The following is a 115343-nucleotide window of genomic DNA, read 5'->3' on the forward strand; positions in this document are numbered from 1 at the left end:
TTCGAGTCCTACTGCCGGAGTTTTTTAAGACAACCAGTGATGGTTGTCTTTTTTTGAGCATAATAGTAATCTTAATATGCAAAAGCATGCTATGATTTTATTGAGGTGATGATATTTATGTATATAGAGATTGATAAAGAGCTAGTAGAGCGTCTTTCAAATTATAAAGATGACCGACTTGTTTTAGATTTGGATGATGGTGTCGGAAGATATACTAAAGTGGGTAGTTGTTCTTTGGACATTAGTTTCCGCTTGTTAGTTTTAAATAGAAATCAAGACCATTCCGATTATATGTATGATGTGGGCAGCGAGTTAGGTCCAATTGCTGTGAAAGACCATTCTAAATTGTATTTAGAAAACGAGATGTCTCTAGTCTTTGATTCTAGAATGTCATTAATAAAATTAAAAGGTCCAAGTGGTTTGATTGATGGTAATGTTCAAATTATCGATTTACGGAAAACAAAGAATTAAGGATTATTTTTCATTAAAATAATAAAAATGAACCTCTGATTTTTAAATGGTTTTAAAAAAATGGGGGTCTATAGCATCAAAGTTAGTGAGAACTTTGATGCTTTTTTGCTGATTAAGTGTTATCTAAGTAAATAATCAAGTGAAAGAGTTTCAAGTTTTAATAGTTAGATACCACGAAGCCATATTTAGGGGCTTTTCAACGAGGGAGTTTGCTCTTTTTTAATACTAAGAGTGCTTTAATAAAATAAATAATAGACATATAAAAATTCTCTTTCAAATTGAGATTTTTATATGTCTATTTATTTTTTTGTAAAAAAGGACCGATAGTTTGTTTCTACCGATCCTAAAAATTAGATATCTGTTTAATCTGGTCTTTTAATATCTAAAATTTTATCGAGATGGCTATAACTATTTCCGGCTAGGCGAGAGATGGGATCAAATGTTAACGGATCAATATATTCTTTTTCGACATTAAATAATTCTTCACTAAAATAGTAGTTTAGAACTTCTAAAATGAATAAATCACTAATGGTAATTTGCTCGTGATCTCTTATTTCAATATGTTGATGTAGTTTTACTTCATAACGGATAGGTGCTTCTTTGATAGCTGGAACTTCAATTGATTGGCTATCAACAAGTGTAATATTAAGACCATCTAATTCGCTGGTATCACTTGGAAGTGATGCTGCTGTTTGATTCATTAGTTTTAATACAGCGTCATTTACCAGATGAATTACACCTTCATGTTGCAATAATAAATTTTTAGCGGTATCTTTCATTTTGTTATCTTTGCGATTGATCGATAGACTGGTCAATGGTGGTTCTTTTGCTACGATATTGAAATAGCTGAATGGCGCAGCATTGACTAGCTTAGTTTGTTTGTTCATTGTAGTGATCCATGCGATAGGTCTAGGGATAATACTACCAGTCAAAAATTTATAATTTTGTTTTGCTGTTAGTTTATTAGCGGAATAGAAATACATACGAGTTCTCCTTAATTGCGTTTTCTATTTGCATCAGAGGTATCAAATGGTCGAACATATTCTTCAATTTCTTGTCGTTTTGCTTGCAAATGTGGAGGTAGGGATAAAATTTCTCCGGCATGTTCATATGTTTCATCTTCCAAGAATCCAGGACCATCTGTAGCTAATTCAAAAAGAACGTTCGGCGCAGCTAGAAAATATTCTGATTGGAAATAGAAGCGATCCACAAAACCAGAACTTGGAAATTCTAAGGCATTGATTTTTTCAATCCAGTCTCTTAAAGCTTCTTCATCGGAAACACGCAATGCTAAATGATGCACATTTCCATAGCCTTCTTGGGCTGGGATCATTGTTGGTTGGTCATCAACGATAATAGTAGCTCCATTCCCACCTTCAGCTACTTCAAATTGATGGAATGAACCTTCATAAGCTGTTTCTTTAAAACCTAGAAGATTTTCTAAAACTAATTTTAAGTGTTCAAATTTGGCAACTGTCACAATCGTTGGCCCCAAACCGAAGATAGCATGTTCTGCAGGGACATTTGAATTTTTCCAAGGTGTTCCGCCAGCTACTCCTTGATTTTTTTCATCAGAAACTAATTGGAATAATTGATCATCATAATCATGGAATTCTAAATATTTTTTTCCGAATCGTTCTTTGATTTCACTGTGAGCAATATTTAAATCCGTGAATCGTTGTTTCCAGTATTCAAGGGATTTGTCAGTGGGAACTCTAAAACCTGTTCTAGAGATACTGTTAGTTCCTTTTGTTCCTTTGGGAATATTTGGGAAGTCAAAGAAGGTCATATCTGTACCAGGTGCTCCAGTATCATCTGTAAAGTATAAATGATACGTTTCGATATCATCTTGGTTAACGGTTTTTTTTATCATACGTAAGCCTAAAATATCAGTAAAGAAGCGATAATTTTTCTCAGCACTAGAAGTCATAGCGGTAACATGGTGTAAACCACGGATTTGTGTATTCATTATAAATTCCTCCAATAATCAAATAATCTTACTAAAAGTAAGTATATTTGAAAGTGAACTATTTAGCAATAATATTGTCTTATTAAAAAAAGAGTTAAAAGTAAGTAGGATAGAACGAGGAGGGGTACAATGAAAAGACTTGTTTTATTTGATTTAGATGGAACATTGACCGATTCAAGTGAGGGGATTTTAGCAAGTTTAAGTTATATGATGAATAAGTTATCGTTAAAGATTCCAGATGATACTATTTTAGCTAGTTTTATAGGTCCACCATTACGAGACTCATTATCTACTATTTACGGAATGGATAATACAGAAGTAGAAATAGCTGAGAAGGTATATCGTGAGTATTTTGCCGAAAGAGGAATTCATCGATTAGCTGTTTATCCAGGTATTGAAAATCTGCTGAATGATTTGTCTTCTAACTATCTTTTAGCTATAGCAACCTCCAAACCGGAGATTTACGCAAAACAAATAGTAGAACAAATCGGTTTAACCCACTATTTTACAGGGATTTTTGGAGCTGATTTGGCTGGGCGACGCTCTAAAAAAGCAGATGTGATTGCGTATGCCTTAAATAAACTCAATACAAAGGAAGCCGTAATGGTTGGTGATCGGAAATTTGATATTTTAGGTGCTAAAGCAAATGAACTATCGAGTATTGGTGTTCTTTATGGTTTTGGCAGCCAACAAGAATTGGTAAATGCTAAAGCAGATATAGTTGTCGAGTCGGTGGATGAATTGACTGATGCAATTAGAAAATTAATTAAATAAAAAAAGCCCTCAATTGAGGGCTTTTAAACTATATTCGACTTAGTACCAGCCGTTTGCTTGCCAGAAAGCTTGAGCACCTTCCCATGAACCATAACGAGAAGTTACATATTGATCAGCAACACGTTCTTGGTTTGCTTCAGAGTAGTCACCATTTAAATATGAAGCAGATAATTGGTAGCGGCCGATGTATTGGCCGTTTGTAGCTGTATAAGAACCGCTAGATTCTTTTTGCGCAATCCATTCTTTTGCAGCGTTTGTACTAGTAGAAGTAGTAGCAGCTGTAGTTGTTGCTGTAGAAGTAGTAGCAGCTGTAGAAGTAGCTGTTGCTTGTTCAGTTGGCGTAGTTTCTTGCGTAGTAGCTGTAGAAGTAGTAGCCACTGGAGCAGTTTGTTGTGTAGTTGCTTGAGTAGTCTGAACAGGCGTTACAGTAGTATTTCCTTTAGCATCTGTATTGATTGTTAAGTTTTCGCCTTCAAAAATCATGTTAACGTTTGAGATGCTATTGTCTTTAGCGATTGAATTAACTAAGCTGTTATCGCCAGCAAATTTGATTGAGATTTTTGATAAAGTGTCACCAGATTTAACGATGTAGTTTTCAGCTGCGTGTGCATCGTTTGTTCCTAATCCAAAAGCAGCACCGGCTGTAAGTAACGCTGTAAGTACAAGAGTTTTTCCAAATTTCATTATGTAAATTCCTCCAAAAGTTTTAAAATTTAAATCAGTCATTTCGACTACGAGATATACTTTACCATCGATTGACATGTCATGGGTTATAAACGAGTAACAAGACGTTACAGTGTAATGTAAGAATGTAACAAAACTACGTCAAAATGGGCCTTTTGAAATACTTAAAGTCTATTATGACTTCCTTAAAAGCAAGGTATAACAGGCTTGGTAAGAGGAATTTGGCCAATGAATTTATTGAAAACGTTTAGCGTAACTGCAATGTTGCAATCTGAATGTAATAATTTTGCTAATTTTATCTTGGAGATAATAAGTTAATCGGACATTACTTCTTAAGAAAAGGTAAACAACGATTATTTTTAGCTAATCAAGCATATTGAAACGTACTAGAAATAAAGGGTAAGCCCTAAAAAAAAATTCCTATCTAATGACAGATAGGAATTTTTTTATAGCTTATCGATTAACGTACCATTATTTTTCTCTTCTAAGACAATTGACGTCGCGACTTTTCCATACTGCATCAAAGTTGCTAGCAGATCTTCGGTATCCTTGATGGATTGAACTTGTGCTTTGAGAATATAGTTTACTTCACCAGTCACAGAGGCTATGGAGGTAATTTCAGGTAGTTGCTCTACTATTTTTAAAAAGTGGGTATTTGTAATCGTTAGGTCGCTGATTTGAATAAATAAAGGAATGGTATATCCTAATTTACTATAGTCTATCTCAATTGAAAAAGAAGTGATGATGCCATTGTCGATCATTTTCTCAATTCGATTTTTTACACTAGGTTCTGAAAGAGCGACTTCTTTAGAAAGAGCTTTGATTTTGATACGGCTATCCTTGCTTAATGCTTTGAGAATCGCTAAGTCTGTTTGATCAATCATAAAAGGCTCCTTTAATTTTGTTAAAAAAATTAGGTGATAAAACTAGTTTAATCGAAAAATCAGGGGAAAGAAACTCATTTTCGCTATATTTTAAATAGACGTGTTTCTTCTATAATATAAGCAATCAAAGAAGTGGAGGAAATTAGAATGGAACGGAGCTTTAAAAATGATTTAGCGTTTGCGAAAAAATTGGATCAACAAGATGAATTACATAAATATCGTGAAGCTTTTTATCTTCAACCGGGAGAAATCTATATGGATGGTAATTCACTAGGGTTAGCTTCGAAAGCTGCTGTGATAGAATTAGAAGCAATGATTGAACGTTGGAAAAAAGAAGGCGTACGTGCTTGGAATGATCTGTATCTCTATGGGGAAAAGCTTGGTAAAATGATGTCTCCGCTAATCAATGCACTGCCTGATGAAGTTGTGGTTACCGGAAGCACGACGTCCAATATCCATTCAGCGTTAGCGACCTTTTATCAACCCACTAATGAACGGTATAAAATTTTAGTCGATGATTTAAATTTTCCAACCGATCGATATGCAGTAGACAGTATCGTAACTTTAAAGGGATACCAAGTATCTGATGCAGTAAAAGTTGCGAAAAGTCCAGATGGTGAATTCATTGATGAACAAGCAATGATTGAAGCTATGACAGAAGATGTGGCGTTGGTCTTATTACCTGCGGTCTTGTACCGAAGTGCACAACTTATCGATATGAAACGTTTGGCTAAAGCGGCTCATGAGCGAGGGATCATTATTGGTTTTGATTTGTGTCATGCTATCGGCGCAGTGGAAATAGATTTTCAAGCGATTCAACCAGATTTTGCGGTCTGGTGTACGTATAAATATTTAAACGGTGGCTTAGGATCAACAGCAGGCTTATATATAAATAAGCAACATTTTGGTCATACTCCTGGTTTAGCTGGCTGGTTTGGCAATCGAAATACAACGCAATTTCAATTAAAGCAAACATTTGAACATCAAGAAGATGCGAGCGGATGGCAAAGTGGTTCACCAGCTATTTTTTCAATGGCAACTTTAGAAGGTTCGCTTAAAATATTTGAAGAGGTTGGAATGAAAAAAATTCGAGCTGTTTCATTAGAAAAAACGGCGTATTTGATGTACTTGATCGATGAAAAATTGACACATTATGGTTATAGCTATGGAAATAAACGAGAAGACAGTGTTCGTGGGGGACATGTTTGTCTCCAACACCAAGAAGCTTATCGTATTGCGGCCGCGCTACGAGACTTAGGCGTCATCCCGGATTTTAGGGAACCGAATGTTATTCGCTTAGCACCGATAGCACTCTATACATCATATGAAGAAATCTATCAAGTTGTGGAAGTCTTAGCAAAGATCATTCAGGAAAAAAACTATGAGAAATACAGCGCTATTCGGTCAGCAGTTGTGTGATCGCGCTATATAGTAAGCAAAAAAACTCAGCCTATATATAAGGCTGAGTTTTTTTACTTTTTATAATGTTATGAGGGGTTTGATTATAAAAAGAGCCCTTCGATTTTCCAACTAAAAAAGGGGCGCTTCTGCCAAACACAAACTCTTACAATAAAAGCTTGATCAGACAAGTTTTTCGTTATAAAAAATAAGCCACCTGTCGGATTTGAACCGACGACCCCCACCTTACCATGGTGGTGCTCTACCAGCTGAGCTAAGGCGGCATAGTTATTTAATACAAGATATAGGATATCGAAGTGTTCCGTATTTGTCAACTGCTTACAAAAAAATAAGTACTCATAAATATAAATAACTCTAAAAAAAGTCGTCACTCATTGAGCAACAACTTTCTTATAGAGCTGATCGGAAAGACTACTGTAATTATTTTTTTGACTCCGAACATTTGAAAGTAAGATAATCCCGTCTTTTCCATCTTTAGAAAAATTAACAAATGTCTCGAAGCGCGCCTTCACACCATGACTATAGTACTTATTTTTTTGATTATAGATACCACTTGCATATGTTTCTCCAGTATAAGGAGCCCAGAGTTGTGTTCGTTCACTAGTGGTTAAATGTATTTCATCAAACAACGATTGGTAGTAATGATATAAATCTTCCGCTGACATAAAGATATTTCCAGTTCCTAGTTCATCTGCATAAGAAGAAGCGCTAGTTGAAGCGTAAACTAAACCAGCTGTGGACGAATTATAAGAAAGGGCTTGTTGACTATTTTTAACAGAATAGAAACTAGTTTCTTTTAAACCGAATGCTTCAATGATATTCTTTTGATAAAGTTTTTGATAATTTGTTTGATAGAGTTGTTCTAGTACACCAGCCAATAAAACATAGTTGACGGGTTGGTAAGAGTAATTAGTGGTCGGGGCAACTGTCGCTGAACGGACGGTTTCAGCTAATATTTTTTTAGTATCGGTCGTATTTAACGCTTCGACTTTCTTTTCATTGATTCTTAGGCCTGAGCTCATGTTTAACATATCTTTGATTGAAATATTTTCACTGTTTGGGATTTCGGGATAAAAATCACTTAGTTTTTGAGTAAAAGACAATTTTCCGGCTTTGATTGCTTGCATGATCAAGTAAGCTGTTTGGCCTTTTTGAACAGAACCAATGCAATATTGAGTAGAAAGACTATTTTTAATTTTTTTTCCTTGATCTTGCCAACCATAGGCTTTATTTAAAATAATTTTCCCATCCTTAAATACTAATGCTGTTCCACTAAAATTTTTCTCAACGAGTGTTTGTTCAATGGAAGCTGATACTTTATCTTTTGGTTCAATCGTGTTGGATAAGCTAGCGTCAGTTATTGGTTTTGTCATATTTTGGGGGTGATGAAGATAAACGACTAAGAAAATTCCCAGTAATAAGCTAAAAAATCCTCCCCAATAGTACTTTTTAAGTTTATTATTTTTGTGATGGCGGTACCGATTTTTAGACATAAAAAATTCTCCTGATTTTTTAAATTTAGGATTGCAACTTAAATAAAAAATTGCTATTATTAAAAAGTATTCTTCCGGCATAGCTCAGTTGGTAGTAGCGCATGACTGTTAATCATGATGTCGTAGGTTCGAGTCCTACTGCCGGAGTTTAAAAGATGTGATCAGTTGATCACATCTTTTTTTACACTTTAAATATGAATTTTTCATGAAAAAATTGTATGGATACAAGAAATTATACAATAGAATCAGTTCGCTTACCTTGATGCCTGGATAAAGCTTAGCACTGGCGATAAATAAATCAACTAACCATCGAAAGCTAAAGTTGTAAATCAATTGTCTCTTTGCCCGTTTAAGCGTAGAATGTGGAACAAGGAGGCGTTTTTTTTATGTCAAAAATCAAAAATGAACGAACCAAAGCTTTTCGTGAAGCTTTCGAAAAAAATTCAAAACAAGTCGCAGTGCAACGAGGCGTTGTGAAAAATGGTATCCGTACCTCTGCAGAAAATGTTCAAGCCCAAATTGAAAATGCACCGGTCTTTTCGATCGATCTAGCAACTGGAAAAGTAGCGAACCAAAAACAATCGGGGCGTTGCTGGATGTTTGCAGCATTGAATACCTTCCGTCATAAATTATTGACGTCGTTTCAATTAAAAGATTTCGAACTTTCTCAAAATTACACCTTCTTTTGGGATAAATACGAAAAAGCAAATTATTTCTATGAAAATATTTTAAATACAGCTGAACAACCAACGACTAGTCGTGAAGTTACATTCTTATTGCAAACACCCCAACAAGATGGCGGCCAATGGGATATGATCGTTTCATTATTTCAAAAATATGGTGTCGTACCAAAAAGTGTGATGCCTGAAAGCAGCAATAGTTCTAATTCACGTGATTTGAATAATTACTTAAATAAATTGTTGCGTAAACACGCAACACTATTGCGTCAAATGGTGGCAGAAAAAGCTTCTAATGAAGAAATCCAAGCAAATCGAGAAGCGATGTTGCAAGAAGTCTATAATTTGTTGGCGATCTCATTAGGTACACCGCCTGAAGTGTTTGATTTTGAATACCGTGACGATGAAAAGAATTATCATCTGGATCAAGGCTTAACACCGCAATCATTTTATGATCAATATATAGGTGTCAATTTGGATGATTATGTAAGTATTATCAATGCACCAACGGAAGATAAACCTTTTATGAAGTCTTACACTGTTGACATGTTAGGCAATGTTGTTGATGGCAAACAAGTAAAGTATCTGAACCTTGAAATGGAAGATTTCAAAGCTTTAGCAGTCAAACAACTAGAAGAAGGAGAATCTGTTTGGTTTGGTTGTGATGTTGGTCAATCATCTACACGTGACAGTGGTATCATGGCATTGAATGCATATGATATTGAAGATTTATTCGATGTCGACTTAACGATGACAAAAGCAGAACGTCTTGATTATGGTGAAAGTTTGATGACGCATGCAATGGTTTTAACCGGTGTTGATATGATCGATGATCAAGCGAAAAAATGGAAAGTCGAAAATAGTTGGGGAGAAAAAGTTGGTGAAAAAGGTTTCTTCGTAATGAGCGATGAATGGATGGACGAATACACGTACCAAATTGTTGTTCGTAAAGAATTCCTTTCACCAGACCAATTAGCTGCCTTTGAAGCGACACCAACTGTCTTAGCACCTTGGGATCCAATGGGTGCACTTGCATAACAATAAAGAGGAAAGACCTAAAACACTCATTGTTTTAGGCCTTTTTTATTTCGATCATTAACTATAGTGAGAAAAGCGTTTTCTGAGCGGCTATGCTATACTTTTAAAAAAAGGAGGCTGATTTGAGTGTCGAAACGATTAGCAGTTCAACATGCAGAAAATATGCGTGAATTAGGTGGGTATGAAACATTGGATGGCCGTAAAGTCGCATCGCGAAAATTGATTCGATCTGCTAGTATCAATCATATTGATGAAAAAGACCAATTGTATTTGCAAGATTACGGGATCAAGCAAGTGGTCGATTTTCGTTCTTTAGAAGAGCGTGAAAGTCAGCCGGATAAAACGATTCCGACGGCTGAGAATATCTTCTTGCCTATTTTTCCGATTGAAGAAACAGACACCGCTTCAGCTTCACCCAAAAAAATGTTGGAGCGGATGCAAGCTGGCATCCAAGCAACACAACAGATGATTGAAGTGTATACGCATTTTGTGACTGATGCTCATGTCCGTGGACAATACCGTAAATTTTTTGATTTAGTTCTAGCTAATCCCGCGCCTGAGCAAAGTTTATTGTTTCATTGTACAGCTGGGAAAGATCGAACAGGATTTGGTGCAATGTTGTTACTAAGTACACTGAAGGTACCGCAAGAAACAATCATGCAAGACTATTTAGCGACCAACCGTTATTTGAAGAAAGTAGTTCAAGAAATGTATCAAAAGGCGGAACAAGTAGGTGTTCCAGCAAACGCGTTACATGGGATCGAAGATATGATGTTGGCGAAAGCAGAATATATGCAAACAAGTTTTGATGAAATCAAAAAAAATTATGGAACGATTGATCAATTTATCAATGATGGAATCGGTGTCTCTTCGCAAGAAATCAAAGATTTGCAAAAAATTTATTTAATGTAGGGAGCTGACGAAATGAATGATTTGTTAGAGTTTTTACAATTACAAGCCAAAATCATCCCAGTCACCGGTGGCGATATCAATCAAACTTATCGTGTAACCGATGGTCAGCAAAATTATTTTTTAAAATATCACCCACAAATGTCTGGGGACTTTTTTACCGCAGAAGTAGATGGTTTGAGTGAGTTGAGCAATGCTGTGCGAGTGCCCAAAGTATATCAGCATGGGAGTTTTAAAGAAAATGCTTTTTTATTACTGGAATGGATTGAACCTGGTGAAGGAGACCAAAAGGATCTAGCCCAGGAATTAAGTAAGATTCATCAAATCAATGCGATCAAGTTTGGTTATAAGAAAAATAATTTTATGGGGTTATTGCCACAGATCAATACACGAGAAAAAAATTGGTGGGATTTCTATTTTAGCCATCGTTTAGAGGTGCAGATTCGAATCGCCAATGAGCGTAATCATTGGACAGAAGAACGCGAAAAAAATTATCAGTTATTTAAAGAGTGGGTTTATCAAAAATGGGGTACAATGTCAGTAGTGCCAACTTTACTGCACGGTGATTTTTGGAGTGGTAATACTTTTTTTGATACGCAAGGGCAACCAGTATTTGTCGATCCGGCAGTATCCTTTGGCCATCGGGAGATGGATCTAGCGATGTCTCAACTATTCGGCGGATTTCGTCAAGAATTTATCGTAAGTTATCAAGAAATCATGCCGATGCGTGAAGGCTGGCAAGACCGAATCGCGATTTATCAATTATATTATCTGCTCGTTCACCTGAACATTTTTGGTGAAAGTTATGGTGAATCAGTAGATCGAGTGTTAGCTTTAGGAGGAAAGTAATTGGGAAAGAGATACACAATTGAACATGAAGTAACTTATTATCAATGCGACATCAATCAAAATATGACATTTCCAGCATTGTTGAGTGTGGCAATCAAAGCATCTTCGGATCAAAGTGATGAGTTGAACCGTGGAACGGACTATATCAATACATTAGGGGTTACTTGGGTGATCACTCAAACCGAAGTTGCGATCAATCGTTTACCACAAGTTGGGGAAATGATAAAAATCACGACTGATCCAACTGAATTCAATCGGTTTTTCTGTTATCGGGATTATATCGTTTACTCTGAAACCGGTGATGAATTAGTAAAAATCACCATGTCCTTTGTCTTGATGGATATTGAAAATCGTAAAATGAGTAGCGTCGATGCAGATCTGATGGCTCCTTTTGAATCTTCACAAGTGAAGAAAATCAAACGTTGGCCAAAAATCGAAAAAGTTTCCGGCGAAGAACATCAATTGTACCATGTGCGTTACTATGATCTGGACAGTAATCATCATGTCAACAATGCCATGTATTTCAATTGGATCATCGACGTCTTAGGTTATGATTTTATGGCGCAACATGAGCCGACTTACGTCAATGTTAAGTTTGATAAAGAAGTATTATACGGCAATGATATCCAAAGTTTTTATGAAATTACAGCAGCTGATCAAACTGTTAGTTGCCATGAAATTCGCTTAGGAGATCAACTAGCGTGTGAAGCGAATATTTCATGGAAGAAAAGAAGCTAAATCCATTTTAGGATTTAGCTTCTTTTTCTGTCGGAACTTATTCTTCTAAAAAGCGTTTTAATTCTGTTTTTGATAGACGGGCATTTAACGCAATCAATAATTTGATGCGTGCTTTTTGGCTGTTGATTCCGTTACAAAAAATCACTCCATGTTGAGCCAGTTCAACACCACCGCCATGATAATCATAAACAGGTTCAGCAATACCATTGAAACAACGAGAAACTAAAACGATCGGCAAGCCTTTATCTAATAGATGATAAAAAGCAGGCAGAGTTTGAGGAGGGAGATTTCCAGCGCCCAAAGCTTCGACCACCATCCCGTCTACAGTGATCCCTTGATCTAGTAAGCGGAAAAAATCACCTTGCATACCGGCGAAAACTTTAACGATCGGAATCAAAGCAGCAAAACTATCAATATCATAGCGTGTGATTTTTGGCAATTCTTGTTTAAAGAGAATTTTTGATTTTGTGACCAGACCAATCGGACCTAATGTTGGAGTTCTAAATGTAGCGACATTCGTGGTATGCGTCTTGGTAACATAGCGGGCACTATGCACTTCATCATTCATTACGACCACTACTCCTTTGCCGATGGCGCTTTCAGAAGCAGCTACACGAATCGCACATTCAAAATTATATAATCCATCACTACCTAATTCATTGATTGAACGCATGGCACCCGTTAAAATGATAGGTAGGAGATCACCGATCGTGATATCAAGAAAATAAGCAGTTTCTTCCAATGTATCCGTGCCGTGAGTGATTACGACACTATCGATATTTTCTTTTTTTGCTTGTTTGATCCGTTCTTTTATTTGGAACATGATTTCCACCGTAATGTGAGGAGAGGGTAAATTTGAAAAATCCTCGACGATTAATTCAATATCAGCTGGTAAGCGTAATTCTTGTCCAGCAGCTAATAAGGGATTTTTTTTATCAGGGCGAACGGCTCCGTCAGAGTCTTGGCTCATGGAGATGGTACCGCCAGTATGTAAAATCAAGATTCGTTTCATTCGTATTACTCCATTCATTATTAGCACATCGTCGCTAATTTTATTCTGTCTTTATTGTATACTATGAAACGAAAGGGGGCTAGCAAACTATGATTCGAATTGGATTAACTTCTTTTAATGAACATGTCAGTTTGACCGGAAAGAAAAACTCGTCTCTTTATGACTATGCAGGATATTTGCCGTTAGTAGAATTGGATACAAATTATTATGCGATTACCAACAAGCATTCAGTCGAGAATTGGTTGAGCCAAGTGCCCTCAAATTTTAAATTTGTCGTCAAACTCTACGCGGGGTTCACGGGTCAAACCAAATGGGAAGAAAACTATCCTTCTATCACCGCGATGAGAGATCATTTTTTAGAAGTAATGGAGCCGATGATTAAAAGTAAAAAATTATTTTGCTTTTTAGCACAATTTCCCGCACAATTTAAATGTACCAAAGCAAGCGTGGCCTATTTAGAAACACTTGCTGAACTATTTAAAGAGTTACCACTAGCAATCGAATTACGTGATCATAGTTGGTATGCAAAAGAATTCCAGGAAAAAACCCATCAGTTGATGAAAAAATTGAGCTTTGGCCTTGTGATGGTAGATGAACCACAATTACCAGACACCGTACCATTAGATACAACCATTACCAATCAACAGTTTAGCTTATTTCGTTTTCATGGGCGTAATCAGGCGTATTGGCACGATCGAACAGGAGATTGGCGAAAAAAAAGAACCCTTTATCGCTACAATCAAGCTGAATTAAAAATTTTAGCTGAGAAAATTGAAAAAGTCGCAGAGAATTCAACAGAAGTTGGTATCATATTTAATAATAATTCGGGCGGAGATGCAGCCGATAATGCGCTCCAATTAAAAGAAATCCTTCAATTAAATTATGAAGGATTGAATCCGAGCCAAATTGATTTATTTTAAACGAGGGAGTTTTATGATAAAAGCTATTTTTTTTGATATTGATGGGACATTGACTACGAATGATTCAGAAGTCTTAGACAGCACGCGTGATGCTATCAAGTCAGCTCAAGCACAAGGAATTTTATGTGGAGTTGCTACAGGGCGCGGTCCCGTAAAAATAAAAGAACGTATCGATCATTTAGACTTGGATCTTTTTGTAATGTATAATGGACAGTTGGTTTATACACGGAATCAAGACATTTATTGTCGCCCCTTTACGAAGGCTATTTTAGATCAGATCGTTGATTTTGCTGATGAAGAACATCGGCAAATTATTTTTGGTGGACGTAATCGAATGGACGGTAGTCAATTGATGAAATGGTCACAAAAAGCTTTATTAAAACAGGTTGCAGGCTGGATGCCAAAGTGGTTTCCAGTAAGATCCACAAAACGTTTGTTACAATCGTTTAGTCCTAGACGTAAAAAAGGGCGCTATCGAAAATTATCAATCTTACAAGAACCGATTTATCAATGTGTCTTATTTAGCGCAGAAGAAGAAACACCGCGTTTACAAGAATTGTTACCGAACTGTTCTTTTCAACGGTCCAACCCTTATTCGGTAGATATCGTTCCTAAAGATGGATCAAAATATCACGGCATTATCGAATGCATCAAAGCCGTGGATATTAAGCCAGAAGAAGTGATGGTCTTTGGAGATCATTACAACGATATCGAAATGATCAAAAATTTTGGTATCGGAGTGGCGATGGGCAATGGCTTAGCTGAAGTCAAAGCACAAGCTGATTATGTCACGAGTACCAATGAAAAAGATGGTATTTTTCAAGCATTGAAACATTTTGAAATTATCTGATGCATCTAAAAAGTAGATTATATTGAAAAGAGGGAACAGATTGATACAAGAACCGTATCAAATGGCTCGTGAATTTCATGAGACGTTTGCGCCAGCACCTCCCAATGTTCCAACCGCGTTTACCCAAGAACGAGGGAATTTTCGAGCGGGATTTAAAGCAGAAGAAATCGTTGAGTTTTTATACGCCGTAGCTAAAGGCGATGAAAAACTTTTTGAGGAATATGTCGAAGAGCTGCATCAAAGTGTGGACCAAGCAAAAATAAAAGTCTTGACTAAAGCAGAAACAGTAGCAGATCCTTTGACTGCTGAAGTGGATGCGTTGACCGATCTTTTGTATTTTACCTATGGTTCTTTTGCATTAATGGGTGTTGATCCGCAGCCGATTTTTGAAATTGTTCATCGTGCCAATATGGGAAAGTTATTTCCCGGTGGAAAGCCACGTTACGATCCAGTAACCAATAAGGTATTAAAACCTGAAGACTGGGCAAAAAAATTTGCACCAGAACCTTTGATTCAAAAAGAATTAAACAGACAAAAAGGAAACGCCGAATAGGGCGTTTCCTTTTTTGATTAATCAAAGAACGTATAATAAAGGGAGCGCACAGCTAGCCGCTCTTGTTCGCTACGAATTGCAAAGATGATACAGCGCTCATCCGCTCCTTGAGAGATCATCCGTAAGTTAACATCTTTACGAGCAAATGCCGCCGTACTATCTGCCGTTATTCCTGGACGTTCCCGCATACCTTCACCAACTAAAGCTACGACCGAAAGACCATGCTCGATCGAGAGATCATCTGGTTTAATCTTTTCTTCGATTTGCTGCAATAAATTTGCTTCTATTTCACGCGTTAATTGATATTCACGTAGAATAATCGAGATATCATCGATACCAGAAGGCATATGCTCGAAGCGAAGATTGAAATCTTCTAAAATTTGAAGAATCCGACGAACGATTCCGACTTCACGATTCAGTAAATATTTGGCGATCGTGATAACACAAAAACCTGCAGCACTCGCAACCCCGACGACATCACTGCGTACTTCAGTGGTAAAGTTTTTCTTGATCAACGTTCCTTGGCAATCTGGATTGTTGGTATTCTTAATGATCACGGGAATCTGGGCCTTAAAGGCCGGCATCAATGCTTCATCATGAAAGACGGTAAAACCCGCATAGGTTAATTCACGAATTTCACGATAAGTTGCATACTCGATCAATTTCGGCTCATGGACTAATTTAGGGCTGGCAGAATAAATACCATCCACATCAGTAAAGTTTTCATATAAGTCGACATTTAGGCCAGCTGCTACGATCGAACCTGTGATATCAGAACCACCACGTGAAAAGGTACATAATTGACCGTCCTTCGTGTAACCAAAAAAACCTGGAATAATCAAAATTTCTTTTGAGTCTTGCCATTGAATAATTTTTTCATAGGACTCTTCTAAAATTAAAGCATTCTGTGGTTCGTTCGTCACGACGATACCTAATTCTTTTGGATTGATGTAACGCGCTTGGACGCCGCTTTTTTTAAAGCAAGCCGCAATCAGTTGAGCATTTAAATTTTCCCCACTGGCTAAAAAGCGATCTAGTGTATAAGGATCTAAGTCATTATAACTTGCTTGGAGTGCCTTTAGTTCTGAGGTGAAGGTATTTTCGATATCTTCATCTATGTGAAAAGCTGCAGCGATTTCAGTATATCTCGCGACAATCTCACGAATAATTTTTTCTGTCTGTTTATTATAGGCAACGGCATGATAAAAACTAATCAATAAGTCGGTGACCTTCTTGTCTTTATTGTTTCGCTTTCCTGGAGCAGAAACGACAACGAATCGACGACTGGCGTCGCTAGTGACGATGTCTAAGACTTTTTTTACTTGTTCGGCCGAAGCAACGGAGCTTCCACCAAATTTGATCACTTTCACTTTAATCACCTCTTATTTTAATGTGGATCTAATACTATCTGAAAAACCTACTGATTTCAAGAGGATTTTCGCCTTATTTTAAAAGAAAGTTTCATAAAAATTACATTTTTCTTAAACCAACATAGAATTGAAGGTCGATTTAAAAAATGCTAACATGAAGAGTGGCTGTGCAAGGACTTTTCGAAGGAATTCGAAACTAGCTAGTGAAGCACAAAGTCTTTTGTGTTATAATCTAGGTTAGATGTTTTTGCCAAAAAACTGATATAAACGAACCATTAAATAAAACTGAATCTTGACAAGCGAAAGGAAAATCATACATGGGAAGTAATGCAATCATAGGGATCGTAATCGGTCTAGTTATTTTAGCGGCCGTACTATACTTGGTCGGTTATCTGATGAAGAAAAAGAATCAAGAACGCTTAAAAGAGCTAGATAGAAGGAAAGAAGCATTGTTCGATCTTCCAGTCGTAGAAGAAGTCGACGAAGTCAAAAAAATGCATCTTGTAGGCCAAAGTCAAAATACTTTCCGTGAATGGAACCAAAAATGGACGGATGTTTCAACGAAATCTTTCGCAGAGCTAGAAAGTCAGATTTTTGAAGTTGAAAGTCAAAACGAAACCTTCCGTTTCATGCAAGGAAAATCAGCGATTGAAAGTGCTGAACGTACGATGACAGAAATGGAAGAAGAAGTTGAAGGCATCCGCACCGGTCTAAAAGAATTACGTGAAACAGAAGAACGCAATTCATTGGCTGTCCAACAAGCATTAGATGTTTTTGAAGAGTTGAAAAAAGACTTGAAAGAAAAGAAAGACAGTTTTGGCCCAGCTTTACCGGAAATCCAAAAACAAGTTAAAAATGTCGAAATCGAATTTACGCAATTCGTTACACTGAATACTTCAGGTGATCCAATCGAAGCCCGTGAAGTATTGGATGATGCAGAAAAGCATACCTATGAAGTTCAAGCAACGATGCAGAATGTACCAGTTATTTATGAAGATCTTGAAAAAACATTTCCAAGTCAAATCGATGAATTAGAGAAGACATACAATAAAATGATGTCCGACCACTTTGTCTTACCGGAAGATGATTTTGAAGAACGTTTGGATAAAGTCAAACGACATGTGGAACGTTCGCTAGAGGATCTAGAAAAAATTGAATTAAGTACAGTTGAAGCTGAGAATAAAGAAACGGCTGAATTGATTGATGAGTTATATGCGACATTAGAAAAAGAATTTGAAGCAAAAAAATATGTCACGACGAATCGCAAGACAATCGAAGAGTACATCTCACATGCCTCTCGTAACAATCACCAATTAATGGTAGAACTTGATCATACGTCTCAAAGTTATGCATTGAATAATAATGAGTTAGGTCGAGCGCGTGGCTTCCAAACAGAGATCGAAGAATTAGAACGTCGCAATCGCAACATGAATCCTCAAATCGACAAACATGAACTGCCTTACTCAGAAGTTCAAGTCTTTTACCGAGATGCATTTAAAGTGTTAGATGATATTGAAACGAAACAAGTTGAGATCGATGACGATCTTCATGAGTTACGTAAAGGTGAAAAAGAAGCGGCTGAAAAAATTGAAAAATATGAGTTCCGCTTACGAGCTCTGAAACGTTACGTAGAACAACAACGTTTGCCAGGGTTGCCAGGAGATTATTTGGAATTTTTCTTTGTTGCAACAGATCGAGTAGAAGAGTTAAGCAACTCATTGAATAAGATTCGGATCAATATGCAAGACATCAATAAATTGGTAAGTCTATGTGATGAGGACATCGAATTATTAGATCAAAAAACGTATGACTTAGTCGATGCAGCTGCATTGACAGAACAAATGATGCAATATGCTAACCGTTATCGTCATACTCATCCAGAAATTAAAATAGCAATCGAAAATAGTTTAGAATTATTCAATAAAGAATATCGTTATCAAGACGCCCTTGATGAAATCGGAACGGCGTTAGAACGAGTAGAACCAGGCGCATTCAAACGTATCGAAGATTTCTATTTCAATAATCGTGATTTAGTTTAAGCTGAGCAGTTGCTCAGCTTTTTTTATTTGTAAAGAAAAGGATACATTCCAATGGCAATAAGTATTATTTGTTAGGAATACTTGAAGAGTTCAAGCTTTCTCGCTATAATAGGAAAGAATTTTTGAAGGAAGGTTTAAACATGATTTATTTTGATAATAGTGCAACGACAGCGATCTATCCGTTAGCACTTGATACATATGTAAAAACGAGTCAGCGGGTGATGGGCAATCCCTCAAGCCTCCATGGCTTAGGAACACAGGCCAATCGTTTACTTCAGCAGGCGCGTAAACAAATTGCTGAATTAGTAGCTGTAAAAGAAAATGAGATTTATTTTACGAGCGGTGGAACTGAAGGCGATAACTGGGTTTTAAAGGGAACAGCAATTGAAAAGCGTGAATATGGGAATCATTTGATCATATCGAGTATTGAACATCCAGCAGTCAGCCGAACAGCCGAGCAATTAAAAGAGTTAGGCTTTGAAGTCAGTCTAGCACCAGTCGACAAAGCTGGAATTGTCCAAGTCGATAAACTAGCAGAATTGATTCGCCCAGAAACAATCTTGGTTTCGATTATGGGTGTTAACAATGAGATCGGGTCTATCCAACCAATCGAAGCAATCAGTGAGTTATTAGAAGCCTATCCAACGATCCATTTTCATGTCGATGCTGTTCAAGCAATCGGTAAAGTTGAACAAGCAAAATGGTTAACACCACGAGTAGATTTTGCCACATTTTCAGCACATAAGTTCCACGGTCCTCGGGGGGTTGGTTTTATTTACTGGAAAGCTGGCCGTAAGTTAGCGCCATTGTTAAATGGTGGTGGACAAGAAAGCGGACAACGAGCAACCACGGAAAATACTCCGGCAATTGTAGCGATGAGTCGTGCACTGCGGATCCATTTGGAAAAGAAAGACGAACGTCCGAATCACACTGGACTGATCCGTCAATATTTGAAAGAAGCTTTAGCTAGTTACGAAAAAGTAACGATTTTTTCTGGTGATGAGGACTTCGCACCACATATTTTAACGTTTGGGATCAAAGGGATCCGAGGCGAAGTATTGGTTCATGCCCTAGAAGAAAAACAAATTTATGTCTCGACGACAAGCGCTTGTTCAAGTCGTAAAAAAGTCGATAGCTCAACATTACATGCGATGAAGGTCCCACATGAAGTAGCAACGACGGCTATTCGCGTTAGTTTAGATGAAGCCAATACAATGGCTGAAGCTGAACAATTCATGGTCGTGTTCAATCATTTATATGAAAAGTTTTCCAAAATCAATTAATTTAAAAATACGGTCCATAATTAAGGAGAATGAATGTGCAATACACTGAGATAATGGTACGTTATGGTGAGTTATCGACAAAAGGTAAAAATCGTCGAAGCTTTATCATGCGACTAGCAAAAAATGTCCGTGGCGCTTTAGCAGAATTTCCCAATTTGAAAATTCATGCTGAACGTGATCGGATGCATATTTTATTAAATGGTGAAGATAGTCGATTGGTTTTACCAAAATTAGAAAAAGTTTTTGGAATCCAAACCTTTTCACCTAGTATCCAAGTAGAAAAAGACCTTGAAGCCTTAAAAGCCATGACACAAAAAATCATGCAAGAAATCTATACAGGAAAAGAAACATTCAAGATTACTGCTAAACGTAGTGATCACGCATTTGAATTGGATAGTCATGGAATCCAACAGTTTCTTGGCGATGCGGTGATTGATGTATTGCCGGAAATCAAAGCGCAAATGAAACACCCCGATATCAATTTACGTGTAGAAATCCGACGTGAACATGCATATCTTTCTTATGAAACCATCAAAGGTGCGGGTGGATTACCAGTCGGTACTAGTGGTCGTGGAATGTTGATGCTTTCTGGTGGGATCGATTCACCGGTCGCTGGTTACTTGGCGATGAAGCGTGGAGTCGAAATCGAAGCAGTTCATTTTGCTAGTCCACCTTATACAAGCGAGCAAGCGTTACAAAAAGCCAAAGATCTAACTGAAAAATTAACCCCTTATGTTGGTGGAATCCAGTTTATTGAAGTTCCTTTTACTGAGATCCAAGAAGAAATCAAAAAACGTAGTCCCCAAGGCTACTGGATGACCTTGACTCGTCGGATGATGTTACGTTTAACGGATGCTATCCGTGAAATGCGTCAAGGATTAGTTATCGTCAATGGTGAATCATTAGGTCAAGTAGCCTCTCAAACCTTGCATAGTATGGTTGCAATCAATGAAGTAACGACGACACCAATCATTCGCCCGGTAGTAACGATGGATAAAATAGAAATCATCGAATTAGCTGAAAAGATTGATACGTTTGAATTGGCGATCCAGCCATTTGAAGATTGCTGTACTATTTTTGCACCACCACAACCGAAAACACGGCCTAAATTGGAAAAAGTTTTAGAATTAGAAGAACGTTTGGATATTGAAGGATTGATGGCGCGTTGTCTAGCTGGTTTAAAGCAAGAAGCAATCAAACCTGCTCAATCAGAAAAAGCAGAAGAGTTTGCTGATTTATTATAAAAACGTGAGGGTAAGATAAAAGTAGAAATACTTTTATCTTATTCTTTTTTTTAATTTAGAAGGATTGCGAATTAAAAAAAGACGTGTTAAAATTAATTATGTGAATTATTTAACAAGAGCTGTTTTTTATTGTAAATGCAGTTAGTTAGCTAAAAATTTACTCACATTTAATGAATGGAAGGAGAGTAGTTATGGAAAAAATCATTGAAAAACCAAAATTATCAAAAGCGACGACCAAACGCTTATCTTTATATTTACGCTGTTTAAAAGGTTTAGAAAAAAATGGCGTTACCCGGATCAAATCGTCAGAGTTAAGTAAAATGACTCAAGTTGGTTCGGCAACAATCCGAAGAGATTTCTCTAACTTTGGTGAATTGGGACGGAGTGGTTACGGCTATAATGTAAGCGATTTAATCAAAGTCTTTAGTGAAATACTGGATACAAAGGAAGAGAAACGGATTGCTTTAATTGGCTGTGGGAATTTAGGGCAAGCGCTTTTGCATAATAATTTTCGTCGTAATGAAAATCTAAATATTGTCTGTGCTTTTGATAATGATCCGCTAAAGATTGGGAACGAACTCTGTGGCTATCAAGTCCATTCAATTGATGAGATGGATAAAGTTTTGAAACAAGAAAAAATCACGGTTGCTATCTCAACTGTTCCGAGTCAAAACGCTCAACAAGCCATCGATCAGGTAGTAGAAAATGGTATCACAGCGATCTTGAATTTTGCGCCAGATCCATTAGTTGTACCGGAAAATGTTCACGTACATTACATTGATTTGACTTCGGAATTACAAACATTGATTTATTTTGATGGACAGTAGGTCTTTACAAGTTTTCCTGTTCATTGTAGAATGATTCATACGATGATCAAGAGGAGTACATGAGAAAAAAAGTTTTAGAGAGAAAATGCAGGGCTGGAACATTTTCACTTTGACTCATGGAAGGTAGCTTGGGAGTTTTGTATTCTGAACGTTAGTAAGAATACACGGCGCATGACCGTTAACCCATGATTGAGCGGCAGAAAAATGTTTCTGCAATTTAGGTGGTACCGCGTATTTTACGTCCTAGAACACAACTGTGTTCTAGGATTTTTTTTATGAGTATCATTTGAATAATTTATTAAATAATCAATTTTTTTAGGAGGAATCGCTATGACTGAAAATTTACCAACAAAGTTTAATCCGCAAGAAGTCGAAGCTGGTCGGTATCAAAAATGGTTAGATCAAGATTTATTCAAACCATCTGAAGACAAAAAAGCTAAACCTTATTCAATTGTTATCCCACCACCAAATGTTACTGGGAAATTGCATTTAGGACATGCTTGGGATACGACCTTACAAGATATGATCATCCGTCAAAAACGGATGCAAGGATTCGATACATTATGGTTACCTGGGATGGACCATGCGGGAATCGCAACGCAAGCAAAAGTTGAAGAAAAATTACGTGAACAAGGCATCTCTCGTTATGATCTTGGACGTGAAAAATTTGTTGACCAAGTTTGGGAATGGAAAGATGAATATGCTGGACATATTCGTGAACAATGGGCAAAACTAGGTTTGTCATTAGACTATAGTCGTGAACGTTTTACATTAGATGATGGGTTATCGGATGCTGTCCGTAAAGTGTTTGTTTCACTTTATGAAAAAGAGTTGATTTACCGCGGCGAATATATTATCAACTGGGATCCACAAGCTAAGACTGCTTTATCTGATATCGAAGTTATCCATAAAGATCTGGAAGGCGCATTTTATCATGTTTCATACCCATTAGCAGATGGTAGTGGTGTTTTAGAAATCGCGACAACACGTCCAGAAACAATGTTAGGCGATACGGCGATTGCTGTTCATCCAGAGGACGATCGTTATAAAGATTTAGTTGGTAAAATGGCGATCTTACCGTTAGTAGATAAAGAAATTCCAATTATTGCTGATAGCTATGTTGACCGTGAATTTGGTACAGGGGCTGTTAAAATTACGCCCGCTCATGATCCAAATGACTTTGAGGTTGGTAATCGTCATGACTTGCCACGTGTAAATGTGATGAATCCTGATGGCAGCATGAATGAACGAGCTGGTAAATATGCTGGAATGGATCGTTTTGAAGCGCGTAAAGCAATCGTTGCTGATTTGAAAGAGATCGGCCGTTTGATTAAAGTTGAAAAAATGATTCATAGTGTTGGTCACTCTGAACGGACGGGTGTTGTTGTTGAACCACGTTTATCAACACAATGGTTTGTTAAAATGGCGCCATTAGCGGAACAAGCTATTGAAAATCAAGGAACAGACAACGCAGTGGAATTTTTCCCACCACGTTTTAACAATACGTTTATGACTTGGATGGAAAATGTCCATGACTGGGTAATTTCACGTCAATTATGGTGGGGGCATCGCATCCCAGCATGGTACCATAAAGAAACGGGCGAAATGTATGTTGGAATGGAAGCGCCGAACGATAGCGAAAATTGGGAACAAGATCCTGATGTTTTAGATACATGGTTTAGTTCAGCTTTATGGCCATTTTCAACTATGGGTTGGCCAGATGAAAACAGTGAAGATTACAAGCGCTATTTCCCAACGAGCACATTAGTAACAGGATATGACATTATTTTCTTCTGGGTAAGTCGAATGATTTTCCAAAGTTTGGAATTCACCGATGAACGTCCATTTAAAAATGTATTGATCCACGGTTTGATTCGGGATGAACAAGGCCGTAAGATGAGTAAATCATTAGGTAACGGGATTGATCCGATGGATGTAATCGAAAAATATGGTGCCGACGCTTTACGTTGGTTCTTATCAACTGGTTCTGCACCAGGACAAGATGTTCGTTTCAGTTATGAAAAAATGGATGCTGCTTGGAATTTTATCAATAAAATTTGGAATGCTTCTCGTTTTGTAATTATGAATGTCGAAGATTTCACTGCTGAAGACATTGATTTTTCAGGTGAAAAAACCGTGGCTGATCGCTGGATCTTGACGCGCTTGAATGAAACGATTGAAAAAGTAACCAACCTATTTGATCAATTTGAATTTGGTGAAGCAGGTCGTCAATTGTATAACTTCATGTGGGATGACTTCTGTGACTGGTATATCGAAATGAGTAAAGAGATTCTTTATGGGGAAGATGAAACAGCCAAACAAACAACGAAGAGCATTTTAGTTTATGTTTTGGATCAAACATTACGTTTATTACATCCGATTATGCCATTTGTTACCGAAGAAATCTGGGCTAAAATTCCACATACTGGCGAATCATTAGTTGTCGCTGCTTATCCAGTTGTTCAACCAGAAAACAATAATGAAACAGCAGCTAAAGGGATGGAAGTCTTGAAAGAATTGATTCGTTCTGTTCGTAATATTCGAGCAGAAGTGAATACACCACTTTCTAAACCAATTACTTTGTTAATCAAAACAAGTGATCCTAAAGTTGATGAATTCTTGATTGAGAATACTAGCTACATCGAACGTTTCTGTAACCCAGAAGAATTGGTGATTGCAAGTGATATCACAGCGCCTGATTTAGCGATGTCAGCGGTATTAACTGGTGCCGAAATCTACTTACCGCTAGCTGGTTTGATCAATATCGAAGAAGAAATTAAACGTTTAGAAAAAGAATTGGCGAAATGGACAGGCGAAGTGAAACGTGTCCAAGGCAAACTGGCAAATGAACGCTTTGTTGCCAATGCGCCAGAAAATGTTGTAACAGAAGAACGTGCAAAAGAAAAAGATTATCTAGAAAAACAAGCAGCGGTTCAAGAACGAATTGAAAGCTTACGTACTATTTCATAAAAATCACAGAAGCCAAAATAAAAGGAATATTCCTTTTGTTTTGGCTTCTTTTTTATCCTAATGATTTCTTCAAGCGAACTTTCTTTTCTAAACTTTGCTATACTAGAGATAGGTAAAAATGATAGAGAACCAAAGAGGTGAATCGCTTTGACGATAGAAGAGGCAATTAATTGGATTCATAGTCGAAAAAAATTTGGCTCACGGCCAGGACTTGATCGGATCCAAGCATTATTAGATAAAGTGGGAAATCCAGAGAATGATGTTCCTACGATCCATATTGCTGGAACAAATGGAAAAGGTTCGACAGTAGCCTATTTACGCAGCATTTTATTGGAGGCTGGAGTAACTGTTGGTAGTTTTACATCACCGTATATTGAAGAATTTAATGAACGGATCGCTATCGATACTAAACCAATCACCAATCACGCATTGATCCATTATGTTAAAAAGTATCAACCAATCGTGGCACAATTAGATTTAGATCCAAAAGTTGGTGGAATCACCGAGTTTGAAATTTTGACTGCAATTATGTTGGATTATTTTGCAGCAGAAAAAGTCGATGTCGCAGTGGTAGAAGTAGGCTTAGGCGGATTATTGGATTCGACGAATGTAGTCAAACCTTTATTAACAGCTATTACGACGATTGGTTACGATCATATGGAAATCTTAGGCGATACACTGAATGAGATCGCTCAGCAAAAAGCTGGAATCATCAAAAAAAATATCCCAGTTGTGACGGGGAAGATTACTACCGGTCCTTTGATCGAAATCATTGAAAAAGCTGCATTAGAAACGGCTAAGATGTATCGTTATGGTGAAGAGTATCAAGTTGATTATCTCCATCCTGATCCAACTTGGGGTGAATTATTTAGCTTTAGCGATGAGAGCGGAAAATTATCCCCATTGAAAGTGTCGTTATTAGGACGGCATCAAGTAGAAAATGCTGGAGTAGCAATCGAGTTGTTTCATTTATATTGTGATTTAGTAGGGTTGCCGTTTGAAGAAAAAACGGTCCAAAAAGGTTTAAATAAGGCAGTCTGGCCTGCTCGGATGGAAAAAATCAGTGAAGAACCATTGATCGTCATGGATGGAGCTCATAACGGGCATGCCATCAAACGTTTAGTTGAGAATGTTAAACGCGAGTTTAGAAATTATCGAGTCAAAATTTTATTTTCAGCGTTGGAAACAAAAGATATCGATCAAATGTTGAACTTATTGTCAGATATTCCAAATTCAAAAATTTATCTGACGACATTTGAATATCCGAATGCATTAGATTTGAGTCGGTTTGATACGATTGACAGTCGGTTTGATGTCGTTTCTTTATGGCAGTTTGGTTTAGGAGAATTATTGGAAGATATGGATCAAGATGATTTATTATTAATTACGGGCTCACTGTACTTTGTATCGGAAGTCCGCCAATTATTATTAAACTTAGGAGGCGCAAATGAAAAAAATTAAAGGGATTATTTTTGATATGGATGGTTTATTGTTTGATACCGAGTCAATTTATTATGAAGCTAATCAAGTGGTTGCAGATGAATACGGTTTGCCTTTTGATAAAGAAATCTATAGTCGCTTTATTGGCGTGTCGGATGAAGAGGTTTGGGAAGAACTGCATAAAATGTATGCAGATCATGGTCAAGAAACGGTCCAAGCCTTTATCGATAAAAGCTGGGGAATGGCACATGAACGATTTAAGTCTGGGAAAGTTGCATTAAAACCAGGAGTTCATGAGCTGTTGGATTATTTAGAAGCACAAAAAATTCCACGCGTGGTTGCTTCAAGTAATGTTCGTCCAGTGATAGAAGTACTACTGGAAAACGCAGGGATCAGCGATAAATTTTCTGCGATCATTTCTGCTGAAGATGTACAATTTGCAAAACCTGATCCAGAAATTTTTAAAATTGCAGCAGAACGCTTAGCGATCCAGCCAGATGAAGGCTTGATCTTAGAGGATTCCAAAAATGGGATTCTTGCGGCAGAAGGTGCAGGGATCTCAGTCATTATGGTTCCTGATATTCTACCACCAACGGAAGAATTAAAAGCAAAAACAGTCAAAGTTTTACCGTCACTTCATGAAGTGATTGATTTTCTAGAAGTATAAATTACCACTCCTTTGCGTACCTTAATAAAAAGTAGGCAAAGGAGTTTTTTATGGAAAAAAATTCATTACTCCAAGAATTACCTGAAAGTTCATGGCCGCGCGAGCGCTTGGTACGTGATGGTGAGCGACATTTATCAGATCAAGAATTATTGGCCATTGTTTTACGAAATGGTTCTCGCCAACAAAATGTGATGGATCTGGCTGCGACTATTTTAAGAACTTACCCAACTTTATATGATTTGAAACACACCACATTGCAAGAACTTCAGCAATTTAAAGGAATCGGAAGTACAAAAGCGATCGAACTAAAAGCAATGATGGAATTCGGTTGTCGGATTAACCGGTCGCTGCAACAAAAACTTGGAAAGATTCAATCAAGTTTTACGTTAGGCCAATTACTGATTGATGAATTAAAAGACCAACCACAGGAGCACTTGATCACATTTTTTTTGAATACAAAGAATGAAATTATTTTGCAAAAAACAATTTTTATTGGCTCATTGAATCAATCCATCGCTCATCCACGCGAAATTTTTCGTGAAGCAGTCAAAATCAGTGCGGCAAAAGTAGCATTAGGGCATAATCATCCCTCGGGAAATCCCACACCTTCACAAAATGATTTAGATTTTACTGAACGGGTGCGTTTATGTGGTGAAATGATGGGGATCGAATTATTAGATCATATTATAGTTGGAGAAATCAAATACTTCAGTTTACGTGAAGAAAAGTACTTAAAGTAACAGGTGAAAACCCTTGCGCGAATAATCTGTTCGGTGGTAAACTAGATATGTAATTTTGTTTGAGTTACGAGTTGGTATACAGATGTTTCCTTTTTCGTAGGCTAGCAATGTTACACTAATTAAAAAGTGCTTACGCACGAGGAGGATTTTATTCATGGAAAACGGAACAGTAAAATGGTTTAACGCAGAAAAAGGTTTTGGTTTTATCACTCGCGAAGACGGTAGCGATGTATTCGTACATTTCTCTGCTATCCAAGGCGACGGATTTAAAACTATTGAAGAAGGACAAGCAGTAACTTTTGACGTAGAAGAAAGCGATCGCGGACCTCAAGCAACAAATGTTGTTAAACAATAAAAATGTCAAAGCCTTAGAGAATTTCTCTAAGGCTTTTTTGTATGCTTTTAAGTTCATTTATATCTCAGTAACAACTTTAAAGAAAAGCTCTTCTTCTGAATGGTCGTCACTATGGTTGGCATGATTAATCGCTAAAGTTGCTTTACCAATACAATATTGCCAAAATAAATCATAAGCAAATGTTTGGCTCTTTTCTGGACAAATCTCCGTAAACATTTCGCGAGTCACCTGTTTTACAGCTTGAATCGTTTCAGAATCTTGTAGGAAGAAACGGTAAAATTCATCAGGATAGTCCAAGGCGTAATTCATGATCGTTTTTGACAAAGCTCTTAAGGACTGTGGCTCTTGATCTTCTAAAAAGTCAGTATACTTGATTAAGATACGGTTGATCAAAACAGACTTTAGTTCGGCTAAGTTGGCAAATTCACGATAAATCGGTTGAGTAGAGCAAGCAATCTGTTGAGCAATGTTACGAGCATGGAATTTTTTGAATCCTTCATCAAGAATCAGCTGATAGGCACCATCAATGATGTGGCTTCGTTGCACGCGTTGTGTTCTTACCATAATTAATCTTTCCTTATCTAAATTTAAATTTTTAAAATAACTAATAATAAATATTAGCCCTCTTCACTATGTTTTATTGTGCAAATAAATCGAGGGTTTGTCAATTACAATTTAATTAAATCAACGAAAATTTCTGTTTTATCTTGCGTAAAAGATAAAAAGTAAATGAAAAAGATAAAATAAATGATGTTATAAAAATACAAATAAAAAAACAGCTATCTAAACTATAGATAGCTGTTTTTTTTAATCATCGAGTGTCATGATCATCGGCAAGATCATTGGATGACGCTCAGTTTGATCGAACAAGTAAGGTTGCAAGGCCGCAACCATGGCATTTTTTAATTTAGCTTCAGTACAGCCAGATTCATTGAGAGCTTCACGCAAGGCGTGGAATAAAATACGTTGGCCTTCATTGATCATATCGCCAGATTCGCGCATGTAGACAAAGCCACGAGATAAAATATCTGGACCGGCTAAAATTTCTTTCTTTTCGATGTCGACTGTTGCTACCGTTAAGACTAAGCCTTCTTCAGAAAGAATGCGACGGTCTCGTAAGACAACGTTACCGATATCACCGATGCCACTACCATCGACATAAACATCAGTGGCATTGAAATGCCCAGCCCGACGAGCAGTGTCAGCCGTTAATGCTAACATGTCGCCATTTTCCATGATAAAACAATTATCCTCAGGGACGCCTGTATCTTGAGCTAATCCTGTATGGATCTTCAACATCCGGAATTCACCGTGAATTGGTACGAAATATTTAGGTTTCATTAATCGCAGCATCAATTTTTGTTCTTGCTGGCTACCATGACCGGAAGTATGGATGTTATTCACTTTGCCGTGAATTACTTCGGCGCCGGCTTCTGATAGCAAGTTGATCAAATGATTAACACTTGTTGTATTACCAGGGATCGGAGAACTTGAAAAGATCACCGTGTCGTCTGGTTGGATTTGGATTTGGCGATGAGTCCCATTTGCGATCCGTGAAAGAGCCGCCATTGGTTCACCTTGAGAACCGGTACATAAAATCATCAATTCATTGGCTGGTAGGTTATTGATTTCATGTGCATCAACAAAAGTACCGTCAGGCACCGTGATATAGCCTAATTTTTGCCCATTGACGATCGCATTTTCCATGCTGCGACCGAAAACAGCGATTTTTCGTCCGGTAGCAACCGCAGCTGTAGCAGCTTGTTGTAGCCGCGAAATATTGGAAGCGAAAGTTGCAAAAATGATCCGACCTTCAATTTTTTCCATAATCCGTAAAATCGATTGGCCAATGGTTTGTTCTGATTTGGTAAACGTCGGAACTTCGGCATTGGTACTATCGGAAAGCAAACATAAGACGCCTTCTTCACCAAGTTTCGCCATCCGATGTAAATTAGCAGGCTGGCCAACAGGAGTGAAATCAAACTTAAAGTCACCAGTTTCCACGATATTTCCAGAAGGTGTTTTGACAACTACTCCTAAAGGATCAGGGATACTGTGCGTAGTACGGAAGAAACTGACCGATGTTTTGCGGAAGCGAATCACTGAATCTTCATCGATTTCATGCAATTCGGCATCGCGTAATAGTCCGTGTTCATCCAATTTATTTTTAATCAAAGCTAAAGCTAAGGCTCCTGCATAAATCGGAATATTGGCTTGCTTCAATAAATAAGGCACACCGCCGATATGATCTTCGTGACCGTGAGTGATCACAAGGGCTTTGACTTTATTGATATTTTGAATAACATAGCTAAAATCGGGAATGACATAATCAATTCCTAGTAGATCATCTTCGGGAAATTTTATTCCGGCATCGATGATGATGATCTCATCTTGGAATTGAACCCCATACATATTTTTTCCGATTTCGCCCAATCCACCAATGGCAAAGACACCAGTTTCATTGTTTTTTAGCGAAAGTTTCATATTAGAACTCCGTTAACTTGAAGTCGGCATTTTCTTTTTCGTATTCTAAATGATTGCCTTCTAAAAGTTGAATATATTCCACGTTATATGGGGTATTATCGCGCAATAAATTGTGTACCATTTCTTCGTTTTCAGCTTCCACATATAAAGATTGTGTTTGCTCGCGTTTTGGGTTACGTTCTTTGGTTTCTTGGTAATAAACTTTGTAAATCATAAATCTATCTCCTTTATTTGCATAATAGCAATTTTTTCCACGACAAAATGAGGGGCGGCTGCCACCTTTTTTTTATGCTCAACGTGTTAGCAATAGCTAATCTATTGAGAAGAAGCCTCGTCTTTGCTTCTTGCTTGAAAAAACAATTTCACCGTTCTTTGGGTTGTTCTTACAACAATTACTTGTAGTTTATCACAGAATAAATAAGAAGTATAGAAACTAGGAAGTGAAATGAGGAATCCTTAGAAATTTTCAGAAAGGGCAAAAAATGAAATTAAAAAAACAATCAATGAACAGGCACAAGCTTTTCATCTATGCTATATTGAAATCATTACGTTATAGAAAGAGGCGAGAAAGAATGAAGTTGATGTTGCGCTATACATGGCGCTATAAAAAGTTGCTGCTATTTGATTTCATCAGTGTTTTTGGATTTATTTTGATTGAGTTGGGGCTACCCACGATACTAGCCATGATGATCGATAAAGGAATCGGTAACAATGATTTTTCATATATCCAAAAAATGGGTCTCGTAATGATTGCGATTACGGTGATTGGAGTAGTGATGAGTATTTCATTGCGCTATTTCAGTTCTCAAATCACGTCTCGAATGGTAGCCGCTATTCGCGATGATTTATTTGAGAAGATCCAAAGTTTTTCTCATTCAGAGTACGAAAAAATTGGAGTATCTTCTTTGATTACACGAACAACCAATGATGCCTATCAAATCATGTTGTTCATGCAAAATATTTTAACAACAGGTTTTATGACCCCAATGATGTTTGGGATGAGTTTATACTTGATCATGCGAACAAGTCCGGGCTTAGGAATTTATGTTTTGTTGGCGCTACCGATATTGTTATTAGCTGTTTTACTATTGGCAAAATATTCAGAACCGCTATCAACAAAGCAACAAAAAAACTTGGACAATATCAATGGTATTTTACGTGAGAACCTTTCAGGCTTACGAGTGATACGGGCGTTCGTCAATGAAAAGTTTGAAGAGCTACGGTTTCGTTTAGTCAACGATGCCTATACGAATAGTTCGAAGAGTTTGTTTCATTTAATGGCGATTGCCCAACCAGGCTTCTTCTTTCTATTTAATATCGTGATGGTCTTGATTATTTGGAATGGAACACTTCAAATTAGTGACGGAAACTTAGCTGTCGGAACATTGATTGCTTTTATTGAATACATTTTCCATGCATTATATTCCTTTATGCTTTTTGCCACTGTCTTTATGATGTATCCACGCGCAAATGTTTCTGCAGAACGGATTCAAGAAGTTTTTGATATGGAATCTTTAATAAAAGATGCACCAGGTCATGCAATTGCTCCACAAGAAACTAGCTCATTAGAGTTTCGTGATGTGACCTTTGCATATCCAGGGCATGCCGAAAGTCCGGTGATTCGTAATGTTAGTTTTACAGCTGGACCTGGTGAAACAGTTGCTTTTATTGGAAGTACTGGATCAGGAAAATCAACATTGATTCAACTGATTCCACGTTTTTATGATGTGACAGAAGGACAGGTATTGGTCGACGGGAAAGATGTTCGCGACTATCAATTAAAAGATTTACGCGAAAAAATCGGCTATATCCCGCAAAAGGCACAATTATTTACTGGGACGATTGCAGATAATTTGCGTTATGGAAAAAAAGATGCAACGCTAGCAGAGATGGAACGAGCAGTCGAGATTGCTCAAGCTACTGATTTTATTGCTCAAAAGCCAGATGGTTACCAAGAAAAATTAGCTGAAGGTGGAAGTAATTTTTCTGGTGGTCAAAAACAACGGTTGGCGATCGCTCGAGCTGTGATCCGACAACCAGAAATCTATATTTTTGATGATAGTTTTTCGGCATTGGATTACCAAACAGATGCTAGATTACGTGCGCGTTTGAAAAAAGAAACGACGGAAGCTGCGGTTTTGATCGTTGCTCAACGTGTGGGAACGATCATGCATGCGGATAAAATCATCGTCTTAAATGAAGGTGATGTTGTCGGAATCGGAACACACCGAGAATTATTGGAAAATTGTCCAATCTATTATGACATTGCTGCTTCACAATTATCGAAGGAGGAATTAGCATGAGAAAATACACTTCTTCTTTAAAACGGTTGATGCATTATATCAATCCTTACAAAAAAACATTTATCCTTGTTTTGATTTTAGCAATCGGTACGTTACTTTTGGGGACCTGGTTGCCGTATTTGACGGGGCTGCCAACTACTGAAGTCAGTAAAAATATAGCTCAAGGTGAAGCTGTCAATTTTGATTATGTCTTTCGATGGTTGATCGTAATCGTAATCGTGGGGATTTTATACTGTATTACTCAATTGGGAACAGGTTGGTTGATGGCTAATGTTGTTCAATCAGCGATGCGTGATTTACGTGAAGATATCGAAGCTAAAATCAATCGCTTGCCCGTTTCTTATTTTGATCGAAATCAACAAGGTAATATCTTATCAAGAGTGACCAATGATGTGGATGCTGTCAGCAACGCGATGCAACAAGCGATCATCAAATCGATTAATGCTGTTTTAGGAATTTTGTTAGCAGTTGGGATGATGTTTTATATCAATCCAACAATGGCACTCTTTTCAATCATCATGATTCCGTTATCAATCATAATTTCACGAAAAATTGTCCAAGTCTCCCAAAAAGATTTTCAGGGCATGCAGAACTCTTTAGGGGAACTGAATGGGTTTGTTCAAGAAAATATGACTGGTTTTAGTGTATTGAAACTCTATGGCCGAGAACAAGAAACACTTGCAGGATTTAGTGAAGTCAATCATCAATTACGTCATTATGGTTTTCGTGCAGCATTTGTTTCTAGTATGATGCAACCATTGGTCCAGTTAACGGCTTATGCTACTTATATCGCTATGGCTATTTTAGGCAGTTGGAACGTGATTCATGGTGTGATTTTGGTTGGACAATTGCAAGCTTTTATCCAATACATTTGGCAAGTCAGCCAACCAATGGGGGAAATCACACAGCTTTCTTCGATGATCCAAAGTGCTTCTGCTTCGGCAAAACGAGTATTTGAGATTTTGGATGAGCCAGAAGAGATGTTAAACGAACAAGATCTACCGCTACCAGAACCAGTTCAAGGAAATGTCGTCTTTGATCATGTCCGCTTCGGCTATGATTCGAAAAAAACCTTGATTAATGATCTAAATTTTGAAGTTAAAGCTGGCGAGACGGTAGCAATCGTTGGTCCCACAGGTGCTGGAAAAACAACCTTGATTAATTTGTTGATGCGTTTTTATGATATCGACAGTGGAAGAATTCTAATCGATGGTGTTAATACGCAAGAGATGGATCGTTCAGATGTTCGTTCACAATTTGGGATGGTATTGCAAGATGCTTGGTTATATGAAGGAACGATTGCTGATAACATTCGTTTTGGACGCTTAGATGCCACTGATTATGAAGTGGTAGATGCTGCCAAAATCGCGAATGTGGATCATTTTATTCGTACGATGCCAGGCGGGTATGAAATGGAAATCAATTCAGAAGGTGACAATGTCTCTCTAGGTCAAAAACAATTATTAACGATTGCTCGGGCGATCATTTCAGATCCTAAAATTTTGATTTTAGATGAAGCAACGAGTTCTGTTGATACACGTTTAGAAGGCTTGATCCAAAAAGCAATGGATCGAGTAATGGAAGGACGGACAAGTTTTGTGATTGCGCATCGTTTGTCAACGATCCGTGACGCGGATCTTATTTTGGTGATGAGAGACGGCGACATTATCGAACACGGAACACATGATGAATTGTTAGCGCAAGATGGTTTTTATGAACAATTGTATAATAGTCAATTTATGGAAGAAACAGAATGAGTTAAAGAGGTGTGAGCTTGCTCATACCTCTTTTTGATTTTAAAGGACAGAATGTATCTTTTGATTTATAAATTAATAGAAAGATAAAAAGAGATGCTATACTAATTTCGAGGTGAGTAGAATGACAAATTTTATTGCAGAGAGTGCAGATGTATATGGTGATTTAACAATCGGAAAGGGTTCAACTATCTGGTTTCAAAGTGTCCTGAGAGCGGATAGCAATACCATCTCAATAGGAGAAAAAAGCAATGTTCAGGACGGAACGATTATCCATGTTGATCAGGATGCACCAACTGTGATCGGTGACTATGTAACAATTGGGCATGCTGCAATCATTCATGGTTGTGAGATTCAATCAGGGGCTTTGATTGGAATGGGCGCAACGATTTTAAATCATGCGGTAATCGGAGAAAATAGTTTGATCAGTGCCGGTTCTTTGGTGACAGAAGGAAGCGTGATTCCGGCAAATTCATTGGCTTTTGGTTCTCCTGCGCGCGTCGTTCGTTCACTGACCCCAGCGGAAATTGAAAAGAATCACGCCAATGCAGAGCATTATTATCAATTAGGAAATGCTTATTTAAACGAAGAAATTTCAGTTTATCAGCCAAAAAAATAAAGAACCCTTACGCAACGGATCAAGTTTTAAAATTTGATCCGTTTATTTGGATTATCAGAGTGATTTTATTGTGAATTAAAGGGAAATACCTATATAATCTTACTTAAAGGAAGTGGATAGCATGGACGGAAGTAAATTGAATCAAGAACCAGTCAACGAAGAAGAATTAATTGAGAAAGGGTATCGCAAATATCACGGAGAGGGTATCGACATTTATTATAATAAAGATATCTGTGCCCACATCGGAAATTGTGTACGTGGCAATCCAGAGATTTTTGAAGTCGGCCGTCGCCCGTGGATCATTCCAGATAATGGTAGTGTTGAAAATGCTAGCTATGTTGTAGATACGTGCCCTAGCGGAGCCCTAAAATACGTGATTAAAAATAATTGATCTTATTCAAAAGTAGAGGAGTGTCATTATGGAAATCAAAGAAGAAAAAGAACGTTTTGTACTATTAAATGATGAAGGTGCCGAAGCAGGAGAAATGACTTGGTCTAATGCCGGTGCTGAAATCATGATCATTGACCATACATTTGTTGACCCAACGTATCGTGGACAAGGTCTAGCTGAAAAGTTGGTTGCTGCGGGAGTTGAAAAGGCGCGAAATGAAGATAAAAAAATTATTCCATTATGTCCTTTCGCCAAAAAAGAATTTGAACAAAAATCAGAATATGCAGATGTTTTAAGAAAATAAGTTATAGATCTTCTCTAGCCAAATCGCTTCAATTGTGCTAGAGTGAAATTGAGGCAGTTTGGAAATAAGGAGGGTCATTCTTTGTACAATTTTATTTTAGGTGTTATCTTGGTTTTATCTGTGATCATCGTTATCACAATTATGATGCAACCTAGTAAACAAAATAGTGCTGCGAGTGCTTTTACTGGTGGTGCAGATCAATTGTTCGGAAAGCAAAAAGCACGTGGCTTTGAAGCTGTGATGCAACGATCAACCGCAGTTTTAGGAGCGGTTTGGATGATTTTGCTCTTCGTATTAATGTTTTTATCTAGCAAATAAATCGACCTCTCAACTGAGAGGTCTTTTTTATTTTGTATTTCTAATAAATCAAGTACACTTTAAGATAAAGCATGAAAATCACGAAGAAAGCCGTTCAAATGAGAAAAATAATGCGATGTTCTAGCCGGAAATAAAAATGGAGGAGTGAAGTAAATGGCCCAAGTACCAGAGTCCTTATTTTTGCCTAAAGGAAAACGTGCGGTATTATTGCTACATGCCTACTCAGGAAGTCCCAATGATGTAAGGATGTTGGCACGTTTTTTAGAAAATTTGAATTATACAGTTTATGCACCACTATACACAGGCCATGGGACCGCAGATCCGTTAGATATTTTAAATGTGACTGCAGAAAAATGGTGGCAAGATAGCCAACAAGCAGTACGCTTTTTACAAGAAAAAGGGTATGATGAGATTGCTGTCTTAGGGTTATCGATGGGTGGCATCTATGCAACTCGATTATTAGGAGAAAAATCAGAAAAATTCATCGGTGGTGGTTTTTTCTGTTCGCCAATTGCACCAGTTAAAACAAGAGTGACGGAGAATTTTTTACTTTACACAAAAAAAGTTTTAGAACGTAATGGTGAACAAGTGGATGAGGAGAAATTAGCTAGCTATCGCCCTTTAGTCGATCAACAATTGCGTGCGATTGAAGAGCAAGCCGAGTTTGCTTATGAAAAAGTTGGGAAAATTTCTGTACCTTTCTTTATGGCACAAGCTGGACGAGATCAAATGATTGAAGCGACAGGTGTTTTTGAGACTGCTGCTCGCCTGGAACAAACTGCTTTTACATTGAAATGGTATCCTACGAGTGGACATGTGATCACTGTGGGATCCGAAAGAAGACAATTTGAACAAGATGTAGCCGATTTTTTAGCTACACTTGGCTGGAGAGAAGATAATGGAGAGAAAAACAATTAAAGAAGAAATAGTAGCAAGTTTAAAAGCCGCAAATAAAAAAAGTCTTTCAATGGAAGAATTAGCGGAACTTTTAGAAATGCGTAAAAGCGATGACTATAAATTATTAGTCAAAACTGTTGCGCAAATGGAACGAGAAAAGACCCTGGAGTTTAATAAGAAAGGCAAAATCAAATTGCCATTTAAATCAGTAGAAGTAGAAGGGATTTTCCGTCGGAACGAACGAGGATTTGGCTTTGTAACGATTGATCCTGAGGAGCCAGATGTATTTATTCCAAAAGATGCCACGAACTATGCAATGGACGGCGATATCGTAATGATCGATATTCAAAAAACAGCCGACTTATTTTCTGATCGTGGAGCAGAGGGAAGGGTTGTTTCTATTAAAGAGCGGAAAATCCAACAACTCGTCGGTGAATTCACTGCTTTTGATGTAGCCGAAATTGCAGAGTCAGATCTGTATGGCTATGTGACTCCAAAAGATAAAAAAAGTGCGCAATTTAAAGTGTTCATTACAGCTGAAGGGGTCCAACCTGTAGATGGTAGTGTCGTCATCGTTGAAATTACTCACTATCCTGAAAAAGGGTATGCAGAAAGTTTGGAGGGACTAGTATCCAAGGTGATTGGACATAAGAACGATCCTGGTATGGATATTCTTTCGATTGTAATTGCGCAAGGGATTCCGACTCAATTTCCTGAAGAAGTTCAAACCGCTTCCGAAGAAGTACCCGATACTATTTCTGAAGCCGATTTAATTGGTCGTCGTGATTTACGCGACCAACAGATTGTGACAATCGATGGAGCTGACGCGAAAGACTTGGACGATGCTGTGACAGTCAGAAAATTAGCGAATGGAAACTATTTCTTAGGCGTGCATATTGCCGACGTTTCTAACTATGTGACGGAAGGCAGTATTTTAGACAAAGAAGCATTCGAGCGCGGGACGAGTGTATATTTAACGGATCGGGTAATACCGATGATTCCACAACGGTTATCTAATGGTATCTGCTCGCTTAATCCGAAAGTTCCTCGTCTGACGATGAGTTGTGAGATGGAAATCGATTCGAATGGAACAATCGTTCATCACGAAATTTTTCAAAGTGTCATCCAAACAACTGAACGAATGACGTATTCTGCTGTTAATGAAATTTTAGAAACTGAAACGGCGGCAACCATGGAGCGCTATCAAGCATTAGTGCCAATGTTTCATTTAATGAAGGAACTACATGAAATTCTTGAAGTTCGTCGTAATAATCGTGGCGCAATCAATTTTGAGGATCGTGAAGCGAAAATTTTAGTTGATCCTGAAGGTCGTCCGATAGACATTGAATTACGAGAACGCGGAGTAGGCGAGCGCTTGATTGAATCCTTCATGTTAGCGGCTAATGAAACAGTAGCAGAACATTTTAACAAATTGAAATTACCGTTTATTTATCGAATCCATGAACAACCAAAAGAAGAAAAAATGCAACGCTTCTTTGATTTCGCTGCTGCTCTAGGGATCTTAGTCAAAGGAACCAAAGATTCGATCACGCCAAAAGACCTGCAACAAGTGATTCATCAAGTGGAAGAAAAACCGGAAGCAGCAGTAATCAATACAATGCTGTTACGCAGTATGCAGCAAGCACGTTACTCAGAGGACAATTATGGGCACTATGGATTAGCTGCGGAATACTACACGCACTTTACTTCGCCGATTCGTCGTTATCCTGATTTGATCGTCCACCGTTTGATCCGTACCTATAGTAAGGATCAAAGTGAAGCGACCAAAGAAAAATGGGCAGAAGCATTACCTGAGATCGCAGACCACAGTTCTAAAATGGAACGCCGTTCAGTAGATGCAGAACGTGAAGTAGATAGTATGAAGAAAGCGGAATACATGTCGGATAAGGTGGGCGAAGAATTTGATGGAATCATTAGCTCAGTAACTAAATTTGGAATCTTTATCGAGTTGCCAAATACAGTAGAAGGATTGATCCATTTAAATGAAATGAAACAAGATTATTATCATTTTATTGAAAATCAATTGGCTTTAGTGGGCGAACGTACGCGTCAAACATTTAAAATTGGTCAAAAAGTTCGTATCAAAGTGACGAAAGCTGATCCTGTGACTCGAGAAATCGATTTTGAGTTATTGGAAGCAGAAGAAATTCCAGCCATAGATGTTCCAAGGAACACACATCAAAACAAACGACGTAAACCAGTTACTGGACGTCAGAATAATTACGACAAATCGAAGAAAATGTCTAATAAGAAATCAAAGACTCCTGGGAAATATTCATCAGAGCGCCCAAATGAAGGAAAAAATGACCAAAAAAAGAAAAAAGGGAAGAAACCTTTTTATAAATCAGTCGCTAAAAAGAACAAGCCGGGTAGAAAGAAGGGGTAATATGCCAAAAGGTGAAGGAAAGTTAGTCGCACAAAATAAAAAAGCACGTCATGACTATACGATCACTGATACGATGGAGGCTGGAATCGTTTTGCAAGGAACCGAAATCAAATCGATTCGTAATAGTCGGATCAATTTAAAAGATGGATTTGCTCGAATTCGAAATGGCGAAGCCTTCTTGTATAATGTTCATATCAGTCCTTATGAACAAGGAAATATCTTCAACCATGATCCAGTAAGAACACGGAAACTGTTGCTGCACAAAAAACAAATTGCCCGGTTATCAGAAGAATTAAAAAATACGGGAACGACTTTAGTCCCACTAAAAGTTTACTTAAAGGACGGGTATGCTAAAGTCTTAATTGGGATCGCTAAGGGGAAACATCAATACGATAAACGAGAAAGTTTAAAACGTAAAGATGTGGATCGTCAGATCAGTCGTACACTAAAAAATTATTCGCGCTAGCAAAATATTCTTTTTCGCATATTTAGTTAGACTTTCTTTACTTACCCTTGTATTTTGATACGATTAACTACAATCTATACTAGCTTTTTTTCGGGCTAAGATAGCTATTGGAGCGGTTTCATAGAATATAAAATAACGAATTGGGAAATCTTGTTAACTTATTCGAAAAATTTTAGGAAAATTCTTTGAAATTTTCTTGCTCTGGTGGTAACATACGAGAGTATTTTGAGGAGCAGCGCGAAGCAGCACGAGTTGACGCGAGTCGCTGGGAAGAGAGGTGAACTGGATTGGATGAAAAATCTTGGTTTTTCCATGTTGGGCCCATATGGTTTGATGGGACTGTGACGACAATGATCATCGTAACGTGTTTGATCGTCTTTTTCCTTGTGTATGGATTTACACGCAACCTAACATTGAAACCCAAAGGAAAGCAAAACGCAATTGAGTGGGTCATAGATTTCACTACGAACATTGTTGGCGACAACATGCCCCGTAATGAAGTCAGAAATTTTAGTTTGTTCTCATTTACGTTGTTCATGTTTATTTTTGTAGCGAACCAAATTGGACTTGTCACAAAAATTGTCTCAGGTGACAATGTGACCTATTGGAAGAGTCCTACAGCTAACCCGTTTGTAACGATGGGATTAGCACTACTCGTTTTGACTTTAGCGAATTACCTAGGTACCGAAAAACTGGGTCTAGGTAAATACATTAAAAATTCTTTCTTTACACCTTCAGCATTATTTCCTATTAAATTGATGGAAGAATTTACAAATGTTATCACGCTAGGTTTACGTCTTTACGGGAATATCTTCGCTGGTGAAGTATTGCTTTCATTGATTGCAAGTGTTGTAACAAAAACAGGGTGGATCACCTTGCCATTAGTTATTCCACTAGAAATGATATGGATCGCATTCTCACTATTTATCGGTAGTATCCAAGCATATGTTTTCACAACTCTATCTATGGTTTATATCAGTCATAAAATCGAGGTAGAATAAAAAAATTAGTACACTTTTAGGAGGAAAATTATTATGAATTTTATCGGTGCAGGAATCGCAATTATGGGGGCCGCAATCGGGGCTGGTTATGGTAACGGACAAGTAATCTCAAAAGCAATTGAGTCTATGGCTCGCCAACCAGAAATGTCAGGACAAATTCGTTCAACAATGTTTATCGGTGTTGGTTTGATTGAAGCTGTGCCAATCTTGGGTGTAGTTTTAGGTATGTTAATGGTTTTCCAATAAAATTCAACGCTTTTTTGTTCAATCTCATTTTAAAAAATGAGCGAAAGAACTGTACAATAGTTCTTCAATGAGGAAGACGCACAGAAAGGAAGACCGAGTATGCTGAATCTAGTTATTGCTGAGACCGTCAATACAACGCTCGGTAATTTAATCGCCGTTACTGCATCATTCGTGATCTTAATGGCGTTACTAAAAAAATTCGCGTGGGGTGCCGTTCAAGACATTCTGAAAAAACGTGAAGACAAGATCGCCAACGATCTAGATTCTGCCGAGCAATCACGTAAAAAAGCAGCTGAATTGGAAAAAGAACGTGAAACACAATTAGCGAGCTCTCGTAGTGATGCGGCAGATATCATTAAAAACGCGAAGGAAAGCGGCGAATTAATCCGTCAAAATATCATCAAAGATACAAAAGAAGAAGTTTCTCGTCTAAAAGATCGTGCACAAACTGAGATCAAAGACGAACGCGATAATGCATTAACTTCTGTTAAAGATGATGTTGCGACTCTTTCCCTACAAATCGCGGAAAAAATCTTGAGCAAAGAGCTTTCACAAGATGCTCATCAAGATTTGATCAACGAATACATGACTAAGCTAGGTAACACAAAACATGAAGCTTGATAAATACACTGTTGGTAAGCGTTATGGAAAAGCTTTGTTTGAATTGGCGATCGAAAATAAAGTTGCCGATAGCGTTTATCAAGAGTTGTTGACTATCCGCGAAATCTGTAAAGAAATCCCGGATTTAGGAAACATCTTGACTGATGTTCGTCTACAAGGTGCTGAGAAAAAAGCGATTATGGATGCTTTTATCGGCGGATTTGACGGAATCGTCAAAAACTTTTTATTAGTTGTTTTTGAATACAATCGTAGCGACGATCTACCATTTATGATCGAAGAATTCGAGCATCGTTATGATGCAATGAATAAAGTCGCACATGGGACAGTTACTACTGCTGTGCCGCTCTCTGAAGAAAAGAAACACGAACTTGAAGCAAAAGTCGCTGATGTTTTTGGCTACCAGAAGGCCACTTTAACCCCGATGATCGATGAATCGATTCTCGGCGGTGTCATTGTTGAAGCCGATCATCAAGTGATCGACGGCAGCCTCGCCAGCCAATTAAATGGTCTACGAGCAGCACTTAGTAAAAAGTAGAGAAGAAGAGGTGAAATGAATGGCCATCAAAGCAGAAGAAATCAGTGCTTTAATTAAAGAACAAATTCAAAATTATGATAACAAGTTGTCTGTTGAAGAAATCGGAACAGTCACTTACGTTGGGGACGGAATTGCTCGTGCTCACGGTTTAGAAAATGCAATGAGTGGAGAACTTTTAGAGTTTTCTAATGGCTCTTACGGTATGGCACAAAACTTAGAAAGTAATGATGTTGGTATCATCGTTCTAGGTGAATTTGAGTCCATTCGTGAAGGAGACAAAGTAAAACGGACTGGTAAAATCATGGAAGTACCCGTTGGCGAAAACATGATCGGACGCGTTGTAAACCCATTAGGCCAACCAATCGATGGCATGGGCCCAATCGAAACATCAAAAACACGTCCAGTTGAAGCTATGGCGCCAGGCGTTATGCAACGTAAATCAGTATCTGAACCAATGCAAACTGGCTTAAAAGCCATCGATGCACTTGTTCCAATCGGCCGTGGCCAACGTGAATTAGTTATCGGTGACCGTAAAACTGGTAAAACATCTATCGCAATCGATACGATCATCAACCAAAAAGGGTTAGATATGATCTGTATTTATGTTGCGATTGGACAAAAAGAATCAACTGTTCGTTCACAAGTTGAAACGTTACGTAAATACGGTGCAATGGATTATACCATCGTTGTTACAGCCGGAGCTTCTCAACCAGCGCCATTATTATATATTGCTCCTTACGCTGGTACAGCTATGGGTGAAGAATTCATGTATAACGGAAAACACGTATTAGTTGTTTTTGATGATTTATCTAAACAAGCGGTCGCTTACCGTGAACTGTCATTACTATTACGTCGTCCGCCAGGTCGTGAAGCTTATCCAGGGGATGTTTTCTACTTGCATTCACGTCTATTAGAACGTGCTGCGAAACTTTCAGATGAATTAGGTGGCGGTTCATTGACTGCCTTGCCATTCGTTGAAACACAAGCAGGCGATATTTCTGCATATATCCCAACCAACGTTATCTCAATTACTGATGGACAAATTTTCTTAGAAAGTGATTTGTTCTATGCAGGTATCCGTCCATCTGTTGATGCTGGTTTATCTGTATCACGTGTTGGTGGTTCTGCACAAATAAAAGCAATGAAAAAAGTTGCCGGGACTTTACGTTTAGACCTTGCCAGCTATCGTGAATTAGAAGCCTTCACACAATTTGGTTCTGATTTAGATGCTGCAACACAAGCAAAATTAAATCGTGGACGTCGAACAGTAGAAGTATTGAAACAAAAACTTCATGAACCACTGCCTGTTGAAAAACAAGTTGTGATTCTTTATGCCTTGACTCATGGCGTACTTGATAGTATTCCAGTCAATAGTATTTTAGATTTTGAAGCTCAATTATTTGAATACTTGGAAACGAATCATTCAGATCTATTCGCAACTATCCGCGATACAAAAGACCTGCCTGATACTGACAAACTAGACAGTGCGATCCAAGAAGTCAAAGACATCTTTGATGCTTCAAACGCTAACCAAGAAAAAGCATAATCGAGGTGAGAGAAAATCATGGCATCCTTAAATGAAATCAAAACACGGATTGCATCGACGAAGAAAACTAGCCAAATCACCAAAGCTATGCAAATGGTATCAGCCTCTAAATTAACGAAATCAGAAATGTATTCAGCTAGATTCCAAATTTATGCTTCAAAAGTGCGTGAAGTCTTAACGCATTTGACAGCAAGTCAATTAACGGAATTAGCTAATTCTGGTGGTTCGTTAGGCGGAATCAACTATCACAGTATGTTGTTGAATCGTCCAGTCAAAAAAACAGGTTATATTGTTATTACTTCAGATGGTGGCTTGGTCGGCGGCTATAATAGTTCGATCTTAAAACAGACCATGACGATGCTTGAAGATGATCATGATTCTGCCGATGAGTATGTTTTATTGGCCATTGGTGGAACCGGAGCGGACTTTTTCAAAGCTCGCGGCGTTAAATTAGCGTATGAATTACGTAATTTATCGGATCAACCAAGCTTTGATGAAGTACGAAAAATCGTTTCGATGACGACAAGTATGTATGAGAATGAAGTCTTTGACGAGTTATACGTTTGTTATAACCACCATGTCAATTCATTGTCTAGTCAATTCCGGGTAGAAAAAATGTTGCCAATTTCAGATTTGGATCCAAGCGAAGCACAAACCTATCGCGAGGAATACCTTTTCGAGCCATCAAAAGAAGCAATCTTAGATCAATTACTTCCTCAATATGCAGAGAGTTTGATTTATGGTGCGATCGTTGATGCGAAAACAGCAGAACATGCAGCCGGAATGACTGCGATGAAGACCGCAACAGATAATGCTGGTGCGATCATCGATGACTTAACTATCTCATTTAACCGCGCGCGTCAAGCAGCGATTACCCAAGAGATTACTGAAATTGTCGGCGGGGCTTCCGCATTAGAATAATTTCGAGATTGGAGGAAAAAACATGAGTTCAGGCAAGATTGTTCAAGTTATTGGTCCCGTTGTCGACGTGGAATTTTCTTTAGATCAATCCTTACCAGACATCAACAATGCGTTGATTGTTTATAAAAATGATAAAACAAAAGTTGTTCTTGAAGCTGCTTTGGAACTAGGTGATGGTGTTATCCGCACGATCGCTATGGAGTCAACAGACGGATTGCAACGTGGAATGGAAGTTGTCGATACAGGCAAATCTATTTCTGTTCCTGTGGGTAAAGAAACTTTAGGTCGTGTATTTAACGTATTAGGTGAAACAATCGATAAAGAAGCACCTTTTCCTGAGGATACTGAAAGAAGTGGGATCCATAAAAAAGCGCCCGCTTTTGAAGATCTAAGTACAAGTAACGAAATTTTAGAAACAGGGATCAAAGTTATCGACTTATTAGCCCCTTACTTAAAAGGTGGTAAAGTTGGACTATTTGGTGGTGCCGGTGTTGGTAAAACCGTATTGATTCAAGAATTGATTCATAATATTGCACAAGAACACGGTGGTATTTCTGTATTTACTGGTGTGGGTGAACGTACTCGTGAAGGGAACGACCTTTATTATGAAATGAAAGATTCTGGCGTTATTGAAAAAACAGCCATGGTGTTTGGCCAAATGAATGAGCCACCAGGTGCGCGTATGCGTGTTGCCTTGACTGGTTTAACATTAGCTGAATACTTCCGTGATGAAGAAGGTCAAGATGTGTTACTGTTTATCGATAACATCTTCCGCTTTACTCAAGCCGGATCAGAAGTTTCTGCGTTACTTGGACGTATGCCATCAGCAGTTGGTTATCAACCAACGTTAGCGACTGAAATGGGTCAATTACAAGAACGAATCACTTCAACGAAAAAAGGATCAATTACCTCTATCCAAGCAATCTATGTGCCAGCCGATGATTATACTGACCCAGCGCCAGCGACAGCTTTCGCCCATTTAGATGCAACAACTAACTTGGAACGTAAATTAACGGAACAAGGTATTTACCCTGCCGTGGATCCATTAGCTTCATCTTCAAGTGCGTTAGCACCTGAAATCGTTGGTGAAGAACATTACCGTGTTGCGACTGAGGTTCAACGTGTATTACAACGTTACCGTGAATTGCAAGATATTATTGCTATCTTAGGTATGGATGAATTATCAGATCAAGAAAAAGTGATCGTTTCTCGTGCTCGTCGAATTCAATTCTTCTTATCACAAAACTTTAACGTAGCAGAACAATTTACTGGTTTACCAGGTTCTTATGTACCCGTAGAAAAAACTGTTGCAGGATTTAAAGAAATCCTAGAAGGTAAATATGATGATCTTCCAGAAGATGCATTCCGTAGTGTAGGTACAATCGAAGACGTAATAGAAAAAGCGAAAACTTTAGGCTACTAGAAAGAGGTGCCCGATGGAACAAGAAAAAAGCAAGGTTCTGCAAGTGAACGTTGTTACTCCAGATGGTAACGTCTATGAACACAATGCAGCCATCGTTATTGCAAGAACGGTTGCTGGTGAAATTGGGATTTTACCAAATCACGCACCAATTATTGCGCCTCTTGTAATCGATGAAGTTCGTGTTCGTCGTACGGATTCGGATACACACGTAGACTGGATTGCGGTCAACGGTGGGATCATGGAAGTTCGGGACAATGTTTTGACGATTATTGCTGATACAGCAGAACGTGAACGTGATATCGATGTTTCACGTGCCGAAAGAGCAAAACAACGTGCAGAAGCACGAATCCAAGAAGCACGTGAAAAACAAGACACAGACCAATTAAGTCGTGCCGAAGTTGCACTTCATCGTGCTATGAATCGAATCAAGGTTTCAAAACATAGTTAGTTTGGAATTTTAAACTTACTTATAAAAGAGAGCTAAATCTTAAGATTTAGCTCTCTTTTTTTGTTCAAATTTTAATAAAGGGTATTTATTCAAAAAAAGCTATAAATATTAAGCTTGTTTAACAGAAAAATCATAATAATACATTAGTTATCAAAAGTTTTTTGATTTTCTTCTTTTTTTTCTAGACAAAATATTCGAACTATTCAATTAAATTAAGCCTATAGCAAAATAAATATTAGTCATTGGAGATGAGAAGATGGAAAGTATCCAATCTACAAAAATTACCGAAATAAAAGATTGTCATAAAAATACAGCGCAACATTTACTTAAACCGTACATAAAAAAAACAATTCCATGGCTTATTCCTGCCATTCTGATTTTAACTTGGCAAGTGAGTAGCCAGTTAGGCTGGTTGGCTAGTGACACGCTGCCGTCTCCGATAGCGATCATAGAGAATAATATCCAGCTGTTTCAAAGTGGAGAATTATTCAAGCATATTAGTATCAGTTTGTATCGAGCTACCGTTGGCTTGATCATCGGAGGAAGTATTGGATTTATCTTAGGGATCATCAATGGAGTCTCAAAATTAAGCTGTCAACTTTTTGACACAACGATTCAGATGTTTAGAAATATTCCTCATGTTGCCTTAACTCCATTAGTGATTTTAGTACTAGGCATTGGTGAGCCTGCTAAGATTTTTCTGGTAGCGGTTGGAGTCATGTTTCCGATCTATATCAATACTTATCACGGTATTCGTTCAGTGGATTCAGAGCTTTTAGAAATGGGAAGATCTTACGGTTTGCATAATTGGGAATTATTCAAAAAGATCATTTTTCCAGCAGCATTACCGACGATTTTGATGGGCGTTCGGTATGCACTAGGGGTAATGTGGACAACACTGATCGTTGCAGAAACAATTGCTTCTGATTCTGGAATTGGTTACCTCGCAGTAACAGCACAAGACTTTTTAGATATGAAGACTATTATCTTATGTATTTTGATCTATGCTTTGCTAGGCAAAGTCTCGGATAGCCTCGCTAAAAATTTGGAAAAAGTTTTTCTAGCTTGGCAAGATCAAGAAAGGACGGATGGACATGTCTAATGAATTAGTAGCATTAAAACATATTGGGAAAAAATATGCAGAAAAAGCAGTATTGACAGACGTAAACTTAAAAATCCAACGAGGTGAATTTGTTAGTTTGGTTGGAAAAAGCGGTGGCGGAAAAAGTACATTGTTACGCTTGATCGCTGGTTTAGAAAAAAATGATGGTGGATGGATCGAATACCCCGCAGATCCAGTTATCCGGGTAATGTTTCAAAATGATCGCCTACTTCCTTGGATGACAGTCATCGACAATGTTTGTTTTAAAGCAAAAAATCAGTATGCGTTGGCAAGAAAACTATTGCAGCAAGTTGGGCTAAGTGATTTTTCAACAAAATATCCCGACCAGCTTTCTGGTGGACAACGTCAAAGAGTTGCTTTGGCTCGTGCACTGATGGCTAAGCCCGATTTATTATTATTAGATGAACCGTTAGGAGCTTTGGACGCATTGACCCGAAGTCAGATGCAAGAATTAATTTTAGATATTTGTAATGATCAACAAGTAACGTTGGTGATCGTAACCCACGATGTGAATGAAGCGGTGAAAATGGGTCAGCGGATCATTGTTATGAAAAATGGCCAGAATCATTATGAAGCGGCGGATTTTAGTGGTGATGTAAAAACAGAGGTCAAAGTCACTCAGCAAATCTACAACGAGCTAATGGAGGCTCTCTAGCATGAATACAGAGAAACGTACGGATAAAAAACGACCTTACTTGTATGAAGTTGATTTGATGAGAATCATTTTTATTTCAGGAGTGCTCTTGAATCATGTGACAACAGCTTTTTCCAATGCCATGCCGACTTCAATTAGTAAAACAATTTTACAGGCAACCCATTTGTCACTCCACTTTACTCGGATGGGTTTCATGTTCATGACCGGCCTAGTATTATTTTTAAATTATTACAACAAAGAAAATAGCTGGTTAAGCTTCTGGAAAAAACGCTATTCTAGTGTCGGTTTTTCCTACATAGCATGGAATATCTTATTATTACTGTTTACTGAAGGGTTAGCAGGAACCTTATTCTCAAAAGGGAATTTTTTTAATGAATTAACGGATGCACTGCTTCATGGCAATCATTTTTATCTCTATTATGTCTATGTAACGTTTCAGCTATATCTACTTTTCCCACTATTAGTAAAACTATTTAAACGATTCCCTAAAGAGCATAATGTTATTTTGTTGATCAGTTTCATGCTTCAGTTAAGTCTACTTTTTTTGATCAAATATGAATTACCTGTAGTTGATACTAGTAGTTGGTGGTTTATCTTTCGTTCTTATGGAATGAATTTCTTTGTTTACCAAATTTATTTTATTGCGGGAGCTTACACAGCAATTCATTATCAGCAAGTAACCAAACGAAAAAAAAATATCAAAAGTTGATTGTATTTGTAGCTGCATGCCTAGCTGTTGGAACCATCGGACTCTATTATTTCAATCGTGAGATTTTAAAACTAAGCGATGCTAAAACAATGAGTATCCATCAACCATATATGCTTTTTTATGCTATTTCAATGGTAGCAACAGTCTTTTTGGTTGGCTTACATTATGCCAAAGTAAGAGAAAAAATGACCCAACAACTAACCACCAAAATCAATTTAATCGCTAAAGTTTCTTTCGGCCTATATTTGGCCCAAACAATCCCATTAACAATTTTAAGACTGATTCTTAGCCGATTAGCTTTCTTGCCTGCTTGGGGCTTTGTAATTTTAGTCCCGCTTGGTTATTTATTTGTTTGGCTAAGCTCTTTTGGAATCGCCTATTTCTGTTATAAAGTACCACCGTTTGGACGTTTAATCGGCCGTCCCCAAAAACGTCGATATCTAGTTAAGGAAGTGTTCGTACATGACAAAATTAACCAATAAACTCAATGAACAATTAAACAATCAGCCAATGAATGATTTTATTAAAGAAGTAACAGACAAGACATGGATCAGTAAACAAGAATTTGCTGAAGACGTAGAAAAAATCACCCAACAATTAAAAGCATTAAAAATTGGGTATCAAGATATGGTCTTAGTTAGCTTAGAAAATAGCAGTGTTTATCCAGCAATCTTACAGGCATTATGGCAACAAGGTGTGATCGTTCATCCAGTTTCAGAATCGACACCAATCGATCAATTATTGAACGAATATCAAATCCATCACTGTGTCGGAGTAATCATTAGTGAACAAATCAATTTGACGGAAGCTCTGTTTGTATCAACAACTAGTCAACTTTCAAGAAAGCAATTAACTATTTATGGGGATCAAGCAAAACTAGCGCTAAGAACCAGTTCCCCAGTAGGTAAGCTAAGCGAAAATAATTTAGCTTTGGTCATGAACACTTCTGGGACAACAGGGAAACCCAAACGAGTCGGACTAACACATGAACATCTGTTTAATGGTGCTAGACATATTGCTAAAGGGCATCAATTGACTGAGCGAGATACGACATTAGTAACAATGCCGATGTTTCATATCAATGCCCAAGTAATTTCAATATTAGCTACTCGACTAACCGATGGTCGATTAGTCGTAGCGACAAAATTCAGTGCACATAAATTTTGGCAACAAATCGCTGACAATCAAGTGACCTGGGCCTCAGTTGTTCCTACTATTATTAGTATTCTTTTAATGAATCTTCCCGCACAAAAAGAATATCAAAAATATCAAAAAAAATTGCAGCTACGCTTTATACGAAGTGCTTCGTTTTCTTTACCAAAAAATAAATTAGAAGAGTTTCAAGCGACCTTTGATGTTCCGGTGATTGAAGGCTATGGTTTGACAGAAGGCGCTAGTCAAGTAGCCATCAATCCTTCTGATGCACCAAAAGCAGGATCAGTTGGAAAACCTTACGGAACAGAGATCAAAATTTTTGATGGCACAGAATTAGTCGAAGGCAGTCAAAAACTCGGTGAGATAGCTGTAAAAGGTGACCATGTGATCACTGATTATTTAGATCCTAATCCCACTTCTTTCTTTGGTGAATGGTTTTTGACTGGTGATCTTGGTTATTTTGATGAAGAGGGCTATTTATACATTAAGGGGCGTAAAAAAGAGATGATCAACCGTGGGGGAGAAAAGATCGCTCCAGCACAAGTCGAAGGCGTATTAAATAAACTGTCTTTTATTGCACAGATAGCAGTAGTGGGGCTAGAGGATCCTTTGTATGGTGAAGAAGTAACAGCGGTCGTCATCAGTCGAGCAATGGGTATCAGTGAAGCCAAACAGCGGCAAGCAATTTTTGATTTTTCTGAACGTAAGTTGGCACGTTATGAACGTCCTACGCGGGTAGAGTTTTTAGAAGAATTTCCTACCAATCCTACGGGAAAAGTCATCCGAGCAAAATTGAAAGAAATCATTCAAGCCAAAACACATGAGGAGGAGGAAAATGAAACAGCGAGTGCGTAAATGGGGACTAGGTATTTTAGTTATTTTTTGGATTGCGATAGCTTATATGGGATTTCGACAAGTCTCAGGCGATGCCACTTCATTGACTAAAGTAACTTTGGGTTATCAAAAAGCCGATATGATGGATATTTCAAAAGAGCGTGGTGTCTTTGAGAAAAAAATGAAAGCTAAAGGATATAAAATTATTTGGAAAGAATTCCAAGATGGTGCATCTTTGATGCAAGCTGTTAAAGCCGGCAAAGTAGATTATGCTCGCTTAGGAGATACCCCACCAGTCGTTGCACAAGCAAATGGAACGAAGTTGAGTTATATCGCAGCTGGTTCAACACGTTCAAATGGTTCGGGTATTTTAGTAGCTAAAAATTCTGGGATTACTTCTTTAAACGATTTAAAAGGTGAAAAAATTGCCTATACCAAAGGGACCAGTTCAGAATATTTTATTCGGAGAGCATTGAAAAAAGCAGGTATCTCAAGTGACGAAGTCGATTTGGTAAATTTAGATTCTTCAGACGCAAGTGCGGCTTTTTCAAAAGGAAAAGTTGCTGCTTGGGTCACTTGGGATCCAATGACAGCCACTGCTGAAGTCAAACAGGATGCTACATTACTGGTAGATGGAAATAACGGAATCAGTAATAATCGTGAATATATCGTTGCTACTAGTGAGTATGCTGAAAACCATACCGATATTTCAAAATATTTAGTCGAATATATGAGTGACGACATGGAATGGGCCAATCAAAATCATCCAAAACTCATTTCAATGTTGAGCAAGGCATTAAATTTATCGGATGAGATCGTAAAAAAAATGGTAGAACGTCGTACTTATGGATTAACTACCGTCAATCAAACGATTTTAGATGAACAACAAACGATTGCGAATCTATTCTATGAAGAAGGTGTCATCAAGCGTAAGGTCACGATTGAAAATACAACCAATTAAATGGAGAAGTAAAGAGTGTTTCAATAATTGAAACACTCTTTTTCATGCATAGTTGAAAGTTCTGCTATTTCATCATAAAAATTGTCTTTTTTCATTGTTTAAGTTTTTTAAAAGTTTTTATGTAGTCTGATAGCGAGACAAACTATTCTTCTTTATGTAAAACTGTGATATAATCCAACTGTTGATTTTCTTGAAAGGAAAAGAATGATGCAAGTTTATGGAATTGATGCTATTGTTAGAATTGTTTCACATTTTTCGTTTATTTATCTAGCCTTTTGGGGTTTGAGGTCCTTACGAGTAGATACATTGTTTCGACCGCTTAAAGAGACGCAAATCCGTATTGCAATCACTATGTTGGCAATTGCAATTGGCTTTACCTGCAGTACATTCTTTTTAGAAATCATCTTGTTGTGTAAAAATATTTTTATGACATTGAACTAAAATACATATATGTGAAGTCAATCAGCTTTTTTGGAGGGAATACAATGGAAGAAATCATCGTTCATGGTGGTAAGCAATTAAAAGGAACCGTACATATTGAAGGCGCAAAAAATGCCGTCTTACCTATTTTAGCAGCTACATTATTAGCAGAAGAAGGAACAACGACATTAAGCAATGTTCCTGTTTTATCAGACGTGTTTACTATGAATCAAGTCATTCGTTTTTTAAATACGGATGTTGATTTTGATGAAGAAAAAAAAGAAATCACGGTAAATGCTACTCGTCAATTAAACGTGGAAGCACCGTATGAATATGTAAGTCAAATGCGCGCATCAATTGTTGTGATGGGCCCATTATTAGCGCGTAACGGCCATGCAAAAGTTGCGATGCCTGGTGGTTGTGCAATCGGTAAACGTCCAATCGATCTACATTTAAAAGGATTCCAAGCGTTAGGTGCAAAGATCATTCAAAAAAATGGTTATATTGAAGCTATTGCAGATGAATTGATTGGTGATACGATTTACTTAGACTTCCCAAGTGTTGGCGCAACTCAAAATATCATGATGGCAGCTGTGAAAGCTAAAGGAACAACAATTATTGAAAACGTTGCTCGCGAACCTGAAATCGTTGATCTAGCGAATTTCTTAAATAAAATGGGAGCAAATATCTATGGTGCCGGTACAGAAACAATGCGAATTGAAGGTGTAGAACGTTTACATGCTGTATCTCATCCAATCGTTCAAGATCGTATCGAGGCCGGAACATTTATGGTGGCTGCAGCAATGACTGAAGGCAATGTATTGATTGATGGAGCTATTCCTGAGCACAATCGTCCACTTATTTCTAAATTGATCGAAATGGGTGTAACAATTAGTGAAGAAGATGAAGGGTTGCGAGTAATTGGACCAAAAACAATCAAAGCAACTGATGTGAAGACATTGCCACATCCAGGTTTTCCAACAGATATGCAAGCGCAAATGACAGCTATCCAAGCAGTTGCAGAAGGAATTAGCACGACGACAGAAACGGTCTTTGAAAATCGTTTCCAACATTTAGAAGAAATGCGTCGAATGAATGCTCAAGTAAAAATCGATAACAATGTTGCCTTGATCCAAGGATCTACTGATTTACAAGGCGCAGAAGTTTATGCAACGGATCTACGTGCTGCAGCTGCATTGGTTTTGGCTGGTTTACGAGCAAAAGGAATCACACGTGTTCGCAATTTAAAATATTTAGATCGTGGCTATTATCAGTTCCATAAAAAATTACAACTTTTAGGTGCGGATGTTGAACGTGTTGAGACTGATGGTAAAAAAGTAGCTGATAAAGCAACAGTATTAGCTTAAGGAGTATAACTATGAGTTCAAGTGAACATATTTTACGGAACCTGATTCGAATCGTAGCTATTTTACTTGCTGGCGTCATGCTTTTCATAATTGGAAGCATGATCGGTTATGGTGTCATGGGTGGCGGTAATCCATTTAAAGTCTTACTGCCGGATGTCTGGCGGCATATTTTAGACTTCGTTCATTAAAGAAAAAATCCAATCGAAGAGTGTACCTTATAGGTACATTCTTTTTTGTATCGATAATGTGTGTAATTTTTATTGCTGTACGAAAGAGAGTAAGAGGTGAGTTTATGAACCTTATCGGAAGAAGTATTATCTTTTTAGTGCGAGGATACCAACGTTTTATATCACCGCTATTTCCACCGTCTTGTCGCTACTATCCAAGTTGTTCTAGCTACATGATCAAAGCAGTGCAAGTCCACGGAGCGCCTAAGGGATTTTTGATGGGGATATTTCGGATCTTGCGTTGCCAGCCATTTGCCAAAGGCGGGATAGATTATGTTCCCACATACTTTTCATTACACAAAAATATGAAAGATCAAGAAGAACCAGAGTATCATTAAACGCACAAAAAATTTTTGTCTTAGCTAATATTAGCTAGGGCTTTTTTTAGTTTATCCAACTAACATGTCAATGTAAGCGCTAATAGTTATTTGATTATTGGCAATAGTTAAAATATTCAGAAAATTTAATTGACAGTGAGAGTTTTTTCATATATATTTTTTAATATCTTAACGAAATATCATTGAATTATTAGGGAGGAAAAAGAATGAAAAAACGGACATTGGCTGCATTGGCAGCGGGGTTGTTCTTATTTGGTGCTTGTGGAGCTCCTAAAGCTAGCGATAATAGTAGTAGTGAGGATGCAAAAACAATTAAAATCGGTGGGAATTTTGAGTTGTCAGGTGCCACAGCTGCGTACGGCGAGGCTGAGAATGAAGGAGCTAAATTAGCCGTTGAACAAATCAATAAAGATGGTGGAATCGATGGTAAAAAAATCGAGTACATTTCAAAAGACAACAAATCAGATAATAACGAAGCTGCCTCTGTTGCAGCCAATTTAACAACAAAAGACAATGTAGTGGCCATCGTTGGTCCGGCGACTTCTGGTGCGACGAAAGCCACATTACCGAATTTATCCAAAGCAAAAGTTCCTGCAGTGACACCTTCAGCAACCGATGATGCCATCACAGTCCAAAATGGAAAAGTTCAAGATTATATCTATCGTGCATGTTTCCAAGATAGTTTCCAAGGGATTGTATTAGCAAAATATGCAACAGATAATTTGAAAGCTGAAAAGGCCGTAATCTTAGGTGATAACTCTAGTGACTATGCGATTGGTTTGACTAAGGCATTCAAGAAAACTTATAAAGGAAAAATCGTAGCCGAGGAAAACTTCACCTCTGGAGATAAAGATTTCCAAGCAATGCTAACAAAAATCAAAGGCAAAGATTTCGATGTCATCTATATTCCAGGTTATTATACAGAGGCCGGTTTGATCATCAAGCAAGCACGTGAAATGGGAATCGATCAGCCAATTATTGGAGCAGATGGTTTTGGAGATGAAAAATTGGTTGAAACAGCCGGCGCTAGCAATGTGAGCAATGTTTATTATACTGGACATTTTTCAACAAAAGCACCAGCAACAGACAAAGTTGAACCATTTGTAAAAGCTTTTGAAGCCAAATATGGTGCACAACCATCTTCATTCAATGCTTTGGCATATGATGCAGTATATATGATCAAACAAGCAATTGAAGATCAAGGAAAAGCAACTCCTGCAGCGATCAACAAAGGATTGGCAGAACTAAAAGATTTTGAAGGTGTTACTGGTAAAATCACAATGGATGATGAGCATAACCCAGTAAAATCAGCGGTTGTACTTGGTCTAACAGATGGAAAAGAATCTTCTGCTGAAACAGTAAATCCATAATTACTCAGTAAAAGCAGACAAGGGGGTGTGCCAATACTTGTTGGCATGCTCCTTTTTAAAAATCAAGGTCCTTTGACCACTCTATTTTCTAGAAAAGTGATGTGATAAAGATGGAAGTATTTATTCAGCAAATCGTCAACGGCCTTTTTCTGGGCAGTGTCTATGCACTGATGGCACTAGGCTACACCATGGTTTATGGAATTATTAAATTAATCAACTTTGCTCATGGCGAAATTTATATGATCGGTTCATTTATTGGCTACTTTTTGATCAATCAATTCAATATGGGCTTTTTTCCAGCATTGATTTTGTCGATGATTGGCAGTGCGATCTTAGGTGTGGTCATCGAATTTTTAGCTTATCGACCGTTGAGAAATTCAACAAGAATCGCAGCGTTGATAACTGCAATCGGCGTTTCGTATCTTTTACAAAATACGATGATTTACTTTTTCAGTTCATCAACCAGACCATTTCCACAAGTTATTGAAATGCATGTTTATAAAATTGGCTTTTTGAGTGTTTCAAATATTCAATTATTGATTTTAGGGTTGTCATTGTTCTTGATGATTGCGTTGAATTTGATCGTACAAAAAACAAAAATGGGAAAAGCGATGCGTGCAGTAAGTGTGGATACAGATGCAGCCCAATTGATGGGAATCGATGTAAACCGTACAATTTCATTTACCTTTGCCTTAGGCTCTGCTTTAGCCGCAGCCGGTGGGATGATGATCGGCTTGTATTATAACTCGATTGATCCAATGATGGGTTATATGCCTGGGTTGAAATCATTTATTGCAGCAGTACTTGGTGGGATCGGGATTATTCCTGGCGCAGCAATTGGCGGATTTGTCATTGGGTTGATCGAAACGATCACAACAGCACTGGGCTTCTCTGACTTTAAAGATGCGGTCGTATATGCTGTCTTGATTTTGATCTTATTGATCCGTCCAGCGGGTATTCTAGGAAAACATGTGAAAGAGAAAGTGTAGGTGAGTCAAATGAAAAAGAATTTAAAATACAATTTGATTTGGCTAGCGCTAATCGTGCTAGGATATGCTGCGCTTTATATTGCGTATTCAGCTGGAATGGTCAATCTATTTTTAGACAATGTATTAGTTCAAATCGGTATCAATATTATTTTAGCAGTGGGGTTAAATCTGATTATTGGATTTTCGGGACAGTTTTCTTTAGGTCATGCGGGTTTTATGGCAATCGGGGCTTATGGCGCAGCTTTAGTTTCAATGAGTATGCCAACCTATGCAGGCTTTTTCTTAGGAATGGCTGTCGGCGTGATTATCGCAGGAATCGTCGCAGTGGCAGTTGGAATTCCAACGTTACGACTAAGTGGTGATTATTTAGCGATTGCCACACTTGGTGTAGCAGAAATTATCCGTATTTTATTGATCAATTTTAAAGATATCACCAATGGTCCTTCAGGAATATTTGGAATTCAACCATTCGTTGATTGGCAAATGGTTTATGGTTTTGTAGCTATCACTACTTTGTTTATTGTCAATTACATCCGTTCGGGTGCTGGTCGAGCAACAATGGCGATACGTGAGGATGAGATTGCAGCAGAAGCGATGGGAGTAAATACAACCAAATATAAAGTAATGGCTTTTACTTTTGGAGCAATGACAGCAAGTATTGCGGGCTCTCTTTATGCAGGCTATTTACAGTCAATTGCGCCTAAAGATTTTGCATTTACCAAATCCGTAGATATTTTGATCCTTGTAGTTTTAGGTGGGATCGGTAGTATTACTGGGACAGTGATTGCAGCGATTCTTTTAGGTATCATCAATATGTACCTGCAAGATTTTGGGACATTACGGATGATTATTTACGCATTAACACTGATTATTTTGATGATTTTCAAACCAGGTGGTTTATTAGGTACGAAGGAATTATCAGTGAAAAAAATCTTTACTAAGTTTAAAAAAGGAGATGACCGAGATGCCTCTGTTAGAAATTAAAGATTTAACCAAAAACTTTGGCGGATTGGCAGCTGTCTCCAATGTCAATATCGCATTAGAAGAAAATCAATTGGTCGGTTTGATTGGCCCTAATGGTGCTGGGAAAACGACATTATTTAATTTGATCACGGGCGTTTATGAGCCAAGTGAGGGCGATGTATTGTTGGAATCAGAGGGGAAAAAGCAGCGTCTGAATGGTCAAAAACCCTATGTAATTGCCGATTTAGGCTTAAGTCGAACATTCCAAAACATTCGTTTATTCAAAGATCTAACGGTCTTAGACAATGTCTTGATCGCGATGAATAGTAAAAATAAAGAAGGCTTCTTTTCTAGTATTTTTCGATTGCCAACTTTTTATAATCAAGAAGAAACCTTACGTGAAGAAGCATTAGCATTATTAACGATTTTTGATCTTCAAGATAAAGCAGAGAATTTAGCGAGAAATCTTCCTTATGGAGAACAACGTCGTTTAGAAATCGTGCGCGCATTGGCGACAAAACCCAAGATTTTATTCTTGGATGAACCAGCAGCTGGAATGAATCCTCAAGAAACAGCTGAGTTGACGATCTTGATTCGGAAAATTCAGCAAGAATTTAAAATTACGATTTTGTTGATCGAGCATGATATGAGTTTAGTTATGGATGTTTGTGAACGAATCTATGTACTAGAGTACGGCCGCATCTTAGCCGAAGGAGTCCCCGAAGAAATCAAAAATAATCCAGAAGTAATCAAAGCCTATCTTGGAGGTGAGCTATAATGTTGAAAATTGAAAATCTTTCGGTGCATTATGGCATGATCCAAGCGGTGAGAGATGTTAGTTTTGAAGTCAATCAAGGAGAAATCGTTTCATTGATTGGGGCTAATGGTGCCGGAAAAACGACTATCTTAAGAACGATCTCTGGATTAAATCAGCCTTCGCAAGGGACGATCACCTTTGAAGGACAACCGATTCAAAAGAAAGCACCTAGAAAAATCGTTGCACAAGGGATCTCTCAAGTTCCAGAAGGTCGCCATGTTTTTTCTGGCTTGACTGTTTTAGAAAATTTAGAGATGGGGGCTTATTTACGAAAAGATAGTGATACGCAAAAAGATTACGATCATATTTATGAAAAATTCCCGATTCTAAAAGAACGCTTGAGCCAAGATGCGTCAACATTATCTGGTGGCGAGCAGCAGATGTTAGCGATGGGACGTGCGCTAATGTCTAAGCCACGTTTGCTCTTGTTAGATGAACCATCAATGGGTCTCGCACCGATTTTCATCAAAGAAATTTTTAATATCATCCAAGAAATCCAAAAACAAGGTACAACGGTTTTACTGATTGAGCAAAATGCCAAGATGGCTCTATCGATCGCAGATCGTGGCTATGTCTTAGAAACCGGAAAAATCGTTTTATCAGGTACGGGAAAAGAATTGCTAGAAAGTGAAGAAGTGAAGAAAGCTTATCTAGGAGGATAAAAAATGAGTGTAAAAGATTTTATGACTGCAGAATTAATCACGGTGCCATCCGATACAAAAATTTTTGATGCCGTTGATTTAATGAAAAAATATGATATCCACAGATTACCAGTAGTGGATCAGGATCAATTAGTCGGTTTGATCACGGAAGGAACGATCCAAGAAGCATTACCTTCAAAAGCAACAAGTTTGAGTGTCCATGAAGTGAATTATCTGTTGAATAAAACGGTAGTTGCAGATGTGATGATCAAAGATGTAAAAATCGTAGCACCAGATGCGGAACTAGAAGATGCGATCTATTTAATGCGTCAAAATAAAATCAATGTCTTACCGGTATTAGATGGAAAGCGCTTGGTCGGGATTATTACTAATAATGATATCTTTGATGCCTTCTTAAAATTGACTGGCTATCATGAAGGCGGTACGCGTCTTCAGTTAAAGATACTAGAAGACAAAAAAGGTGTCTTAGCATCAGTAGCCCAGCTTTTAGCAGACAATGATTTTAGTATTCTAAATCTCGTGGTTGATCATCAAGTAGATGCGACGATTTTAGAAATTCATTTACAGAGTAAAGAAGCAGATAAAATCAAACAGCTATTAACTGCTAATGGCTATGATGTACGTCGGGCAGTAGTCACGAACCCTTCATAATTATCTAAGGACAACAAGCGTAAAGCAGTTGTCCTTTTCTTTTGGAGTATGATAAACTATCTGCAGGTGGTGTGAAAGTTATGTCTAAAAAAAACAAAGATATTCAAGTTCAGATCAAAGAAGAAGAACGTTCAATCAATGGAAATAAAGAAACAGTGACTCAATTAGTGATTGGAAAAAAATTAATTGGTGAGATTATTCCTGAAAATAAAGTTTTTCAAGCGTACGCAGATGACCATTTGCTAGGCGGTTTTAAGACATTAGACGATGGGATTGAAGCATTGATTCGTAACTGGAATTTACATGAATAATTTTTTCAAAAAAGTACTTGCATTTTTTTGAAAAATTCGGTATTATAACTGAGTCGGGTTTTTAAATAATAAAAACCTCTTGGAGGAGTAGCGAAGTGGCTAAACGCGACGGACTGTAAATCCGTTCCTTAGGGTTCAGTGGTTCGAATCCACTCTCCTCCACCATTGGGGTATAGCCAAGCGGTAAGGCAAGGGACTTTGACTCCCTCATGCGTTGGTTCGAATCCAGCTACCCCAGTAATATAAAAAGATAAGACGTAGAGACGTCTTATTTTTTTGCTCAAAAATGTTTCTAGCTTGAAGCAAAACGGGAATTGAGCTACAGTAAAAGAAAGACATCGTAGAGATGGAAATGAGGAGATAGCCATGAGCAAACTTGAAGAAGTCAAAGAAATGGTAACAGATACAGTAACCAAAATTTATAACACAGTTAAAGATAATTCAATCGAGATCACTAAAGAAGAGAAAAAATTAGCGCCACGTATTCGGACTTTGCGTCCAACACGTCATACTATTAAATGGAAAGCTAAAAACCACTAAAAAAGTGAAGGCGGGCACAAAAGTAGTTACTACTTTTGTGCCCGCCTTTTTTGAATAAACAATGCTCTGTTTCAGCATTTGCGGCAATTTTGTAACAGTTACTTAAGGCAATTTGCGAATTTATCTGTTACTTTAACTGCTTGAAGCAAAACGAACCACTTTTTTAATGGTCAATTTCAATGCCTAAGATCGTCAAATGGCCATTTCCAACTAATTTGACCACAAGTTTAGACAAATCATCCGCATCCATATCGGTATCACTCGTGATCCACCAATGGAGTGTCCCGACAAAAATTGAAGTCATGTATTCAATGATGAAGTCTAACGGAACTTCAATATCATTCTCAGTGATTTTCAGTTGATTAAAAATATGAGCGTACTTAACGTCTAAAATCTCAGCAATTTTTTTTCGTAGAATTTCATTTCCTGAAGCATCCATGATGGTTAAGAAAAATTTTCGATTGTCTTGGATTCGTTCATAAATAATTTTAAGAACCATTTCGATTTGCCGTACTTTCAGCCGATTGCCCTGGACGATTTGGTTAGGATCCAATACAGCCGTAAAGGCATCAATAGCTGTTTCAAAAATAGAATCATATAGATCTTGTTTGTCTTTGAAATGTGAATAGAAGGTCGCGCGATTGATCATTGCTTCGTCAGCGATTTCTTGGATCGTGATATCATCATACCCTTTTTCTTCAACTAGATGAACGAAAGCTTCCACGATCATTTTTCGGGTTCTTTTTACTCGAAGGTCAATTTTCTTTTCCATAAATTTTCCTTTCATTTAACAACAAATTATGGCTAATTGTTGTTTATCGCACGGATGAAGTGCTTTTGCGTATTGCATAAAAGTTGAAATCTTTTTAGAATATACGTGAGTAGTATAACAAACACTATGTAATTTAATCAACAGGTGTTGTTGAAAATTGGAGGTAGGAATAAGTATGACATTACGAGCGGGAATCGATGTTGGCTCTACGACCGTAAAGTTGGTCATTTTAGACGAACAAAATAAAAGCCTCTTCGCGAAATACGAACGTCATTTATCGGATGTGAAAACTGCCACAGAACGTGTGTTAAGAGAGGCAGAAGATATTCTTGGAGATCAGGCGATGACAATGAGTATCACAGGTTCGGGTGGTATGGGCTTAGCGGATGTCTTAGAGATTCCTTTCGTCCAAGAAGTAATCGCGTGTACACGTACAGTCGAAGAAATCATACCAGAGACAGATGTAGCTATCGAACTAGGCGGAGAAGATGCCAAAATCACTTTTTTTGAAGGTTCTTTAGAACAACGAATGAATGGTAGCTGTGCGGGCGGTACCGGAGCATTCATCGATCAAATGGCCGTATTATTAAAAACGGATGCAAATGGCGTCAATGAACTAGCTAAAAATTATCAAACAATTTATCCGATAGCTTCACGTTGTGGTGTTTTTGCTAAAACAGATGTCCAACCTTTGATCAACGAAGGGGCCGCTAAAGAAGATATCGCAGCGAGTATTTTCCAGGCGGTAGTCAATCAAACCATTGCGGGTTTAGCAGCCGGTCGTAAAATTAAAGGTAACATTGCTTTTCTTGGCGGACCATTATTCTTCATGTCTGAATTACGTCAACGATTTATCGAGACATTAGATATCGCTCCTGAAAATGTGATTTTCCCAGAAAATCCACAGCTTTTTGTTGCGATGGGCGCAGCTTTTTACTCTGAAGAGGCAGCACCTTCTTCATTAACTGAATTACTGCACCGTTTAACAACAGCTGAAGAAGGTCATTTATCACCTTCAGATACTTTAGAACCTTTATTTAAAGATGATGAAGATTTAGCTGTATTTCGTAAACGACACAATCAAGCACAAGTGAAAACAAAAGAATTATCACAACATGAAGGTGTGGCATTCTTAGGAATTGATGCTGGATCAACAACGACCAAAGTCACGTTGATTGATTCCGATGGCAATTTATTGTTTTCATTTTATGGTAATAACCAAGGTCAGCCTTTAGAAACAACAATGAGTGTTTTAAAAGACCTATACCAACAATTACCATCAAATGTTTTCATTGGGAAAGCTGCAGTAACAGGTTATGGTGAACAATTAATCAAAAATGCTTTAAAAGTAGATATTGGTGAAGTTGAAACAATGGCTCATTACAAAGCAGCCAATCATTTCCAACCAGGTGTGGACTTTATTTTAGACATCGGTGGACAAGATATGAAAGCCATGACGATTAAAGACGGCGCTTTATCTTCGATCCAATTGAATGAAGCTTGTTCATCTGGTTGTGGATCGTTCATTGAAACGTTTGCGAAATCGTTGAATTATAAAGTAGAAGACTTTGCAGAAGCAGCGTTGCATTCAAAAGGTCCAGTAGACTTAGGTTCTCGTTGTACAGTCTTTATGAACTCTAAAGTGAAGCAAGTGCAAAAAGAAGGCGCCTCTGTGGGTGATATTTCAGCCGGATTGTCTTATTCAGTTATTAAAAATGCGATTTATAAAGTTATCAAGGTTCGCCGTCCTGAAGAACTTGGTGAAAAAATTGTCTGCCAAGGTGGAACTTTTTATAATGAAGCTGTTTTACGGGCCTTTGAGATGGTTACAGGACGGGAAGTCGTTCGCCCTTCGATTGCTGGATTGATGGGAGCTTTTGGAGCAGCATTGATTGCATTGGAAAATTATGAAGTCGGTGAAACGACCGAAACTTTATCTTTAACAGAAATCGATTCATTTACAGCAGAAAAAGAATTTACTCACTGTGGATTATGTGAAAATAATTGTATGTTGACTGTGACCTTATTCTCAGATGGCCGTCAGTTTATTACAGGAAACCGTTGTGAACGTGGTGCGAAAATAAAAGTCAAACGTGAAGATAAGAAAGTCAATTTAGTTGATTATAAATATCGTCGGTTGTTCAAGTATCGTCCATTGCGTAAAAAAGATGCTGTTCGTGGAGAAATCGGAATTCCTCGCGTCTTGAATATGTATGAAAATTATCCGTTGTGGCATACATTATTTAGCGATTTAGGTTTCAGAGTAAAATTATCTCCACGTTCGAATAAAGAATTGTACGAACAAGGAATGGAAACAATCCCTAGTGATACAGCCTGCTACCCAGCGAAAATTGCCCATGGACATATCCAAGCATTGATTGATAGTGGCGTCCCAATGATTTTTTATCCTGGAGTTGTATTTGAACGGGAAGAATCCAAAGAAGCTGATAACCATTTCAACTGCCCAATCGTCCAAAGTTATCCTGATGTGATTCGCAACAATGTGGATGATATCCGCGATGGAAAAGTTGATTATCGAAATCCTTATTTGAACCTAGGAAATGAAGCCTCTGTAGCGAAAGTACTAGGACGCTGTTTCCAAGATTTAGGGATTACGCAAGATGAGATCGATCGAGCATTGCATCATGCGTATGAAGAATTAGAAGCATTCAAACAAGATATTCGCCAAAAAGGGGAAGAAACCTTGTTGATGTTAAATCAAAAAAATGAACGAGGGATTGTTCTTTCTGGACGTCCATACCATCTAGATCCAGAAATCAATCATGGTATCGCCGAAGTAATTACTCAGGAAGGGTTCCATGTATTGACTGAAGATAGTATTTCTCATCTAAGTGATGTAGGTAATTTACGAGTGGTCAATCAATGGGTTTATCATTCTCGTTTATATGCAGCTGCACGTGTGGTCGCAAAAACTAAAAACCTTGAGTTGGTTCAATTGAATTCATTTGGCTGTGGTTTAGATGCGGTGACGACGGACCAAGTTGAAGAGATCATGGATCAATATGGAAAAATCTATACCGTTTTGAAAATCGATGAAGGTTCTAACTTAGGTGCTATCCGAATTCGTCTACGTTCGTTAAAAGCCGCAGTCAATGAACGAGCTAAATCTAATTATGAGCCAGTCAAACGGTTTGAAGAACCTGAAAAAATTGTTTTCACAAAAGAAATGCGGAAAAAACATACATTGCTATTGCCAATGCTTAGTCCAATTCATCAATCTGGTTTGTTTGATATCGCTTTGGAAGCTTCTGGCTATAATGTTGTTTGTCTGCCAGCAATGGACCGTGAAGCTGTTAATGTCGGTTTGAAATATGTAAATAATGATTCGTGTTATCCAGCAATCATTTCTATTGGCCAATTAGTAGAAGCTTTGGAAAGTGGAAAATATGATTTAAACAATACCAGTGTCATGATGAGTCAAACAGGTGGCGGTTGTCGTGCGACAAATTATATCCCATTATTGAGAAAAGCCTTGAATGATGCTGGCTTCCCACAAGTTCCAGTCGTTTCTGTTTCATTAGGAAACAAAGGGGTGGAGAGCAATCCAGGATTCAAATTTACTTTGCCAATGCTAAAACGTATCGTTGTAGCGATTCTCTATGGTGATTTATTTGAACGTGTCGTTTATCGGACACGTCCATATGAATTAGAAAAAGGCCAAATTGATGCCTTACATGAAGAATGGTTGAAAAAAATCGAAAGCAACGTGCGTAATGGGTCTTTGACGATCTTTAATCGTAATATGAAGAAAATCATCAAAGCTTTTGATACTGTACCGATTTCAAATGAAATCAAACCGAAAGTAGGAGTCGTTGGAGAAATCTTAGTTAAATATTCACCAACTGCCAATAATGATATCGTGCGCTTGCTGGAAGAAGAAGGCGCTGAAGCAGTGGTTCCTGATTTAATCGGCTTCATGAATTACTCTTTATACAATCAGATTTGGAAATACGACAATATGGGAATGCCTAAAAAGAGCAAGAATATTGCTGAAATGGCGATCAAATTGATAGAAGTCGTTGAAAAACCAATGGATAAAGCATTACGTGCATCCGAACGTTTTACTGGGATTCATTCGATCTATCAATTAGCTGAAGATGCTAGTAAGATTCTTTCTATCGGAAACCATACGGGTGAAGGCTGGTTCTTAACCGGTGAAATGATCGATCTTTTGAAGACCGGTGTGAATAATATCGTCTGCATGCAACCATTTGGTTGTTTACCAAACCATGTCGTTGGTAAAGGAGTCATTAAAGAGTTACGTCATCAATACCCTAAATCCAATATTGCAGCGATCGATTATGATCCTGGTGTTTCAATCGTTAATCAATTGAATCGGATTCGTTTAATGATGGCTACAGCAAATAAACAAATAAAAGAAGAAGTAAAAAATTAAGCAAAAGAGTAGACCTGTCAAAACAGGTCTACTCTTTTTAATTATTATGAATAATTATAGACATTACGGTTATTGTTGTGAATTAGGTATATACCAGTTATAATAAAAATAATAAATTAATGAGGTGATGGAACATGGCGAATCAAGTGCCTGTTTATATTCAAATACATGATCAATTGAAACATGAAATTGAAAATGGTCTATGGAAAGTGGGCGACCGTTTGCCTTCTGAACGTGATCTATCAGTGAAATTTGGTGTGAGCCGTATGACATTGCGTCAAGCGGTCCAGACCTTATCAGACGAAGGAATCTTAGAACGGAAGATTGGTTCTGGAACGTATGTTGCGAGAGAAAAGGTTCAAGAAAAAATGAGTGGAACGACGAGTTTTACCGATATTATGGAATCGTTGAACAAGGTTCCTTCTAGTAAAACGATCTCTTTCTTCCATTCGCGCGCAAGTTCAAGTGAAGCGGAAAAGCTTGGCTTAGAAAAAGGTGATCAAGTTTTACGAATGGAACGGATTCGTTATGCGGACGATATACCAATTTGTTTTGAGGAAGCGAGTATTCCCGCAGACTTAGTCGAAGGATTTAGCAAAGAAGAAATCACAGACTCTTTCTATCATAGTTTACAAGAAAAAGGCTTAGAAATCGGTCAAGCCAATCAAACAGTAACGGCGATTTTAGCTTCGGAACAAATCGCCGAGTATTTAGCGGTCAAACGTGGCGATGCTATTTTACGCTTACGCCAAATTTCTTATCTGACTGATGATCGACCATTTGAATATGTAAGAACGCAATATGTTGGTAGTCGTTTTGAATTTTATTTAGAAAAATGATCCAAGAAGTTAATCTTCTTGGATCAATTGTTCAAAGTAGGTGACTGCTCCATTTGAAAAGTGAGCTTGTCCATTCAATAAATCAGTGACTTGGGATTCAAAGTCTGCCACTGAAGATTCATCTACCATACAAGTAGTGATTACTTGATCGGTAAATTGCGTTTCTTTGACCGCGATTTTTTCTTGAGTAAGAAAATTTTCTAATTTTCCCCAGTTTTGATAATTCAAATGAACTAGGATTTCTTGTTGTAATCGTCCTTCAACGATTCCAACATCTGTGATTGCTTGAGCAGTAGCTCCGGAATAGGCGCGGATTAAACCGCCGGCTCCTAATTTTGTCCCACCGAAATAGCGAGTAACCACAGCACAGACATTGATCAAGTCATTTTTTTTCAAAACTTCTAAGATAGGAACCCCAGCAGTTCCACTAGGTTCACCATCATCAGAAGACCGCTGGATTTCATTACGCTCACCAAGTACAAACGCACTGCAATTATGGTTAGCTTTCCAATGTTCTTTTTTGATTTGTTGAATGAAATCTTTGGCTTCCTTCTCAGAAGAAATGCGTTTTAAAAAGCAGATAAATCGTGATTTTTTGATCTCGATTTCGTGCTGATGGTCTGCTTTGATGGTTCGATAAGTTTGCAACATATTTTTGCCTCGCTTCGTTTGAGTCTCTTAATGACAGTATAGGAGAAAAGTGGGTGAGGTTTCAACTAAAGACGAATGTGTCTTGAAAGGGGAGGGTGCAGAGATGACCCGTGCAAAAAAATACGATGGCATCACTCACTACTTAAAAATGAACAATGGTTCGCAAGTAACGTTGACGTTTACTCAGTTTGATGAACTACTTTTCCCTCGCAGCGGATTGCCACAAACGGCACGTCAAGATCTAGACTGGTGGGCAAATGATTATCGTCATCCGGAAAAAGGCGCGTATGGTTGGCTTAATGCGAATTACGAAGTTGCTCAGGTCAATCTAGTAAAAGAATATGTTGTATTTAATAAACTGGTAAAATCCAATTGGTTATATAGCTAAGCTTAACAAAGCTTGGCTATTTTTTTATCCGGATCTAAGGCTACTAGTGTTTCCTCTGCGTATCTTTAAAAAAGCGAAAGCAGGTGATGAGCATTTTAGGTCAACGTTTATTACTTACAGAATGGCAAACCTTTTATCCTCACATGGATCTGACAAAGGCTGAAAAAATCCCTGCAATGGTTAAAAAAGAGGAACAATGGCTTTGTCAGCGTTGGGGAAGTTTATCAAAAGAAAAAGTCCCCGCCGGTTTTTACTATTGTCCTTATTGTATCGATCTTGGTCGGATTAGCAGTCAAAAGTTTCTGTATTATTTTTTGCCTAACAAACAACAATCACGTGACGTAACACTGCAGTGGGTGGGAAAATTATCTCCTGCTCAAGCCAAGATTTCACAAGAATTGGTGGCTGATCAGGTAAAAGCAAAAACTTTTTTACTTTGGGCCGTGACAGGAGCTGGGAAAACGGAGCTTTTATTTGCTTTGATCAAAAATACGCTAGCCAAAGGAGAACACGTTGCGATTGCTTCACCACGAGTAGATGTCTGCAATGAAATTTATTTACGATTTTGCCAAGCTTTTCCTGATGAAGAAATTAGTTTGTTGCATGGTCAAGACAGGAAAGAACGAGGATCTGTTTTTGTTATTTGTACGATTCATCAATTATTTCGTTATTTTGACTACTTTGATTTGATTATCATCGACGAAGTAGATGCGTTTCCTTATGAAGGTAATTTTTTCTTGCAACAGGCCGTTAACCGTGCATTGACCAAAGGGGGCCGTTTAGTTTACCTCAGTGCCACGCCACCTAAAAAAATTATCCAAACAGCTGAGCGCTGCTATTATTTACCAGCACGCTATCATCGCCATCCGTTGCCAGTTCCACAACTACTTTTTTCTTGGCACTTAGAGCAGTATCTTAGAGCAAAAAAGCTACCAAAACAGGTCTTGAATAAACTATTTTCATTATTACAAGAAACTGACATTTTACTGTTTTGTCCTAATATTACACTGCTACTGCAACTGGGAAGTCAGTTAAAAGTCCTCATGCCGGAGATTTCTTTGACGACTGTTTTTTCACAGGATCAGGAACGTTTAATCAAAGTCGAGAATATGCGAAAAGGAAAGTATCAATTATTATTAACCACAACGATCTTAGAACGCGGGGTAACCTTTGAAAATATTTCTGTAATTGTGTTGCAAGCCTCACATCGGATTTTTACGAAAGCCGCACTTGTTCAAATTTCTGGTCGAGTGGATCGAAAAGGAGTGTCAAGGTGTGGAGAAGTCCTATTCGTTACTAGTGAAATGACCACTTCCATCAAGCAAGCGATTAACGAGATCCAAACAAATAATCGGTGTGCACTAACGGAGGGCTTGATCGATGCGTTGTAGTTGTTGTCAAGAAGTACTTATCCGTAATTTAACCCTGCGAGAACTTTTTTTCGCGAGCAGTTTACGGTGCCTACGTTGTGAAAAATATTTTACCCAAATCGATTTGGCAAGGATTTGCTCAGGGTGTGGAAGACCTAATACAGCAAAACGTTGTCAAGAATGTCAACAGTGGGAAAAAGAAGTAGGCTTTGTATTGAATAATCAAGCACTGTTTTCTTATAATGAAGGATTTAAGGAATGGATTACGGCTTATAAATTTAAAGGTGATTATCGCTTAGCCGGTGCTTTTGCTACAGAATTAAAACGACAGTTACAAACCTATCCGCAATATATTATTTGCCCAATGCCTCTATCTAGCGAACGATTTAAATCGAGAGGCTTCAATCAAGTTAGTAGTTGTTTAGCAAGTTCTGGTTGTGCTTACCAACTAATATTGAACCGAAAAGAAACCGCTCCTCAATCAGAAAAAACACGGAGTGAACGCTTGAAAATGCCGCAGCCTTTTTCTCTAAATCAACCAATTGAAAAGATTAGAAATCAAAAAGTTTTATTAGTAGATGATGTTTATACAACAGGAAGAACGTTGTTCCATGGCGCTGAATTACTCTATAAAAATGGAGCTAAAGTAGTGAATAGCTTGACTTTTGCTCGTTAAAGTGTGTTTTTTAAATTATGAAATTGATAGCGATTTACTTTGCAAACGGATTAGAATTCGATATAATGTAATTAAGAAGAAGAGGAAAGAGTGGTCCTTCCTCCCATCTTCAGTTGGTAAGACGAAAGGGGCAATACGTATGTTTAGATATAATGTTCGTGGAGAAAACATCGAAGTTACAGAGGCTATCCGCAATTACGTTGAAAAGAAAGTAGGAAAGTTAGAACGCTACTTCACTGATGTTCCGGACGCAACTGCTTATGTTAATTTAAAAGTGTATACAGAAAAAACAGCTAAAGTAGAAGTAACGATTCCATTACCTTACTTGGTTCTACGTGCGGAAGAAACTTCACCAGATTTATATGCAAGTATTGATTTGGTTGTGGATAAATTAGAACGTCAAATCCGCAAATTCAAGACTAAAATTAATCGTAAAGCACGTGAAACAGGCGTACCTGAACGCAATGCTGAAGTATTAGTGAATGCTGAAGTAGAAGACAACGAAGAGTCAGAATTAGAAATCGTTCGGACAAAACGCTTATCATTGAAACCAATGGGCAGCGAAGAAGCTGTTTTACAAATGAATATGTTAGGCCATAACTTCTTCATCTTTGAAGATGCGGAAACAAATGGCACAAGCATTGTCTACCGTCGTAAAGATGGTAAATACGGATTGATTGAAACCGATTAAAATGAAACGCCTTAAAACTAAGGCATCTAAAAAAGGAATGGCTGAAAAAATCAGCCGTTCCTTTTTTGTGTTTCATTATTAAATAAACGATTGATAAAACTAAAAAAATAAACTGCAAAATAAAGTCTTATATTTTCAATTGAAATCCTATTTTAGGGGAATGATTGAGAGAAGCCAAAATAGTAAAACGGGTCTAAAAAAATAATGAATCCGCAAAAAAACTTAATCATTCTATAAGTCGTAGTTTATTCGTCACCAGAAGTTTCTTTTCTTAAAGACTAATGATAAAATAGACTAGCGGGTTTCTATCATAAAATAGAAAATGAATAGACACAAAGGAGTAAGAAAAACGAATGGCGAACTTTCTAAGAAAAATGATTGAGAATGATAAAAAAGAATTGAAACGATTAAGCAGCATTGCTGATAAAGTTGAAGAATTCTCTGGTGACATGGAAAAGCTAACCGATGAACAATTACGAGGCAAAACTGACGAATTCAGAGGGCGCTATAAAGCAGGCGAAACTTTAGATGAACTTTTACCTGAAGCGTTCGCAGTAGTTCGTGAAGCTGCCCGACGTGTCTTAGGGTTATACCCATACCATGTGCAATTAATGGGTGGGATCGTTTTACATGACGGAAATATTCCTGAAATGAAAACTGGTGAAGGGAAAACCTTAACAGCAACGATGCCAGTTTATTTAAATGCTTTATCAGGCGAGGGTGTTCACGTTGTTACAGTGAATGAATACTTATCGACACGTGACTCGACTGAGATGGGCGAATTATATAATTTCTTAGGTTTGAGTGTTGGTTTGAACATCAACTCAAAAACAGCAGATGAAAAACGTGAAGCCTATAATTGCGATATCACGTACAGCACGAATAATGAATTAGGATTTGATTATTTACGTGACAACATGGTGGTCTATCAAAGCCAAATGGTTCAACGACCATTGAATTATGCTATCGTCGATGAAGTGGACTCAATTTTGATCGATGAAGCTCGGACACCTTTGATTATTTCTGGTGCAGCTGAGAAATCAACCGCTCTTTATACTCGAACAGATAATTTTGTGAAACGTTTGAAAGAGGAAGAAGATTTTAAAATCGATATCCAATCAAAAACGATTGGTTTGACGGAGCAAGGGATTGAAAAAGCCGAAGAAAACTTTGGCTTAGAAAATCTATATGACTTAGAAAATACAGCCTTGACGCATCATTTGGATCAAGCATTACGTGCGAATTTTATTATGATCCGTGACTTTGATTATGTTGTTCAAGAAGGCAAAGTCTTGATCGTTGACCAATTTACAGGACGTATCATGGAAGGCCGTCGTTATTCAGATGGATTACACCAAGCGATCGAAGCCAAAGAAAGCGTTGAAATTGAAGACGAATCTAAAACAATGGCAACAATCACTTTCCAAAACTATTTCCGGATGTATAAAAAATTATCTGGGATGACTGGTACAGCGAAAACGGAAGAAGAAGAATTCCGTGAAATCTATAATATTGAAGTGGTTCAAATCCCTACAAACCGTCCGATCTTACGTGATGATCATGCTGATTTATTGTATCCAACATTAGAAAGTAAATTTAAAGCAGTGGTGCAAGATATCAAAGAACGTCATCGTAAAGGGCAACCAATCTTAGTGGGGACTGTGGCGGTCGAAACTTCAGAATTGCTTTCAAATTTATTGAATCAAGAAAAAGTTCCGCATGAAGTCTTAAATGCTAAAAACCACTTTAAAGAAGCAGAAATCATTATGAATGCCGGTCAAAAAGGCGCCGTTACCATCGCTACCAACATGGCTGGTCGAGGCACGGATATCAAGCTAGGACTTGGCGTTGTTGAAGTCGGTGGCTTAGCTGTTATCGGTACTGAACGACATGAATCTCGCCGAATCGACAATCAGTTGCGTGGTCGTGCAGGTCGTCAAGGAGACCCAGGTGTTTCTCAATTTTATTTATCATTGGAAGATGATTTGATGAAACGTTTTGGTTCAGAACGAATCAAAGCTTTCTTAGACCGAATGAAAGTGGAAGATGAAGATGCGGTGATCCAAAGTAAAATGTTGAGTCGCCAAGTAGAATCAGCTCAAAAACGAGTAGAGGGTAACAACTATGATACGCGTAAGAACGTGTTGCAATACGATGATGTGATGCGTGAACAACGTGAAGTCATCTATAAACAACGTCAAGATGTCATCATGGGTGAAAAAGATTTATCTCCACAACTATTGAACATGGTCCGTCGTACGATCTCACGTGTGGTCGATAGCCATACCCAATTAGATAAAGACAATTGGAATTTGGATGCATTAGTTGATTTTGCAGGTTCAACATTGGTTCATGAAGAAAGTATTTCTAAAGCTGATTTTGAAGGTAAAACACCAGCAGAAATGAAAGAATATTTGTATGATCGTGCGAAAGAAGTCTTCGATGCGAAAGTCGCCCAATTACAAAGCCCAGAACAATTACTGGAATTTGAAAAAGTCGTTATCTTACGCGTAGTCGATATGAAATGGACGGATCACATCGATGCCATGGATCAGTTACGTCAATCCGTTGGGTTGCGTGCGTATGGTCAAAATAATCCATTAGTTGAATATCAAACAGAAGGGTACAAAATGTTTGAAGATATGGTTGGAAGCATCGAGTTTGAAGTAACTCGTCTCTTCATGAAGGCTGAGATTCGTCAAAACGTTCAAAGAGAACAAGTCGCTCAAACACAAGAAGAGCATCCAGTAGAAGCAGATGGCGATCCTAAAAATCTGACTGAAACAAAATCAAAACCGGTTCATGTAGAAAAAGTAGGACGTAATGATCCATGTCCATGCGGAAGCGGTAAAAAATATAAAAATTGTCATGGCAAAGGTTTGTAATCTGCCACGAAATCCATGAGTAGTTAAGACGGGACATAGTTACTATGTCTCGTCTTTTGCCAATTATTTATCCGAGTGAGTGGTTAAACTACAATAATTCCTTAAACTTGTGTCAGATTACGGAGTATCAGTAGTAATAATTTTTTAGGATAGTATAATAAAAAAGGCATTTAGTCGAAAGTTTATAAATTATAACCAGTTAAAAAGTAATGTTGAGTTATCCGATCGAGTGATTAGTCGGCAGAAAGAAGGAATAAATTTGGAAAATGCAGAAATACGAAATTTATTAGATAAGATGCAAGAGCAAGTCACTAGCTTCAGGGGGTCTCTTTGACCTTGAACAGTTAGAAGAAGACATTGCAGAAGCTGAAAATCAAATGAGCGCCCCTGACTTTTGGGATGATACTGAAAAGGCTCAAGCTTTGATCAATCAAAATAATGTAACGAAAGATACGTATGATCAATTCCAAGCGATTGCTAACGAGGCCGATGAATTGAACGTAATGTTGGAAATGCAACAAGAAGAGTTTGATGAAGATTTACAAACGGAACTCGAAGAACGTTTGAAGAAGTTACAAGAAAAAATCTCCGGCTTTGAATTATCTTTATTATTAGATGGACCCTATGACAAAAATAATGCGATCATTGAATTGCATCCAGGTGCAGGCGGGACGGAATCACAAGACTGGGGTTCGATGTTGTTAAGAATGTATACACGCTGGTCAGAACAACATGGTTTTACGGTTGAGACGATCGATTATCAATCTGGGGATGAAGCTGGAATCAAAAGTGTGACCTTGATGATCAAAGGGCTGAATGCTTATGGCTATTTAAAATCTGAAAAAGGTGTTCATCGGTTAGTGCGGATTTCGCCATTTGATTCAGCTAGCCGTCGCCATACCTCCTTTTGTTCCGTGGATGTCATGCCAGAACTAGACGATACGATTGAGGTGGATGTGAATCCGGATGATTTAAAAGTCGATGTCTATCGTGCTAGCGGTGCTGGCGGGCAACATATCAATAAAACCTCTTCTGCTGTACGGATCACGCATTTACCGACAGGTACAGTCGTCGCAAGTCAAGCACAGCGCTCTCAATTTCATAACCGTGAAACAGCGATGCAGATGTTGAAAGCAAAACTGTATCAATTAGAAATCGAGAAAAAGGAACAAGAAGCCGCTGCTCTTCGTGGAGAGCAAAAAGAAATTGGTTGGGGTTCACAAATTCGTTCGTATGTTTTTCATCCGTATTCGATGGTAAAAGATCATCGAACGGATTACGAGACGGGAAATGTGCAAGCTGTAATGGATGGAGAGTTGGATCCGTTTATCGATGCTTACTTAAAATGGCGTCTAGGTCAGCAAGCCTAAAGTAAATTGAAATCAAATTGTAAAGTTGTGAAAGCCAGTTGCAATGTTGACGTGCTATAATAACAAAGAATTTAAAGGATTTGGAGAGATAAAGCATGATTGAAATGCAGGATGTAACAAAAAAATATCCTAACAAGACGACTGCTGTCCGTGGGATTTCTATCCACATAAGTCAAGGCGAGTTTGTTTATGTTGTCGGTCCCTCTGGGAGTGGTAAATCTACTTTTATTAAGTTAATGTATCGCGAAGAAAAAGCGACTTCTGGTCAAAAACTTGAAGTTGCACGTCATGATTTATTGAAAATCAAAAATAAGGAAGTTCCTTATTTACGCCGTGACGTCGGTGTCGTATTCCAGGATTTCAAATTATTACCACGAAAAACCGTTTATGAAAACATTGCCTATGCGATGCAAGTAATCGGCCGTAAACCCCGTGAAATCAAAAAACGGGTCATGGAAGTTTTGGACCTTGTTGGTTTGAAACATAAAGTTCGTGTCTTTCCAAGTGAATTATCTGGTGGGGAACAACAGCGTGTATCGATTGCTCGGGCCATCGTAAATACGCCGAAAGTTCTGATCGCAGATGAACCGACAGGTAACTTGGATCCGGAAACTTCTTGGGAAATCATGCATTTGTTAGAACGCATCAATAACCAAGGGACAACTGTCGTAATGGCCACTCATAACAAAACGATCGTTGACACGATGAGACATCGTTTAATTGCGATTGAAAATGGGTTGATCGTACGAGATGAAGCGGAAGGAGAATACGAGTTTGATGATTAGAAATTTCTTCCGGCACTTGTTGGAAAGTATCAAGAGTGTAAAACGTAATGGTTGGATGACGTTGGCCTCGGTTAGCGCGGTGACAATTACATTGACACTTGCTGGGATTTTCTTAGCAGTGATCATGAATGCAACAAAATTAGCCCAAGATGTTGAAGGCAACGTTGAAGTGACTGTTTTTGTGGATATCGGTACAAAAGAAAAAGAGTTAAAAACATTAAAAACAGAATTACAGGATATCAATCATGTGGATAAAGTAACTTTTTCAAGCAAAGAAGATCAGCTGAAAAAATTACAAAAACAAATGGGGGATGCCTGGGATTTATTTGAAGGAGATAGCAACCCGCTTTACGATGTTTATGTCGTGCAATCGACAGATGCTCAATATATTCGCTCGATTACTAATGAAGCCAGCCAAATGACTAATGTCTTCCGAGCAAATTATGGTGGTAGTTCTGCCGATCGTATCATTCAAATGGCTAAAGTCGTTCGTACTTGGGGCTTAGCTGCTGCGGCTCTATTGGTATTCGTCGCGATCTTCCTGATTTCAAATACGATCCGGATCACGATTCTGTCAAGAAAAACAGAAATCCAAATCATGCGACTTGTTGGAGCGAAAAATGGATATATTCGTTGGCCATTTTTCCTTGAAGGTGGTTGGATCGGTTTGATTGGTTCAATCGTTCCGATTTTGATCTTAACCTATGGGTATCAACAAGTTTATGGTCTTGCAGCACCATATCTATTGCAATCTAATTTAGCTTTGCTACGTCCAAATCAAATTGTTTGGATTTTAGATATCATTATGGCAGTGGGTGGCTATTTGATTGGTTCACTCGGTTCTGTTATTTCAATGCGTCGGTTCTTAAAAATATAATAAAAAGACTTCTTCGAAATTTTTCGGAGAAGTTTTTTTATTGTTTATGCTTGTATTTTTTGATCAAAAGCAGTAGGATAATAATCAAATAAATATAAACGCTACCGAGCAAGGGAGCCAATTTCGTAGGTCTTTGAAGAAATTGGTCTCCCTTTTTTTGTTTTTTAGCGAAAAGGAGAATGAATTATGGCATGGGTATCTTTGATTGTTGCAGGTTTTTTTGAAATGTTTTGGGCTACTACGATGAAATTGAGTGAAGGATTTAGTAAATTAAATTATTCTCTTTTGACATTAGTTGGGATGGTCGCTAGTTTTTATTTTTTAGCTAAAGCACTGCATTCATTGCCGATGAGTCTAGCATATCCGGTTTGGACAGGGATTGGCGCAGTTGGTTCGATTTTTATCGGTGTCTTGCTATTTAAAGACCGCTTGTCGTTAGCAACAATTTTTTTCGTCATTTTATTGATCACGGGGATTATTGGTATCAAATTTACAAGCGGACATTGAACTGAGAATAAGCTACAATAGATCCTAAGAATAATTTTAAAAAGGTGTGAAGTAATAATGATCAAATCAACGAATGAATTAACTCCGCAAGAATTAATTACAATTTTTCAAGCGCGGACAGCAGTATTTGTTGTCGAACAAGACTGTCCCTATCAAGAAGTCGATGAGGCTGACCGAGAAGCACTTCATGTTTGTTTAGAAGAAGCAAGCAAGTTAGCTGCCTATGCACGCATATTGGTAGAACCGGATGGGATTCATTTTGGACGTGTCTTGGTTATGAAAGAGTTTCGTGGGCAACAACTAGGAAAGAAACTTGTTTCTGAAACATTAGCTGAGATTGAGCGCCGGTATCCAAACCGGCCAATCATTATCTCGGCTCAAGCCCACTTAACTAAATTTTATGGAGCTTTTGGTTTTGTAACTATTTCAGCTGTCTATTTAGAAGATGATATTCCTCATGTAGATATGCGCTTACAAAAATAAAGCAGAAGTCGCTTGTTTACAATCGCCTTTTTCTCAGCTATTCTTTAGTTGAAGGAGTTGTGGGGTATGTCATTTTTGACAGAACACTTTGGGTTAGTTTTTGTCATTATCAATACATTTTTCTCAGTTATTATTGTCTTTCGAGAACGCAAAGACACGATCAATACATGGGCATGGCTATTAGTTTTGACGTTTATCCCTTTATTAGGTTTTATTTTGTACATCTTTTTAGGACGTGGGATTTCCAAAGAACGAATCTTTGATTTGAAGATGCAGACAAAAGTTGGGATGAACGTAGAGGTCCAACAACAACAACGTGCATTAACACGAGGACTCTTCCCCAAACCGCCAACTAATCAGGTTGATCCACGTCAACTAATTTATATGTTGACGATGTTTGAAAGTTCCTTATACACGACCAATAATGAAGTGAAATTATATTCAGATGGGCGTGAAAAATTTGATGCGTTATTAGCCGATATTCGTGAAGCGAAATACCATATTCATATGGAATATTATATTTACCGCGCAGATAATTTGGGCTATGAAGTGCGGGATGCGTTGGTCAAAGCAGCTTCACGTGGAGTAAAGGTTCGTTTGCTTTTGGATGCATGGGGTTCGACGCAAGCCAATCGACACTTTTTCGCACCGTTAACTGCGATTGGCGGGGAAGTAGAATTTTTCTTTCCGCTATTTTTACCTTACATAAACCCGCGAATGAATTACCGTAATCACCGGAAGATCGTGGTTATTGATGGTGAGATTGGATACACTGGAGGATTTAATGTCGGAGATGAATATTTAGGATTGGTCGAAAAATTTGGCTATTGGCGAGACAATCATTTGCGAATCAGAGGTCATGCCGTTTATACATTGCAAAACCGTTTTTTGATGGATTGGAATTCTCAACAAAAAAATGATGTGGCTTTTCAATCGGATTATTTCCCAGATTTTTCTTCAGATGGTAAATTAGCGTTACAGATTGTTAGTAGTGGACCAGACAGTGAACATGAACAAATTAAATTGACGTATTTAAAAATGATCAATTTAGCTAAAAAGGAAATTTTAATTCAAACACCGTATTATATTCCCGATGCATCGATCCATGAAGCGTTAAAATTAGCATTACTTTCTGGGGTGGATGTGCGGATCCAAATTCCTAATAAACCGGATCATCCCTTGGTTTATTGGGCGACGTATTCGTTTTCTGCAGAATTGTTGGAGTATGGAGCTGTTATAGAAACGTATGAAAATGGTTTTATTCATGCAAAAACGATGATTATTGATTCTGGGATTGCATCTGTGGGGTCCGCAAACATCGATGTCCGTTCATTCAAATTGGATTTTGAAGTCAATACACTTATTTATGATGAAAAATTTGCTACAGAATTGCGTGAAAAATTCTATGAAGATTCTACCGAATCAGCAATTTTAACTCAAGAAAAATATAATCAGCGAGGTCTTTTCATCAAGTTTAAAGAAGGAATTGCTCGGTTAGTTTCACCGCTCTTATAAAAATTATTTGCGCTTTCATGGTTTGATAGGATAAAATAGACTAGCTTGTTTAAAATGATAATTATAATTAAGGAGATTTCTCATGAAGAAATGGTTAATTCCCCTATTAGGAATACTTTTACTTTTGTCTGGTTGTTCCAAATGGATTGATCGAGGTGAATCGATCACAGCAGTTGGTTCGTCGGCTTTGCAGCCGCTAGTTGAAACGGTAGCAGAAGAATATCAAAGTAAAAATCCCGGACGTTTCATCAATGTCCAAGGTGGTGGAAGCGGGACGGGGCTGAGTCAAGTACAGTCGGGTGCGGTAGATATTGGTAATTCTGATTTATTTGCTGAGGAAAAAAATGGGATCGATGCTAAAAAATTAGTCGATCACAAAGTTGCCGTTGTCGGGATCACTCCAATTGTAAATAAAGATGTGGGTGTCACGAATATTTCGTTAGAAAATCTACGTAAAGTTTTTCTAGGCGAAATCAAAAATTGGAAAGATCTTGGTGGTAAAGATCAAGAAATTGTTATTTTGAATCGTGCAACAGGTAGTGGGACACGCTCGACCTTTGAACAATGGGTCTTAGATGGTAAAACGGCTGTTCGTGCACAAGAACAAGATTCTAGCGGGATGGTTCGACAAATCGTTTCTGACACTCCCGGAGCGATCAGTTATACTGCCTTTTCTTACGTTACAAAAGATGTTCAAACATTGAGTATCGATAATATTGAGCCAACTGATGAAAATGTAACGACCAATCAATGGAAAATTTGGGCTTATGAGCACATGTATACCAAAGGTCAACCAACTGAATTAGTCAAAGATTTTCTTGATTATATGCTTTCAGCTGAAGTTCAAAAAAAAGTAGTCTCTCAATTAGGCTACATCCCAATTTCTGATATGAAAGTTGAACGAGATTGGCAAGGGAATGAAATAAAATAAAAAAAGAATTTGAGAAAAAAGTTATTCAATTTCGAGTAATTAGAATAAGAGGCAGACGATAGAGATTTTGGACAGAGCTTTTAAGAAAGCGTCAGAAGGCCGGACGATCGCTCACCGTTTAGCCCAAAAGAGGAGCTGAACCAAAAGTAGAAAATACTTTTGGTTCAGCCTTTTTTTTAATTGATCGTAGCCAAAGATTCCTTATTTTTTCTAAGCAAGCAGTTCAGTTGCAGAGAGCCTTCCTTCTGGTTTACACTTTCTTTACAAATGTCATGGAAGCGTTACAGTAGGTTAAAGAGAAATTGACTTTCAACAGGTAGAATGGTTTTGTTGGTTTGTAAAAACCGAGTAGACAAGTTTGAAGGAATCAGGAGGATTAGGCCTTGAATAATGAAGATGTAAAAAAAGCACTGACAACAAAATCAAAACGCGCCCGAATCGAACAACGTGGTCGCTTTATTAGTTTTATTTGTATCGCACTGATCGTACTTGTAGTTGGAGCGATCTTCTATTTTGTAGCTAGTAAAGGATTATCGACCTTTTTTGTAGATAAAATCAATGTATTTGACTTTTTGTTTGGTACGGTATGGAATCCAAGTGCCACCGGACCAGATGGAAAACCAATGGTCGGGGCATTACCGTTGATTTTAGGTTCCTTCATAGTAACTTTTTTATCAGCAATCGTTGCTACGCCATTTGCTATTGGTGCCGCAGTTTTTATGACAGAAATCTCTCCAACTAAAGGTCAAAAATTTTTGCAGCCAGTAATTGAATTACTTGTTGGGATTCCTTCAGTTGTATATGGTTTTATCGGATTATCTGTAGTCGTGCCATTTATTCGCTCTATCTTTGGTGGCACCGGTTTTGGTATTTTATCAGGAACATTTGTATTGTTTGTCATGATTTTACCAACAGTCACGACGATGACAGTGGATACATTAAAATCAGTGCCCCGTCATTATCGCGAAGCTTCCTTAGCTTTAGGAGGAACACGCTGGCAGACAATTTATAAAGTAGTACTACGGGCTGCTGTACCAGGAATTCTTACAGCTGTGGTCTTTGGGATGGCAAGGGCTTTTGGTGAAGCGTTAGCGATTCAAATGGTCATCGGGAATGCTGCATTGATGCCGACAGGCTTAACGACACCGGCGTCTACTTTGACTTCGGTTTTGACTATGGGAATCGGTAATACGATCATGGGTACGGTTGAAAATAATGTCCTATGGTCATTGGCGTTGATCTTGTTGTTTATGTCTTTAGTTTTCAATATTTTAATTCGCTACATCGGAAAGAAAGGGGAGATAACGAATGGATAAAGCAAAACGCGCAGATAAAATCGCTACTGCAGTTCTATACGCTGTCTCAGGTTTGATCGTAGCAATTTTAGCTTTCTTATTATTGTATATTTTGATTCGTGGGTTGCCCCATGTCTCTTGGGAATTTTTAACTTCGCCTTCTAAAGCTTATCAAGAAGGTGGTGGGATCGGTATCCAGTTATTCAACTCCATTTATCTGTTGTTTATTACGATGTTGATCAGTTTGCCGATTTCATTAGGTGCCGGGATTTACTTATCAGAATACGCAAAGAAAAACTGGGTCACTGGTTTGATTCGTACATCAATTGAGATCCTTAGCTCATTACCCTCAGTAGTAGTTGGTCTATTCGGTTTCTTGATTTTTGTTATCCAATTTGGTTATGGCTTTTCGATTCTTTCTGGAGCATTAGCCTTAACCCTCTTTAATTTACCTCTTTTAACTAGGAATATTGAAGAGTCGTTAAAAGCGATTCATTATACCCAACGTGAAGCAGGGTTGGCTTTGGGCCTTTCACGTTGGGAAACAGTTACAAAAATTGTTGTTCCTGATGCACTACCAGGTATTTTGACGGGCGTTATTTTGAGTTCTGGTCGAATTTTTGGTGAAGCTGCTGCATTGATTTATACGGCAGGTCAAAGTGCACCGGCCTTAGATTTCACGAATTTAAATCCATTAAGTGTTTCAAGCCCGTTGAGCATTTTTCGCCAAGCAGAGACATTAGCAGTCCATATTTGGAAAATCAATACGGAAGGAACAATGCCTGATGGCAGTGCCGTTTCTGCGGGAGCTTCTGCGGTTCTGATTTTGGCAGTCTTGCTATTCAACTTTGGCGCTCGTGCCATCGGCAAACGTCTCCACAGAAGAATGACTTCTGCCTAATTTTCAAACGAGCCTTGTTGAAAAACGGCTGGCTGAATATAAGATATGATAAATTAATAGTAGCTAAGAAACTATTTAATAGTTGAAGAATAACACGATCATTCTGAGCAAGGAGAAATTCGATGAAAGAATACAATTGGGAGGAACGTAATATTATCAGAATGCCTGGTGAAATTGCGTTGCACACAGAAGACCTACATGTTTATTATGGCAGCAATGAAGCGATCAAAGGTGTTGATTTGGAATTTGAAAAAAATAAAATCACTGCCTTGATCGGTCCTTCAGGCTGTGGGAAATCCACCTATCTACGCTCATTAAATCGTATGAACGATGGTATTGCTAGTGCGAGTGTGACTGGAAAAATCGTTTATAAAGATGTCGATGTGAATGCATCTAATATTGATGTTTATGAAATGCGCAAACGAATCGGGATGGTCTTCCAACGACCAAATCCATTTAGTAAATCGATTCGTGAAAATATCACGTTTGCTTTAAAACAACATGGCTTAAAAGATAAAAAGCAATTAGACGAGATCGTGGAAACAAGTCTGAAACAAGCGGCTTTGTGGGATCAAGTAAAAGACAATTTAGATAAAAGTGCTTTGGCACTTTCTGGTGGTCAACAACAACGTTTGTGTATCGCTCGCGCAGTAGCAATGAAACCAGATATTCTATTATTAGATGAGCCTGCAAGTGCCTTGGATCCGATCTCTACTGGAACAGTAGAAGAAACATTGATTAAATTAAAAGAAGACTACACGATCATCATTGTGACGCATAATATGCAACAAGCAGCACGGATCAGTGATTACACCGCCTTTTTCTATTTAGGCAATGTAATCGAATACGATGCAACACCAAAAATCTTCACCCGACCTAAGATTCAAGCGACAGAAGATTATGTATCAGGACATTTTGGTTAAGAGACGGAGGAAATTGAATGTCGAAGATTATTACTTCAAAAGACCTTCATTTATACTATGGTAAAAAAGAAGCGTTAAAAGGCATCGATATGGAAATCGAAAAAGGCGAAATCACTGCAATGATCGGTCCTTCTGGTTGTGGAAAGTCTACTTACTTACGTTCATTGAACCGGATGAACGATTTGATTCCTAGTGTAACGATTACTGGTAGCGTGATGTATAAAGGAAAAGATATCTATAGCCCGAAGACAGACACGGTAGAGCTACGCAAAGAAATCGGGATGGTCTTTCAGCAACCCAATCCATTTCCATTTTCTATTTACGAGAACGTTATTTATGGGTTAAAATTAAAAGGCGAAAAAGACAAAAATAAATTGGACCAAGTAGTCGAAGAGAGTTTGAAAGCCGCTTCTGTCTGGAACGATGTGAAGGATAAATTACATGAAAGTGCGTTGTCATTATCTGGCGGACAGCAACAACGGGTATGTATCGCACGAGTATTAGCAGTTAATCCAGAAGTTATTTTGATGGATGAACCGACGAGTGCTTTGGATCCAGTTTCAACCGGTAAAATCGAAAATATGCTATTAGAGTTGAAAGAAAATTATACGATCATTATCGTGACACACAACATGTCACAAGCCTCACGTATCTCTGATCGTACCGCTTTCTTTTTACAAGGTGAGTTGATTGAATTCGATAAAACTAAGAAAATTTTCTTGGATCCGGCAAAACAAGAGACAGAGGATTATATTTCAGGTAAGTTTGGCTAGTAGTTATTTTCAGATAGAACCTTAGATAGGTGAAATTAATTCGTTTAACATTATACTGAAGGAGGGCAACGATGTTACGTACACAATTTGAAGAAGATTTATTGAATCTTCACAATCAGTTCTACGAGATGGGTATGATGGTTTCGAGCGCTGTGCATAAATCTGTTCGTTCATATATCGACCATGATAAGAAATTAGCACAAGAGGTAATCGACCATGATATTGAAATCAATAATATGGAAGTTAAGTTAGAGAAGAAAAGTTTTGAGATGATCGCGTTACAGCAACCAGTCACAACGGATCTAAGAACGATCATTACGATCATGAAAGCCAGCTCAGATTTGGAACGGATGGGAGATCATGCAGTTTCAGTCGCTAAATCAACGATCCGCTTGAAAGGTTTGCCGCGTATTCTAGAAGTTGAAAAAGAAATCAATGAAATGTCTAACTACGTGAAAAAAATGGTTGATAATGTACTAGTTGCTTATGTTAAAACGGACCAAAAAGATGCACGAATGATTGCACAAATGGATGAACGGGTAAATGATTATTTCCAAAAAATTTATGATATGACTACGAATACGATGGAAAAAGAATCGGATACGATCATCAGTGGAACAGATTATTTACATGTGGCCGGTTATTTAGAACGCGTAGGCGATTATGTAACTAATATTTGTGAATGGATCGTTTACTTAGCAACAGGAAAAATCACTGAATTAAATAGTAATCATAACGAGAATTTTTAAGTTTGAAAAGATAGGAAAACTTCCTATCTTTTTTTGTATCCCTCTAGCTATTTAGGAAGTCCGATAAAAAGATGGGTCTTTAGTCCTATGACAAATGATCAAAAAGAAGGCATAATATGTAATGTAAACAACAGTAATGTATTTGCTTTTTGAAGGAGGCAATTTCTATGAATGAAAGACAACGAATTTTAGAATTAGTCAAAAAAGGAATCTTATCGACTGAAGAAGGTTTAGATTTATTAGAAAGTATGGCCAAGGCGAAGGATGAAGCGCAGATCAAACAAGCTGCAGACAAAGTCGATTCTTATCATCGCGACCAAACTAGCAATGAAACAGAAGATGATCAACAAACAGCTTCTCGTTCTGACGAACAGGACTTGGAAGATCTTGAAGCTTACTTTGACGATCTAGCAACGGAAGCCAATCATTTATCGGCTCACCTTGATGAGATCAATCAACAAAAGAAAGAATTACAAGCAGCACTTCATGAAAAAGAAGAAGTATTGATGGAATTGGATACCAAAGAAGAGCTTGATACCTTATCTGAAGAAGATGAAAGTATCCGTAAAACTGTGGCTGAAGAAGTGAAGGACTTAAAAGCGCAGATTGCTGAATTAGAATCCGATGCGGATGATCAAGAAGAACAATTGAAAAATATTCAAGATAACCAAAATAATACTCGCAAAGAACGGGCGCGCGCACGTTTTGATATTCCTGATGATTTAAAAGATCAAGCCAGTGAAACATTCAATCAAATGAGCGAAAAATTAGGTGAAGCTGGGATTCAATTAGGTCGTTTGATGAAGAAAACATTCAAGACTGTTTCGGAGACCGTCGAAGAAAACGTTGACTGGAAAGATTTCAACCTAAAAGTTCCTGGTTTAGTAACTTCTAAGTTTGAGCATCAATTTTTATATACGGATGTGGAACCAACCTTGTTGGATATCAAGTTAGCGAATGGAAAGGTAACTTTGAAATCTTGGGATGACGAAGCCATCAAGGTCGACGCCAAAGTAAAACTTTATGGTAAAATGAATGAAGCAAGTCCGTTGCAATCGTTGATGGAACGGAGTCAGATCGAAGTAAATGATGAACATATCTCATTTCAAATTCCTAACAAACGTGTTCAAGCAGATCTAGTCTTTTATTTACCAAAACGTACGTATGATCACGTGGCAGTTAAATTATTGAATGGTGATTTGATTGTTGAGGAATTAGATGCCAAAGATGTTTATGCTAAATCGACGAATGGGCACATTGATTTTGAAAAAGTCAATGCAACGATGGTAGAGATCCAAGGTGTAAATGGAAATATCGACATTGATGAGGGCGATATTTTAGACTCAATCATTGAAACCGTCAATGGAACAATTACAACAAAAGCAGCTATTCAAAACTATGGTATCTCATTAGTTAATGGAGATATCAAAGTAACCGCAGGACATCCGAATTTACAAAAAATCAAAGCGAGCTCGGTTAATGGAAATGTAAAAGTATCCGTTAGTAAAGAAATCGGATTAGAAGGTGTGGCTAAGACAAGCCTGGGCAGCATTAATGATCGTTTATCAGATTATGAAGTTGTTCGTGAGAAAAAAGAAAAAACCAACCGTTTGTTGCAATTCCGTCGAGTAGCTGATGAAATGGCTAAACTGGATCTAGCAACAACAACAGGGAGTATATTCTTGAAAGATTTCGATAAATAAGAAATAATAAGGAAGGAAGATTCATATGCAAAAAAGATTACAAAAGTCACGATCAAATGTGGTATTAACCGGTACCCTTGCTGGTATCGCAGAATTCTTCGGAATTGATCCTACTATCGTACGAGTGATTTATGTTTTCTTGAGTTTTGGTTTGATCGGCGCACCGGTCATCTTATATATCTTGTTGGCACTTGTGATCCCAGCAGGCTCAAGAAAAAGCGATTCTTATGGACACAATAACCCCTATTATGGGAACAATAATTACAATAAGTTTGAAAAAAAATCGTCTACTCAACGCAAAAAAGCGGAGAAAATCGACGATGATGACTGGAGCGACTTTTAATGACTTACCTACAGCGCTTAATAGCTAATACATTGATTTTTATTTCATTGTCCGTACTCTTTCCACAACAAGTTTTTGTAGAAAGTTTAACGATGGCTATTGCCGCAAGCTTTGTTCTATCCTTACTAAATACGCTAGTCAAGCCAATTTTAACATTGCTTTCGCTACCGTTGAATATTTTAACGTTTGGATTGTTCAGCTTTGTGATCAGCGCTGGTATGTTGCAATTGACTTCCCACTTATTAGGAAATTATCGTTTTGGTTTCTCAAGTTTTGGTGTTTCGATTTTAGTTTCGATCGTTATGGCGATCATCAATGGAATCGTCTCCGAACATAATATGGATAAATACACGGATAGACATTAAGTCTATCCGTTTTTGCTTTAGTGTTTGCCAGTGTTCAATTTATAGAGCGCTTTTTTTATTGTATCAGATAGTATCATCAACCTAGTCACTCTCTTGATAAAATGATAAAATAGAGCGGTAGTGTAGAAAAGAGGGATAATATGGCTGAAACAGTAAAAGTAAAAGAACTTGTTGAAAAACTTTCGTTGGAAGTAGTAACTGGTGATGAAGAAAGCTTGGAACGAGTGATTACCACAGGGGATATCTCACGTCCAGGGCTAGAATTGACTGGTTATTTCAATTATTATTCCCACGATCGTTTACAACTTTTTGGAAATAAAGAAATCACATTTGCAGAGCGAATGATTCCTGAAGAGCGACTAATGGTGTTGCGTCGGATGTGCAGTGATGATACACCTGCATTTATTATTTCCCGTGGATTAACACCACCTAAGGAAATGATCCAAGCAGCAAGTGAACGAAACATTCCGGTCTTGAGTTCGCCGATTTCAACATCGCGTTTGCTTGGAGAAATCTCAAGTTTCCTAAATGGAGGATTGGCTCCACGGACAAGTGTCCATGGTGTGCTAGTCGATGTATATGGACTAGGTGTTTTGATCCAAGGGGATAGTGGTATCGGGAAAAGTGAAACAGCTTTAGAATTAGTGAAACGAGGCCATCGTCTGATTGCCGATGATCGAGTGGATGTTTATCAACAAGATGAATTAACCCTTGTGGGTGAACCACCAAGAATTTTACAGCATTTGATCGAGATTCGAGGAATCGGAATCATTGATGTTATGAATTTATTCGGTGCTAGTGCCGTTCGCGGATCAATGCCAGTACAACTAGTTGTATACTTAGAAAATTGGTCGAAAGATAAGAAGTATGACCGTTTAGGTAGTGGGAATACGGAAGTCGAAATCGCCGAAGTCAAAGTTCCACAAGTTAAGATCCCAGTAAAAACGGGTCGAAATGTGGCGATCATTATTGAAGTAGCTGCGATGAATTTCCGTGCACGCACGATGGGATATGACGCAACAAAGACCTTTGAAAATCGTTTGACTCAATTAATCGAAGAAAATTCAGGGCAGTAAGATGGCTGGGCAAGTAAATCGCGTAGCATTTGAGTTATTTGGTCTTCAAATCTATTGGTATGCGATCATTATTGTTTCAGGTATTGCCTTGGCTTTATGGTTAGCAAGTCGTGAAGCTATCAGAGTTGGCTTAAAAGAAGATGATATGACGAATTTTATTTTATGGGGATTGCCAATCGCGATCATTGGTGCACGCTTGTATTATATTTTATTTGATTTAGGCCCCTATTTAGCAGATCCGATTCAAATATTCAATATTCGAAGTGGCGGGCTAGCGATTTATGGTGGGTTGATTGCAGCGATCATTGTATTGATCTTTTATACCCGTCATCATTTTATTGATCCGTGGCTTTTCCTGGATGTTGTAGCGCCGAGTGTTATTATTGCTCAGGCAATTGGACGTTGGGGAAATTTTATGAATCATGAGGCTCACGGTGGTGCGACTACCCGACAATTTTTAGAAAATCTCCATTTACCACAATTTATTATTGATAATATGTATATCGATGGCGCCTATCGTCAGCCGACTTTCTTATACGAATCAATGTGGAGCTTACTAGGCTTCATCGTCATTATTTTATTACGAAAAAAGCTGTCGCTAAAACGTGGCGAAATCTTTTTAACTTATGTTACGTGGTATAGTTTTGGTCGCTTCTTTATTGAAGGGATGCGGACAGATAGTCTATATTTATTTGGCGGTATTCGTGTATCGCAAATGTTATCGTTAATTCTTTTTGTAGGCGCCATCATCTTATTGGTTTATCGCCGCAAAAAGTTAGTAACTATCAAGCCTTATGAGCGTGATAAAGGACCTAATCAAGCTTTAATTTAGGACATATCTAATGTTATCTATGCTATGATATTAGAAAAGCAAATCAACACAGGGAATCATTATGATCGTCTCATTTTTTAAATGAACACATCCCTTAATAGAAACTAGGAGGAAATCTCTGTGAAACAAAAAGTTGCAGTTTTAGGACCAGGATCTTGGGGAACTGCGTTAGCGCAAGTGCTTGCTGAAAATGGTCATGAAGTAAGACTCTGGGGAAATAACGTAGCACAAATCAATGAAATCAATACGTATCATACCAATCGTCATTATCTTCCAGATTTAAAAATTCCAGAAACAATTAAAGGCGAAACAGAATTAAAAGCTGCCGTTAAAGATGTGGATGCCGTATTATTTGTAGTTCCAACAAAAGCCATTCGCGCAGTAGCAAAAGAATTTTCTCAAGTAGCAGAAAATCAACCAGTAATCATTCATGCAAGCAAAGGACTAGAACAAGGCTCGCACAAACGTATTTCTGAAGTTTTAACAGAAGAAATCGCAGCAGAACATCGTAAGGGCGTAGTTGTTCTTTCTGGACCAAGTCATGCTGAGGAAGTCGCAGTCCATGATATTACAACAATCACCGCGGCGTGCGAAGATAGAAAACTAGCAGAATATGTTCAAAAACTATTTATGAATGATTATTTCCGGATTTATACAAATCCTGATGTGATTGGTGTGGAAACCGGAGCTGCATTAAAAAATATCATTGCTTTAGGTGCAGGTGCTTTGCATGGCCTTTCTTACGGTGACGATGCTAAAGCAGCCATCATGACTCGAGGATTAGCAGAAATCAGTCGTTTAGGTGTAGCAATGGGTGCTAATCCATTGACTTTTATTGGATTAAGCGGCGTTGGTGATCTGATTGTAACTTGTACTTCTGTCCATTCACGCAACTGGCGTGCTGGAAATTTATTAGGTAAAGGTCATAAACTTGATGAAGTATTAGAAAATATGGGTATGATCGTAGAAGGTGTTTCAACAACAAAAGCGGCTAAAGAATTAGCAGATCGTTTAGATGTAAGTATGCCGATCACTGAAACGATCTATGATGTACTTTACAATGATAAAGATGTTCGAGAAGCGTGTCGTGAACTGATGACACGTGAAGGGACATTTGAAAATGAATTTTAATAGAAAGAGTGGGATAGTAGATATGCGAGTGAAAAAAGCAGTCATTCCAGCAGCTGGACTAGGTACACGATTCTTACCGGCAACAAAAGCAATGGCAAAAGAAATGTTGCCGATCGTTGATAAACCAACGATTCAGTTTATTGTTGAAGAAGCTTTGAATTCTGGAATTGAAGATATCTTGATAGTTACTGGAAAAGCCAAACGTCCAATTGAAGATCATTTTGATTCAAATGTCGAGCTAGAGATGAACTTGAAGGAAAAAGGTAAAACCGATCTTTTAAAATTGGTTGAAGAAACAACAGATGTTAATCTACATTTCATTCGCCAATCGCATCCAAAAGGGTTAGGCGATGCTGTATTGCAAGCCCGTGCGTTTGTTGGGAATGAACCTTTCGTGGTCATGCTAGGTGATGATTTGATGGAAGACCGCGTACCATTGACGAAACAATTAATGAATGACTTTGAAAAAACACATGCCTCAACCATCGCTGTGATGCGTGTCCCAGAAGAAGATACATCAAAATATGGGATCATTAATCCAGGCGAAGAAGTATCCAAAGGATTATTCAATGTTAAAAACTTTGTTGAAAAACCAAAACCAGAAGAAGCACCAAGTAACTTAGCCATCATTGGTCGTTACTTATTAACACCTGAGATTTTTGAAGTTTTGGCAAAACAAAAACCAGGTGCAGGTGGAGAAATCCAATTAACCGATGCGATCGATACCTTGAACCGTACACAACGAGTTTTTGCTCATGAATTTAATGGCAAACGCTATGATGTCGGTGATAAATTTGGTTTCATGACAACTAGTATCGAATATGGATTAACTCATCCTGAAATTAAAGTGAAATTAAAAGATTATATCATTGCTTTGGGTAAAGAATTAAGCAATGAAGCTAAACCAAAAAAATAAACTAAAAGCACAGAATTTGATTCTGTGCTTTTTTATATTGTTAGTTATTTTAAAAAAAGATAAATGCAAAATTTGTCTGATTATTATATTAATAAAAGCTAGGAACTATCGCTTTATTTGTTATATAATGTTTTAAAGAAGAAAAAAATGGAACAGGAGGAACGATGAAAACTTATCGATTAAATAAAGAAATCGTGCTTGAATGTGCCATGGATTTAGTGGCCGAGTCTGGAATTGATGGGTTACGCTTGAATAAGATCGCGGATCGTTTGCAAGTAAAATCGCCATCTTTATATACCCATACAGGAAGTGTAACCGAACTTCGAAGCACAGTTGTCTGCCAAGCAATGAATCAATTTCGGGAACAATTAGTGGATTCTTTAATGGGACGTTCTCAGCTTCATGCCTTCATTGAATTAGGAAAAACCTGGGCTAGCTATGCAAAAAATCAACAATCTTTTTATAGGGTATTCTATCAACCAGACTATCAATTATTATATCAAGAAAATATCTCTGCTTTTTTAAAAGCAGCATTTAAACGGATATTTTTTGATTTTAAATTTGATGAAAAAGGGATCCAGCAAATCGAACGAGTGTTGACGAACTATTTTCGTGGTCATACGGAACAATTTAACGATAATAGTCTGACAGAAGCAGACTTAATCAGTGATTTAGAAATCATTTACACAGGATTGATTAAAAATATGAAGGAGGTATCTCAGGTGGTATAACTGAGATCCTTTTTTTCTCGTTTGCTTTTAGCTCTTTCTCTTTCATTAAATTACGTGTGAATGGTATAATTTAAGATAACAGAAGAAGAGAGAAGGCGATTGAATGAGTTTAGGAGGCATTGCAGCAATTATTGCAGCACTCGCTTTTGTAGTTTTAGTTATTTTTTTAGTTCGTGTGTTGCTCCAAGTATCAAAAACAGTTGAAAAGGTTGAAACAACAGTGGCCGAGGCAAATACGACAATCGATGTTCTAACCAAAGACGTTGATTTGCTGATGCAGCAAGTAGAAGGCTTATTAGTCAAAGGCAATCATTTATTAAACGATATAAATGGAAAAGTCGAAACGATCGATCCATTATTTACCGCAGTAGCTGACTTAAGTGAAAGTGTTTCTGCATTGAATAATTCAAGCCGCAATTTGGCAGTAAAAGTTGGCGGTGTTGGAAAAAATGCAGCTAAGGTTAGTGCTGCGGGGAAAGTCGGAACAACAACCATGAAGTTTTTCAAACATCGTAAAGCTACAACGAAAGCGGAGGGATAGAGATGGCGAAACGTGGAGGATTTTTAGCAGGAGCACTCATTGGAGGTGCAGCTGCAGCAGCGATAGCAGTGTTATTAACACCTAAATCTGGTAAACAGATGCGCGAAGATTTAGCAAAAAAAACAGATGACTTTTTAGATTTGGCCTCAGATTATACAGATGATTTTGTAAACAAGACAAGTGAAATGAGCTCGATCGTAAAAGATCGCGCATCAGACCTAAGTGATCAAGCGAGTGGACTAGCAGCTAACGTTAAAGGAACAGTCGATGATTCGATGGCGGAGATGGATGATATCACATCAGATACATTAGCAGATTTGAAACGCCAAAGTTCTGATTTGTCTGATCGTTTCCGTAAAGCCTCAAAAGATGTCCAAGATGTGGCTGAAGATACTTCAGATGATATCGTGATTGATGTGAAAAATACAAACGAAGAAGCCAAAGATCTGGTTTCTAAAACTTCAGAAGACGTGGCTGATAAAGCCAAAGATTTAAAAGAAGAGACGACTGATTTTTCTGAGATCAAAGAGGAATTAAAAGGTGAAGTTGAAAAAAATAATCCTGAATAACAAAAAAAGAAAAGCCGCTATTCTTTAAGAATAGCGGCTTTTTTTTATAAAATTTGTAATTCTTTGGATGTTTTAGTAAATGGAATGCACCCATCTTTAGTTACATAGATACAATCTTCAATTCGAACACCGACATCATTAGGTAAATAAATCCCTGGTTCGATCGAGAAGCACATGCCTTCTTTTATGACTAGATCATTTCCGCCAACAATCTGAGGAAATTCATGGATTGTTGTGCCAATACCATGACCTAGACGATGATTAAAGTATTCACCATAGCCATGCCCAGCAATGACATCACGAGCAATTTTGTCTAATTCGCCACAAGTTATCCCAGGTTTTACTGCTGCTTGGGCTTTTAATTGGGCCTCTAAAACAATATTATAGATATCTTTTTGGTGATCTGTTGGTTTGCCACAAGCAATCGTTCGGGTAGCATCACTGCAATAGCCATTCACGATGGTTCCAAGATCAAATAGCACCAATTCATTTTCTTTAATTGTATTTTTGCCTGGCGTTCCATGAGGGCTAGCAGCATTTGGACCTGCCAATACTTCTGTTGGAAAGGACATTTCTTTAATGCCTTTCTTTTTTAATTCGTATTCGATCTCCGCTACGACTTCTTCTTCAGTGATCCCAGGGCGGACATGTCGAAAGCCAATTTCGAAAGCTAAATCTGCTGTCGATCCTGCTTCAATCAAATGTTGGCATTCGGTCTCAGTTTTATATAGTTGTAATTCTTGGATCAACGGGGTTAAGTCCGCAGAAAAATCAGTGTTGGTAAAAGCATCGTTCAAACGTGCATAGCGGTCTAAAACCAATTGATTTTTTTCTAAGGCCATTTTTTTTGGTGCACCATAGCGTTGATTGATTTCAGCGATGATCAATGAAAAAGGATCTTGGCTATCTAAATACCCAACGACATCATATTCAAAACTACTAGCTTTAGCATCTTCAACTTCTAGTCCTGGTGCAAATAAGAAAGGATCTTTTTCTAATGGAATAAACAAAGCTAAGACACGTTCCATTGGATTGCTTTCAAAGCCTGAAAAGTAACCGATGTGACTAGCATCTGAGATATAGGCTAAATCGACTCCGTTCGTTTGCATCCAATTTCGTAATTCGTTAAGTTTTTCTTGGTTCATCATACTTCCTTCTTCCTTTTAGTATCATAATCATTGTAACACTAATAAAAAATATTGGAAAATGCAACATGTAAAACGTTTACATCGTTTTGAAGAAAAATGTGTAAAACGGTTGCAATCGCTGAAACAACGTGCTATTATCTTTTAGAAATGTAAATGACATTTTCTGAAAACATTATTAAAAGGAGTATATCCATGGAAAAGCAAACAATTACGATATATGATGTTGCTCGTGAAGCGAATGTTTCAATGGCAACTGTTTCTCGTGTGGTTAACGGCAACCCAAATGTAAAACCAACAACTCGCAAAAAGGTATTAGAAGTCATTGAACGTTTAGACTATCGTCCTAATGCTGTTGCGCGTGGTTTAGCAAGTAAGAAAACAACGACTGTTGGTGTTATCATTCCTGATGTTAGCAATATGTTTTTTGCATCATTGGCTCGCGGAATCGATGATATTGCAACAATGTATAAATACAATATTATTTTAGCTAACTCTGACGGAGAAGCACAAAAAGAAGTAAACGTTTTGAACAATTTATTAGCAAAACAAGTGGATGGTGTAATCTTCATGGGACATCGTATTACAGACGAAATCCGTGCGGAATTTTCTCGTTCAAAAACACCGATTGTTTTAGCTGGTTCAATTGATCCTGACGAACAAGTAGGTAGTGTGAACATCGATTACGCTGCAGCTACAAAAGAATCAATCGACTTACTAGCAAAACACGGCAATGAAAAAATTGCCTTCATCAGTGGCGCATTGATCGATCCAATCAATGGACAAGCACGTTTAGGTGGATACAAACAAGCATTAACTGAAAATAACTTAGATTACAATGAAGGCTTGATTTTTGAAGCGCTTTATAACTTCAAAGAAGGCCTAGCTTTAACTGATCGTATTTTAAATAGCGGCGCAACTGCTGCCTATGTAACTGATGATGAATTAGCGATTGGTTTATTAGATGGTCTACTTGATAAAGGAATCAAAGTTCCTGAAGATTTCGAAATCATTACAAGTAATGATTCATTGTTAACAGAAGTGGCTCGTCCACGTGTAAGTACTGTAACACAGCCTTTATATGATATCGGTGCAGTATCAATGCGTTTGTTAACAAAAATGATGAACAAAGAAGACGTAGAACAAAAAACAATTGAATTACCACATGGTATTATTGAAAAAGGTTCTACTAAAAATAATTAAATAAAAAAGCGGAGGCAAAAGTAGTACTACTTTTGCCTCCGCTTTTTTTGTGGATGTAGCTTGTTGAAAAAATGCTCAAATAAAGTTGTTTGAACTTTTTTGCTTACTAGAATCAAATGGCTTCGTATTCTAATTTTTTTCCGTCACATGGTGGAAGGGTGACGACGGGCAAAATCGAAAAATCGAAATTTGTCGACTTGATGACGGCTTTCCGTATATTGAAATTGCCGAGCATCATTGGTAAAGACGCGACTTTTTACGGAGACGATATTAATATCCTGTTGATTAAGGTCAAGAAGTTCACGATCTTCAGCCGATAAGGCATCGATGATGATTTCTTTTTCAGCAAAAGCAATATTCAATCCCAATTGATTTTCAAAGTAACGATAAATCGAATCTTTCGCAATTTCGGTATCTAACTCTGGGACAACTGAAGTCAATAACAGATCTTTATCCAATATGACTTTTTTTTGGTCAATGGCTCGCGTGCGGATCAAGCGCCAACAACTCACACCTGCTTCAAAACCGGTGAGGTTAGAGAGTGGTTGATCAATAATAATTTTTTTTAAGCTGACAACCTCGGTACTGCTCTCATATCCGTAGGAATTTTGTAATTCTTTATAGCTAGTTAAGCCCGAAACTGGAAAACGCAGCTGTTCACGCTTTAATACTAATGATCCTTTGCCTTGAATTTTCTGAATATAACCATTAGCCATTAACAGGGACAGGGCTTTTCGGATAGTATCTCTTGAAACGTTATAAGTTTGCCGCAATTTATTTTCACTAGGTAAAAAAGTATCCGGTTCATAGATACCTTTTAAGATGCCACGTTCAATCGTTTGATAGATTACTTCATAATTTTTCATCGAACACATTCTCCTAACTTGTCCGTATAAGTATTTTTATTATACAAAGAAATACTCAGTAAGTAAAACAGCTGACAATTTAACTTGAAAAAATAAATGAGAAAACTTTTATTTAAAGCGAAACTTGTGGGGTGTTCTACCAACATGTTTGGCATAACAGGACTACTTTTTAATTTATAAAGATTGTTATTCTTTGTTAAGATTAAAAAAAAATGATAAAAATAAAAAAGAGTAAAATGTAAGCGATTTACAAAAATGTTAAAAAACTTTATAGTAAACGTATTAATTGAACTTATCCATACAAGTTTATTTTATTCGGAGGGAAAAAAGATGGGAAAGTATGAAAAGGATTCAAAAGATCTGTTGGCAGCCATTGGTGGGACAGAAAACATTTCAGCCGTTACACATTGTGCTACGCGGATGCGATTTGTTTTGAACGATCCAAAAAAAGCTGACGAGAAACAAATTGAAGATATCCCAAGTGTTAAAGGTATGTTTACCAATGCCGGTCAATTTCAAGTAATCGTCGGGAATGATGTTGCTACTTTTTACAATGAATTTGCGGCAGTTTCTGGGGTCAAAGGTGTTTCTAAAGAAGCGGCGAAGTCAGCTGCGAAGCAAAATCAAAACCCAGTGCAACGTGCAATCACAGTATTAGCAGAAATTTTTACGCCGTTATTACCAGCAATTATCGTCGGTGGTTTGATTTTAGGCTTCCGTAATATTTTGGAAGCTGTACCAATGGGATGGCTAGATGGTCAAACAATCGTTCAAGCCTCTCAATTTTGGGATGGTGTGAATAGTTTCTTATGGTTGCCAGGTGAAGCGATTTTCCATTTCCTACCAGTAGGGATTACGTGGAGTATTGCTCGTAAAATGGGTGCAACTGAGATTCTAGGGATTGTTCTAGGAATCACGCTAGTATCTCCGCAATTATTGAATGCGTATGCAGTAAATGGTACGACAGCGGCAGAGATCGCGAAAGATTGGACTTGGAATTTTGGTTTCTTTACGATTGATAAAATTGGTTATCAAGCGCAAGTTATCCCAGCGATGTTGGCCGGATTTTTATTGGTTTACTTAGAGCGTTTCTTCCGGAAACGTATCCCAGAAGCAATCTCAATGATTTTTGTTCCATTCTTTTCATTAATTCCGACAATCCTAGCTGCTCATCTTATTTTGGGACCGATTGGTTGGAAAATCGGAACAGCAATTTCAGCAGTTGTAAATGCGGGATTGACATCAAGTGTTAGCTGGTTATTCGGCGGTATTTTTGGCGCGTTATATTCGCCATTAGTAATCACGGGGCTACACCATACAACTCTAGCGATCGATTCACAGCTGATCGCGGATTTTGGGTCAACGAATTTATGGCCAATGATTTGTTTATCAAATATTGCTCAAGGTGCAGCAGTACTTGCAATCGTCTTTGCTCACCGTGGAAATAAAAAAGAAGAACAAGTTTCGATTCCTTCTGTTATTTCAGCTTGGTTAGGTGTAACTGAGCCAGCGATGTTCGGAATCAATTTGAAATATACCTATCCATTTATTGCGGCGATGATCGGTAGTGGAATTGCCGGTTTATTCGTTACTTTATTCAAAGTTCGTGCGTTATCCATCGGTGTTGGGGGCTTACCAGGGATCTTAGCGATTCGTCCACAAGATTATTTGATCTTTGGTATTGGTATGTTGATTGCGATCGTTGTTCCATTCGTCTTGACGTTAGCCTTTCGTAAAGTCGGCTTATTCAATAAAATTGATCAAATCGAAGAAGGCAATGAGCCATCATTAGACAATCAACCAACTAAAAAAACGGGTGCCATCGTTGAATTATTTGCACCAATCACAGGATTCCTTCAACCATTAAACAAAGCAAAAGATCCTGTTTTTGCTGAAGGCATGATGGGGCAAGGCGCAGTGATCGAACCAAGTGAAGGAAAATTAGTTGCACCGTTTGATGGTCATATCAGTCTGCTTTTCCCAACGAAACATGCAATTGGGTTAGTTAGTAATGAAGGAACAGAAGTATTGATCCATATCGGAATCGATACGGTGAAGTTAGATGGACAATACTTTACGAGTCATATTAAACAAGGCGATGCAGTGGAAAAAGGACAGTTATTAATGGAATTTGATATCGATGCGATCAAAGCTGCCGGCTATGATGTTCAAACACCGATTATCGTGACAAATTCTACGGATTATCAAGTGGATTCATTGATTGAAGAAGCACCAGTTACAAATGCAGAAAAAATCTTAGTAGCTACTGAGTTATAGAGAGAAGTTGGAGGACACAATGAGTTTTAAAGAGAAAGTCATCTATCAGATCTATCCCAAATCATTTATGGATACTAATCGCGATGGCATGGGAGATCTCCAAGGGATCACACAAAAAATTCCATACTTAGAAAAATTAGGGATCGATATGATTTGGTTAAGTCCGATCTACAAAAGTCCACAAAAAGACAATGGGTATGATGTCGCAGATTACACAGCGATCAATCCAATGTTTGGTACGATGGCAGACTTTGATAGATTGATTGAAACCGCAAAAGCTCATGGAATCGAGATTATGTTGGATATGGTTTTCAATCATGTCTCAATCGAACACGAATGGTTTCAAAAAGCTTTAGCAGGTGAAAAGAAATATCAAGATTACTTTATCTTAAGAGATGAGCCTACGGATTGGATCTCAAAATTTGGTGGGAACGCCTGGGCACCATTTGGAGACTCAGGAAAATATTATTTACATCTTTATGATGTAACGCAAGCCGATTTGGATTGGCGAAATCCTGAAGTACGTGAAGAATTATTTGATGTATTACATTTTTGGATGGATAAGGGAATCAAAGGTTTCCGTTTTGATGTGATCAATGTAATTGGAAAAGATGAAGTCTTGAAAGATTGTCCACAAGACGATGGAAAACCGGCGTATACAGATCGTCCAATCAATCATGAGTATATCCAGCTGATGAATCGTGCGACTTTTGGCAAAGACCCTGAGATCGTTACGGTTGGTGAGATGAGTTCTACCACGATTGAAAATTGTGTCTTATATACAAATAGAGAACGTGAAGAATTAACAATGACGTTCAATTTTCATCATTTAAAAGTAGATTATGAAGACGGAAGAAAATGGACCCAAGCACCATTTGATTTTGAAAAGTTAAAAGAGCTTTTCCATACATGGGGGACACAAATGAGTGAAGAACAAGGGTGGAATGCTTTGTTCTGGAACAATCATGATCAACCGCGTGCAATCAACCGTTTTATTAAAGGCAAAGAGCACCGTGTTGTTGGCGCTAAAATGTTAGCTAGCATGATCCATCTTAATCGAGGAACACCTTATGTTTACATGGGAGAAGAAATCGGTATGATCGATCCAGACTTTGATTCAATGGAACAATACATTGATATTGAAAGTTTGAACGCGTATCAAGAACTTCTGGATGCAGGAATAAAACCGCAAGAAGCGTTTGAAATTGTTAAAAGCAAATCGCGTGATAACTCTCGAATTCCAGTTCAATGGACAGCTGAGCAATACGGCGGCTTCTCAGAAGTAGAGCCATGGATCAGCGTAGGAAAATCAGTTCCCGAAATCAATGTCGAAAAAGAACTCAAGGAAGGATCGATCTTTAGCTACTATCAAAAATTGATTCAACTAAGAAAAGAATATCCTGTAATTGCCAAAGGAAGTTATGAAGCCTTTGTTCCGGACAATCAACAAATCTACGGGTATATCCGCCGTTTCGAAAATCATCGTTTATTGGTTCTAAATAATTTCTTCTCAAAAGAAACCACGATTGAAGTGCCAAAGGAATTTTTAGCTGGGAAAATTCTGATCAGTAATTATGATGATCCAAAAATAGAAGAGCAAATCATATTAAAACCGTATCAATCATTAGCAATTTATTGCTAATAAAAAAGCTGGGACTAGAGTAGAAATACTTGCGTCCCAGCTTTTTTTAATTACTAGTAAAGGATCGATGGATTTATTTCAAAAGCCACCCGCCGTCGATTGGTAAAACAATCCCTTGCATATAACGGGATTCGTCACTTGCTAAAAATAAAGTTGCTTGAGCGACTTCACTTGGTGTAGCCCAGCGTTTGACAGGAGTCTCACTTGCCACCCATTTGGCCATAGCACCGTCACCAGCAAAATCAGCTTGATTCATCGGTGTATTGATTGCACCAGGAGCCAAAGCATTTACATGTAATCCTTGCTCAGCGTAATCAAGAGCTAGTTGTTTTGTAAAACCGATAATAGCATGTTTACTAGTTGTATAGGCGATCCCACCGCCGCCTGCGACTAGACCAGCAATCGAAGCCATATTGATGACTGCTCCCTTATTGCCTAAAAGTTCTGCTAATAATAATTTTGTTACTAAAAACATCCCTTTAAGATTGGTATTCAAAACTCGTTCCCATAAGACTTCATCAGTTTCAGCCAAGGCTAGATAATCATCTAAAATCCCAGCTGTATTCAGCAGAATATCGATCGTGCCGAAGGTCTGATGACAGTGATCAATCGCTGCTTGTATGTGTGCTTTGTTTTTGATATCGCCTGTAAAGCTGGCGATACGTTCCGAAAATTCAGTCGGTAAATCTAGATGATCAAGTGGCTGGATATCAAAGGTAAAAACAAACGCATTCGCAATTAAAAATTGTTTTGCTTGAGCCGCACCGATCCCGGATGCTGCTCCTGTGATGAAAACGACTTTATTCGAAAAATCCGCCGTGATCATTCAACAATTTTCCAGTCATTTGCTAGAATGTCACAAACCGTTGGAGCAAAACTTGAGAAACCTTCATCTGCTGTTTTGATCAAAAAATATGGCGTCACTGGGGAATCATCAAAAATGGCTCCTTCAACTAGCGTGACATATAATTCAAAACCACTCCAACCTGTCCGGATAATTTTGGCTCCTTGTTTTAGTTTTGGTAAAATTTCTTCAAATGACATCTGTTTTTTTCCTCCTTATATTTCTAGCGATTAAACTATCTTTCGCAAGGATAGCAAAAAAAAGAACGGATCACAAGAAACTAAAAAAAAGACCTCTCAACTTTGAGAGGTCTTTTGGAATGATTAATCATCGTCATCTGCTTGATCATCATTGTCTGTCGTTTTGGCTTTAGAACTACTTTTATTTCTAGTATTCCAATAAGTTTTGTAGTCGGCATCTGCACCACCAATACCAAATTCATAGGTATTAGCTGCAGGACCATCTTTCGCCCATAAAGAGGTTGTCTCACCACTTGGAACTTGATAGGTCGTACCATTATGAGTCACTTTTCCAGCCTTCAAGCCAGTGAAGTCAGATACTTTGACTTGCTTAACATCATCAGATAGTTCGAATTTCTCGCTTGTTCCGAAGATATTAGGATTGACTTGATAGATTCGTCCAGCAAGGTAAGCCATATAATTTGCTGTTCGTGTTCCGGCGCCGTCGGCCATGGGTTGGTTATCGTCGCGACCAGTCCAAGAACCTAATGTGATCGTTGGTGTAGAAACAATCAACCAGTTATCAGCATAGTTATCCGTCGTACCGGTTTTACCAACCCAATCAGCGGTACTCAATTGATAATTGACACCACTTAAAATAGATTTGAACGGCGTTGTTTTTTGTTCTGTAATTACGCTACGCATCATATCATTCATGATCGATGCAGTAGCTTTTGAATAAACTTGTACCGGATTATCTTTGTGTTTATAGATTTCTTTACCCGTGCTATCAGTGATCGAATCGATCAGATAACCTTGTTCATACGTCCCGCCATTTGCGAGGGTTTGGAAGCCATTGACTTCGGTCAACGTAGAAACGTTTGTCGTTCCTAATGGGGCAGATTCAACCCCCCAAGTATCAGAAGAAGGGTAATTCATTTTCTTCAAATAGTTCTCGTAAGCATATTGATCAGAGCCTTTTTTAGAGAGCATATCTTGATAAACATGGTATGCTGTGATATTTGTCGATTCAGTCAAAGCCTCACGGGCTGTTTGGAAAGTCTTAGAACCTTTATTTTCAGCATTTTCTAAAGCTTTGCCGGCATGCTCGCCGTGTTGGTATTTCATTGGAAAATCGGCGATACGAGATTCACTACCCAGTAAACCTTGATCAATCGCAGGTCCATAAACTAAGACGGGTTTAATTGAAGAACCAGCTTGACGAGAAGTATCAAAAGCATGGTTATTTTGGTTGGTCGTATAATCACGACTACCAACGAAACCATAAATGCGACCAGTACTATTATCCATCAAGACGGAACCTGTCTCAACGGTTTCACCAGAACCATCATCTAGATATTGACCGTACTCAGCTACGCCGAGTTGCATAGCATCGTAAATATTTTTATTGATCGTTGATTTAACCGTCAATCCTTGATTTTGCATTTTCACTTTTGCTTGTTCGATGTAGCGCGTACTTACTTCATCTTTTTTATACTCAGCATCGCTGACACCATCATCTTTGGCTTGCTGTTTCGCGATGATACTGATTGCTTCGTTATAAACGGTATAATATAGGAAGCCATGTTGTTGTACTTCGACGTCTTGACGTCCTTGGAAATCTTTTGCTAAATCATATTTTTTAGCAGCTTCATATTCTTTTTTAGAAATTACTTGTTCACGATACATATTGAAAAGCACATCGTCTTTACGTGCCATCCCATACGAATAATCTTGTTTTAAATCTCCAGTATTTGTGTAAGGACTATAGACGATCGGACTTTGTGGCAGTCCTGCGATGAAGGCGGACTGTGCTAAATTCAAATCTTTGGCATGAACGCCAAAAATCCCGACAGCGGCTTCTTCAACACCGGCAATATTTTGACCTTTATTGTTTCGGCCGAAAGGTGAGATGTTCAAATACGCCGTTAAGATTTCATCTTTGCTAAGATATTTTTCTAAATCTAGAGCTAGGACGATTTCATTGGCTTTTCGTTTGAACGATGTTTCATTGGTCAATACTTGTTGTTTAATCAGTTGCTGAGTCAATGTTGACCCACCAGAACCAGCACCGAATCCAACGATTTCAGCTAGCGAAGCACGAACAACTGCTTTTGGGACGACCCCATGATGTTTATAAAAATTTTCATCTTCTGTCGCCACCAAAGCTTTTTTGACCCAAGGTGAAATTTCGTTTGAAGCTACTTTTTCTCGAATCGGGTCAGATTGAATCGTGGCTAATTCTTGACTATCGTCATAAAGTAGCTTAGAAGATTCCGCCACATCGCCAACTTTTTGCTGAATCTCTGTCTTAGTTAAAACACTCGTTCCTTCTACTAAATGAGCAAAATAACCGGCGCCAATCCCTAAAGCCAGCATGCCCCCTAAGAAAAGCACAACGATAAAACCAAGCAACATTGTCTGAATCACTCGTAAGGAAACATTTAAAGCGAACGGGCCACCGAGACCTGCTCTCGATTTGTTCTTGTTACGCTTTTTTCCTTGCTTTTTTATTTTCTTTTTGTGAGCCAAAAAGTCCACCTCATTAAATTCTATTCATTTTGATTATCTGTTGAATTATAGCAAATATTTACTTCTATTAACAAGGTCGTGACGTGTTTGTAATCAAAACTTCAAACAAATGTTAACTAAAATAAAAAAAGTGGATGAAAGAGTGTAAATAATTTTCAGTCCCTTATAAATTATTCAGGTATAACTTATATTAATTCTAGCGAATAGCTTTTATTTCATTGTTTTTTCGGTTAATATGAGAAAGTATGAATCATTGCAGAAAACTTATGCGTAATGAGCATAGACTAGTTTTTAAAGCTAGACTTACAACTATTTAGGAGGATAAAAAATGAGTTCAGACTTTTTCCAAGAACTAAAAGAACGTGGTTTGATTTTTCAAGTAACAGACGAAGCAGCCCTAGAAAAACAATTAAATGAAGAGTCTGTAAAACTATATATTGGCTTTGATCCAACAGCCGACAGTTTACATATTGGTCACTTATTACCAATTTTGACTTTACGTCGCTTTCAACAAAATGGCCATGTACCAATTGCTTTAGTTGGTGGTGGTACGGGAATGATTGGAGATCCATCATTCAAAGATGCTGAGCGTCAATTAAATACATTGGATACAGTCCAAAACTGGTCGCAAAGTATCAAAAACCAACTTTCAGGTATTATTGATTTCGAAAACAAAGAAAACCCAGCCATCGTTGCAAACAACTATGAATGGTTAGGCGAATTGAAAATGATTGATTTCTTACGTGATGTCGGTAAAAACTTTACAATCAACTACATGATGAGTAAAGAAAGTGTTAAACGCCGAATCGAATCGGGTATTTCTTATACGGAATTTGCTTACCAATTATTACAAGCGTACGACTTTTATGAATTGAATCGTCGTTACGGCTGTCTTTTGCAATTGGGTGGAAGCGACCAATGGGGAAATATCACTTCAGGAATTGAATTGATCCGTCGTGAAGAAGGAAAACAAGCTTTTGGGTTGACGATGCCATTAATTACAAAAGCAGATGGCACTAAATTTGGTAAGACAGAAGGAAATGCCGTCTGGTTGGACCCTGAAAAAACGTCTCCTTATGAATTTTATCAATTCTGGATCAATACGGATGACCGTGATGCAATTAAATTCTTGAAATACTTTACTTTCTTCAGTTTAGCAGAAATTCAAGCCATCGAAGCAGAATTTACAGCGGCTCCTGAACAGCGTGCAGCCCAAAAAGCGTTAGCTAAAGAGGTTACAACATTGGTACATGGTGCTGAAGCATATAACCAAGCAGTAAATATTTCTGCAGCATTATTCAGTGGAGAAGTTAAAAAATTGAATGCTGAAGAAATCAAACAAGGATTCAAAAACGTACCGAACTATCAAGTTGGTGCTGACGATGATTTGAATCTTGTTGAAATCTTACTAACAGCTGGAATTGAAAAATCAAAACGCCAAGCCCGAGAAGATATCACGAATGGGGCGATTTATATTAATGGCGATCGGATCCAAGATGTGGCATACACCTTAAGTGATCAAGATAAATTAGCAGATGAATACATCGTTGTTCGTCGTGGTAAGAAAAAATATTTTGTTTTACAGTTCTAGTAATGAAGGCTAAATCGAATGATTTAGCCTTTTCTATGTTATGAGAAGAAAGCGATTTAAACCGTGGGAGGGAAAGCATGGGAGCAGTTTTATTAAATTCATTAGGGTTATTTGTTATTATACTGATAGGCTATCTTACGAAACGAATGAATGTTTTGACCAAAGCAGATGGCTCAATGATCTCTAAAATCGTAGTGAATGTGACCTTGCCAGCTGCAATCATCGTGAATTTGCAATCTTTGGTCGTCAAAAATCAATTGCTTTTATTGATTGTCGCGGGAATAGGATTGAATTTACTGATGATCCTCTTAGGTTCCTTTTTCTCAAAAAAGCACGATCAAGTGGAACGAGAGTTTGTGATGTACAGTGTTTCTGGCTATAATATCGGAAATTTTGGGATTCCTTTTGTTCAAAGCTTTATGCCACTTGCCATTCCGATCTTATCGTTTTTAGATATTGGGAACAGTATTATGTTAGCGGGTGGATCGAATGTAGTCGCTGAAGGAATCAGCGGCAATCAAGCAGGAAAACCCAGTCCTAAAAAAGTATTTGACCGGTTGATCCGATCCGTTCCATTTCTCTGTTACCTAATTATGTTGAGTATACGCATGTTTAATGTGGAATTGCCTGCGGCTGTTTTTTTAATTACGCAACCGATCGCTAATGCCAATACCTTTTTATCGATGTTCATGATTGGTTTATTTTTAGAACTGCGTTTACCAAGAAAAGATCTATCGTTAGTGTTGCGAATTTTAAGCATTAAATATGGTGTAGGGATTATCATGGCTATTTTATTTATGGTATTGCCACTTCCAGCGATGATCAAAGTTGTCTTGTGTTTGGTTTCAGTTGGTCCAATCCCAACGTTTGGAGTGATCAATAGCGTCGCTGCTGGAATGCGTGAAGAGGTGGTAGGTTTCACATCATCATTGAGTTTTTTGATTAGTTTACCGTTGATGACTGTTTTATTATTATTTTTATAAAAATTAGGGGGTACATATGTTAATTGGTTCTCATGTAAGTATGAAAGGAAAAGAAATGTTGTTAGGAGCGGCGCAAGAAGCAGCGAGTTATCATGCCTCAACATTTATGATTTATAGCGGAGCACCACAAAATACGCGTCGTAAAAAGGTCGAAGAAATGAACATCCCTGCAGGTGAACAATTCATGGCTGAACATGGACTTTCCAATATCGTGATGCATGCACCGTATATTATTAATCTAGGAAACACCAAGAAACCGGAAATGTTTCCTTTCGCAGTCCAATTTTTACGGGATGAAATCATGCGCGCCGAAGCATTAGGTGCGATGCAGATCACTTTGCATCCAGGAGCACATGTCGGCGCGGGAGAAAAAGCTGGATTGGATCAAATCATCAAAGGTTTGAACGAAGTGTTGACGAAAGAGCAACGGGCACAAATCGCTTTAGAAACAATGGCAGGTAAAGGAACTGAACTGGGAAAAACCTTTGAAGAATTAGCCTATATTATCGATGGCGTAACTTTGAATGACAAACTTTCCGTTACTTTTGATACGTGCCACACCAATGATGCGGGCTATAATGTAAAGGAAGATTTTGATGGCGTCTTAGCTGAGTTTGATCGAGTGATTGGGCTGGATCGCTTAAAAGTCATTCATTTGAACGATTCAAAAAATCCAATGGGCTCACACAAAGATCGTCATGCCAATATTGGTTTTGGAACAATCGGTTTTGAGGCATTGAGCGCAATCGCTCATCATGAAAAGTTAATCGAACTACCTAAAATTTTAGAAACACCTTATGTTGGAGAAGATAAAAAGAATCAAAAACCACCCTATGGGTTTGAAATCGCGATGTTGAAAGACAAAACGTTTGATCCTGATTTACTATCAAAAATTGAAGCGCAATAAAAAAACAGCACATATCCGAAAGGATATGTGCTGTTTTTTTATGATTCACGGATTTGACCAGCTCCATAAATAATGTATTTGCTAGTAGTCAGTTGTTCCAACCCCATCGGACCGCGAGCGTGCAATTTTTGAGTTGAAATTCCAATTTCTGCACCAAAACCAAATTTGAAACCGTCGGTAAAGCGGGTAGAGGCGTTGATATAAACTGCCGCCGCATCCACCTCATTCAAAAATTTTTGCCCGTTGAAATAACTATCTGTGATGATCGATTCAGAATGTTTAGAATTGTAGTGATTGATATGTTGGATTGCCTCATCGATCGAACTGACGACTTTGATCGCTAAAATATAATCTAAAAATTCAGTCGACCAGTCTGCTTCTGTAGCTAAGACACCATGGTTCAGAAACCCCAGTGCTTTTGCATCCCCTCGGAGTTCTACTTTAGAAACGAGTGTTTGTTCTAAAAGTGGTAAGAAAGTTGGTGCAATGGCTTCATGAACTAAGACTGTTTCGATAGAATTACAGACCGAAGGACGTTGAGCTTTGGCGTTAACAGTGATATTGACTGCCATGGTTAAATCAGCAACACCATCAACGTAAACATGATTATTTCCGGTACCAGTTTCGATGATGGGAACCGTTGCTGTATTTTTCACTCGTTGAATCAGTTTAGCGCCACCACGAGGAATCAAAACATCTAAGTAATCAGAGGAACGCATCATTTCGGTAGCAATTTCATGAGAGGTATCACTCACGAATTGGATCATTGCTGGATCGAGTTCGCATTTGGCCAAAGTTGCTTGCATCACATGTACCAGTGCTTGATTTGAGTAAAAAGCTTCTTTACCACCGCGTAAAACGACAGCATTTCCAGCTTTAAAACAAAGACTAGCTGCATCCGTTGTGACATTCGGTCGTGATTCAAAAATGATTCCGATCACTCCCAAAGGCACTCGCTGCTGGCCAATCATCAATTGGTCTTCTGATCGCCACATTTTTTCAACAACACCGATTGGATCAGGTAAGGACGCCACTTGTCGAATGCTTTCAGCCATTTCCCAGATTCGATCAGCTGATAAACGTAAACGGTCAATCATCGGATCTGGGATCCCATAATTTTTTGCCTGTGCAATATCTTTTTGGTTCGCAGATAAAATTGTAGTGGTCTGGTTCGTTAATTCGAATGCTAAGGCTATTAGATAATCATTTTTTTGTTTCGTTTCTAATCGAGACAATTGTTGAGCTGCATGTTGAGCTTTTTTACCTAATGTTTGCATCAATTTATCCATGCTCCTCCTCCTTAAACAATGTTCCAACTTCGGCACCAGTCAAAATATCAAATATAATTCTTGGAGGTTTGCCATTGGCAAGCACCATGGCACCTTTTGCATCTAAAATTCGTTGAGCAGCTTTTAGTTTACTAGCCATTCCACCTGTACCGAAACGACTACCTTTGCCACCGGCTTGCTTCATCAATGTTTGGTCGATGGTAGTAATGGTAGAGTAAAGCACCGCATTTTTATTTTTATTGGGATTCGCAGAATAAAAACCATCAATATCAGTCAGCATGATCAAAAGATCGGCAGCTAAAAGTTGTGCTACGATTGCGGACAATTCGTCATTGTCACCAAACTTAGTCGTGTGGTCCATCTCATCTACAGCTACCGTATCGTTTTCGTTAACAATAGGAAGGACGCCCATTTTTAATAGCTGTTCAAATGTATTGATCACATTTTTACGACTCTTTGGGAATTCCACGATGTCACGGGTCAATAAAAGTTGAGCGGTTTGTTGATTATATAGTGAAAAACGCTGATTATAGATATTCATTAATTCTGATTGTCCGACTGCTGCCACAGCTTGTTGCGCTGGGATTTGTTCGGGACGCTCAGTAATTCTTAATTTGTCCATCCCAACACCGATTGCGCCAGAAGAGACTAAAATAATTTCTTTGCCTTGATTGGACAAGTCCGTCAACACAAAGGCAAGTTGATCAATACCGGAAAAATTTATTTTCCCATTTGGGTGGATCAAGGAACTAGTCCCGATTTTCACCACGATCCGATTGACGGATCTTAAAAAATCTCTCATTTCTCACACCTCTTCACTTAGCCACCAGTGAGGAAGATATTGTTTAGCATTTTAGCATATTTTAATCTTAATTTCATCAATTATTTAAAATAATTTGAAGTTGTTTCATTATAATGCTGATTTATTGGATGAGTTCAGAAAGATATAGAGAATAATTGTATTGGAAATAAGTAAAAATTAAAACATTAAACTAGTCTTGAAGTTTCTCAAAAGCACTTTTCTTTTATGTTATCTTTTAGTAAACTGTATAAGAATGTGTCAGGAAAGGAGCGGTGAAAATGGTATCAACTGGAATCGTAGTATTAATCGCAGTTATCGCTGTATTATTAGGTGCTGTTGGTGGTTTCTTCTTAGCGCGCAAATATATGCAAGACTATTTCAAAAAGAATCCTCCAATCAACGAGGATATGCTACGTCAAATGATGATGTCGATGGGGCAAAAACCTTCTGAGAAAAAAGTTCGTCAAATGATGCAACAAATGAAAAACCAGAAATAATTCTCAAGAGGACAATTATCAGTTAGATGATTGCCCTTCTTTTTTATCGTGAAAAATCATGATAAGTAAGTATTTTTCACTTAAACAAATTGTTTTCTTATTAAATAAGCAGAAAATCAACAACTGACAATTAGTAAGCAGATTTGTCGACAGAACAAATCCTTGGTTGTAAAGTAAAGCGGAACGGAGGAATGACTAAATGTATGATGTAATAATTATCGGCGCGGGTCCTGCAGGGATGACCGCAGCCTTATATGCTTCACGCTCGAATTTAAAAGTCCTTTTAATTGAACGAGGTGCTCCTGGCGGCCAAATGAATAATACGGCTGAAGTCGAAAACTATCCAGGATTCGAATCAATCATGGGTCCAGAATTAGCGATGAAAATGTATGATGGTGTAACAAAATTTGGGACTGAGAATGCCTATGGAATCGTTCAAGACATAAAAGATCACGGGGATTATAAAGAAGTGATCACGGAAGATAAAACGTATCAAGCAAAAACGATCATTATTGCAACCGGATGTGTTCACCGTAAACTAGGTGTTCCTGGTGAAGAATCTTTTGCTGGCCGCGGCGTTTCTTATTGTGCGGTCTGTGATGGTGCCTTTTTCCGTAATAAACGCTTGATCGTTGTTGGCGGAGGCGATTCAGCAGTTGAAGAAGCGATTTATTTAACTCGATTTGCTTCTGAAGTAGTGATTGTTCACCGTCGTGACGAATTACGGGCTCAAAAAATCATTCAAGATCGGGCTTTTGCGAATGAAAAAATTTCATTTATCTGGGACAGCGTAGTCGAAGAAATCGTCGGCAATGAAATGGTCGTGACTGGTGCGAAAATCCGTAATGTAAAAACCGATGAAGTGCACACTGAACCTGCTGATGGTGCCTTTATCTATGTTGGGTTAGAACCATTAACGGAACCTTTCAAAAACAGTGGCATCACAAACGAAGCTGGCTGGATCGAAACGGATAACGAAATGAAAACTAAAATTCCAGGCGTTTTTGCGATCGGTGATGCTCGTGAAAAAGATCTACGCCAAATCACGACAGCAGTTGGTGAAGGCGGCATCGCAGGCCAACAAGTATATAAATATATCGAAGAACAAAATTAAATTTATGAAGCTAGTATAAAAGCATTTGTCACTTTTATACTAGTTTTTTTAATCAGCGGAATCAAATTTATCTTTTTGAGTAAGCGAATTTTAGCCTACTCATTTTTTATCGCTAAAAATTGAGAGCGCTTAGGTAAAAATAGCGGCTGAATAATTTAAAATATCGAATTTGTAGATGTTTTCTTTGCTGAATATAACAGTAATGGTATAATTTACAGGTAAGAATATTTTGAAAGAGGTGTGTTTCATGTCTTGGGAACAAGTTTATGAACAATGGATTGACTCAGATAAATTAGATGAAAAAATGCGTAAAGAATTACAAGATTTAGACAGCGACCCAGAATTAAAGAAAGATGCGTTTTATAAACAACTTGAATTTGGAACGGCAGGGATGCGTGGAATCTTAGGCCCCGGTGTCAACCGAATGAATATTTTCACTATTCGTCAAGCGACAGAAGGATTGGCTCGTTTCATGGATACACAAGCTCCTGAGACAAAACGTCGTGGCGTAGCGATTGCGTATGATTCACGCCATATGTCACCAGAATTTGCGATGGAAGCAGCAAAAACATTAGCAAAACATGATATTCCGTCATTTGTATTCGAAAGTCTACGACCAACTCCTGAACTATCGTTTGCGGTTCGTTATGAAAATGCCTTCACAGGTATTATGATCACGGCTTCTCATAACCCAGCTGAATACAATGGCTACAAAGTCTATGGTGAAGACGGCGGACAAATGCCACCGGAAGATGCAGATGCATTGACTAAATTTGTTCGTGAGGTAGAAAACCCTCTAGAAGTAGAAGTATTATCAGATGAAGAAGTGAAACACAGTGGATTAATCAATATTATTGGTGAAGAAGTTGACCAAGAATATTTGAAAGAAATCAAATCGGTGACAATCAATCAAGAGTTGATCGATGAAATGGGGAAAGAACTTAAATTAGTTTATACACCATTACACGGAACAGGCAAAATGTTAGGTGAGAAAGCATTAAAGCAAGCAGGCTTTGAAAAATTTGTCTTGGTGCCAGAACAAGCAATCGCTGACCCGGACTTTTCAACTGTTAAATCACCAAATCCAGAAGAACATTCAGCTTTTGAATATGCAATTAAATTAGGTGAAAAAGAAGACGCCGATCTATTGATCGCAACCGATCCTGATGCTGACCGTCTAGGTGCGGCCGTTCGTTTACCAGATGGACGCTATGAGGTCTTGACGGGAAATCAAATTGGTGCGATTATGATTCGTTATATTTTAGAAGCTCATAAGCAAGCCGGGACATTACCAGAAAATGCGGTTGTACTAAAATCGATCGTTTCTAGCGAACTAGCGACCACGATTGCTGATGCGTATCAAGTGAAGATGGTCAATGTGTTGACTGGTTTCAAATTTATTGCTGAAAAAATTCAACAATATGAAGATGATCATTCACAAACATTCATGTTTGGCTTTGAAGAAAGCTATGGTTATTTGATCAAATCTTTCGTTCGTGATAAAGATGCAATCCAAGCATTAGTCTTATTAGCAGAAGTGGCTGCTTATTATAAGAAGCAAGGAAAAACACTTTATGATGGGTTACAAGAAATTTTTGAAGAGTATGGCTACTACGCTGAAAAAACAATTTCAGTGACATTAAGTGGCGAAAAAGGTGCGGAAGAAATCAAAACGATCATGGGCAACTTACGTAAAGAGGCACCGACATCCTTTGCTGATGTTGATGTGGTCATGACGGAAGACTTCCAAGCAGCCAAAACGATCGATGCCAAAGGAAATGAAACAGCGATCGATATGCCGGCTTCAGATGTATTGAAATATACATTGGCTGATGAAACATGGTTAGCAATTCGCCCTTCAGGGACCGAACCAAAAATCAAGTTTTATATAGGGGTAAAAGGTGACTCACATGAAGCAGCAACTGAAAAAATTGCCGCTTATGAAGCCGCTATTCGTAAACTCACTGAGTAAATGAGGGCTATAAATGAAGGAACACGAGGAATTTCAAGCGGTCAGTCAATTTTTTAAAATTTTGGGTGATCCAACACGATTAAAAATTTTGATGTTTTTAAAAGAAGGGGAACGAAATGTTTCTTCGATCAGTGAAACATTAATGATGGAACAGTCCGCTGTTTCACATCAATTAAAATTATTACGTGACAATCGATTAGTGAAGGCCCGTCGAGATGGCAAGGCGATGCTTTATAGTCTTGATGATCAACATGTTTTGGATGTGCTAGAACAAACTTTTCGTCATGTTTTACATCAATAAAAAATGCTTTTCCGATTTTTTCGGAAAAGCTCTTTTTTTTTAGCCTTTTTTTGTTATACTGAGAGCTAACATTAAAAATAAATGATAAATTTAATGATAATGCAATTTAATTGGAGGCGGATTATGGAAAAAGCGGTCAAGGTAGGCTTACTCGGTTTAGGCGTTGTAGGGACTGGTGTTTTAGAAATTCTATCAGATCATCAAGAAAAAATTAGAAACAGTATCGGTGGGCCGCTAACCGTAACCAAAGCTTTGGTTCGTCCCGATGAAAACAAAAAAAGGTTAGCAGAAAAATACCATGTAGAATTAGTGACTGAATTAGAATCGATTTTGAATGATCCAGAAATTGCGATAGTCGTGGAAATTATTGGACGAATCGAACCAGCTAAAAGTTATATCAAACAAGCTCTTTTAGCCGGGAAACATGTTGTGACTGCTAATAAAGATTTGATTGCCCAACATGGTAGTGAGTTGGCTGCCTTAGCTCAAGAACGACATTGCAATCTTTATTATGAAGCCAGTGTCGCTGGTGGAATTCCGATTTTACGGACGATTGCGAATAGTTTAGTCGCAGATGAGATCACTGAGGTTCTCGGGATTGTTAATGGAACGACTAATTATATGTTAACTAAAATGGTACAAGAACATCAAACTTATGAAGAAACCTTAGTAGAAGCACAATGCTTAGGTTTTGCAGAAAGTGATCCGACCAATGATGTAGATGGTATCGATGCTGCTTATAAGATGATCATCCTAAGCAAGTTTGCTTTTGGAATGACTGTTACAATGGATCAAGTATCGATCAAAGGGATTCGCGGATTGTCAGTAGCAGATGTTGTGACGGCAGAACAATTAGGCTATACAGTAAAATTGATTGGTTCAACGATCAAAAGAACAGAAGGTATTGCTGTAGAAGTAAGCCCTGTTTTAGTTCCTAGTGCACATCCATTGGCAGCGATTCACAAGGAAATGAACGCCGTCTTTATAAAAAGTTCGGGAATTGGCGAATCGATGTACTGTGGACCAGGAGCAGGTGCTCGACCCACAGCAACAAGTATCGTAGCCGATTTAATGACGATCGTGAATAAGATCCAGCTTAATACAATTGGGCATTGTTTTACTGCATATACTCAACCGACTAAGTTGATTCCGGCAGATAAAATTATGAGTAAATATTTTTTGTCATTAGAAATGCCAGATGAATCAGGTCAATTTTTAAAGTTAACTCAGATTTTGACACGATTACAAGTAGGATTCGAACAAATAGTACAAGAAAAAAGTCAAAGCCAAAATGCACGAGTCGTTTTAGTGACCCACGAAACGTCGGCAACAAATATTGGAACGATCGAAAAAACAATTAGTGAAGAAAAAGGATTCACTTTGTTGTCATCAATGAAAGTTATGGGGGAATAATTATGTATGAAGGATTATTGAAAAAATATCAAGACTATTTACCGATTACTGAAAATACACCTCAACTAGCATTAGCTGAAGGAAATACTCCATTGATTCCATTGAAGAAGCTATCAAAAGAATTAGGGATTGAATTATACGGAAAATATGAAGGCTTGAATCCAACTGGTTCTTTCAAAGATCGTGGAATGGTTATGGCAGTGGCTAAAGCAGTAGAAGAAGGAGCTAAAGCAATCATTTGTGCATCGACGGGAAATACAAGTGCTGCAGCAGCTGCTTATGCGACGCGCGCGGGGATCAAAGCGTATGTAGTGATTCCTGATGGAAAAATTGCGTTAGGAAAATTAGCTCAAGCGATTGCTTATGGGGCAGACATCATTTCGATTCCTGGAAATTTTGACGAGGCTTTGAAAGCTGTCCGTGATATTGCTGAAACGGAGTCCGTTGCCTTAGTAAACTCAGTAAATCCTTATCGTTTAGAAGGACAGAAAACCGCGGCTTTTGAAATTTGTGAACAATTAGAAAAAGCACCGGATGTTTTGGCGATTCCGGTGGGGAATGCTGGAAATATTTCGGCATACTGGAAAGGTTTCAAAGAATGGCGAACAAAAAAAGGGACTGACTTGCCACGGATGCATGGTTTTGAAGCAGAAGGGGCTGCAGCAATTGTTCAAGGAAAACCTATTGATCATCCAGAAACAGTAGCAACGGCAATCCGGATTGGCAATCCAGCTAGTTGGATACTCGCAGAAAATGCTCGGGATGAATCAAAAGGGTATATCGATTCAGTTACAGATGAAGAGATTTTAAATGCTTATCGAAAAGTCGCC

At 38.0% G+C, this 115343-nt stretch carries 114 protein-coding genes, 4 tRNA genes and 1 other annotated feature (1 of these 119 running past the window's edge); of the genes, 98 read left to right on the forward strand and 20 right to left on the reverse strand.

Features of this window, described 5'->3' with window-relative positions:
- Window positions 1-117: 117 nt before the first annotated feature.
- Window positions 118-471 carry an iron-sulfur cluster biosynthesis family protein gene (locus RV04_RS05375; RefSeq protein ID WP_071857454.1) on the forward strand — a complete coding sequence of 118 codons (354 nt, stop codon included), beginning with the start codon at window positions 118-120 and terminating at the stop codon, window positions 469-471.
- Window positions 472-833: 362 nt separating this feature from the next.
- Here the strand turns inward: RV04_RS05375 and RV04_RS05380 are convergent, their stop codons facing one another.
- Entirely contained in the window at window positions 834-1454 is a 621-nt protein-coding gene (locus RV04_RS05380) for a flavin reductase family protein (protein ID WP_071857455.1), read from the reverse strand.
- A gap of 11 nt (window positions 1455-1465) precedes the next feature.
- Window positions 1466-2440 (reverse strand): ring-cleaving dioxygenase, encoded by a 975-nt coding sequence (locus RV04_RS05385; RefSeq protein ID WP_071857456.1) that lies wholly within the window; start codon window positions 2438-2440, stop codon window positions 1466-1468.
- Between the two features lie 129 nt (window positions 2441-2569).
- On the opposite strand from RV04_RS05385, the gene RV04_RS05390 reads away from it, so the two are divergent.
- Window positions 2570-3214 carry an HAD-IA family hydrolase gene (locus RV04_RS05390; protein WP_071857457.1) on the forward strand — a complete coding sequence of 215 codons (645 nt, stop codon included), beginning with the start codon at window positions 2570-2572 and terminating at the stop codon, window positions 3212-3214.
- Window positions 3215-3253: 39 nt separating this feature from the next.
- On the opposite strand, the gene apf is transcribed toward RV04_RS05390, so the two are convergent.
- Entirely contained in the window at window positions 3254-3898 is a 645-nt protein-coding gene (gene apf, locus RV04_RS05395; RefSeq protein WP_071857458.1) for an aggregation-promoting factor, read from the reverse strand.
- Window positions 3899-4344: 446 nt separating this feature from the next.
- Window positions 4345-4782 carry an Lrp/AsnC family transcriptional regulator gene (locus RV04_RS05400; RefSeq protein WP_071857459.1) on the reverse strand — a complete coding sequence of 146 codons (438 nt, stop codon included), beginning with the start codon at window positions 4780-4782 and terminating at the stop codon, window positions 4345-4347.
- Between the two features lie 147 nt (window positions 4783-4929).
- On the opposite strand from RV04_RS05400, the gene kynU reads away from it, so the two are divergent.
- Window positions 4930-6201, forward strand: coding sequence for a kynureninase (kynU, locus tag RV04_RS05405; RefSeq protein ID WP_071857460.1), 1272 nt, complete (start codon window positions 4930-4932; stop codon window positions 6199-6201).
- A 190-nt stretch (window positions 6202-6391) separates the two neighbouring features.
- On the opposite strand, the gene RV04_RS05410 is transcribed toward kynU, so the two are convergent.
- Window positions 6392-6464 (reverse strand) — tRNA-Thr (locus tag RV04_RS05410).
- 108 nt (window positions 6465-6572) lie between these two features.
- Window positions 6573-7694 (reverse strand): serine hydrolase domain-containing protein, encoded by a 1122-nt coding sequence (locus RV04_RS05415; protein WP_071857461.1) that lies wholly within the window; start codon window positions 7692-7694, stop codon window positions 6573-6575.
- Between the two features lie 73 nt (window positions 7695-7767).
- On the opposite strand from RV04_RS05415, the gene RV04_RS05420 reads away from it, so the two are divergent.
- The 5 genes from RV04_RS05420 (at window position 7768) to RV04_RS05440 (ending at window position 11905) form a co-directional block, all read left to right on the forward strand.
- Window positions 7768-7841: transfer RNA gene (locus RV04_RS05420), tRNA-Asn, on the forward strand.
- 239 nt (window positions 7842-8080) lie between these two features.
- Window positions 8081-9409 (forward strand): C1 family peptidase, encoded by a 1329-nt coding sequence (locus tag RV04_RS05425; RefSeq protein ID WP_071857462.1) that lies wholly within the window; start codon window positions 8081-8083, stop codon window positions 9407-9409.
- A gap of 126 nt (window positions 9410-9535) precedes the next feature.
- Window positions 9536-10321, forward strand: a complete 786-nt coding sequence (locus RV04_RS05430; RefSeq protein ID WP_071857463.1) for a tyrosine-protein phosphatase — start codon at window positions 9536-9538, stop codon at window positions 10319-10321.
- 12 nt (window positions 10322-10333) lie between these two features.
- Window positions 10334-11167 (forward strand): fructosamine kinase family protein, encoded by an 834-nt coding sequence (locus RV04_RS05435; protein WP_071857464.1) that lies wholly within the window; start codon window positions 10334-10336, stop codon window positions 11165-11167.
- Entirely contained in the window at window positions 11168-11905 is a 738-nt protein-coding gene (locus tag RV04_RS05440; RefSeq protein WP_071857465.1) for an acyl-[acyl-carrier-protein] thioesterase, read from the forward strand.
- A gap of 37 nt (window positions 11906-11942) precedes the next feature.
- Here the strand turns inward: RV04_RS05440 and RV04_RS05445 are convergent, their stop codons facing one another.
- The gene (locus RV04_RS05445) at window positions 11943-12917 is read right to left on the reverse strand and encodes an asparaginase (protein ID WP_071857466.1); all 975 of its coding nucleotides are present in this window, start codon (window positions 12915-12917) and stop codon (window positions 11943-11945) included.
- An 89-nt stretch (window positions 12918-13006) separates the two neighbouring features.
- Here RV04_RS05445 and RV04_RS05450 point away from each other — a divergent pair, with 89 nt between their 5' ends.
- The 3 genes from RV04_RS05450 (at window position 13007) to RV04_RS05460 (ending at window position 15240) form a co-directional block, all read left to right on the forward strand.
- Window positions 13007-13837, forward strand: a complete 831-nt coding sequence (locus RV04_RS05450) for a DUF72 domain-containing protein (RefSeq protein WP_071857467.1) — start codon at window positions 13007-13009, stop codon at window positions 13835-13837.
- 13 nt (window positions 13838-13850) lie between these two features.
- Window positions 13851-14687, forward strand: coding sequence for a Cof-type HAD-IIB family hydrolase (locus tag RV04_RS05455; protein ID WP_071857468.1), 837 nt, complete (start codon window positions 13851-13853; stop codon window positions 14685-14687).
- Window positions 14688-14748: 61 nt separating this feature from the next.
- On the forward strand, window positions 14749-15240 hold the full coding sequence (locus RV04_RS05460; protein ID WP_071857692.1) for a pyrophosphohydrolase domain-containing protein: 492 nt from the start codon (window positions 14749-14751) through the stop codon (window positions 15238-15240).
- Between the two features lie 17 nt (window positions 15241-15257).
- On the opposite strand, the gene RV04_RS05465 is transcribed toward RV04_RS05460, so the two are convergent.
- A complete protein-coding gene (locus tag RV04_RS05465; protein WP_071857469.1) occupies window positions 15258-16610 on the reverse strand; it encodes an aspartate kinase in 1353 nt (450 codons plus the stop codon).
- 317 nt (window positions 16611-16927) lie between these two features.
- Between RV04_RS05465 and RV04_RS05470 the strand changes: the two genes are divergently transcribed.
- From RV04_RS05470 to RV04_RS05510, 9 genes are all read left to right on the forward strand, one after another.
- Window positions 16928-18649, forward strand: coding sequence for a septation ring formation regulator EzrA (locus RV04_RS05470; protein ID WP_071857470.1), 1722 nt, complete (start codon window positions 16928-16930; stop codon window positions 18647-18649).
- A gap of 140 nt (window positions 18650-18789) precedes the next feature.
- On the forward strand, window positions 18790-19932 hold the full coding sequence (locus RV04_RS05475) for a cysteine desulfurase family protein (protein ID WP_071857471.1): 1143 nt from the start codon (window positions 18790-18792) through the stop codon (window positions 19930-19932).
- Between the two features lie 35 nt (window positions 19933-19967).
- Window positions 19968-21176, forward strand: coding sequence for a tRNA uracil 4-sulfurtransferase ThiI (gene thiI, locus RV04_RS05480; RefSeq protein ID WP_071857472.1), 1209 nt, complete (start codon window positions 19968-19970; stop codon window positions 21174-21176).
- Window positions 21177-21367: 191 nt separating this feature from the next.
- Window positions 21368-22003, forward strand: a complete 636-nt coding sequence (locus RV04_RS05485; RefSeq protein ID WP_071857473.1) for a redox-sensing transcriptional repressor Rex — start codon at window positions 21368-21370, stop codon at window positions 22001-22003.
- A gap of 33 nt (window positions 22004-22036) precedes the next feature.
- Window positions 22037-22252 (forward strand) — a binding site (T-box leader).
- 81 nt (window positions 22253-22333) lie between these two features.
- Entirely contained in the window at window positions 22334-24973 is a 2640-nt protein-coding gene (locus tag RV04_RS05490; RefSeq protein ID WP_071857474.1) for a valine--tRNA ligase, read from the forward strand.
- A 147-nt stretch (window positions 24974-25120) separates the two neighbouring features.
- Window positions 25121-26434, forward strand: coding sequence for a bifunctional folylpolyglutamate synthase/dihydrofolate synthase (locus RV04_RS05495; protein WP_071857475.1), 1314 nt, complete (start codon window positions 25121-25123; stop codon window positions 26432-26434).
- On the forward strand, window positions 26421-27080 hold the full coding sequence (locus tag RV04_RS05500) for an HAD family hydrolase (protein WP_071857476.1): 660 nt from the start codon (window positions 26421-26423) through the stop codon (window positions 27078-27080). Before RV04_RS05495 ends, RV04_RS05500 begins: the two co-directional genes overlap by 14 nt.
- Before the next feature lie 50 nt (window positions 27081-27130).
- Window positions 27131-27820: a RadC family protein gene (gene radC / locus RV04_RS05505; RefSeq protein WP_071857477.1), complete on the forward strand. Its 690-nt coding sequence runs from the start codon at window positions 27131-27133 to the stop codon at window positions 27818-27820.
- Between the two features lie 154 nt (window positions 27821-27974).
- Window positions 27975-28175, forward strand: coding sequence for a cold-shock protein (locus RV04_RS05510; RefSeq protein ID WP_071857478.1), 201 nt, complete (start codon window positions 27975-27977; stop codon window positions 28173-28175).
- A 57-nt stretch (window positions 28176-28232) separates the two neighbouring features.
- On the opposite strand, the gene RV04_RS05515 is transcribed toward RV04_RS05510, so the two are convergent.
- From RV04_RS05515 to RV04_RS05525, 3 genes are all read right to left on the reverse strand, one after another.
- Window positions 28233-28739: a TetR/AcrR family transcriptional regulator gene (locus RV04_RS05515; protein WP_071857479.1), complete on the reverse strand. Its 507-nt coding sequence runs from the start codon at window positions 28737-28739 to the stop codon at window positions 28233-28235.
- A 243-nt stretch (window positions 28740-28982) separates the two neighbouring features.
- Complete coding sequence (rnjA, locus tag RV04_RS05520; protein ID WP_071857480.1) at window positions 28983-30659, reverse strand: ribonuclease J1; 1677 nt, start codon at window positions 30657-30659, stop codon at window positions 28983-28985.
- 1 nt (window position 30660) lies between these two features.
- On the reverse strand, window positions 30661-30873 hold the full coding sequence (locus RV04_RS05525; protein ID WP_071857481.1) for a DNA-directed RNA polymerase subunit epsilon: 213 nt from the start codon (window positions 30871-30873) through the stop codon (window positions 30661-30663).
- 358 nt (window positions 30874-31231) lie between these two features.
- Between RV04_RS05525 and RV04_RS05530 the strand changes: the two genes are divergently transcribed.
- The 37 genes from RV04_RS05530 to RV04_RS13210 all read left to right on the forward strand — a co-directional run bounded on the left by RV04_RS05530 (window position 31232) and on the right by RV04_RS13210 (window position 60951).
- The gene (locus tag RV04_RS05530) at window positions 31232-32962 is read left to right on the forward strand and encodes an ABC transporter ATP-binding protein (RefSeq protein WP_071857482.1); all 1731 of its coding nucleotides are present in this window, start codon (window positions 31232-31234) and stop codon (window positions 32960-32962) included.
- Window positions 32959-34719, forward strand: coding sequence for an ABC transporter ATP-binding protein (locus tag RV04_RS05535; protein WP_071857483.1), 1761 nt, complete (start codon window positions 32959-32961; stop codon window positions 34717-34719). Before RV04_RS05530 ends, RV04_RS05535 begins: the two co-directional genes overlap by 4 nt.
- Before the next feature lie 121 nt (window positions 34720-34840).
- Window positions 34841-35335: a gamma carbonic anhydrase family protein gene (locus tag RV04_RS05540; RefSeq protein ID WP_071857484.1), complete on the forward strand. Its 495-nt coding sequence runs from the start codon at window positions 34841-34843 to the stop codon at window positions 35333-35335.
- 121 nt (window positions 35336-35456) lie between these two features.
- Window positions 35457-35726: a (4Fe-4S)-binding protein gene (locus RV04_RS05545; RefSeq protein ID WP_071857485.1), complete on the forward strand. Its 270-nt coding sequence runs from the start codon at window positions 35457-35459 to the stop codon at window positions 35724-35726.
- Between the two features lie 28 nt (window positions 35727-35754).
- Window positions 35755-36030 carry a GNAT family N-acetyltransferase gene (locus RV04_RS05550; RefSeq protein ID WP_071857486.1) on the forward strand — a complete coding sequence of 92 codons (276 nt, stop codon included), beginning with the start codon at window positions 35755-35757 and terminating at the stop codon, window positions 36028-36030.
- 81 nt (window positions 36031-36111) lie between these two features.
- Window positions 36112-36348, forward strand: coding sequence for a preprotein translocase subunit SecG (secG, locus tag RV04_RS05555; RefSeq protein ID WP_071857487.1), 237 nt, complete (start codon window positions 36112-36114; stop codon window positions 36346-36348).
- 153 nt (window positions 36349-36501) lie between these two features.
- A complete protein-coding gene (locus tag RV04_RS05560) occupies window positions 36502-37266 on the forward strand; it encodes an alpha/beta hydrolase (RefSeq protein WP_071857488.1) in 765 nt (254 codons plus the stop codon).
- Window positions 37247-39652, forward strand: coding sequence for a ribonuclease R (rnr, locus tag RV04_RS05565; protein WP_071857489.1), 2406 nt, complete (start codon window positions 37247-37249; stop codon window positions 39650-39652). Before RV04_RS05560 ends, rnr begins: the two co-directional genes overlap by 20 nt.
- A gap of 1 nt (window position 39653) precedes the next feature.
- Window positions 39654-40118, forward strand: a complete 465-nt coding sequence (gene smpB / locus RV04_RS05570; protein ID WP_071857490.1) for an SsrA-binding protein SmpB — start codon at window positions 39654-39656, stop codon at window positions 40116-40118.
- Window positions 40119-40405: 287 nt separating this feature from the next.
- The gene (gene atpB, locus RV04_RS05575) at window positions 40406-41119 is read left to right on the forward strand and encodes a F0F1 ATP synthase subunit A (RefSeq protein WP_071857491.1); all 714 of its coding nucleotides are present in this window, start codon (window positions 40406-40408) and stop codon (window positions 41117-41119) included.
- 33 nt (window positions 41120-41152) lie between these two features.
- The gene (gene atpE / locus RV04_RS05580; RefSeq protein WP_010743272.1) at window positions 41153-41365 is read left to right on the forward strand and encodes an ATP synthase F0 subunit C; all 213 of its coding nucleotides are present in this window, start codon (window positions 41153-41155) and stop codon (window positions 41363-41365) included.
- Window positions 41366-41464: 99 nt separating this feature from the next.
- Window positions 41465-41986, forward strand: a complete 522-nt coding sequence (gene atpF / locus RV04_RS05585) for a F0F1 ATP synthase subunit B (protein WP_071857492.1) — start codon at window positions 41465-41467, stop codon at window positions 41984-41986.
- Window positions 41976-42521 (forward strand): ATP synthase F1 subunit delta, encoded by a 546-nt coding sequence (gene atpH, locus RV04_RS05590; RefSeq protein ID WP_071857493.1) that lies wholly within the window; start codon window positions 41976-41978, stop codon window positions 42519-42521. The genes atpF and atpH overlap by 11 nt, the downstream gene beginning before the upstream one ends.
- Before the next feature lie 19 nt (window positions 42522-42540).
- Window positions 42541-44067 carry a F0F1 ATP synthase subunit alpha gene (gene atpA / locus RV04_RS05595; RefSeq protein ID WP_071857494.1) on the forward strand — a complete coding sequence of 509 codons (1527 nt, stop codon included), beginning with the start codon at window positions 42541-42543 and terminating at the stop codon, window positions 44065-44067.
- Between the two features lie 15 nt (window positions 44068-44082).
- On the forward strand, window positions 44083-44988 hold the full coding sequence (locus RV04_RS05600) for a F0F1 ATP synthase subunit gamma (RefSeq protein ID WP_071857495.1): 906 nt from the start codon (window positions 44083-44085) through the stop codon (window positions 44986-44988).
- 22 nt (window positions 44989-45010) lie between these two features.
- Window positions 45011-46411: a F0F1 ATP synthase subunit beta gene (gene atpD, locus RV04_RS05605; RefSeq protein WP_071857496.1), complete on the forward strand. Its 1401-nt coding sequence runs from the start codon at window positions 45011-45013 to the stop codon at window positions 46409-46411.
- 13 nt (window positions 46412-46424) lie between these two features.
- A complete protein-coding gene (locus RV04_RS05610; RefSeq protein ID WP_071857497.1) occupies window positions 46425-46859 on the forward strand; it encodes a F0F1 ATP synthase subunit epsilon in 435 nt (144 codons plus the stop codon).
- Window positions 46860-47196: 337 nt separating this feature from the next.
- Entirely contained in the window at window positions 47197-47961 is a 765-nt protein-coding gene (locus RV04_RS05615; protein WP_245791064.1) for an ABC transporter permease subunit, read from the forward strand.
- Complete coding sequence (locus tag RV04_RS05620) at window positions 47954-48637, forward strand: ABC transporter ATP-binding protein (RefSeq protein ID WP_071857498.1); 684 nt, start codon at window positions 47954-47956, stop codon at window positions 48635-48637. The genes RV04_RS05615 and RV04_RS05620 overlap by 8 nt, the downstream gene beginning before the upstream one ends.
- Before the next feature lies 1 nt (window position 48638).
- Window positions 48639-49346, forward strand: a complete 708-nt coding sequence (locus RV04_RS13525; protein WP_245791054.1) for an acyltransferase family protein — start codon at window positions 48639-48641, stop codon at window positions 49344-49346.
- A complete protein-coding gene (locus RV04_RS13530) occupies window positions 49343-49828 on the forward strand; it encodes a hypothetical protein (protein ID WP_245791055.1) in 486 nt (161 codons plus the stop codon). The genes RV04_RS13525 and RV04_RS13530 overlap by 4 nt, the downstream gene beginning before the upstream one ends.
- Window positions 49809-51356: an AMP-binding protein gene (locus tag RV04_RS05630; protein ID WP_071857499.1), complete on the forward strand. Its 1548-nt coding sequence runs from the start codon at window positions 49809-49811 to the stop codon at window positions 51354-51356. Before RV04_RS13530 ends, RV04_RS05630 begins: the two co-directional genes overlap by 20 nt.
- Window positions 51337-52296, forward strand: coding sequence for an aliphatic sulfonate ABC transporter substrate-binding protein (locus RV04_RS05635; RefSeq protein WP_071857500.1), 960 nt, complete (start codon window positions 51337-51339; stop codon window positions 52294-52296). Before RV04_RS05630 ends, RV04_RS05635 begins: the two co-directional genes overlap by 20 nt.
- 207 nt (window positions 52297-52503) lie before the next feature.
- A complete protein-coding gene (locus RV04_RS05640; protein WP_071857501.1) occupies window positions 52504-52737 on the forward strand; it encodes a DUF1146 family protein in 234 nt (77 codons plus the stop codon).
- Window positions 52738-52781: 44 nt separating this feature from the next.
- Entirely contained in the window at window positions 52782-54083 is a 1302-nt protein-coding gene (gene murA, locus RV04_RS05645; RefSeq protein WP_071857502.1) for a UDP-N-acetylglucosamine 1-carboxyvinyltransferase, read from the forward strand.
- A gap of 11 nt (window positions 54084-54094) precedes the next feature.
- A complete protein-coding gene (locus RV04_RS05650; protein ID WP_071857503.1) occupies window positions 54095-54271 on the forward strand; it encodes a DNA-directed RNA polymerase subunit beta in 177 nt (58 codons plus the stop codon).
- Window positions 54272-54375: 104 nt separating this feature from the next.
- Window positions 54376-54648, forward strand: a complete 273-nt coding sequence (gene yidD / locus RV04_RS05655) for a membrane protein insertion efficiency factor YidD (RefSeq protein WP_379952954.1) — start codon at window positions 54376-54378, stop codon at window positions 54646-54648.
- 206 nt (window positions 54649-54854) lie between these two features.
- The gene (locus RV04_RS05660; RefSeq protein ID WP_071857504.1) at window positions 54855-56018 is read left to right on the forward strand and encodes an ABC transporter substrate-binding protein; all 1164 of its coding nucleotides are present in this window, start codon (window positions 54855-54857) and stop codon (window positions 56016-56018) included.
- Between the two features lie 110 nt (window positions 56019-56128).
- Complete coding sequence (locus RV04_RS05665) at window positions 56129-57007, forward strand: branched-chain amino acid ABC transporter permease (protein WP_071857505.1); 879 nt, start codon at window positions 56129-56131, stop codon at window positions 57005-57007.
- Window positions 57008-57016: 9 nt separating this feature from the next.
- Complete coding sequence (locus RV04_RS05670) at window positions 57017-57991, forward strand: branched-chain amino acid ABC transporter permease (RefSeq protein WP_071857695.1); 975 nt, start codon at window positions 57017-57019, stop codon at window positions 57989-57991.
- Window positions 57972-58748, forward strand: a complete 777-nt coding sequence (locus tag RV04_RS05675; RefSeq protein ID WP_071857506.1) for an ABC transporter ATP-binding protein — start codon at window positions 57972-57974, stop codon at window positions 58746-58748. Before RV04_RS05670 ends, RV04_RS05675 begins: the two co-directional genes overlap by 20 nt.
- Window positions 58748-59449, forward strand: coding sequence for an ABC transporter ATP-binding protein (locus RV04_RS05680; protein WP_071857507.1), 702 nt, complete (start codon window positions 58748-58750; stop codon window positions 59447-59449). The genes RV04_RS05675 and RV04_RS05680 overlap by 1 nt, the downstream gene beginning before the upstream one ends.
- A gap of 3 nt (window positions 59450-59452) precedes the next feature.
- Window positions 59453-60100, forward strand: a complete 648-nt coding sequence (locus RV04_RS05685; protein ID WP_071857508.1) for a CBS and ACT domain-containing protein — start codon at window positions 59453-59455, stop codon at window positions 60098-60100.
- Between the two features lie 80 nt (window positions 60101-60180).
- Window positions 60181-60411, forward strand: coding sequence for a DUF2969 domain-containing protein (locus tag RV04_RS05690; protein WP_071857509.1), 231 nt, complete (start codon window positions 60181-60183; stop codon window positions 60409-60411).
- Between the two features lie 81 nt (window positions 60412-60492).
- Window positions 60493-60576 (forward strand) — tRNA-Tyr (locus RV04_RS05695).
- 1 nt (window position 60577) lies between these two features.
- A tRNA-Gln gene (locus RV04_RS05700) sits at window positions 60578-60649 on the forward strand.
- A gap of 128 nt (window positions 60650-60777) precedes the next feature.
- Window positions 60778-60951, forward strand: a complete 174-nt coding sequence (locus RV04_RS13210) for a hypothetical protein (protein ID WP_169818190.1) — start codon at window positions 60778-60780, stop codon at window positions 60949-60951.
- A 163-nt stretch (window positions 60952-61114) separates the two neighbouring features.
- Here RV04_RS13210 and RV04_RS05705 read toward each other — a convergent pair whose 3' ends face one another.
- Window positions 61115-61723 (reverse strand): TetR/AcrR family transcriptional regulator, encoded by a 609-nt coding sequence (locus tag RV04_RS05705; RefSeq protein ID WP_071857510.1) that lies wholly within the window; start codon window positions 61721-61723, stop codon window positions 61115-61117.
- 175 nt (window positions 61724-61898) lie between these two features.
- Between RV04_RS05705 and RV04_RS05710 the strand changes: the two genes are divergently transcribed.
- Window positions 61899-66140 carry a 2-hydroxyacyl-CoA dehydratase gene (locus tag RV04_RS05710; RefSeq protein ID WP_071857511.1) on the forward strand — a complete coding sequence of 1414 codons (4242 nt, stop codon included), beginning with the start codon at window positions 61899-61901 and terminating at the stop codon, window positions 66138-66140.
- A 134-nt stretch (window positions 66141-66274) separates the two neighbouring features.
- Window positions 66275-66979 carry a GntR family transcriptional regulator gene (locus RV04_RS05715; protein WP_071857512.1) on the forward strand — a complete coding sequence of 235 codons (705 nt, stop codon included), beginning with the start codon at window positions 66275-66277 and terminating at the stop codon, window positions 66977-66979.
- A 9-nt stretch (window positions 66980-66988) separates the two neighbouring features.
- On the opposite strand, the gene RV04_RS05720 is transcribed toward RV04_RS05715, so the two are convergent.
- The gene (locus tag RV04_RS05720; protein WP_071857513.1) at window positions 66989-67630 is read right to left on the reverse strand and encodes a YigZ family protein; all 642 of its coding nucleotides are present in this window, start codon (window positions 67628-67630) and stop codon (window positions 66989-66991) included.
- Window positions 67631-67733: 103 nt separating this feature from the next.
- Here RV04_RS05720 and RV04_RS05725 point away from each other — a divergent pair, with 103 nt between their 5' ends.
- From RV04_RS05725 to RV04_RS05855, 27 genes are all read left to right on the forward strand, one after another.
- Window positions 67734-68018 (forward strand): DUF7662 domain-containing protein, encoded by a 285-nt coding sequence (locus tag RV04_RS05725; protein ID WP_071857696.1) that lies wholly within the window; start codon window positions 67734-67736, stop codon window positions 68016-68018.
- An 86-nt stretch (window positions 68019-68104) separates the two neighbouring features.
- Window positions 68105-69409, forward strand: a complete 1305-nt coding sequence (locus tag RV04_RS05730; protein WP_071857514.1) for a DEAD/DEAH box helicase family protein — start codon at window positions 68105-68107, stop codon at window positions 69407-69409.
- Between the two features lie 193 nt (window positions 69410-69602).
- Entirely contained in the window at window positions 69603-70064 is a 462-nt protein-coding gene (locus tag RV04_RS05735; protein WP_245791056.1) for a ComF family protein, read from the forward strand.
- Window positions 70065-70203: 139 nt separating this feature from the next.
- Window positions 70204-70755 (forward strand): ribosome hibernation-promoting factor, HPF/YfiA family, encoded by a 552-nt coding sequence (gene hpf / locus RV04_RS05740; RefSeq protein ID WP_071857516.1) that lies wholly within the window; start codon window positions 70204-70206, stop codon window positions 70753-70755.
- A 353-nt stretch (window positions 70756-71108) separates the two neighbouring features.
- Window positions 71109-73640 (forward strand): preprotein translocase subunit SecA, encoded by a 2532-nt coding sequence (gene secA / locus RV04_RS05745; protein ID WP_071857517.1) that lies wholly within the window; start codon window positions 71109-71111, stop codon window positions 73638-73640.
- Window positions 73641-73899: 259 nt separating this feature from the next.
- Window positions 73900-75010 (forward strand): peptide chain release factor 2 gene (gene prfB, locus RV04_RS05750; RefSeq protein WP_143139491.1). Its coding sequence is split into 2 segments (ribosomal slippage): window positions 73900-73971 and window positions 73973-75010, totalling 1110 coding nucleotides; the frame shifts between segments, so codons are not numbered across the junction.
- A gap of 95 nt (window positions 75011-75105) precedes the next feature.
- Window positions 75106-75795, forward strand: a complete 690-nt coding sequence (ftsE, locus tag RV04_RS05755; protein ID WP_071857519.1) for a cell division ATP-binding protein FtsE — start codon at window positions 75106-75108, stop codon at window positions 75793-75795.
- Window positions 75788-76672, forward strand: coding sequence for a permease-like cell division protein FtsX (gene ftsX, locus RV04_RS05760; RefSeq protein ID WP_071857697.1), 885 nt, complete (start codon window positions 75788-75790; stop codon window positions 76670-76672). The genes ftsE and ftsX overlap by 8 nt, the downstream gene beginning before the upstream one ends.
- Before the next feature lie 186 nt (window positions 76673-76858).
- Window positions 76859-77179 (forward strand): DMT family transporter, encoded by a 321-nt coding sequence (locus tag RV04_RS05765; protein ID WP_071857520.1) that lies wholly within the window; start codon window positions 76859-76861, stop codon window positions 77177-77179.
- 57 nt (window positions 77180-77236) lie between these two features.
- Complete coding sequence (locus RV04_RS05770; RefSeq protein ID WP_071857521.1) at window positions 77237-77662, forward strand: GNAT family N-acetyltransferase; 426 nt, start codon at window positions 77237-77239, stop codon at window positions 77660-77662.
- Between the two features lie 66 nt (window positions 77663-77728).
- Complete coding sequence (cls, locus tag RV04_RS05775; RefSeq protein ID WP_071857522.1) at window positions 77729-79177, forward strand: cardiolipin synthase; 1449 nt, start codon at window positions 77729-77731, stop codon at window positions 79175-79177.
- An 82-nt stretch (window positions 79178-79259) separates the two neighbouring features.
- Window positions 79260-80108 carry a phosphate ABC transporter substrate-binding protein PstS gene (locus tag RV04_RS05780; RefSeq protein WP_071857523.1) on the forward strand — a complete coding sequence of 283 codons (849 nt, stop codon included), beginning with the start codon at window positions 79260-79262 and terminating at the stop codon, window positions 80106-80108.
- A gap of 383 nt (window positions 80109-80491) precedes the next feature.
- Complete coding sequence (pstC, locus tag RV04_RS05785) at window positions 80492-81424, forward strand: phosphate ABC transporter permease subunit PstC (RefSeq protein WP_071857524.1); 933 nt, start codon at window positions 80492-80494, stop codon at window positions 81422-81424.
- The gene (gene pstA, locus RV04_RS05790; protein WP_071857525.1) at window positions 81417-82304 is read left to right on the forward strand and encodes a phosphate ABC transporter permease PstA; all 888 of its coding nucleotides are present in this window, start codon (window positions 81417-81419) and stop codon (window positions 82302-82304) included. The genes pstC and pstA overlap by 8 nt, the downstream gene beginning before the upstream one ends.
- Window positions 82305-82426: 122 nt before the next feature.
- The gene (gene pstB, locus RV04_RS05795) at window positions 82427-83227 is read left to right on the forward strand and encodes a phosphate ABC transporter ATP-binding protein PstB (RefSeq protein WP_071857526.1); all 801 of its coding nucleotides are present in this window, start codon (window positions 82427-82429) and stop codon (window positions 83225-83227) included.
- A gap of 17 nt (window positions 83228-83244) precedes the next feature.
- Window positions 83245-84000 carry a phosphate ABC transporter ATP-binding protein PstB gene (gene pstB / locus RV04_RS05800; RefSeq protein ID WP_071857527.1) on the forward strand — a complete coding sequence of 252 codons (756 nt, stop codon included), beginning with the start codon at window positions 83245-83247 and terminating at the stop codon, window positions 83998-84000.
- A 71-nt stretch (window positions 84001-84071) separates the two neighbouring features.
- On the forward strand, window positions 84072-84749 hold the full coding sequence (gene phoU, locus RV04_RS05805; protein WP_071857528.1) for a phosphate signaling complex protein PhoU: 678 nt from the start codon (window positions 84072-84074) through the stop codon (window positions 84747-84749).
- A gap of 167 nt (window positions 84750-84916) precedes the next feature.
- Complete coding sequence (liaX, locus tag RV04_RS05810) at window positions 84917-86452, forward strand: daptomycin-sensing surface protein LiaX (RefSeq protein ID WP_071857529.1); 1536 nt, start codon at window positions 84917-84919, stop codon at window positions 86450-86452.
- A gap of 25 nt (window positions 86453-86477) precedes the next feature.
- Window positions 86478-86795, forward strand: coding sequence for a PspC domain-containing protein (locus tag RV04_RS05815; RefSeq protein ID WP_071857530.1), 318 nt, complete (start codon window positions 86478-86480; stop codon window positions 86793-86795).
- On the forward strand, window positions 86795-87160 hold the full coding sequence (locus RV04_RS05820) for a phage holin family protein (protein ID WP_071857531.1): 366 nt from the start codon (window positions 86795-86797) through the stop codon (window positions 87158-87160). The genes RV04_RS05815 and RV04_RS05820 overlap by 1 nt, the downstream gene beginning before the upstream one ends.
- Window positions 87161-87300: 140 nt before the next feature.
- Window positions 87301-88236 carry an HPr(Ser) kinase/phosphatase gene (gene hprK / locus RV04_RS05825; protein WP_071857532.1) on the forward strand — a complete coding sequence of 312 codons (936 nt, stop codon included), beginning with the start codon at window positions 87301-87303 and terminating at the stop codon, window positions 88234-88236.
- Window position 88237: 1 nt separating this feature from the next.
- Window positions 88238-89068, forward strand: coding sequence for a prolipoprotein diacylglyceryl transferase (gene lgt, locus RV04_RS05830; RefSeq protein WP_071857533.1), 831 nt, complete (start codon window positions 88238-88240; stop codon window positions 89066-89068).
- Between the two features lie 120 nt (window positions 89069-89188).
- Window positions 89189-90199 (forward strand): NAD(P)H-dependent glycerol-3-phosphate dehydrogenase, encoded by a 1011-nt coding sequence (locus tag RV04_RS05835; protein ID WP_071857534.1) that lies wholly within the window; start codon window positions 89189-89191, stop codon window positions 90197-90199.
- 22 nt (window positions 90200-90221) lie between these two features.
- Entirely contained in the window at window positions 90222-91115 is an 894-nt protein-coding gene (gene galU / locus RV04_RS05840) for a UTP--glucose-1-phosphate uridylyltransferase GalU (protein ID WP_071857698.1), read from the forward strand.
- Window positions 91116-91279: 164 nt separating this feature from the next.
- Window positions 91280-91846, forward strand: a complete 567-nt coding sequence (locus tag RV04_RS05845; protein WP_071857535.1) for a TetR/AcrR family transcriptional regulator — start codon at window positions 91280-91282, stop codon at window positions 91844-91846.
- Window positions 91847-91949: 103 nt separating this feature from the next.
- Entirely contained in the window at window positions 91950-92387 is a 438-nt protein-coding gene (locus tag RV04_RS05850; protein WP_071857536.1) for a DUF948 domain-containing protein, read from the forward strand.
- A gap of 2 nt (window positions 92388-92389) precedes the next feature.
- Window positions 92390-92956, forward strand: coding sequence for a YtxH domain-containing protein (locus tag RV04_RS05855; RefSeq protein WP_071857537.1), 567 nt, complete (start codon window positions 92390-92392; stop codon window positions 92954-92956).
- Between the two features lie 44 nt (window positions 92957-93000).
- Here the strand turns inward: RV04_RS05855 and RV04_RS05860 are convergent, their stop codons facing one another.
- The gene (locus RV04_RS05860; protein ID WP_071857699.1) at window positions 93001-94101 is read right to left on the reverse strand and encodes a M24 family metallopeptidase; all 1101 of its coding nucleotides are present in this window, start codon (window positions 94099-94101) and stop codon (window positions 93001-93003) included.
- A 195-nt stretch (window positions 94102-94296) separates the two neighbouring features.
- Between RV04_RS05860 and ccpA the strand changes: the two genes are divergently transcribed.
- Entirely contained in the window at window positions 94297-95304 is a 1008-nt protein-coding gene (gene ccpA, locus RV04_RS05865; RefSeq protein ID WP_071857538.1) for a catabolite control protein A, read from the forward strand.
- A gap of 143 nt (window positions 95305-95447) precedes the next feature.
- On the opposite strand, the gene treR is transcribed toward ccpA, so the two are convergent.
- A complete protein-coding gene (treR, locus tag RV04_RS05870) occupies window positions 95448-96170 on the reverse strand; it encodes a trehalose operon repressor (RefSeq protein ID WP_071857539.1) in 723 nt (240 codons plus the stop codon).
- 330 nt (window positions 96171-96500) lie between these two features.
- Between treR and treP the strand changes: the two genes are divergently transcribed.
- Window positions 96501-98447: a PTS system trehalose-specific EIIBC component gene (gene treP, locus RV04_RS05875; RefSeq protein ID WP_071857540.1), complete on the forward strand. Its 1947-nt coding sequence runs from the start codon at window positions 96501-96503 to the stop codon at window positions 98445-98447.
- A gap of 19 nt (window positions 98448-98466) precedes the next feature.
- The gene (gene treC, locus RV04_RS05880) at window positions 98467-100089 is read left to right on the forward strand and encodes an alpha,alpha-phosphotrehalase (protein WP_071857541.1); all 1623 of its coding nucleotides are present in this window, start codon (window positions 98467-98469) and stop codon (window positions 100087-100089) included.
- A 73-nt stretch (window positions 100090-100162) separates the two neighbouring features.
- Here treC and RV04_RS05885 read toward each other — a convergent pair whose 3' ends face one another.
- From RV04_RS05885 to RV04_RS05895, 3 genes are all read right to left on the reverse strand, one after another.
- On the reverse strand, window positions 100163-100915 hold the full coding sequence (locus RV04_RS05885; protein WP_071857542.1) for a 3-oxoacyl-ACP reductase: 753 nt from the start codon (window positions 100913-100915) through the stop codon (window positions 100163-100165).
- On the reverse strand, window positions 100912-101133 hold the full coding sequence (locus RV04_RS05890) for a DUF2829 domain-containing protein (protein ID WP_071857543.1): 222 nt from the start codon (window positions 101131-101133) through the stop codon (window positions 100912-100914). Before RV04_RS05890 ends, RV04_RS05885 begins: the two co-directional genes overlap by 4 nt.
- Before the next feature lie 123 nt (window positions 101134-101256).
- The gene (locus RV04_RS05895; RefSeq protein ID WP_071857544.1) at window positions 101257-103644 is read right to left on the reverse strand and encodes a transglycosylase domain-containing protein; all 2388 of its coding nucleotides are present in this window, start codon (window positions 103642-103644) and stop codon (window positions 101257-101259) included.
- Window positions 103645-103972: 328 nt separating this feature from the next.
- Between RV04_RS05895 and tyrS the strand changes: the two genes are divergently transcribed.
- From tyrS to RV04_RS05910, 3 genes are all read left to right on the forward strand, one after another.
- A complete protein-coding gene (tyrS, locus tag RV04_RS05900) occupies window positions 103973-105235 on the forward strand; it encodes a tyrosine--tRNA ligase (protein ID WP_071857545.1) in 1263 nt (420 codons plus the stop codon).
- A gap of 77 nt (window positions 105236-105312) precedes the next feature.
- A complete protein-coding gene (locus RV04_RS05905; RefSeq protein WP_071857546.1) occupies window positions 105313-106218 on the forward strand; it encodes an AEC family transporter in 906 nt (301 codons plus the stop codon).
- Window positions 106219-106234: 16 nt separating this feature from the next.
- Window positions 106235-107125, forward strand: a complete 891-nt coding sequence (locus tag RV04_RS05910) for a deoxyribonuclease IV (RefSeq protein ID WP_071857547.1) — start codon at window positions 106235-106237, stop codon at window positions 107123-107125.
- Window positions 107126-107163: 38 nt separating this feature from the next.
- Here RV04_RS05910 and RV04_RS05915 read toward each other — a convergent pair whose 3' ends face one another.
- A complete protein-coding gene (locus tag RV04_RS05915; RefSeq protein WP_071857548.1) occupies window positions 107164-108414 on the reverse strand; it encodes a glutamate-5-semialdehyde dehydrogenase in 1251 nt (416 codons plus the stop codon).
- Window positions 108407-109216, reverse strand: coding sequence for a glutamate 5-kinase (proB, locus tag RV04_RS05920; RefSeq protein ID WP_071857549.1), 810 nt, complete (start codon window positions 109214-109216; stop codon window positions 108407-108409). The genes RV04_RS05915 and proB overlap by 8 nt, the downstream gene beginning before the upstream one ends.
- Window positions 109217-109494: 278 nt before the next feature.
- Here proB and RV04_RS05925 point away from each other — a divergent pair, with 278 nt between their 5' ends.
- The 6 genes from RV04_RS05925 to thrC all read left to right on the forward strand — a co-directional run.
- Window positions 109495-109713: a YneF family protein gene (locus RV04_RS05925; protein WP_071857550.1), complete on the forward strand. Its 219-nt coding sequence runs from the start codon at window positions 109495-109497 to the stop codon at window positions 109711-109713.
- 199 nt (window positions 109714-109912) lie between these two features.
- Entirely contained in the window at window positions 109913-110827 is a 915-nt protein-coding gene (gene trxB / locus RV04_RS05930) for a thioredoxin-disulfide reductase (protein WP_071857551.1), read from the forward strand.
- A 247-nt stretch (window positions 110828-111074) separates the two neighbouring features.
- A complete protein-coding gene (locus RV04_RS05935) occupies window positions 111075-112799 on the forward strand; it encodes a phospho-sugar mutase (protein WP_071857552.1) in 1725 nt (574 codons plus the stop codon).
- A gap of 13 nt (window positions 112800-112812) precedes the next feature.
- Window positions 112813-113100, forward strand: coding sequence for an ArsR/SmtB family transcription factor (locus tag RV04_RS05940; protein ID WP_071857553.1), 288 nt, complete (start codon window positions 112813-112815; stop codon window positions 113098-113100).
- A gap of 123 nt (window positions 113101-113223) precedes the next feature.
- The gene (locus RV04_RS05945; protein ID WP_071857554.1) at window positions 113224-114513 is read left to right on the forward strand and encodes a homoserine dehydrogenase; all 1290 of its coding nucleotides are present in this window, start codon (window positions 113224-113226) and stop codon (window positions 114511-114513) included.
- Between the two features lie 2 nt (window positions 114514-114515).
- Window positions 114516-115343, forward strand: the 5' portion of a protein-coding gene (gene thrC / locus RV04_RS05950; RefSeq protein WP_071857555.1) for a threonine synthase. 231 nt of this gene lie beyond the right edge of the window; 828 of the gene's 1059 nt are visible here — the first part of the coding sequence; the start codon lies at window positions 114516-114518; its stop codon lies off the right edge, out of view.

The sequence above is a fragment of the Enterococcus hermanniensis genome, assembly GCF_001885945.1.
In the GTDB taxonomy this organism is placed as follows: domain Bacteria; phylum Bacillota; class Bacilli; order Lactobacillales; family Enterococcaceae; genus Enterococcus_A; species Enterococcus_A hermanniensis.

What these genes read in the sequence shown, in the direction of transcription:
- murA (WP_071857502.1), top strand. Translation starts at nt 52,782, where the DNA reads ATGGAAGAAATCATCGTTCATGGTGGTAAGCAATTAAAAGGAACCGTA.
- RV04_RS05515 (WP_071857479.1), bottom strand. Translation starts at nt 28,739, where the DNA reads ATGGTAAGAACACAACGCGTGCAACGAAGCCACATCATTGATGGTGCC.
- proB (WP_071857549.1), bottom strand. Translation starts at nt 109,216, where the DNA reads ATGAGAGATTTTTTAAGATCCGTCAATCGGATCGTGGTGAAAATCGGG.
- atpH (WP_071857493.1), top strand. Translation starts at nt 41,976, where the DNA reads ATGAAGCTTGATAAATACACTGTTGGTAAGCGTTATGGAAAAGCTTTG.
- radC (WP_071857477.1), top strand. Translation starts at nt 27,131, where the DNA reads ATGGAAAAAAATTCATTACTCCAAGAATTACCTGAAAGTTCATGGCCG.
- RV04_RS05675 (WP_071857506.1), top strand. Translation starts at nt 57,972, where the DNA reads ATGCCTCTGTTAGAAATTAAAGATTTAACCAAAAACTTTGGCGGATTG.
- RV04_RS05910 (WP_071857547.1), top strand. Translation starts at nt 106,235, where the DNA reads ATGTTAATTGGTTCTCATGTAAGTATGAAAGGAAAAGAAATGTTGTTA.
- RV04_RS05720 (WP_071857513.1), bottom strand. Translation starts at nt 67,630, where the DNA reads ATGTTGCAAACTTATCGAACCATCAAAGCAGACCATCAGCACGAAATC.
- atpE (WP_010743272.1), top strand. Translation starts at nt 41,153, where the DNA reads ATGAATTTTATCGGTGCAGGAATCGCAATTATGGGGGCCGCAATCGGG.
- RV04_RS05940 (WP_071857553.1), top strand. Translation starts at nt 112,813, where the DNA reads ATGAAGGAACACGAGGAATTTCAAGCGGTCAGTCAATTTTTTAAAATT.
- treR (WP_071857539.1), bottom strand. Translation starts at nt 96,170, where the DNA reads ATGAAAAATTATGAAGTAATCTATCAAACGATTGAACGTGGCATCTTA.
- RV04_RS05540 (WP_071857484.1), top strand. Translation starts at nt 34,841, where the DNA reads ATGACAAATTTTATTGCAGAGAGTGCAGATGTATATGGTGATTTAACA.
- RV04_RS05905 (WP_071857546.1), top strand. Translation starts at nt 105,313, where the DNA reads ATGGGAGCAGTTTTATTAAATTCATTAGGGTTATTTGTTATTATACTG.
- hprK (WP_071857532.1), top strand. Translation starts at nt 87,301, where the DNA reads ATGGCTGAAACAGTAAAAGTAAAAGAACTTGTTGAAAAACTTTCGTTG.
- ccpA (WP_071857538.1), top strand. Translation starts at nt 94,297, where the DNA reads ATGGAAAAGCAAACAATTACGATATATGATGTTGCTCGTGAAGCGAAT.
- RV04_RS05525 (WP_071857481.1), bottom strand. Translation starts at nt 30,873, where the DNA reads ATGATTTACAAAGTTTATTACCAAGAAACCAAAGAACGTAACCCAAAA.
- RV04_RS05890 (WP_071857543.1), bottom strand. Translation starts at nt 101,133, where the DNA reads ATGTCATTTGAAGAAATTTTACCAAAACTAAAACAAGGAGCCAAAATT.
- RV04_RS05510 (WP_071857478.1), top strand. Translation starts at nt 27,975, where the DNA reads ATGGAAAACGGAACAGTAAAATGGTTTAACGCAGAAAAAGGTTTTGGT.
- RV04_RS05535 (WP_071857483.1), top strand. Translation starts at nt 32,959, where the DNA reads ATGAGAAAATACACTTCTTCTTTAAAACGGTTGATGCATTATATCAAT.
- RV04_RS05815 (WP_071857530.1), top strand. Translation starts at nt 86,478, where the DNA reads ATGCAAAAAAGATTACAAAAGTCACGATCAAATGTGGTATTAACCGGT.
- RV04_RS05915 (WP_071857548.1), bottom strand. Translation starts at nt 108,414, where the DNA reads ATGGATAAATTGATGCAAACATTAGGTAAAAAAGCTCAACATGCAGCT.
- RV04_RS05670 (WP_071857695.1), top strand. Translation starts at nt 57,017, where the DNA reads ATGAAAAAGAATTTAAAATACAATTTGATTTGGCTAGCGCTAATCGTG.
- RV04_RS05925 (WP_071857550.1), top strand. Translation starts at nt 109,495, where the DNA reads ATGGTATCAACTGGAATCGTAGTATTAATCGCAGTTATCGCTGTATTA.
- RV04_RS05400 (WP_071857459.1), bottom strand. Translation starts at nt 4,782, where the DNA reads ATGATTGATCAAACAGACTTAGCGATTCTCAAAGCATTAAGCAAGGAT.
- RV04_RS05630 (WP_071857499.1), top strand. Translation starts at nt 49,809, where the DNA reads ATGACAAAATTAACCAATAAACTCAATGAACAATTAAACAATCAGCCA.
- RV04_RS05850 (WP_071857536.1), top strand. Translation starts at nt 91,950, where the DNA reads ATGAGTTTAGGAGGCATTGCAGCAATTATTGCAGCACTCGCTTTTGTA.
- RV04_RS05660 (WP_071857504.1), top strand. Translation starts at nt 54,855, where the DNA reads ATGAAAAAACGGACATTGGCTGCATTGGCAGCGGGGTTGTTCTTATTT.
- RV04_RS05680 (WP_071857507.1), top strand. Translation starts at nt 58,748, where the DNA reads ATGTTGAAAATTGAAAATCTTTCGGTGCATTATGGCATGATCCAAGCG.
- RV04_RS05665 (WP_071857505.1), top strand. Translation starts at nt 56,129, where the DNA reads ATGGAAGTATTTATTCAGCAAATCGTCAACGGCCTTTTTCTGGGCAGT.
- pstA (WP_071857525.1), top strand. Translation starts at nt 81,417, where the DNA reads ATGGATAAAGCAAAACGCGCAGATAAAATCGCTACTGCAGTTCTATAC.
- RV04_RS05375 (WP_071857454.1), top strand. Translation starts at nt 118, where the DNA reads ATGTATATAGAGATTGATAAAGAGCTAGTAGAGCGTCTTTCAAATTAT.
- phoU (WP_071857528.1), top strand. Translation starts at nt 84,072, where the DNA reads ATGTTACGTACACAATTTGAAGAAGATTTATTGAATCTTCACAATCAG.
- RV04_RS05635 (WP_071857500.1), top strand. Translation starts at nt 51,337, where the DNA reads ATGAAACAGCGAGTGCGTAAATGGGGACTAGGTATTTTAGTTATTTTT.
- ftsX (WP_071857697.1), top strand. Translation starts at nt 75,788, where the DNA reads ATGATTAGAAATTTCTTCCGGCACTTGTTGGAAAGTATCAAGAGTGTA.
- cls (WP_071857522.1), top strand. Translation starts at nt 77,729, where the DNA reads ATGTCATTTTTGACAGAACACTTTGGGTTAGTTTTTGTCATTATCAAT.
- RV04_RS05725 (WP_071857696.1), top strand. Translation starts at nt 67,734, where the DNA reads ATGACCCGTGCAAAAAAATACGATGGCATCACTCACTACTTAAAAATG.
- RV04_RS05640 (WP_071857501.1), top strand. Translation starts at nt 52,504, where the DNA reads ATGCAAGTTTATGGAATTGATGCTATTGTTAGAATTGTTTCACATTTT.
- pstB (WP_071857527.1), top strand. Translation starts at nt 83,245, where the DNA reads ATGTCGAAGATTATTACTTCAAAAGACCTTCATTTATACTATGGTAAA.
- yidD (WP_379952954.1), top strand. Translation starts at nt 54,376, where the DNA reads ATGAACCTTATCGGAAGAAGTATTATCTTTTTAGTGCGAGGATACCAA.
- atpA (WP_071857494.1), top strand. Translation starts at nt 42,541, where the DNA reads ATGGCCATCAAAGCAGAAGAAATCAGTGCTTTAATTAAAGAACAAATT.
- RV04_RS05610 (WP_071857497.1), top strand. Translation starts at nt 46,425, where the DNA reads ATGGAACAAGAAAAAAGCAAGGTTCTGCAAGTGAACGTTGTTACTCCA.
- RV04_RS05380 (WP_071857455.1), bottom strand. Translation starts at nt 1,454, where the DNA reads ATGTATTTCTATTCCGCTAATAAACTAACAGCAAAACAAAATTATAAA.
- treP (WP_071857540.1), top strand. Translation starts at nt 96,501, where the DNA reads ATGGGAAAGTATGAAAAGGATTCAAAAGATCTGTTGGCAGCCATTGGT.
- RV04_RS05470 (WP_071857470.1), top strand. Translation starts at nt 16,928, where the DNA reads ATGGGAAGTAATGCAATCATAGGGATCGTAATCGGTCTAGTTATTTTA.
- RV04_RS05705 (WP_071857510.1), bottom strand. Translation starts at nt 61,723, where the DNA reads ATGGAAAAGAAAATTGACCTTCGAGTAAAAAGAACCCGAAAAATGATC.
- RV04_RS05485 (WP_071857473.1), top strand. Translation starts at nt 21,368, where the DNA reads ATGGAAAAAATCATTGAAAAACCAAAATTATCAAAAGCGACGACCAAA.
- RV04_RS05765 (WP_071857520.1), top strand. Translation starts at nt 76,859, where the DNA reads ATGGCATGGGTATCTTTGATTGTTGCAGGTTTTTTTGAAATGTTTTGG.
- RV04_RS05730 (WP_071857514.1), top strand. Translation starts at nt 68,105, where the DNA reads ATGAGCATTTTAGGTCAACGTTTATTACTTACAGAATGGCAAACCTTT.
- RV04_RS05425 (WP_071857462.1), top strand. Translation starts at nt 8,081, where the DNA reads ATGTCAAAAATCAAAAATGAACGAACCAAAGCTTTTCGTGAAGCTTTC.
- apf (WP_071857458.1), bottom strand. Translation starts at nt 3,898, where the DNA reads ATGAAATTTGGAAAAACTCTTGTACTTACAGCGTTACTTACAGCCGGT.
- RV04_RS05460 (WP_071857692.1), top strand. Translation starts at nt 14,749, where the DNA reads ATGGCTCGTGAATTTCATGAGACGTTTGCGCCAGCACCTCCCAATGTT.
- RV04_RS05530 (WP_071857482.1), top strand. Translation starts at nt 31,232, where the DNA reads ATGAAGTTGATGTTGCGCTATACATGGCGCTATAAAAAGTTGCTGCTA.
- RV04_RS13210 (WP_169818190.1), top strand. Translation starts at nt 60,778, where the DNA reads ATGAGCAAACTTGAAGAAGTCAAAGAAATGGTAACAGATACAGTAACC.
- RV04_RS05445 (WP_071857466.1), bottom strand. Translation starts at nt 12,917, where the DNA reads ATGAAACGAATCTTGATTTTACATACTGGCGGTACCATCTCCATGAGC.
- RV04_RS05545 (WP_071857485.1), top strand. Translation starts at nt 35,457, where the DNA reads ATGGACGGAAGTAAATTGAATCAAGAACCAGTCAACGAAGAAGAATTA.
- RV04_RS05385 (WP_071857456.1), bottom strand. Translation starts at nt 2,440, where the DNA reads ATGAATACACAAATCCGTGGTTTACACCATGTTACCGCTATGACTTCT.
- RV04_RS05685 (WP_071857508.1), top strand. Translation starts at nt 59,453, where the DNA reads ATGAGTGTAAAAGATTTTATGACTGCAGAATTAATCACGGTGCCATCC.
- RV04_RS05620 (WP_071857498.1), top strand. Translation starts at nt 47,954, where the DNA reads ATGTCTAATGAATTAGTAGCATTAAAACATATTGGGAAAAAATATGCA.
- RV04_RS05475 (WP_071857471.1), top strand. Translation starts at nt 18,790, where the DNA reads ATGATTTATTTTGATAATAGTGCAACGACAGCGATCTATCCGTTAGCA.
- RV04_RS05550 (WP_071857486.1), top strand. Translation starts at nt 35,755, where the DNA reads ATGGAAATCAAAGAAGAAAAAGAACGTTTTGTACTATTAAATGATGAA.
- RV04_RS05855 (WP_071857537.1), top strand. Translation starts at nt 92,390, where the DNA reads ATGGCGAAACGTGGAGGATTTTTAGCAGGAGCACTCATTGGAGGTGCA.
- hpf (WP_071857516.1), top strand. Translation starts at nt 70,204, where the DNA reads ATGTTTAGATATAATGTTCGTGGAGAAAACATCGAAGTTACAGAGGCT.
- RV04_RS05845 (WP_071857535.1), top strand. Translation starts at nt 91,280, where the DNA reads ATGAAAACTTATCGATTAAATAAAGAAATCGTGCTTGAATGTGCCATG.
- RV04_RS05860 (WP_071857699.1), bottom strand. Translation starts at nt 94,101, where the DNA reads ATGAACCAAGAAAAACTTAACGAATTACGAAATTGGATGCAAACGAAC.
- secA (WP_071857517.1), top strand. Translation starts at nt 71,109, where the DNA reads ATGGCGAACTTTCTAAGAAAAATGATTGAGAATGATAAAAAAGAATTG.
- treC (WP_071857541.1), top strand. Translation starts at nt 98,467, where the DNA reads ATGAGTTTTAAAGAGAAAGTCATCTATCAGATCTATCCCAAATCATTT.
- rnr (WP_071857489.1), top strand. Translation starts at nt 37,247, where the DNA reads ATGGAGAGAAAAACAATTAAAGAAGAAATAGTAGCAAGTTTAAAAGCC.
- pstB (WP_071857526.1), top strand. Translation starts at nt 82,427, where the DNA reads ATGAAAGAATACAATTGGGAGGAACGTAATATTATCAGAATGCCTGGT.
- RV04_RS05935 (WP_071857552.1), top strand. Translation starts at nt 111,075, where the DNA reads ATGTCTTGGGAACAAGTTTATGAACAATGGATTGACTCAGATAAATTA.
- RV04_RS05455 (WP_071857468.1), top strand. Translation starts at nt 13,851, where the DNA reads ATGATAAAAGCTATTTTTTTTGATATTGATGGGACATTGACTACGAAT.
- RV04_RS05560 (WP_071857488.1), top strand. Translation starts at nt 36,502, where the DNA reads ATGGCCCAAGTACCAGAGTCCTTATTTTTGCCTAAAGGAAAACGTGCG.
- RV04_RS05715 (WP_071857512.1), top strand. Translation starts at nt 66,275, where the DNA reads ATGGCGAATCAAGTGCCTGTTTATATTCAAATACATGATCAATTGAAA.
- tyrS (WP_071857545.1), top strand. Translation starts at nt 103,973, where the DNA reads ATGAGTTCAGACTTTTTCCAAGAACTAAAAGAACGTGGTTTGATTTTT.
- RV04_RS05650 (WP_071857503.1), top strand. Translation starts at nt 54,095, where the DNA reads ATGAGTTCAAGTGAACATATTTTACGGAACCTGATTCGAATCGTAGCT.
- RV04_RS05780 (WP_071857523.1), top strand. Translation starts at nt 79,260, where the DNA reads ATGAAGAAATGGTTAATTCCCCTATTAGGAATACTTTTACTTTTGTCT.
- RV04_RS05450 (WP_071857467.1), top strand. Translation starts at nt 13,007, where the DNA reads ATGATTCGAATTGGATTAACTTCTTTTAATGAACATGTCAGTTTGACC.
- smpB (WP_071857490.1), top strand. Translation starts at nt 39,654, where the DNA reads ATGCCAAAAGGTGAAGGAAAGTTAGTCGCACAAAATAAAAAAGCACGT.
- lgt (WP_071857533.1), top strand. Translation starts at nt 88,238, where the DNA reads ATGGCTGGGCAAGTAAATCGCGTAGCATTTGAGTTATTTGGTCTTCAA.
- RV04_RS05490 (WP_071857474.1), top strand. Translation starts at nt 22,334, where the DNA reads ATGACTGAAAATTTACCAACAAAGTTTAATCCGCAAGAAGTCGAAGCT.
- RV04_RS05690 (WP_071857509.1), top strand. Translation starts at nt 60,181, where the DNA reads ATGTCTAAAAAAAACAAAGATATTCAAGTTCAGATCAAAGAAGAAGAA.
- atpF (WP_071857492.1), top strand. Translation starts at nt 41,465, where the DNA reads ATGCTGAATCTAGTTATTGCTGAGACCGTCAATACAACGCTCGGTAAT.
- RV04_RS05435 (WP_071857464.1), top strand. Translation starts at nt 10,334, where the DNA reads ATGAATGATTTGTTAGAGTTTTTACAATTACAAGCCAAAATCATCCCA.
- rnjA (WP_071857480.1), bottom strand. Translation starts at nt 30,659, where the DNA reads ATGAAACTTTCGCTAAAAAACAATGAAACTGGTGTCTTTGCCATTGGT.
- ftsE (WP_071857519.1), top strand. Translation starts at nt 75,106, where the DNA reads ATGATTGAAATGCAGGATGTAACAAAAAAATATCCTAACAAGACGACT.
- RV04_RS05710 (WP_071857511.1), top strand. Translation starts at nt 61,899, where the DNA reads ATGACATTACGAGCGGGAATCGATGTTGGCTCTACGACCGTAAAGTTG.
- RV04_RS05820 (WP_071857531.1), top strand. Translation starts at nt 86,795, where the DNA reads ATGACTTACCTACAGCGCTTAATAGCTAATACATTGATTTTTATTTCA.
- RV04_RS05945 (WP_071857554.1), top strand. Translation starts at nt 113,224, where the DNA reads ATGGAAAAAGCGGTCAAGGTAGGCTTACTCGGTTTAGGCGTTGTAGGG.
- RV04_RS05885 (WP_071857542.1), bottom strand. Translation starts at nt 100,915, where the DNA reads ATGATCACGGCGGATTTTTCGAATAAAGTCGTTTTCATCACAGGAGCA.
- RV04_RS05390 (WP_071857457.1), top strand. Translation starts at nt 2,570, where the DNA reads ATGAAAAGACTTGTTTTATTTGATTTAGATGGAACATTGACCGATTCA.
- galU (WP_071857698.1), top strand. Translation starts at nt 90,222, where the DNA reads ATGCGAGTGAAAAAAGCAGTCATTCCAGCAGCTGGACTAGGTACACGA.
- RV04_RS05500 (WP_071857476.1), top strand. Translation starts at nt 26,421, where the DNA reads ATGAAAAAAATTAAAGGGATTATTTTTGATATGGATGGTTTATTGTTT.
- RV04_RS05770 (WP_071857521.1), top strand. Translation starts at nt 77,237, where the DNA reads ATGATCAAATCAACGAATGAATTAACTCCGCAAGAATTAATTACAATT.
- RV04_RS13525 (WP_245791054.1), top strand. Translation starts at nt 48,639, where the DNA reads ATGAATACAGAGAAACGTACGGATAAAAAACGACCTTACTTGTATGAA.
- atpD (WP_071857496.1), top strand. Translation starts at nt 45,011, where the DNA reads ATGAGTTCAGGCAAGATTGTTCAAGTTATTGGTCCCGTTGTCGACGTG.
- RV04_RS05415 (WP_071857461.1), bottom strand. Translation starts at nt 7,694, where the DNA reads ATGTCTAAAAATCGGTACCGCCATCACAAAAATAATAAACTTAAAAAG.
- kynU (WP_071857460.1), top strand. Translation starts at nt 4,930, where the DNA reads ATGGAACGGAGCTTTAAAAATGATTTAGCGTTTGCGAAAAAATTGGAT.
- liaX (WP_071857529.1), top strand. Translation starts at nt 84,917, where the DNA reads ATGAATGAAAGACAACGAATTTTAGAATTAGTCAAAAAAGGAATCTTA.
- trxB (WP_071857551.1), top strand. Translation starts at nt 109,913, where the DNA reads ATGTATGATGTAATAATTATCGGCGCGGGTCCTGCAGGGATGACCGCA.